Genomic DNA, 84,145 nt, shown 5'->3' with positions numbered 1-84,145 from the left:
TTGTAGAAAGAATGGTTTAACATTTCGATTGCTGCGCGTGCTCCTAAGTAAGAACCACCAATACCTACAACAAGTAAAATGTCAGAGTCATTTTTAATTTTTTCTGCGCATTTTTGAATGCGAGCGAATTCTTCTTTGTCATATTGAAGCGGAAGATCTACCCACCCAAGGAAATCGTTCCCAGCTCCAGTTTTTTCGTGGATTGCGTGATGTGTTACTTTCACTGCATCACGTAAATAAGTGATTTCATGTTCACCGATGAAGGATAACGCTTTAGAATAGTCGAACGTTACATGTGTACTCATCTTTTTCCCTCCAATTATGGATATGTATTTCTGTATTCACTTTAGCGAAACTGAAGTTGTAAATCAAGCGATTCAAACATTGTAAACGTAACCAATATATATTTTTTAGAAAAAGTTCATTTTTTGCATAAAAATTCGTATTTTTCGGTATAGATGTATATACATCGTCTTTCGAACATTTTTTATGTATAAAAACAACATAACTACCCCATTCTATAAAAGAGTTAATTAACTCATCGCTTGCTCATGCTTCACAATTAAAAGGGGGGCTTTTTCATGAGTACTCTGCAACGTATCGCATTAGTCTTTACTGTAATTGGCGCTGTGAACTGGGGACTAATCGGGTTTTTCCAGTTTGACTTAGTAGCAGCCATTTTCGGTGGACAAAATTCAGCTCTTGCACGTATTATTTACGGCATCGTTGGTATATCTGGGCTTATCAACCTTGGTTTACTGTTTAAACCATCTGAAAATCTTGGTACGCACCCAGAAACAAACGAAATTCGATAATCAGTATGTCCTTTCACCTCCGACATACGAATATGATTGCATGCAATCATATTTGCAAATATATATCATAAGATAAAGTAAAAGAGGAACGCTCATATGCGTTCCTCTTTTACTTTGTTAACTCGGACTCTTCAATCCATTCTGCCAACTTTTCTCGCAGCGTATTAAATCCGTTTTCAGATGGGTTCGGTATAAGAATCCTTCCTTGCTTTCTTTTCGCCGCTTTTAACGATAAACTCATTTTTCTGTGCTCTTCATCAATTGAAAGTACCTTTACTTCTACTGTATCGCCGACTTTTAAAAAGTCATGAATATCCTTTACATATCCATTTGTAATTTCAGATATATGCACAAGTCCTTGTGTTTCTGCATCTAACGCTACAAACGCACCGTAATCTTGAATTCCAGTCACTTTCCCTGTTACAACCACTCCTGTTGTATATTGTTCTGACATATGAAACACTCCCATACGTTTACCATTCTCTCTACAATTATAGAGAGCAAAGCAGATATATTTATTTTAAATATCCGATTGGTTAGTACGCATTCTAGATAACGTTATCTAGAATGCGTATACCTTATATTAGTAAATTATACCACTATGACAGAACTCATTCAAAATTCATGAAAAATTTCCCTTAAAGAAGTATAATTCTCCAATATTAGGATAGACTACTAACACATGGCTTTCTAGTATTCCCCCCCTTTTATGGACAAAACGTATTACGTTTTGTCCTTTTTTTATTTTCGACAAACCGTTCCATTCTCTTCATTGCTTCCATAAGTTGTTCAAGCGACGTCGCATAAGAACAACGAATAAAACCTTCACCACTTTCGCCAAATACGCTACCAGGGACAACGGCCACTTTTTCTTCCAGCAATAACTGTTCTGCAAATTCCGCTGAAGATAATCCTGTTGAAGATATAGAAGGGAAAACATAAAATGCTCCGCCTGGCACATGACACGTTAAGCCCATTTCATTGAAAGATGTCGTCATGAAGTTACGACGCTTCTTATAACTATCTCTCATTCGAATTACTTCATCGTTCCCTGCGCGTAACGCCTCAAGTGCTGCAAACTGAGACATCGTCGGTGCACACATCATTGAATACTGATGGATTTTGAGCATTAATTCTGAAAATTGAACAGGAGCTGCAATCATACCGAGGCGCCATCCTGTCATCGCAAATCCTTTTGAAAATCCTGAAATTAAAATCGTATGCTCACGCATATTTTTAATACTCGCGAAACTCGTATATACTTCGTCGTATACAAGCTCTGCATAAATTTCATCAGATAATACAATTAGATTGTACTTCTCAACAATCACTGCTATTTCTTCAAGCTCGGATTTATTTAGCATTGCACCTGTCGGGTTATTTGGTGAACAAAGTAAAATTGCCTTTGTTTTCGCTGTAATAGCTGCTTCAATTTGTTCTGGTTGTACTTTAAACTCGTTTTCTAACGTAGTCGTCACAGGAACCGGAACTCCTCCAGCTAATGTCACAAGTGGTGCATAAGAAACGAAGCTTGGTTCAATAATGAGCACTTCATCATCAGGATTTATAATGGCGCGCATCGCTACATCTAACGCCTGGCTCGCTCCAACTGTAACAATGATTTCATCACTTGGATCATAAGATACTGCAAATTGTTTTTTTAGATACTTTGCTATTTCTTGACGGAGCTCCAATAATCCTGCATTTGCTGTATATGACGTATACCCTTGTTCCAAAGAACGAATACATGCTTGCCTTACATTCCAAGGTGTAACAAAATCCGGCTCTCCTACCCCGAGGGAAATAACACCTTTCATATTTGCTGCTAAATCAAAAAATTTTCGAATACCAGATGGTTTTAAAGATTCTGCTGATCTAGATAGTTCAAATTGCTTCATGGTGTCACCACAATTCGCTTATCATCATCGTCTTTTTCATAAATAACGCCCTCATGTTTATACTTCTTCAAAATGAAATGAGTAGTTGTAGAAACGACAGATTCAATTGTTGCTAATTTCTCAGAAACAAACATCGCTACTTCCCCCATCGTTTTCCCTTCTAATGTAATAGAAAGATCATATGTTCCTGACATTAAATAAACGGATTTCACTTCTGAATAACGATAAATTTGTTCAGCAACCGCATCAAACCCAACGCCGTGCTTTGGCGTAACTTTCACATCGATCATTGCCGTTAAACCTGTATGCTCTTTCACTTTCGTCCAATCAATATGTGTTACATAATCCACAATAATCTTTTCATTTTCTAATCTTGCAACCATCTTCTTTACTTCTTCTACTTCTATATTTAACAGCTTCGCTAATGTATCTACAGATAATCGACTACTCTTTTCAAGACAAGCTAATAATTCTAATTCTTTTTCTGTCACCATATAAATCATCCTTCCTTTTCGTTTGTGTCTAAATTATACAAATACCCTTTCCAGTTTGAAAAGAAGATTTTTCTATTGAATTATGTCAAAATAAAGTGAAACTTTAATCAGCGGAAAAATGTGGGATAAAGCGAAAGGGGATGGAACCGTGAAACCAAAAGTTTATATTGCTGAACCAGTTCCAACATTTGTAGAAAACTATTTATCAAAACACTGTGATTATGAAAAATGGGATCAAAATGAGAAAGTACCTCGTGATATTCTATTAGAGAAAATACAAGATAAAGATGGGTTATTAAATTTCGGATCTGCTATTAATGAAGAATTACTGACAGTAGCTCCTAACTTAAAAGTAGTGAGCAACATTTCTGTCGGTTACGATAATTTTGATTTACAAGCGATGAAAAACCGAAATGTTATCGGAACGAATACACCATACGTATTAGATGATACAGTAGCTGATCTCGTTTTCGCCCTTATGCTATCAGCTGGGCGCCGCGTTTGCGAACTCGATTCTTACGTGAAAAATGGTGAATGGAACGCTGAAATCGGAAAAGAACACTTCGGACTAGATGTACACCATAGCACAATTGGTATTATCGGTATGGGCCGAATTGGAGAAGCCGTTGCAAAACGAGCAAAATTCGGATTTGATATGAATGTTCTTTACTATAACCGCCGTCGTAAAGAAGAAGCTGAACAAAAATTCGATGCTACATATTGTGATTTACAGACGCTACTGAAGCAGTCTGACTTTATTGTTCTTCTTACTCCATTAACAGATGAAACATATCACCTTATCGGAGAAAAGGAATTTTCATTAATGAAAGACACAGCAACCTTCATTAATGCTTCTCGCGGCAAAACAGTAGATGAAGAAGCGTTAATCCATGCTTTAACAGAAAAGAAAATCTTTGCAGCAGGTATCGATACATTTACACAAGAGCCGATTCAAAAAGATAATCCACTCTTATCATTACAAAATGTTGTGACTTTACCACACATCGGATCTGCAACATTAAAAACTCGTCAGCAAATGGCTATGACAGCCGCTGAAAATTTAGTTGCAGGATTACAAGGAAAAACACCGCCTAATATTGTGCGCGGGTAATACCGAATAAGTGAAAGGCAAGATGACATCGTCATCTTGCCTTTTTTTGTTAACATATTTTCTTCTTCCTTGGAGATGATATGAACAAAAATCAATGGAGTGACAAAAAATGAATCATGAATATACTTGTCCTTATTTCACTTTTTCCACTCGCGGCACTACTGTTCATTACGAATTGTATGAACATGATAATAAAACAGAACGTCCTACTTTCGTACTAGTTCACGGCTTTTTATCTTCCTCATTCAGTTACCGCCGCCTCATTCCTTTACTATCGAAGGAAGGAACAGTCATTGCTCTTGATTTACCACCGTTCGGAAAAAGTGATAAGTCTCATCTGTTTAAGTATTCTTATCATAATTTAGCAACGATTATTATTGATTTAATTGAACATTTCTCTCTCTCAAACATTGTATTAGTTGGACATTCTATGGGTGGGCAAATTTCTCTCTATGTAAACCGTATACGTCCTGAACTCATTTCAAAGACGATTTTACTATGCAGCTCTAGCTATTTAGCACGTGCAACCTTACCTTTACTATACTCTTCTTATTTACCGTTCTTTCATTTATACGTAAAGAACTGGATTATTAGGCGCGGCATCGTTCATAACTTAATGAATGTCGTTCATGATCACTCATTAATTGACGATGAAATGAAAAAAGGTTACTCCGCTCCTTTTTATGACGACCGTATATTTCCCGCTTTAACTCGCATGATACGAGACCGTGAAGGTGACTTATCTTCAACTGAATTACAAAAAATCGAAACACCTATCTTGCTCATTTGGGGTGAAAAAGACCGCGTCGTCCCTGTACATGTAGGTCATCGTCTACACAAAGATTTACCGAATTCAAAATTTATTTCTTACGAAAATACAGGACATTTACTACCTGAAGAAAAGCCTAAACATGTTTATGAAGAAATTATCGCTTTTTCCGCGCAATAAAGTGAAAATTTAATTAGTCCCGACCTAACTTCTTTGCTTCCGCTGAATTTTGAGGTGGGGTCTTACTACCAAGCAAATAGCGGGATAATATAAAAAAGGCTGTCGGAAATTCCGACAGCCTATAATGAACAACTTCCGCCTTCTTTTATTACAAGTAATTCCACAGCTAACTTCTCACATTTTTCAAGCGCAGGTACTTCCTCAAAAGACATAAAGTATATATGTTGAATCTTCTTTGCGATGTATTTTGGATCATCAAACACACTTGCGACGTTCACAACATCGCTCGCTTCTGTTTCATAAAACTCCGGTCCCATTTGAAACGGATCCCAATTCTTCACAACCTCTATCATCTTTTCATATGTACCCATTCGCTTCCCGCCTTTTCACTTTTTAATACTTTTCTTTATCCTATCACATCAGCTATTCTATAAGAAGAGAGAGAACTTTCGTAACTTATTGGTTTTACAGAAGAAGGGGGCAAACTTATGCAACTATTTCATAAAGCAATCAATCGACGTGGAACGCATAGTATAAAATGGGATACATATAAAAACGAAGAACTTATCCATGCTTGGATTGCTGATATGGATTTTGAAGTACCAAAACCAATTCAAACTGCCTTAAAACAACGGATCGAACATCCGATTTTTGGCTATACACTTCCCCCTGAAAATATTGGGGATATTATTTGTAACTGGACAAAACAACAATACGACTGGGACATTCAAAAAGAATGGATCGTCTTTAGTGCAGGGATCGTTCCAGCTCTTAGTACGAGCATACAGGCTTTTACAAAAGAAAACGAATCCGTTCTCGTACAACCACCTATTTATCCTCCATTTTTCGAAATGGTCACAACAAATAATAGGCAGTTATGTGTGAGTCCATTACAGAAACAAAATGATACATATGTGATAGACTTCGAGCATTTAGAAAAGCAGTTTCAGCAAGGCGTCAAACTCATGCTTCTTTGTAGCCCTCATAACCCCATCGGACGCGTTTGGACGAAAGAGGAACTTGTGCAGCTCGGATCGTTATGTACTAAATATAACGTAATCGTTGTCGCGGATGAAATTCATTCCGATATCATTTATGCAGACCATACACATACACCGTTCGCTTCCTTATCTGAAGAATTAGCAGCGCGCACTATCACTTGTATGGCTCCAAGTAAAACATTTAATATCGCTGGATTACAAGCGTCGATTATTATCATTCCAAACGAAAAACTCCGTCACGCCTTTACAGCTATCCAGTATAGACAAGGCTTCCACGGGTTAAATATCTTCGCTTATACAGCGATGCGAAGTGCCTATACAGAATGTAATGATTGGCTAAACGAAATTCGATTATATATAGAAGATAATGCTCAATTTGCTTGTGAATATATTAAAACTCACATATCTGCTCTTTCTGTAACGAAGCCTGAAGGTAGCTTTTTATTATGGATTGATTGTTCTCGTCTAAAGCTTTCTCAAAACGAGCGTACCGCACTACTTGAGGAAAAAGGAAAAATCATTGTTGAACCTGGTGAGAAATACGGGTTAGGTGGCGAAGAACATATTCGAATTAACATCGGCTGTCCACGATCTGTTTTAGAAGAAATTTTGAACAGACTGCGTCATACGTTTTCATAATAAGAAAGGAGGCTATCTCCAATTATTTTGGACAACCTCCTTTATCAATATCTTTTCAATTACATTTCACAAAGAAAGCTACCATTCACGGTAGCTTTTATTTTTTCTTCATATCCGATGCTTTTTTTACAATTACGCCACAAGCAATTCGATCCCCTGATTTACCTGTCGGCTGTGTCATACCATCATCAGGATTTTCTGTAATAATAATAGACGCTCCATCTTTTCTATGAATCGTCGTTTTTCCTTCTTCAATTGTAATGTGGGGTGCATCGATTTCCGCTTTAATCTTTCCAGAACCGTCTGCAACTACGTTCGGTAAATCACCGTTTTCTGCACCCTTCGGATTAAGAAGACCATGTTTTTTATCATCGGGATTAAAATGATTCCCAGATGATTCAAAACGAGGTGCCTTACACTCTCCGATTTCATGTACATGTAGTCCGTGTGGTCCTGGCGTGAAACCTTCCCCTTTAATCGTAATCTTCACTCCACTTGTTTGTTGAACTACTTTCGCAGTCCCTACTTCATCTCCTGAAGCATTATGTAATTTCACTTCAATTTCTTTCGGCTTTCCTTGGTCACAACCTGCCATCAGAAATAATAAACAACAACTGAAAAAAAGCCGTTTCTTCATTCTATTCCCTCCAAAATATATTCTGCCCTTAGATTGTCCGAGCATAGAGGGAAACATACAAAAATGCGTTACTGTTTCTTTTCAGCTAATAGTTTTTCTTCAACTTTCTGTAATCGCTCTGCTTCTCTTTTTGATACACGAATAAACATGCGCCACGTGGCAATAGCACCGATAATAAATAGAACGCAAACAATCCCTGGAATAATATATTCTGTTTTATCTTCCGGAAAATATAAAGGCATCATATAGAACACTCCTTATTATAGGATTTATAAAACATCAGAATTTTCTGTTATATCATTTTAAATTATAGTGGAACCTATCCATATTCTCAAGGGGCGTTCTGAAAACGAATGATTTCTTTGACTCCTTCCCGTACTTTCCTTACTATAAACTTGAGGTGAAAAATATGAGAGAAACATTTAAAATTGGCGAAATCGTTACTGGTATTTATAAAACAGGAAAATACATAGGCGAAATTACAAATAGCCGTCCTGGTAGTTATGTCGTAAAAGTATTAGCTGTTTTAAAACATCCGGTGCAAGGTGACTTACATAACGTAAAACAAGCTGACGTGCCATTTTTCCACGAAAGACGCGCTTTAGCTTATCGTGAGCAAACGAACATTCCAGAGCAAATGGTAAAGAAATATGAAGGAGAAATTCCGGATTATACCGAGTCACTAAAATTAGCATTGGAAACTCAAATGAATTCATTTTCTGAAGATGATTCACCTTTTGCGGTTCGTAGTCTAGAAACATTAGAACAGTTAAAAAAGGACTATAAACTTTAAAAAAACAAAACGACCAAATTACATACTGTGCAATTTGGTCGTTACTGTGTGCTCACTTTCTTTAACACTTTTGAAAAATCAACGAGTTCCCCTAACGTTGGAGGTGCTGGTTTTACTAAATACTCTTTATCTTTTTCTACTAGTTTAAAAATATTGTACGTCGTCATCGCATCGTCAAGCGCACAATGATGCTTCCCTGTCCCTACTTTTCCATACGCCTCAATTGCTTTCCATAATCCTGTTTGATTTCTTTCTCCAAAAAACTTCTTATACTCAAGCGATAAATCACGACACTGCCCGAAGAATGGAAATGCTATCCCTGCCATTTCACAATTATGCTTCAACACTTTCATATCCATATTTCCCCACGTTACAATTGTCGGTTTACATTTCGTTTCGTATTCTGCAAGCTTCTTAACGAGTTCAGGAAATGAAATCCCTTTATCCACGACTTCTTGTTTTATTCCTAAAAACTTCTTGCATCGATCCGTTAAAGAGGGAAATGTTTTCGGTCTGACATGTGATGAATACGTATCTTCTACCTTACAGCCAGCAACTGAAACGAGTCCTACCTCAATAATCTCCGGAAAAAATCCTTTCGGTTTCTTTCTATGCTGGGGCATCGTAAACTCAAAGTCTAAAAATAAAAATCGTTGTTCATCCATACGATCCCTTCCTTATCATTTTTGTCATTCCTTTCTATTTGACACTCCTACACGAACAAGCTCGAATGCTAATTCCATTTTAAATATTCAGATTGGATGTATCTTATATATATGTCAAATGCCCACAAATATTTTAAAAAATAAGAAAAAATGACCTATGCAGAAAATATGACAAAATCCCCCCTTTCATTTACATCCGCCATTTTCCTACTTTATAATGACGTTATGTGTGTTTCTTCTAGAACATTTTTGACACACTAAGAAAAAGTGAATGAAAGGAGATGAGATTTTTGCACGAAACAACGCAAGAACTCGCTAACTGGCAGTATTATTTTGCTATCGCAGTCTTTTTAATTACATATGCCATTATTATTTCTGAAAAAATTAATCGTGCTGTCATCGCACTTCTTGGTGCAGCACTCATGGTAATTGTGGGAGTCGTCGATTTACACAACGCCTTTACGAAACATATTGAATGGGGAACGATTACGTTACTTATCGGTATGATGATTTTGGTGAACATTACGAGTAAATCAGGTGTTTTCCAATACGTTGCTATTAAAGCAGCAAAAGGAGCTCAAGGAAATCCAATTAAAATTTTAATTTCACTTTCCTTACTTACCGCGCTTGGCTCCGCATTTTTAGATAACGTTACAACTGTACTTCTTGTTGTTCCAGTTACTTTATCTATTACGCGCATACTGCAAGTAAATCCTGTTCCTTATTTACTTTCTGAAATTATTTTTTCAAACATTGGAGGAACAGCAACATTAATTGGTGATCCACCTAACATTATGATTGGTTCTGCCAATAAGCATTTAGACTTCAATGCTTTCCTATTGAATCTAGCACCAATCGTAATTATTATTATTGCAGTTACAGCGATAATACTTTACTTTATGTATCGCAAACAATTAATTGCCGATCCTGTACAAGTTAAGAAATTAATGAGCCTAGATGAAAAACAATACATTAAAGATCCAGTATTAATGAAAAAATCTTTAACAGTACTTGGACTTACAATTGTAGGTTTCATGACTCATTCGATTTTCCACGTTGATGCAGCTATCATCGCTTTAACTGGTGCTACTGTACTTATGTTAATTGGTGTGAAAGAGCATGAAATTGAGGAAGTATTTGCAAGCGTAGAGTGGGTAACAATCTTCTTCTTCGCAGGGCTATTCGTACTTGTTGGAGGACTTATCGATATCGGTCTTATCAAAATGTTAGCTCAAAAAGTAATCGGTATAACAGGCGGAGATATTTCTTACGCATCCATCCTTATTTTATGGGTATCTGGTATCGCCTCTGCAACAATTGATAACATCCCATTCGTTGCAACAATGATTCCACTTATTAACGATATGGCAGTTGGGCTAGGCTTATCACCATCTGACGCACAAATCGATGTATTATGGTGGGCATTAGCACTAGGTGCTTGTCTGGGCGGAAACGGAACGTTAATCGGAGCTTCTGCTAACGTAATCGTTGCAGGTATCGCGAGCCGTGAAGGACATAAATTTAGTTACATGGACTTCCTAAAAGTCGGTTTCCCAATTATGATCGTTTCATTAATCATTTCTCACATTTATATTTATTTACGCTACCTTATGTAGTAGAAAAAGCGCTCTGATAATCAGGGCGCTTTTTTACTTATATATAAAATATATCGACTTATCAACAAAAACGAAAAATCTATTCTTTATATCTCACCGGTTCATTTCGAATAATAAATAAATGAATCGGTAAGAACACCGAAAATGTGATTACATGAATAATCGTAAATAATATAGAGTTCGTTCCGTATCTGTCTAAAATAGCGTAGATAAGGTAAATGGACAATACAATCGATACAGCTGTTGCTAGTAAACTTATAATTGGTACGAAATTAAAAATAAAACATGCAACGTATATGCCGAATACTTTCCACCCTGCTTCTTCTTTCAAAAAATCTGGTAATTTATCTTTCGCTAAGTCACCCCACGTCTTACTATTCAAAAACGGAATAAACGCAAGCACCCCGTCCGTTGCACCATCATTTTTCGCCATCGAATAAAGTGCAAAAGCCGTTAACAAATATGAAATAATTGCCCAAATCAATATAACAAGAATAAACGCAAAACTAAGAGCAAAGAAACCTGCTAATACGCCTTGATCCTCCATCTTATCCTCTCCTCTCTACTTTCAACATATTTCATTACATTGCAAGTTATGTTTTAAAATTTATCCAAACTCTTTGTATAATAAGAAAAGAAAGAGAATAAGAGAGGAGCAACACCTATGCATCCATTTGTAAAAGCATTACAAGAGCATTTTACAGCTCATCAAAATCCTGAAAAAGCAGAACCTATGGCTCGTTATATGAAAAATCACTTCCCCTTTCTAGGTATTCAAACACCGGAAAGACGTCAATTATTAAAAGACATCATTCAAATACATACTCTCCCAAATCCAAAAGACTTCCAAATTATCATACGTGAGCTTTGGGACTTAACAGAACGTGAATTCCAAGCGGCCGCACTTGATATTATGCAAAAATATAAAAAGCATATAAACGAAACTCATATCCCCTTCTTAGAAGAACTGATTGTCACAAAATCTTGGTGGGACTCTGTCGATAGCATCGTCCCTACATTTTTAGGCGATATCTTTTTAAAACATCCAGAATTAATTTCTGCCTATATTCCAAAATGGATTGCATCAGATAACATATGGTTACAACGTGCCACTATTTTATTCCAACTAAAATATAAACAAAAGATGGATGAAGAACTTCTTTTCTGGATTATTGGACAACTACATTCTTCAAAAGAATTTTTCATTCAAAAAGCGATTGGCTGGGTCCTTCGTGAATATGCAAAAACAAATCCGGATGTAGTTTGGGAATACGTGCAAAACAATGAACTCGCTCCATTAAGTAAGCGTGAAGCAATTAAGCATATTAAGCAAAATTACGGAATAAATAATGAAAAAATAGGCGAGACTCTATCATAGATAGACACGTTCCTCTATTGAGATTTAAAAAAGAACGTGTTAGAATATGTTCATTATTATTAATATAAGTAGCGATGACGGACTTATAAGTACTTGCATAAAAAGCGATTCAGGGATAGTGAAAGCCTGAAGCCGCAAGGAAACGGCAGTCCTGAGCAATACATGATAAAGTGGATGCACCTTTTGTGTATCAACTAGGGTGGAACCGCGGGCAAACGCTCGTCCCTAGGCAAATAAGCCTTGGGATGAGCGTTTTTTTATGTTCTTTTTAGCATATACTGCTCGTTTCCAAAGTATCAGAGTATATCATCGCCAATACGTTAACTTTCAAAAGGAGGATTTTCTTATGTATTCAATGGAACAAGTTGTAAACTTAGCGAAACATCGCGGTTTTGTTTTCCCTGGTTCTGAAATTTACGGTGGTCTTGCAAACACTTGGGATTACGGTCCACTTGGAATCGAATTAAAAAATAACGTTAAAAAAGCTTGGTGGAAAAAATTCATTCAAGAATCTCCACACAACGTTGGTTTAGACGCAGCTATTTTAATGAACCCTAAAACTTGGATCGCTTCTGGTCACGTTGGTAACTTCAACGATCCAATGATCGACTGTAAAAAGTGTAAAGCTCGTCACCGTGCTGACAAATTAATTGAAGATGCTTTAGATGCAAAAGGCATCGAAATGGTTGTTGACGGTCTTACTTTCGACCAAATGGCTGACTTAATGAAAGAACATGAAGTAAAATGCCCTGATTGCGGTAGTGAAGAATTCACTGAAATCCGTCAGTTCAACTTAATGTTCAAAACATTCCAAGGTGTTACAGAGTCTAGCACAAACGAAATCTTCCTTCGTCCTGAAACAGCACAAGGTATTTTCGTAAACTTCAAAAACGTTCAACGCTCTATGCGTAAAAAGCTTCCATTTGGTATCGGCCAAATCGGTAAGAGTTTCCGTAACGAAATCACACCTGGTAACTTCACATTCCGTACACGTGAATTCGAACAAATGGAACTTGAATTCTTCTGTAAGCCTGGTGAAGATTTAGAGTGGTTCGCATTCTGGCGTGAAACTTGTAAAAACTGGTTACTTTCACTTGGTATGTCTGAAGAGAGCATGCGTCTTCGTGACCACGGTGAAGAAGAGTTATCTCACTACAGTAATGCAACAACTGACATTGAATTCAAATTCCCATTCGGTTGGGGCGAACTATGGGGCGTTGCATCTCGTACAGACTTCGATTTAAAACGTCACATGGAACACTCTAACGAAGACTTTAACTATATTGATCCACAAACGAATGAGCGTTACGTACCATACTGCATCGAGCCATCTTTAGGTGCTGACCGCGTAACATTAGCATTCTTATGTGATGCATACGAAGAAGAGCAATTAGAAAACGATTCTCGTACAGTTCTTCGTTTCCACCCTGCTTTAGCACCATACAAAGCAGCTATCTTACCATTATCTAAAAAGCTATCTGAAGGTGCTACTGAAGTATTCGCAGAATTAGCTAAAGACTTCATGGTAGACTTTGACGAAACTGGTTCTATCGGTAAACGTTACCGTCGTCAAGACGAAATCGGTACACCATTCTGTATCACTTACGACTTCGACTCAGTTGAAGACAAAGCTGTTACAGTACGTGACCGTGACACAATGGAACAAGTTCGTATGCCAATTAGTGAACTAAAAGGTTTCTTAGAGAAGAAAATCCAGTTCTAATTATAAGAAAAAGAGGCTGCTCATAAGAGCGCCTCTTTTTTACTTTTCACGTTTTTCTTTAATTGCTACTGTACATCTTGATATACATAGTAAATCATCATTTTCATCAATAATGCGAACATCCCAAACCATTGTCGATTGTCCTCTATGTATCGGTGTTCCGATCGCTGTTACAATTCCATCTTTCTTTGAACGAATGTGGTTTGCATTAATTTCTAATCCGAAACAAATACATTTTTCTTGATCAATTAAATTGTATGAACCAACACTTGCCACTGTTTCCGCTAATGCAATCGATGCACCGCCATGTAAAAATCCAAACGGCTGATGCGTACGCTCATCAACAGGCATCGTAGCAACCACCTTATCTTCTGTCATCTCTAACAACTCAATTCCAAGTGAATCCATTAAAGTTTTTGCCATATCGCTTCCCCCTTCTCTTACTTTAATTAAATGTATAATTTTACCTATTTATTTTCAAACTACTTATAACACTTATATAAGGAGGCTTCACCTAAATGAAACAGAAATTTTGTATATTACTGCTTATGTTCTCCTTGCTGACTATTGTACCAAATTGTGCAATAACAGCCAAAGCATCTAACCTGACAATCGATGTTAAGACTGTAACGCAAAAAGGTAAGAAACCTTATATAGAATATCAAATAAATAGACCTTCTTTTCACAACTTTTCTGACTCTAAATTTCAAAACAAACTCAATTTATACTACAAAAAATCCACCGACAAATTTAAAAACAAATTAGAAAAAGAAGCAAAAAAATATTATAAAGAGACAGAAGGATCTAGTACACCATTTCATCCGTACGTAGCAAATGTTGATTATAAAGCCTCTTTAAACAAACCACCTTTCCTTAGCCTATATGTGAATTACTATCAATATACTGGCGGAGCACACGGTCTTTATACGTGGAAGGCAAATACATTTGATTTAAACGAAAAAAAGGTACTGCACTTAGACGATTTGTTTCAACAAAAGGATAATTATAAAGATGTAATCCGTGCAGAGATTGTACGACAAATTAAACAAAATGAAAGCATTTATTTTCCTGATGCAACTGAAAAGGTAATGAGTATGAAAAAGTTTCACTTCTTTTTAGAGCCAGACAATCTCGTCATTTATTTCCCTTTATATGAGATTGCTCCCTATTCAAGTGGAATTCCGCAATTTCGTATTCCATATACGTTGCTAAGAGACTATTTAAAGCCTTCTTATCAAAATATTTTGATTGACAACAAGTAAATATTTTCGCTACGATAATGTTAACCTAAAAACAACAGGAGGTTAACATTATGAGGAGATTTCATGTTTTAGATTTAGCATTAGCTGCCATGTTCGTTGCTCTTATGGCCATCGGTGCAAATATTGTATCTTGGGCACCATTCCTTCAAGTAGCAGGCATCCCATTATCTATGCAACCATTTTTCGCAATTTTAGCAGGTCTTCTTCTTGGAAGTAGACTTGGTGCCTTATCCATGACTGTATATATGCTCGTTGGCGTAGCCGGCGCACCAATCTTCGCTAACTTCAAGGCTGGATTTGGAGCACTTTTAGATCCTACTGGTGGTTTTATTATCGCATTTATTATCGTTGCTTATGTGTCGGGAAAACTAGTAGAACAAAAAGAAAGACCAACATTCATTACATTTGCAATTGCCTCTTTCACAGGAATTATTTTAACTTATATAATCGGTACTACTTACATGTACGGGGCAGTCAATCTCTTTATGGACGGTAATATGAGCTATAAAGCTGCTTGGATGATTATGATGTGGTTTGCAGTAAAAGATATTGCATTTACAATTATCGGTGCTATTATCGCACCTCGCATATACTATGCTGTGCGTCGTTCTGCTTATCAGCATTCTCATTCAACGATTTCATAATAAAAAAAACGAGTTATTTCAGTATACTGAAATAACTCATTTTTTTATTATGAATCTTGATTCGCTTGTTCTTCTAAAATTTTCTTCATCATTGCAACCATGTCATCACGTAATTCTGGGTGTTGCAGGGCCATTTCGATTGTCGTTTGAACGAATCCTAGCTTTTCACCTACATCGTAGCGCTTTCCTTCGAAATCGTAAGCAAATACACGTTGGATTTCATTTAAGCTTTGGATTGCATCTGTTAACTGAATTTCACCACCAGCACCGACATGTTGCTGTTCTAAGAACATAAAGATTTCAGGCGTTAAAATGTAACGACCCATAATTGCTAAGTTTGAAGGAGCTGTACCTTGTGCTGGTTTCTCAACGAAATTGCGGACTTGGTAACGACGACCTTCTTGTTCTAATGGATCGATAATTCCATAGCGATGTGTTTCCGACTCTGGAACAGTTTGTACACCAATAACAGAAGAAAGTGTTTTTTCATACTCATCCATTAATTGACGTAAACACGGTTTCTCAGCTTGGACAATATCATCACCTAGTAACACTGCAAACGGCTCATCACCAATGAATTTACGCGCACACCAAACAGCATGTCCTAGTCCCTTCGGCTCTTTTTGACGGATATAATGAATATCTACCATTTTTGAAGAAGCTTGTACTTTTTCAAGCAACTCATATTTTTTCTTCTCTAATAAGTTTTGTTCTAGTTCAAATGCGTTATCAAAATGATCTTCGATAGAACGCTTTGTTTTACCAGTAACAATAATAATATCTTCGATACCCGATTTCACTGCTTCTTCTACAATGTACTGGATCGTCGGTTTATCTACTATCGGTAACATTTCTTTTGGCATTGCTTTCGTTGCTGGTAAAAAACGTGTTCCTAATCCAGCTGCTGGGATTATCGCTTTTCTTACTTTTTTCATCACAAAATACCCTCTCTCCTGTCGGAATCAATAGCAATCATTTCCTACATAAAACAAAAGGGAGATTTCGCTCCCTTTTGTTCCTTACTACTTAAAATTACTTTGTATTATAAACGATTCATAATGTCTTCTTTAATAGTAAGTAACTTTTGTTCACTATTTTGTAAAGAACTATCTTTCACACCAAAGTAAAACTTAATCTTCGGCTCAGTTCCAGATGGACGTAGGCAGAACCATGAACCATCCTCTAATTGATATTTTAACACATTTGATTTCGGTAAGTGAATCTCTTCTTTATGTCCATCTTGTAAAGATGTAACGATGCTTGCTTTATAGTCTTCCACTGCTACGACTGTTAAGCCCGCTACTTCTTTCGGAGGATTCTCACGGAACGTTGCCATCATCTCTTGGATTTTTTCCGCTCCATCTTTTCCTTTTAACGTTAACGATACAAGGTCTTCACGGAAGAAGCCGTACTTCTCAAATACTTCTAATAGACCGTCATATAACGTTTTCCCTTGTGATTTGTAGTATGCAGCTACTTCACATGCAAATAGGACAGATTGTACTGCATCTTTATCACGGCAGAATGGGCGGATTAAATAACCATAGCTTTCCTCATAACCGAATTGGAATTCATATTGTCCGCTTTCTTCATACTGTCTAATTTTCTCACCGATAAATTTAAATCCAGTTAACGTATCAATTGTATCTAAACCGTATGCTTTTGCAATTGTACGACCAATTTCAGACGTTACGATTGTTTTTAATACGACACCGTTCTCTGGAAGCGTTCCGTTTTCTTTCTTTTGAGATAGTAAGTAATCAAGCATTAATGCACCTGTTTGGTTTCCTGTTAATACTTGGAACTCACCATTATGATTACGCACTGCTACACCAAGGCGATCTGCGTCAGGATCAGTTGCGATTAATACATCTGCGCCTACCTTTTCACCGTCACGAATTGCATACTCAAACGCTGCGTGCTCTTCTGGGTTCGGTGATTTTACTGTAGAGAAGTTTGGATCTGGTAACTCTTGCTCTTTTACAACTGTTACATCTGTAAATCCAACTTCTTTTAAACCACGGCGTACAGAAATATTTGATGTTCCGTGTAATGGTGTAAAGACGATTTTCAAGTCTTTACCAACCTTTTGCACCATTTCTTTATTAATGATGACATTGTTCAATTCTGCAGCATATGCATCATCTACTTCTTGTCCAATAATATGTAATAAACCGTCAGCTTTTAATTGCTCTACATCAGCAACTTCAACTGTTAATTCATCTTCTACTGCATTTACGTAGCTAATTAACTCATCTGCCTCTTTTGGAGGTAACTGTCCACCATCTTCACCGTATACTTTGTATCCGTTATATTCAGGCGGATTATGGCTTGCCGTAAGAACGATTCCACTTACTGTATGTAAATGACGAACTGCGAAAGAAAGTACTGGCGTTGGACGTAAGCTTTCAAACACATATGTTGTAATGCCGTGTGCACCAAGTGTAGCAGCAACTTCCATTGCGAACTCAGGTGATTTATGACGAGAATCATAGGCTACAACAACACCGCGTTTTTTCGCTTCCTCACCTAATTTTTCGATAAAGCTTGCTAATCCTTTTGTTGCTTTACGAACTGTATATACGTTTAAACGGTTCGTACCAGCACCAAGTTCACCACGCATACCACCTGTGCCAAACTCTAGATTTTTATAAAAGCTATCCTCGATTTTCTTCTCATCTTGCTTCATATTTTCTAGCTGTTCTTTTAATTCTGCATCTAATTGTGCGTAAGAAAGCCAGCGACTAAATTCTTGTTTCCAATTCATTCTTCTCTCTCCTCTCGCTCGTCATACCTTTATTATATGAAAAAAACATGCTGTATCTCAATATTTTATAAAATCTAGCAGGATTTTACTAGGAATATTTGTATACACTATTGTTAAATACTCCACTAAAGGGAATGAGGATTATGCACGAATGGGGCTTGTCAGAAGAACTCAAAATACAAACAAAGCAAATGATTGAAATTGCTGAAAGAGAACTATCGATTATGAGGAACGCAATCGATAAAGAAGACGAATGTATTTTATGCAAAATGGAAGATATTCATCATATGTTGGCAAATGTACAAACATTAGCAGCTACATACTATATTCAGGCATATTTATCACCTTATACGGAAAGTTCATCTTTTATTACGACAGCTATCCAACATTTAAGCGCCAGAAAACATGGTGCTCTTATCGTCGTGGAACGAAACGAGACGCTTGAAGCTTTCATTCAAACTGGAACGACATTAAACGCTCATTTAACTGCACCATTACTCGAATCAATATTTTATCCAGGTAACCCTCTTCATGACGGTGCCGTTCTCGTAAAAAATAATCATATTGTCTCAGCTGCTAATATTCTTCCTTTAACGAAAAGTACAGAAGTTGATCCTGAACTAGGAACACGTCACAGAGCTGCAATTGGCTTATCAGAAAAGAGTGATGCACTTATATTAGTTGTCTCTGAAGAAACGGGCCGTACTTCTTTTGCTTTAAATGGGATTTTGTATACGATTTCTTTATAAACACTTTTTAGCATTTTTTTGAACAGCGCGGTAGTAAATGAATTTATATCGAATTACCAACAAATACACCTACCATATCAATAAAAAAGGCTGTCTCCAAAATTTGAGACAGCTTTTTCTTCAAAAAATTATTCTTCTCCGAAACGCTCCACAAGTGTTGCAAGTGTACGTACCATTGCACCAGTTGCTCCAGCTGGTCCTAAGTCGTGCGTGCCTTTTGTTTCTGATGTTCCAGCAATATCTAAGTGTACCCACGGTGTATCTTCAGCGAATTCGCCTAAGAATGTACCTGCCATAACCGCATGTCCTTCACGACCTGGTGAGTTATTTAAATCAGCAAACTTACTGTTTCTCACACGTTCTTTATCACGATCAAAAATCGGTAGTTGCCAAATTGGCTCATCTGTTTCCATAGAAGCCTCTAGTACTTGCTCAAACAACTCTTCATTATTTGTCATTGCGCCTGTCGTATGGTTTCCAAGTGCAACAATTACACCGCCTGTTAATGTTGCAACATCAACAAGGTAGTTTGCACCAAGTTTTTTGGCATACGTAATACCATCAGCTAAAGCTAGACGACCTTCTGCATCCGTATTTAATACTTCAATTGTTTTTCCGCTCATTGATGTAATTACATCGTCTGGCTTAAATGCCGTACCACTTACAACGTTATCAGTTGAAGGAATAACAGCGATCACATTTTGTTCTGGGCGAAGTTCACCGATAATTTCCATCGCACCTAATACAGCAGCTGCACCGCCCATATCACCTTTCATACCGACCATGCCTTCACGTGGTTTTAAAGAATAACCACCTGTATCGTATGTAATACCTTTTCCAACGAACCCAATGACATCTTTCCACTCTTCTTTTCCCTTATAAATAAGAGCGATCATTTTTGGTGGCTCTACACTACCTTGGTTTACTGCAAGCAACGCACCCATACCAAGATCTTCCATCTCTTCTTTCTCAAGAACTTTATAGTCCATATCATACTTCTCCGCTAACTCAACAGCATACTCAGCAAGCTTTGTCGCTGTTAATACGTTTGGCGGCATATTTACAAGTGTACGAGCTGAATTTGTTGCACGTCCATGTACGTAGCCAACTGTTAATGCTGCTTCAATTTCTTGTGCATCTTCCGCTGTAATAGCCGTAAACTTCTCTAATTCCACACGATCCTTTTTATCTGATTTATACGTTTCTAATTCATATGTACCAAGACCTTGTACTTCTGCTGCAATATGAGCTACATCAATCACATCTAATTTCTCTGTTACGAAAGAATCCAGTAAGATTGCTGCATCTTGTACTTTTGCTGCTTGCAGTGTTTTAAATGCCTTACCAAGAGCTGCACGTAACGTTTCCGTCGTATAAGATTCTTTCTTACCTAAACCAACGAAATAATAACGTTTCACATTTGTTTTTCCTAAACTATGTACTTTTGAAATGGCCTTTTTCTTCGTAGATAATTCTTTCTCTTCTAATAAAACTTGTAATTGTCCTTCAAACGCTTTGTCCAGTTCTTGTACAAAACTACTCATTTTCTCTTCTTCAAATAAAGCAATAATTACTGCTTCATGACCTGCTAATTCTTTCTGTACTTGAAACATGTTCAGACCCCCTAAATTTCTCTATCACCATTATAACTTTATTTTCGATAAAATGCGACAATTCTAACTACAGTTATATGACGTGTAAAATCTCCTCTATTATGAAATAAGCCAAGAAAAAAAGTCTAGCGTAATTACGACTAGACTATCTTTGTTTTAAATATTGACCACGAAACACTTGCATCGTTTCGTCTTGATTTAACATCGTTAACTCTTCTTCTGTAAACTTACCATTTCCTACTTTTACTACGTACACATTGACTTTTTTCTTACCCCATTGGCTATAAACATCTTTCACCGTATCATAATATAGATCAAGACGGTTTCCTTTTATTGCACCGCCCTTATCAGCTACTACACCATATCCATAACCTGGTACGAATAGAATCGTTCCAATCGGAAATACGCGTAAGTCCGCAGCAATTGTGGAATATAAATCCCTTTTCACTTTGACACCTGAATATGTAATACCATACTCTGGATGCCCTGGCCTCTTACCGGTTGACTCAATCCCCGATGTATAACCTGTTGCAGTCATTTCAATTGAACGATATTTAGACCAGTCGTTTGCCTGCTCTAAAGCATTTATCACTTCTTTACTCGGAGCAACATTTCTCTTAACTTCTGCTGCATGTACTTCTTTTGCACTCATTCCTTCATATGTCTTTACAATCTCTAATAAAGAAACTCCTGTGAAAGCCTTCCATGTTACGCATAATGCAATTGCAAGTAAACAAGTCATCATAATGCGAATACAATATCGTTTTAACATTTTTATATTCCACACTCCTTCATCGTTAATCATTCCCTATAAGATGAAGGAATATGCAAAAAAAATAATCTCCAACTTAATTGGAGATTAAAACATTTGATATCCGCTTTTCCGAAGTTTCTTGATTACGACTCCTGCTAAAGCAGCCCCTACTAATCCAGTAGATAGAATAAACACATCTGCTTGTCCTAAATGCGATACACTTGTCCCAAATGAAGAAAATGTTTCTTTCGGTTTTGAAAAATAATCCCACATACTCGCTTTATTAATAATAAGCATACAAACAATCGGATACACAATAACCATTACCCAAGTAGCTCGCAAAATCATGTTGAGTAAAAATCCAATTCCAAAGAACAAAATAAAAAATAACATCATTGAAATAAGTAATACCGGTATACTCACTCTTTCTCCCTCTCCTTCGCATGCGCCGTAAATACGTGATAGGCTGTATAACCAAATGGTTCTCCTGGATTTAATGTTTTGTCCACTTCAAGATGTAGTTCTGATCTTCCTTCTAACAAATATTTAATAAGCACAGACGTATTCGGATCACCCGCAATCTTATCCGGATGTAAGAACGCCACTTCAGACAATTCTTTCTCCTGTACAATAATATTTTCTCCTTCAGGCTCCAAAAGGAAAATAATCATATTATCACTAATCTCATTACGAATAACACCCGATCGAACACCAATGATCCCCTTCATATGAGCGACAATGCCTGTCTCTTCTAACACTTCGCGTTTCACAGCTTCATCAACCGTCTCACCTTCATTTACAAAACCAGCCGGTAAAGACCATTTCCCTTTTAATCCACTGTATTTCTTCTTAACAAATAGCCATCTACCATCTTTTGTAGCTACTAGGCCACTAACAGCTAGCCATACCTTCCCTCGTTTCTCCATGATGTAATAACCTCCTCTATTAGAACGGACAGAATATTCTTTCTTTTTATATATTATACTATATTTTTAATATGAAAAAAGCAGAAACAGCTCTTAGCCGTTTCTGCTTTTTCTACTATATATTAAAAGAACTTTAATTTACCTTTTTTAAGAACTAATAAAGGTCCACCTAATAAGAATAGGTAACGGTTATCGATTACTTTCTTCATGAAGGAAGCTTTCCAACCTGTTAACTTTTTGCCCATAACAACACCCATTGCATCGTCATGGCCTAAAGAACATACAGATCCTTTATTATCGAATACGAATTTCTTCATTTCACCCTTGCCACGAACTAATACAGTTAAGTTGTGTGCAATATTGTAACCTTGTTGAATTGCGATTTGTGCTGTTGGTGGGTATGGACGGTTAATTTCTTCGTTAATGATTAGCGCTGCGTCACCAACCATGAATACATCTTCGTATCCTGGAGCGTGCATGTACTCATCAACTTTTACACGTCCGCGCATTGCTTCAAAGCCAGACTCTTCCACAATGCCGTTACCACGAACACCTGCAGCCCAAACTACTGTTTCAGACTTAATTAATTCCGTATCATCGCCATTTGCAACGATAATACCTTCTTCAGTTGCTTCTTTAATTGCTGTACCGATGCGGAATTCTACGCCTTTTTTCTCAAGTTGTTTTACAGCGTATTCTACCAATGCAGGATCGAAACCTGGAAGTGCTGTTGGAGCAGCTTCTACACAGATGATACGTGCTTTTTCGCGTGGTACATTGTACTGTTTGCAAAGTTCAGGAACACGGTTTGCAAGCTCACCTACGTACTCGATACCAGTAAATCCAGCACCACCAACAACGATTGTTACTAACTCATCGCGCTTTTCATCTGCATATTTAGCGAAACTAGCTTCCATATGCTCACGAATTTGACGAGTTGCATTAATGTTAGCAATTGAGAATGCGTACTCTTTTAACCCTGTAATTCCGAACGTTTCTGATTCGAAACCAAGACCGATTACTAAGTAGTCATACTCTAACTCGCCGTCTTTTAAGATAATGCGTTTTTCAGCAGCTTTAATTTCTACTACTGTATCTTGCACAAAGTTCACTTTATTTGTATCAATAACGTCTTGAATATCTAGACAGATTTTTTCATCTTCTAATGTACCAGCTGCGCTCTCATGTAACCAAGTCGCTTGGTAGTGATAGCTGTTGTTGTTTACTAGCGTAATTTCAGCTTCATTTACAGATAATGCTTTTTGCAGACGAACAGTCGTAATCATCCCGCCATAACCTGCACCTAAAACTACGATTTTTGGAGTCTTCACCAAATCACAACCCTTTTCTTTATATAATAGTAATAAAAAATAATACCAAGTACTAAAAACTCTATTTGTCAAGAATGTGGAATTTATCACATTCTATATCATAACAAAACGCAGTCAAAAAATCGTACGAATTTTGTCATAGAAATTTAACATAATACTTCCCTATATTAGTCGGTTTTATTCCAGAATTCAAGCGTCTGGAGAATTATCAATATTTTAAAATAACATAGCGTTTTCAAGGGTTTTTTAGCCTTTTTTTCATGTATTTTCCTTTCTGTATATTTTATACAACAAAAAAGAACCTATGCGAAAACTTACACACAATTCAGTCGTTTTCAGAAGTATTATGAACTCAAATATGCTATCATTTATTTGAAAGTGTCATCATTTGCAGGATTTTCGTGTACATATGAACAATATATGAAATCAATATCAAAATTCCATCTATAGGGGGAATGAAAGTGGCAGAAAATCAAAAAGTTTACGACATAACAATTATTGGTGGTGGTCCAACGGGACTGTTCACAGCATTTTATGGCGGTATGAGACAAGCAAGTGTAAAAGTTATTGAAAGCTTACCTCAACTTGGCGGACAATTATCCGCACTCTACCCTGAAAAATACATTTATGATGTGGCTGGATTTCCAAAAGTGCGCGCACAAGAATTAGTTGATAACTTAAAAGAGCAAATGAAGAAATTTGACCCAACTGTTTGTTTAGAAGAAGCTGTCGATACGCTTGAGAAACAAGCTGACGGTATATTTAAACTTGTTACGAATAAGCAAACTCACTATTCTAAATCAGTTATTATTACTGCTGGCAATGGTGCTTTCCAACCACGCCGCTTAGAATTAGAAGGTACAGCGAAATACGAAAAGAAAAACTTACATTATTTCGTTGATGATATGAATAAATTTGCTGGTAAGCGCGTCGTAGTATTTGGCGGTGGCGACTCAGCAGTAGACTGGACAATGATGTTAGAACCGATCGCTGAAAAAGTTACAATCGTTCATCGTCGTGATAAATTCCGTGCGCATGAACATAGCGTAGAAAGCTTAATAAATTCTCGTGCAGAAGTAAGTACACCGTACGTTCCAGTAGAACTTATCGGTGATGACAAAATTGAACAAGTCGTTCTTCAGCACGTAAAAACTGAAGAAAAAGTTATCATCGATGTTGATGATGTAATTGTAAACTACGGCTTCGTTTCTTCTCTTGGCCCAATTAAAAACTGGGGCTTAGATATACAAAAAAACAGCATCCTTGTGAATTCAAAAATGGAAACAAATATTCCTGGCATTTACGCTGCTGGTGACATTTGTACATATGAAGGAAAAGTAAAACTTATCGCTTGTGGATTTGGCGAAGCACCGACAGCAGTAAACAATGCAAAAGCTTACTTCGATCCAAATGCAAAACTTCAACCGATGCATAGCTCAAGTATGTTTTAATATGCAAAAATAAAGCTCCTTCCATACGTGGAAGGAGCTTTCCTTTTATATAACATGAAAGCACACTGAGTCCGATAAACTATCGAACTCAGTGTGCTTTTCGTCTAAAAAATTATTATTTTCTTCTTCTACCTAATACGAATAATACTCCGCCAACTAAGAATGAAATTCCCGCACCAACTGACATCATCCATGAATGTGCTGCCCCTGTTTTCGGTAATTCTTTTTCTACTTTTACTTGCGGTTCTTTAATTAACTTTTCCAGTCTTACTTCCGGTTTCTCCAGATCTTTCGGCTCTTCCGGCTTCATTTCTGGTTCCTTCGGTTCTTTCGGCTCTTCCGGCTTCACTTCTGGTTCCTTCGGTTCTTCCGGTTTCACTTCTGGTTCCTTCGGTTCTTTCGGCTCTTCCGGCTTCGCTTCTGGTTCCTTCGGTTCTTTCGGCTCTTCCGGTTTCATTTCTGGTTCCTTCGGTTCTTTCGGCTCTTCCGGCTTCACTTCTGGTTCCTTCGGTTCTTTCGGTTCTTTCGGTTCTTTCGGCTCTTCCGGTTTCACTTCTGGTTCCTTCGGTTCTTTCGGCTCTTCCGGTTTCACTTCTGGTTCCTTCGATTCTTTCGGCTCTTCCGGTTTCACTTCTGGTTCCTTCGGTTCTTTCGGCTCTTCCGGCTTCACTTCTGGTTCCTTCGGTTCTTTCGGCTCTTCCGGCTTCACTTCTGGTTCCTTCGGTTCCTTCGGCTCTTCCGGCTTCACTTCTGGTTCCTTCGATTCTTCTGGTATCTTAAAATCTTCTTTTGTTTTCGGTAAAATTGTAACTGTAGGCTCAAGTGGTGGATTTATTTTATCGTCCACTACCGCTCTATTTGTTATCCCTTTACTTGGTGCTGCTTTTACCTTCACTTTAAAAATAATACTACGTTCTTTCGTATCTGTAATTTCTAGATACTTCGCTATTACTTTTCCAAATTCCATTTTTAACTCTACTGGATTTGGTTCAGCCCCTTCAAATCTAATGCTATCTTGCACATACTCTAAACCGGCTGGAATTTCATCTTCTACCTTTACCTCAGCTATTTTTCCATTTTCTACTGTATTTTCAAAGCTAATTCGATATTCGATTTCTTCTCCTAGCTTCGGTTCTTTATTACTTACTGTCTTCGCTGCTTTTAACTTACTATCTTTATATTCTGGCTTTATTGTCGCTGTCGGTTCCATAACTGGATGATTTGGATCATCTACTTGAATGATCGCTTTATTTGTTATTTCTCCTCCAACTTTTGCTGTTTCTTTTACCTTTACTTTAAAGATGATACTTCTTTCTTTCGTATCCATAATTTCTGGATACTTCGCTGTTACTTTTCCATTCTCGACTTTAAGTTCTGTTGGTACAGGTTTATCACCTACGGCCTCCAGACTATCTTTCACATACTCTAAACCAGACGGAATTTTATCTTCAATCTTTACATCAACTAACTTCCCGCCATCTACCGTGCCGTTAAAAGTAATTCGATATTCGATTTCTTCCCCTAGCTTTGGTTCATGATTGCTTACTTCTTTCCTTGCCTCTAGTTTCCCATCTTTATATTGCGGTGTAATTGGTATAAGTGGATCAACTGGTGGATTGGTTGGATTATTATCATCCACAACCGCCTTGTTTATAATTTCTTTTCCTACTTGTACCGTTTCTTTTACTTTCGCTTTAAAGATGATACTTCTTTTTTTCGTATCCGTAATTTCTGGATACTTTGCTGTTACTTTTCCATTCTCAACTTTAAGTTCTACTGGATTTGGTTCCGGCCCATCAGACTTTATACTATCCTGTACGTATTCTAAACCAGCTGGAATTTCGTCCTCTACTTTTACCTCAGTTAGTTTGCCGTTTTCTACCGTATTTTCAAAACTAATTCGATATTCTACTTCTTCTCCTAACTTCGGTTCATGGTTACTCACTGTCTTTTCAGCTTGTAATACACCCTCTTTATGTTGAGGCTGTATCGCGACATTCGGTTTCTCTGGTGGATTTATAGTATCTTCCACAACCGCCGTATTCACAATCGCTTCGCCAATTTTAGCCTTTTCTTTCACTTTCGCTTTAAAGACGATACTTCTTTCTTTCGTATCCGTAATTTCTGGATATTCTGCGAGTACTGTGCCGTTTTTCACTTTTACATGCAACGGTTTTGGATTATCCCCCTCAGCTCTTTCGCTACCTTCTACAAACTCTAAACTGTTTGGTAATTCATCCTTAATTTTCACCTTCGCTAATTTTCCGTGCTCAACTACGTTACGGAACGTAATTCGATACTCTACTTCTTCTCCTAATTTTGGAGCTGGGTTATTTACTGTTTTCTCAGCTTTTATTTTTCCATTCTTATACTCCGGTGTAATAATCGCTTCTGGTTTTTGCGGAGGATTCTTCGGATTATCATCATCCACAACTGCCGTATTCACGAGTTTCTTACCGACTTTTGCTACTTCCGTTACTTTCACTTTAAAGATAATACTACGCTCAGCTGTATCAGTGATATTCTCATACTTCGCGATAATTTTCCCAGCTTCTTCTTTTAACTCTACTGGCGCTGGCTCATTACCTTCTGCTTTTAAACTATCCTTCACATACTCTAATCCATTTGGTAGTTGATCCTCAATTTTCACTTCTGCTAGTTTTCTATTTTCTACCGTGTTTTTAAAACTAATTCGGTACTCTACTTCTTCTCCTAGCTTTGGATCTTTTTTACTTACCTTTTTATTAGCTTTAAATTTACCAGCTTTATGCTGCGGTGTAATATCTACTTCCGGTCGCTCTGGTGGATTTTTTGTATCATCAACAATTGCTTTATTTACAATTGCTTTGTCCACTTCAACGGAATCTTTCACCTTCACTTTAAAGATAATGCTTCTTTCTTTCATGTCAGTGATATTTTCATACTTCGCACTAACCTTACCAGCTTCTTCTTTCAACTCTACTGGGGCTGGCTTATCACCGTCTGCTTTTAGACTATCTTTCACATACTCTAAACCAGCCGGAATTTCATCCTCAATTTTAACCTCTGCCAGTTTTCCATCTTTCACCGTATTATTAAATGAAATGCGGTATTCGATTTCTTCCCCTAGCTTCGGTTTATGATTATTCACCTTTTTATGAGCAGCAATTTTACCGTCTTTATGTTGCGGTGTAATTTTTGCGGTTGGTTCAATTATAGGATGGTTCGGATCATCCACATGAATAATTGCTTTATTTGTAATGTCCTTCCCTATTGTAACCGAGTCTTTCACCTTTACTTTAAAGACAATACTTCTTTCTTTTGTATCCGCAATTTCTAGATACTTTGCCATTACCTTGCCGTTTTCAAATTTCAATTCTACCGGACTAGGCTTAGATCCTTCTGCTTGTAAACTGTTCTCTACATACTCTAATCCAGCTGGAATTTCATCTTCTATCTTCACCTCTGCTAGCTTTCCATCTTTCACCGTATTATTAAAAATAATTCGATATTCGATTTCCTCACCTAACTTCGGTTCATGGTTACTTACTTCTTTTCTTGCCTCAATTTTCCCATCTTTATACTGTGGTGTAATCGGTACATAAGGCTCTTCTGGCAGATTCTTTGTATCATCCACAATTGCCTCATTTACGATTTCTCCCCCCACTTTTGCGCTTTCTTTTACCTTCGCTTTAAAGACAATGCTTCTTTCCTCTGTATCTGTAATAGCTGGATATTTTGCCATTACCTTATTATTTTTCACATGTAGCTCTACTGGTTTCGGTTTAGACCCTTCTGCCGTGATACTGCCTTCCACATACTCTAAACCATTTGGTAATGCATCCTTTATATTTACCTCTGCTAGTTTTCCGTTTTCTACCGTATTTTTAAAACTAATTCGGTATTCTACTTCTTCTCCTAGTTTCGGTTTATGATTATTGGCCACTTTCTGCGCAGCAATTTTACCATCTTTATATTGCGGAGTAATTTCCACATAAGGCTCTTCTGGCTCATTTTTTGTATCTACTACGATTGCTTTATTAACAATCTCCTTGCCTATTTCTGCCTCTTCTTTTACTTTCACTTTAAAGATAATACTTCTTTCTTTTGTATCCGTAATTTCTAGATACTTTGCCATTACCTTACCGTTTTCAAATTTCAATTCTACCGGACTAGGCTTAGATCCTTCTGCTTGTAAACTGTTCTCTACATACTCTAATCCAGCTGGAATTTCATCTTCTACTTTAACCTCTACTAGTTTTCCGTTTTCTACCGTATTTTTAAAACTAATTCGGTATTCTATTTCTTCTCCTAATTTCGGTTTTTTATTGTTTACAAATTTCTCTGCTTTAAGCTTACCGTCTTTATATTCTGGCGTAATTGTTACTTCTGAAGTTGTTGGATCTTTTGTATCATCAACAACTACTTTATTGACAATACCTTCACCAACTTTAAATTCTTCTTTTACTTTCGCTTTAAAGACGATACTTCTTTCTTCTGTATCCGTAATTTCTGGATATTTTGCGATTACTTTTCCATCTTTCACTTTCAGTTCTACCGGATCTGGCTTAGAACCTTCTGCTTTTACACTATCTTTCACATACTCTAATCCATTTGGTAAATCGTCTTCTATTTTCACCTCTGCTAGCTTTCCGTTTTCTACCGTATTTTTAAAGCTAATTCGGTATTCCACTTCTTCTCCTAACTTCGGCGTTTCATTATTTACCGTTTTCTTCGCTTCCACTTTTCCGTCTTTATGCTGCGGAGTAATTTCTGCCGTCGGTGTTTCTGGCGGATTTTTCGTATCATCAATAATTGCTTTATTGACGATTTTTTTACCGACTTTCACTGCATCTTTTACTTTCACTTTAAAAGTGATACTTCTTTCTTCTATGTCCGTAATCTCTGAATACTTCGCCATTACCTTACCATTTTCCACTTTCAATTCTACTGGATCTGGCTTAGAACCTTCTGCTTTTACACTATTTTCTACATACTCTAAACCTTCTGGTAAAGTATCTTCTATTTTCACCTCTGCTAGTTTTCCGTCTTCTACCGTATTTTTAAAGCTAATTCGGTATTCTACTTCTTCTCCTAACTTCGGCGTTTCATTATTTACCGTCTTCTTCGCTTTGATTTTTCCGTCTTTATGTTGTGGAATAATTTCTGCTGTCGGTGTTTCTGGCGGATTTTTCGTATCGCTCACAATCGCTTCATTAACAATTGAATCGCTCACTTTACCTTTTACTTTCACTTTAAAGGTAATACTTCTCTCTTTTGTATCTGTAATCTCAGGATACTTTGCCATTACCTTACCGTTTTCAAATTTCAATTCCACTGGATCTGGCTTAGAACCTTCTGCTTTTAAACTACCTTTCACATACTCTAATCCATTTGGTAAATCATCTTCTATTTTTACCTCTGTTAGCTTTCCATGTTCTACCGTATTTTTAAAGCTGATTCGGTATTCCACTTCTTCTCCTAACTTCGGCGTTTCATTATTTACCGTCTTTTTCGCTTCAAGTTTTCCATCTTGATACTGAGGAATAATTTCCGCTGTCGGATTAACTGGCTTGTTTTGCGAATCATCAATAGTTGCTTTATTAATGATTTTTTTACCGACTTTTACTTCTTCTTTTACTTTCACTTTAAAAATGATACTTCTTTCTTCTGTATCCATAATTTCTGGATATTTTGCTATTACCTTACCATTTTCAAATTTCAGCTCTACTGAATCTGTTCCGGCACCTTCTGCTTTCAAACTATTTTCTACATACTCTAAACCTTCTGGTAAAGTATCCTCTATTGTCACGTCTGTTAGCTTTCCGTTCTTTACCGTATTTTTCATACTAATTCGGTATTCTACTTCTTCTCCTAACTTAGGTGTTTCATTATTTACGCTTTTCTTCGCTTTAATTTTTCCATCTTTGTGTAATGGTGTAATTTTTGCTTCTGGTTCTTTCGGATGTTTCATATCATCAACAATTGCCTTATTGATGATTTCCTTACCCACTTCCGCTTCTTCCTTCACCTTTACCTTAAAGACAATACTTCTTTCTTTCGTATCCGTAATATTTTCGTATTCAGCAATAACTTTTCCATCTTTCACACTTAACTTTAATGGAGCTGGTTTATCACCTTCAGCCTTTTCACTGCCTTTTACATACTCTAAACCGTTAGGAATTGTATCCTCTATTATTACCTTTTCTAGTTTTCCGTTTTCTACCGTATTCTTAAAGCTAATTCGGTATTCTACTTCTTCTCCTAGTTTTGGTGATGGATTATCTACTGTCTTCTTCGAATCAATTATTCCATCCTTATGTTGCGGAGTAATTCTTTCCTCCGGCTCAATCGGTGGATTTTTCGTATCATCAACAATTGCTTTATTGACAATCTCTTTATCTACTCTTACTTCTTCCTTTACCTTTACTTTAAAGACGATACTTCTTTCTTTCATATCCATAATATCGATATACTTAGCTTTGACTATCCCATTTTCAACAGCTAATTCTACTGGTCCAGGTGCTTCTCCTTCAGCCTTGATGCTATTTTCTACATATTCAAGACCTTTTGGAATTGTATCTTCCACTCGCACCTCTTCTAGTTTTCCGTTCTCAACCGTATTATGAAAACTAATGCGGTACTCGATTTCTTCGCCTAGCTTCGGTTTCTTATTATTAACTACCTTTGTAGCAGCAATTTCACCTTTTTTACTTTGCGGTGTAATAACAACCTTCGATTCAACAGGCTCATTTTTCAGATCTTTTGCAATTGCTTTATTTACAATTGCCTCCCCTACTTTTGCCGAATCTTTTACTTTCACTTTAAAGACAATACTTCTTTTTTCTGTATCCGTAATTTCTGGATACTTTGCCATTACTTTGCCGTCTTCCACTTTTAGTTCTACTGGCTCTGGTTTTATACCTTCTGCTTTCAAACTATCTTTCACGTATTCAACACCTTTAGGTAGTGTATCTTCTACTAGCACCGTTTCTAGTTTTCCGTTTTCTACCGTATTATAAAATGTAATTCGGTATTCCACTTCTTCTCCTAGTTTTGGTGTTTGATTCGTTACATTTTTTTCTACATCCACTTTACCGTATTTATAATCCGGCGTAATCTTTTCTTCTGGATGCTCAGACTGTCCATTTGGCTCACTCACAACCGCTTTATTAACGATCGTTTCTCCCGCTTTTGCCTCTTCTTTTACTTTCACTTTAAAGGCAATGCTTCGCTCTTTTGTATCCGTAATCTCTGGATATTTTGCGATTACCTTACCATTTTCTACTTTTAACTCTACTGGATTTGGTTCAGTACCTTCAGCTCTCTCACTGCCTTGAACAAATTCTAAGTTAGCTGGAATTTCATCTTCTATTGTAACTGCATCTAGTTTTCCGTTTTCCACCGTATTTTTAAAGCTAATTTGATATTCAAATTCTTCTCCTAGCTTCGGCTTCTTATTTGTCGCTTTTTTCTTTGCGACAATTTTACCAGCCTTATGCTGTGGTGTAATCTTCTCTTCTAGATTCTTTGGTGGATTTGTTTTATCACTAACGGTTGCTTTATTAACAATTTCTTCACCAATTTTTGCAGTTTCTTTTACTTTTGTTTTAAAGACGATACTTCTTTCTTCCATATCCATAATTTCTGGATACTTTGCCATTACTTTGCCATTTTCAAACTTCAGCTCTACTGGCTCTGGTTTTGCACCTTCTGCTTTCAAACTATCTTTTACGTATTCAAGACTACTTGGTAATTCGTCTTCAATCGTCAATACATCTAGACGTCCATCTTTTACCGTATTTTTAAAGGTAATACGATACTCTACTTCATCACCTAACTTCGGTGTTTTATTAGATGCTATTTTTTTAGCTTCTATTTCTCCAGGGATCTCTTTTGGAGTCGTAACCGTAATATCTGCATCGTCCTCAGTTTCATACTTTATCTCGGCACTATCTTGTCCCTTTACAACAACGATATTTTTTACTGTTGTATCTGATTGTACAGAATGTTTCACTTTTACTTTGAATGTAATAACGGCACTTTCCCCCGGCTTTAAAACACCGCCGTCTTTAGCATTAGCACCTTCACCAACACGGAAATCAATTTGATTATTTACAAACTCCGCTTCATCATCGCTTGCATCATCTGTTTTATTTCCTTTATTACTTCCAGAAATATATTGTATAGATCCCGGAACATACTCTAAACGATCATCTAATTTATCAAAACCTTTTACATTCGATACCGGCGCTTGATTATTTTTCGTATCATTTTTCACTTCAATTTGATACGTAAACTCTTCACCGGCTTTAATTTCCTTAACTTCTTTACCGGTACTATCTAATGCCTTTTTATCAACTTGTAAGTTTGGAGCATTATGTTCTGTAACAAATGTGGCGTTATTTAATACGTAAATATCACCAGTACCACCATATGCTCTAAAACGCATTTTCCCTTCTTTCAAACCATTCTTTACTTGAGTCGGTCCTTCAAGATGATACGTATGAATGTCAGTACTGAATGAATTTGTCCAAGCTGGTTTATATCCTGGATATTTTTTTGTAACAAACTCGTTAGTGCCATCTACTTGTACTTCTGTCATAGATGAGTCATTAACATCATTATCTTTACCTTTAATATTTTTAAACTTTTGATACCCTAACCCAAAATCATATTCTCCATAATCATAGGCATATCCATCATTATCAGCTGGATCACCTTGCGATGAAAAATAACTAAATTTTGCTTTAAAAGCACCTTCTTTTGGTGTGTTTATTTTATTAACACTAATATCCGTCCAAGCTGTACTTTTTTGAGAAACTAACCCTTCCCAAATTTTCATATCTTTTACTGTTTCTTTATAGTTTTCATAAACTAATATAAGGTTCCAGTTACCCCAGTAATAGCCGCCACCTGTTACATCTTTAATTTGTGGCACATTCGCAACTGTCAACGTTTGAGAAATACCTTGCTGTGCAATTACATTTGTTACATCTGCATACGCAACATATCCTGCACCACTACCTGAGTAATTAGAAATATAGGGTAGATAATCAGCTTTTCGTATGCTATCAGCACGTACCTCTGCATATTCTTTATTTCCCATTTTCATTTTGACTGGTTGTCGTACATCATTATCACTAACTCTTTGATTAACATTTGTACTAGTTACAGTTCCCATTGCAGCTGTCCAAAACAAATACGCCTTTTTCACTTTACTTCCAGCAGGAATGTTAGGAAATGCACCTGTTGACGAATTAAAAGTACTATCATCGTTATCAACGTCCACAGTCATTTTATTCGTTTTATAACCCATACTTTGTCTGCCATAATGATCAGTTGTCAAACCAAGGGTCACATTACCAGTCTGTACTAAATTACCAGGAGCAATTGTAGAATACAGCGGGTCTCCAAATCCTTGTTTATCTCCTGTTTGGATTTGAACCTTCGAAGCATTTTCTGATGCAGCTTGTACTTCTGCATCCTTCTGCTTTATTGTTAGAGGTGATTGCTTTTCCTCTTTTTCTAGTTGCTTTTCAGCTTCAGGTTGTTTTACCTTCTCTATTTCTGTTTTTTGTGTAGATATACTTTTATCTTCTACAGATACTTTTAATTTTCCATCCACTTCTTTAGTTTTTGAATCAGTTGTTGATCCGATAGCTTTCTTACTACTGTCAGCCTCATCATCGGTATTAGCTTCTAACTCTTCTTCAGAAGGAAGCCCTTCAACATCTACAGACATGTTTCCTATTTGCAGTTGATCCTTTTGCACACTAATTTTTTGCTTATACTCTTTATTAAAATGTTGCGCACGACGAGCTTTTATTAATACATTCATTTTTTCATGTGATTTTAAATCTTGAATTTTAAGATTAGAAGAAAGAACCTTTCCTCCATTATCTTTTTCCTCTACATAGAAATCCGCTACCTTATTTTCAAGTAACTTCTCTCCGTTTACTTTCACAGATTGCGAAAGAAACTCAATTCCATTGTCATTATTTTGATTAATTACTAATTCTCGGATTGGTGTATCTCCCGTATTTTCAATCTTATATTGAAATACGTGCTCCCTCTCCGCTACTTCTCCCTTATACATTTCAGCATTCACTTGCTCTGCCTTAATTTTCACATCATTTCCTTGTAACTCATCCCAGCTTTTTTTATTTATCTCTGTAGCAAAAGCACTGGGCGAAGGCAATATGATGGATAGAAGAAGTGTGATCATTGTTACGACATTAAAACACTTCAATACTTGTTTCATATTTTCTACCTTTCTCCTTTCTATATACTTGCTATCCGTCTACTTAATTTCAGTAATCCTTTCATTTAGTAGCCGAATACATAGCAATATATATCCACTCGCAACAATCCGACCTACGAAAATGTATCGTTGAAATCCCAATGTCAACAATATAAATCTCATAGAATATTACTATTTTAATTTATCAAAAATAGCATATATATCGGACACTTATACAAACCTTTACCATATTTTTAATATAGTAAAAACACCGTGCTGTATAGGTTTATATAACAGTTAAAGGATACTTAAAAATTTTAACATACTCATTATCCTATTTATACATACAATAGAAATTTTACCATTTTTTAGTTATTTTCAGTTTGTTTTTTATGATTGAAATTTTCTAAAAATAACAACCGTTACATGTAAAAATATGTTACATTAAACAAGAACAAATGTTCTTATTTAAAAGGAGGAATTTTTTATGCTACACGAACCCATTATCGTAAAAAAAGAAGCTTTCCACGCAATCGGCGTTTCGGTTACAACGACTAATGAAAAAGAGGCATCTACTGAAGGAAACATTCCACAACTTTGGAACCGATACTTTCAAGAACAAATGATGCATCACATCCCAAATCAACAAACGAAAGAAACATTTGCTTTCTATTCCAACTACGAGTCAGATGAAACTGGTACATATACATTTACAATCGGTATGCCAGTTTCTTCACTAAAAGACGTTCCTGAAAATATGACAACTTTAACAATACCTACCGCTACATATGCGGTATTTACAACAAGAAAGGGACCAGTTGCTGAAGTCGTTTGTGAAGCTTGGGAATATATTTGGCAATGGTCGAAAGAAAATAAACGTGCCTTCACAACAGACTTTGAGCTTTACGACGAAAGAGCATTAGACCCAAATCAGGCACAACTGGATATTTATATTGCGTTAGCCTAAAAAAAGATGCCCATTCGGCATCTTTTTTTGTCGTTAAATAGCTACTGGGCAAATCCATTATTATTGTCTACAATGAGAAAGTGCAGTATAGAAATATTAGAAACTGTATAAAGTGAAACTATACTCAGCTGTGGGTATCTCCCATTGAGTATTAGCCCTTACCAATTGGGCGTTTACTGGTTTTTTAGTTTAAATTTGTCACATAGAAAGGAAGCAATATGGAGGAACTACAACAAAATAAAACTGCTTTAGAAGGAAGCGGAAAACCGTTATTAAAAAATACGAATTTCCTTTTTCTTTGGGCAGCTACTCTTTTTTCAAGCTTTGCTTTAGCCTTTTTTACTTTTTCACAAACGTGGTACATAGCAAAAACATTAAACCTTGAAGCTTCACTCGGTGTTGTTTTCGTAGCCCTTAGTGTTCCAAGGCTTATTTTTATGATTGTCGGCGGCGCTGTAGCTGATAAATTCCCGAAAAAAAACATTATGTTTTACTCCAATATCATTCGAGCGATTCTTGTCGCAACCATTCTCACATGGTTCATTGTCGGTGATGTAACGCTATATACATTTGCTTTATTCGCTTTATTCTTTGGACTTGCTGATGCTTTCTTCTGGTCAGCAGATGGATCTATCTTACCGGAATTGGTAGAAAAAAGCCGGTTAACACAAGCGAATTCACTTACACAAATGACGAACCAAGCATCGGTCATCTTAGGCCCTGTACTTGGCGGAATTCTCATTAAATTTACGAATTATGAGACAATATTTTCCATTACGATTTTATTACTGATTGTCGCGGCCATACTCGTTCAAAAAATACAATTTACGATGCCAGAACAAAAAGATACAGATAAAGGTATGTTCACTTCCATTAAAGAAGGAATCTTATATGTAAAGGAATCGCCATTCCTTTCAACTTTCCTTATTTGTAGCGCTTTTTTAAACTTATTTTTAATCGGCCCGATGCAAGTTGGTTTCCCGCTTTTTGTTAAAAATGTGCTGCATGGTGATTCGCTCCAGTTTAGTTACTTAGAAGCATCTGTAGGCGGCGGAATGGCAATCGGTGCTGTCATTGTCGGTTTAAGAAATATTAATCGTAGACGCGGTCTATTTTGTATTATCATGATGCTATTGTCTGGTGTCTTCTTCTTAGCCATCAACTTTAGTACCGTACTTTGGCAAGCACTATTAGCCGGCATGTTTTACGGTATTACAATCGCAATGGCTATCGTTCCGCTTATGGCGATGATTCAATCGACAGTAAAAGAAGAAATGATGGGACGCGTAATGAGTTTACTTATGCTATCATCAATGGGCTTTATCCCGCTCTCTTATGCATTCACATCCATTGCACTTGCAATAGGAATTCCAATCGTAACCGTTATGAAAAGTGGTGCAATAGCTGTTATTGTCTTCGTACTATTTGTAGCGATTCGTGTTCCAGTTGTAAGGAAGTTCGATTAGCTAATTAGAGTCATGTATTATACACATGGCTCTTTTTTGAATGGATCAAATAGTGTTATTCCCTTACTTCTCCTTAATGCTGCTCCCCATTCTAATCCAACCTCTAAAAATAGATCCCGCACTGTACTATATAAAAGAGCCTTCACATTTTTACGGATTTCTCCGTATTTATAAGCTCTCACAACACTCTTTACTCGCCAAATGAAATTTCCGTACACTTCTTCATCAGCTAATATTTGCTCCAGTAAAACACCTTGTTCTAGTAACCCGCTCTTTTTATATGCAAGCTCGACCTTACTCCAAAATATATTAATTTTCTTCGGATTACTCGTCATCGGCACCAGTGCGTATATAAAAGGCTTCGGTATATCATGACGGCAATACGTCTCATCAAGCTCGTACGTTCCTTTTCTTTTCTCTTTTATTTGTGGAATGTTTTTAGAAAGAATTGTTTCCCCAGCGCTTTTTTGCTCATTTTTACTACAGCCAGTTGCATTATCCTCACTTTTACAAGCGGACATTTTCATACGGTCATCCATGCGGTCAATCGCAGATATAAGAAATACATATAGGTTCGCACTATAACCGCCGCGCTTATGTCTCTCTTTTGTTGCAACACGCTTTATAATTCCTAGTTCCTCTAACTTTGCAATTGACCGGCGTACTGTACGAATACTCTTTCCAACATTCGTCGCAATCGTCTCCATTAATGGACAAGCGACCCCTACTGTTTTTTGTTTCTCATTTACCGCATATTTTCCTAAAAAATGAATGATGGTAGCATCCGTTTTATTTAATTGAAATCGATAATATTTCAAAACTTGCTTTTGATATGTATTAAACTCTTCTTTACTTCGAAATTCACTGTATGGTTTCATTAAGTTATATAAACTTCCCATTTTTATCACCTCACTTATAAATAAGAGGCAGGAAGAGAAATTGGCGTGACATTAAATATTTTTTATTGGAGATGAAAATATGATCGTAATTAGCGCTTGTTTAGGTGGGATTGCTTGCCGGTATGATGGAAATGACAATCTCTTTTCAAAAATAGAGGAGCTTCTGCAACAAGAAGATACAGTCCTCATTTGTCCTGAAGTATTAGGGGGATTACCAACACCTCGTCCCTCAGCCGAAATTATTGGCGGGAATGGCGATGACGTTTTAGACGGAAAAGCAAAGGTAATGACAAAAGATGGTGAAGATGTCACAGCAGCTTTCGTAAACGGTGCTTATAAAGCATTAGAACAAATCAAAAATTTACACCCAGAATATATTATTTTAAAAGAACGCAGTCCATCTTGTGGTAGTTCTACGATTTATACTGGAGAATTTAACGGTAATAAGCAAACTGGTTTCGGAGTGACAACTGCTTTATTTAAAAGACACGGATTTACAGTCATTTCAGAAGAAGAATTTGAAAACAAAAAAAGGAATTGACCCTGTTCGTCAATTCCTTTTTATCTGTCTTATTTCACACTTAGTTTTTCTTTCACTTTCGCTGGAAGCTCGTCTTTTTTCACTTCTTCCCAAGCTGTTACACCTTTTTTATCTGAGTGGTATACGCGTAAGAATGCATCTTTACGTAAGTTTTTTTGAGCTGTGAATTCTAATTCTTTCTCTTTACCATCTTTATCAAAGCCAGTCAGCTTATATTCGTAATCTTTATACGGCTCACCGTTATCAGCTTTACCATTATATTCTTTTCCATCTACTGTAATTTGAACGTAATACTCGTCTTTACCCATACGATTTAAATCACAGCCAACTAATAGGCTTGCAAATACAACTAAAATACTAAAAAGTGCAATATATCTTTTCATTTCCTTCACCTCATGTGTTTTTTCTTATATTCTTATCTTAAAGCCTAAACTTTAAAGAAGAAATTCAAAAACATGACATGAACATTACACTTTTGTAAGATAATAATTATTTCTTCACTTTAGAAATTGTCATTCCATTAAGCTTCTGTATAACGTTTTTGTTTCGCACACTCATCAGCTACACTACCGCCAATAACGTCTTTCACGCCAATTTCGCCACTTATCACGTAATTTCCTTATACCGTTTATTACGCCTTCTATTATGCCCTCAATTATAATCTCTATTACAAAATATCTTATTAAACTAATAATAGGTTTAATCACGTATCTCCCTATAAATTCAAGAATATCCTCCATCATATTTTCCTCCTTCTTTCAAAAGGAAGCTGCTACTCCTCCGCGTCCTTTTACGTCCAGTTACAATTGCTGCCCTACTGCGGTATATATCAACAAAAATAATACGACAACAACATCCACAATAACGCTATTGAATTTGGAAGAACCTTCGGTAAATACTAATATGTAGTTAACATGGCTAAGAGAATTATTTTTTCACCTATATTCAGAGATGCTCCCAAAAACTTTATAAAATCAAAGACAACTTTACTACAATTCTTCCCGTAACTAATTTATTATCGTGGTAAACCGTTTTCCACTACATCCGTAACAGTTCCATTCGGTTCAAAGATTACACGTAATGATCCTTCTCCACCATAACCAGTATAGTCATATACTGAATATGATTTATATTTCTCAATCACATGTGGCTGTCCAATTGCAGCTTTTACTTGATTCGCGGCCATACCTTTTTTGATTTTCAAATAGTGATTGTAACTTACTGCTACCGAATTGTTATTTACATCTTTATACCACGGTACACGATCGTTTTTTTCTTCATATTCCTTTACAGGCTCTTCACTACGTTTCGTAAATACCTGATTCTCTTTATCTGTATCTGTATCTGTATCTGTATCTTTATTCTTTATAGCAGTACGTTCAATATTTACAACATAACCATATGTATTTAATTCAACCATAATTTCATATGTACCATCCGTATCTTTTTCAGTATAAAATACGCGTTTTTCATGGTTATTATAATGTTTTATGTTCTCACCACCATAGTCAATCGTATTAAGAATATCCGTATACGTCATACCTTCCTCAATCTTTTGAGATTCATCATGAGAAATATAACGCTTTTGTGATGATGGTGCATCCTCATTTTTAATACTTTCACGTTTGCTCGTAGTCATAGGTGTTTTCTTCTGATCTTTTAGTACTTCACCTTCCGCCTTCGCTGGTTGCTTTGCTCCTACTTTTGTTAATACGTCTGTATCGCTAGAACAAGCTCCCAAAATCGATACTGTAATCAACGCCATCCCTACTATAAGTACTTTCTTAAATGACTTCACTCTAATCCCCCCGGTATTTTTAATATCTAGTAATCAACGTATTTTAATTAATACGGAACTATTCAGTTCTATACAATTGGCTATAACCTTCTCCCTTATGCACCTTTTTTGTATAAAGTGAAACTTTAATCAGTGGGGGGTTTCTTCATCCCCACTGATTATTAGTTGAACCAATCGTGCTGCATAAATCTACCTATTAGTAATAACCGATGCATTTACAACTAGTTCGAACATAATTCCCAATCATCTTCGTTACAAATATTAACATTAAATATAACTAATAAATAGTATATTTTTGCTAATTATTTACATTTTATCTACATAACCTTATCTTAAAACAAATAATATGAATCTCGAATTCAAAGTATAAATTATATATACTATATATAATAACATTTAAATTAAAATCTAAAGTAACTTTACATGCATTTTCTGTTTTAACACAAAAAGAAAAGACCTTTCTAACGATTTTATTCTATCGCTAAAAAGGTCTTTCTCTATTTCTGCTAAAAACTTAGCACTCTTCTGGCTTACCAGCATTCGATGCTGTACGGAAAGATGATCCACATCCGCATGATGCGATTGCGTTTGGATTGTCGATTGTGAATCCACCGCCAAGCATAGATTGTTTATAGTCAATTTTTACTCCTTTAACAATTGGAGCACTTTCTGTATCGATAACAAATTCAACACCGAAAAACTCAAGAACTGTGTCGTCTTCTTTTGGTTCTACTTCAAATCCTAAGCCGTAAGAAAGACCGCTACATCCGCCGCCGTGGACAGCAAGGCGCACGTACTTCTCTCCATCTTCAGCATCTTTTAACATATCTTTAATTTGAAAAGCTGCTTGTTCTGTTACTTCAATCATGAAATACACCTTCCTTTCTGTTCTTAGTCCATTATACATCTTTACGCTTCTATCTTGTACTCATACACTCCGCGACAAATTACTTCCGCAGGTCCTTTCATCAACACGCTTCCTTCTTCAGTCCACGCAATCATTAAATCGCCGCCAGCTAAATGAACTGTAATTTCCTTACCACGTTCCATCTTTCCATTCAAAATAGCAGCTACAACTGCAGCACACGCCCCTGTTCCGCAAGCTTGCGTTACACCAGATCCACGTTCCCAAACGCGGAAGTTCATCTCTTCATCATTCAAAATTTCGATAAACTCAACATTTACTCGCTCTGGAAACATTTCATGTGTCTCAAGGACGGGTCCAAGTGTTGTAAGAGGTGCTTTTTCTACATCATCAACAAAAATAATCGCATGCGGATTTCCCATTGAAACAGCTGTAAATGCATAACGATGATTATTATATAAGAAGTTTTCACGAATAAATGGTGTTTCATCTTCACCAAGCATCGGTATTTCTGCACGTGTTAGACGCGGTGCCCCCATATCGATTTTCGCTAATGTAACTTTCCCTTCTTCTACCGTTACTTCCGCCGTTACAATGCCAGCTAACGTTTCAATTGTGAAAACTGTTTCTTCTACTAGTTTATGCTCATACGCATATTTCGCTACGCAGCGTAAACCGTTACCACAGCTCTTTCCTTCAGAACCATCATTATTAAACATACGCATTTTCACCGGAGCTACGTCTGAAGGGCAAATTAAAATCATCCCATCTGCTCCAATACCAGTATTAATATTTGAAACCTTTTCCGCCACAAGGGCTAAATCTTCTTCAGAAATTTGCTCTTCAAACATATTTACATATATATAACTATTGCCAAGACCATGCATTTTTGTAAAAGAAAATTGGCTCATTTATATTCACTCCAAAAATAATTTGTTATGTTAAGTATAAAATGCATGCTTTTAGAACACAATATGAATGTCCCCCGTTTCTCATATTTGACAACGTTTGGCGATGAGCCACTCTTACACAATTTGTGTAAGAAAAAAGCCCTTCTAAAAAGGGCCTTTTTTTATTTATCCCACTATTTTCGATTGGGGAAGGCTAATAATCAGTATTAGCCTTCCCCACGAAATAAAGTTTTATCTAATGAAAAAGGTGCTGCTGATTCGCAACACCTTAAAACATTGGATTTTCATCCAAATACTCATATACATTATTAACAAGCTCTTCTACTGTTGCACCTTGTACAACTTCACCATTTACAAGTGCAAACGGTCCCTCAAAACAAATACCACAATATCCTAAACAACCATACTCCATTACATCTAAATTCGGATCTTTTTCTAATTTTTCTAGAGCTGCTTGCGAACCACTTGCAAGGTTACCTACACAAAATTCAATTAATGGTTTAATCAAAATTCTCCCCCCTGTACTACAAAACAAATTACCTTCTGACTTTATCTATAAGAAGAAAACTAAGCTGTTTCTTGTTGTTTTCGTTACACAGTCTAAACTATTTAGTTACTTCATTACTTCACTTCAAAGTAGATGACTTCTTCTATATAACATGCTACTTCTAATGAAATAGTAACTACAAAGGAAAAACAGTTTACTTTACTTTTCTTCTTATTGTACAACAGAGTATTCATTCATGCATTGTTATTTGTTCACAAATTCGATATAATTTGATTGAGTAAAGTCAAAATATTTTATTAATATAAAATTTTATGATTAGGGGATATTTCAACAGAAAAGGGGTAATCCATCATGAAACACCTCGTAATACTAGGTGGCGGCTACGGTGGAATGAGAATTCTGCAAAGGCTACTTCCAAGCAATCAACTTCCAGATGATGTACAAGTGACATTAATCGACAAAGTACCATACCATTGCTTCAAAACTGAATATTATGCATTAGTTGCGGGTACTATTTCAGAAACGCATATTCGTATACCGTTTCCTGAACACCCACGCCTCAATATTCAATACGGCACAGTAACAAATATTGACCTCGAAGAAAAAGCTGTTCATCTCGATGGCGGCGAAGCGATCCAATATGATGATTTAATTATCGGACTTGGCTGTGAAGATAAATATCATAACGTTCCTGGGGCTAGGGAATATACACATAGTCTACAATCAATTGAACAAACACGTAAGACATATGAACAATTAAATAGTCTAGAACCAAATGCAACAGTAGCTGTCGTTGGTGCTGGCTTAAGTGGTGTTGAAGTAGCAAGTGAACTTCGGGAAAGCCGTTCTGATTTAAAAATCTACTTATTTGATCGAAAAGATAGAATTTTATTCCCATATCCAGAGAAATTAAGTAGATACGTAGAAGAATGGTTTGTAAAGCATAAAGTTAACATTATACGAAACTCTAACATTACAAAAGTAGAACCAAATATTGTGTACAACCACGATGAACCACTTGAATGTGATGCAATCGTCTGGACAGCTGGTATTCAAGCGAATGAAGTTGTTCGAAACCTTCCAGTTGAACAAGATGGTAGCGGACGGGTTGTCTTAACTAAATATCATAATATTCCAAATAACGATCATGTTTACGTTGTAGGAGATTGCGCAGCACTTCCACATGCACCATCTGCCCAACTTGCTGAAGGTCAAGGAGAACAAATTGTCCAAATATTATTAAAACGTTGGAATAATGAAGCACTTCCTGACGAACTACCTGTAATTAAATTAAAAGGTGTTCTCGGTTCTCTCGGTAAGAAGCACGGCTTTGGTTTACTAGCAAACCAACCATTAATGGGACGTGTACCGAGATTATTAAAATCTGGTCTTCTTTGGATGTACAAATATCATAAAGGTTAATACTTTACAGGCTGTCTACTAAGTAGGCAGCCTCTTTTATGAGTTAACATATAATTATCAGACACATCTTTTTCAATATGTATAATGATTTATTTTTCATTTTCATATTAAAAACTATTGATAAAAAGTGTATGCTATTTGTAAGTTGTCTTATTATTTCCTTTAAGACCGAATTCATTCGGTCTTATTTTTTATGTGATAAATACTTTTGTAGGAGGCATTACATTCAACTTATGAACTTATCGAAACTAAACAATCGAATAGAAGCGAAAAAGAAAGAGTTAATCTATCTCGTTGAACAATACGGATTCACTCATGATAAAGTGATTTCTTTCAGCCAAGAATTAGATCGTTTACTTAACTTATTAATAAAACTCAAGATGAAGAAAAAACGTTGTTCGTTATAACCATTTCCCCCTCTTTTTTGATACGATATAACTAGAATCAGAAAGGAGCGATTTATGTTTATATTAAAAGACGTTATATATAAAGATATACTACACATTCCTTATTTACGGATTCAAAAAGAAAAGATTACTTGCATTATCGGTGAAAGCGGAAGCGGAAAAAGTACATTGCTTCGGATGTTAAACGATTTACAATCTCCAACATCCGGTACAATTGAATATAACGGAAAGTTAATTTCTAATTATCCACCTATTCAATTACGTCGTGACGTAGTTATGCTTGGGCAAACTCCACCTATTTTTGATGGAACCGTTAAAGACAACCTATTAATGGGACTTCGTCTTTCTGAAAAACCATTTCCAAATGATGATGCCCTGCGGAGTGCACTAAAAACCATTAGTTTAGACAAGCAATTAGAAGATAGCGCTTCCTCATTATCCGGCGGTGAAAAACAAAGGCTTGCCTTTGCTCGTATTGTACTTATGGATCCACCTGTCTATTTATTAGATGAACCTACTTCAGCATTAGACAGTGATACAGAACGACGCGTAATGAAACAATTTACTGAACTAGCACGAAAAAAGAAAAAAACAGTTATCTTCATCACACACTCGCAACAACTTCCAGAAGAAATTGCAGACGACATTATTGAAATTAGTAAGGCAAACGGTGCAACTAGAAAGGAAGTGCTCTCTGTTGAAGGGCGTTATTGAACTCCAAATTTGGCAACTTGTGGCTGCCTATATTTTCATTCTTATTTTAATCGGGATTGTGAAATTAAAAGGGATACCTCGCGAAAAACAAATCGCGCTCGCAACATTCCGTATGACCATCCAACTCGTACTTGTTGCATATGTCCTTACATACGTATTTGAAAATAGTAATCCATTTTATACAATTGCTCTCATTACTTCTATTACTACCTTTGCAATTTTTAATATTTATAAACGAGTTAGCATCCCAATGTCTAAAGAATTAAAACGAGTAGCCGCCCTTTCCATGGTCGCCGGATCAATTGGGCCACTTCTACTATTTATCTTTGTTATTATCGGTCATGACCCTTGGTATGCTCCGCAATATATCGTCCCTATTACAGGAATGTTAGTTGGGAATGCCATGACTGGTGTTTCTCTCGGTGCAAATACGTTCTTAAACAATATGAAATCGCAAAGAGGTCAAATTGAAGGTGCACTTATGCTGGGCGCAACACCGAAAGAAGCTGCTGCTCCGCTCATACGCGACGCTTTTGACTCTGCCATTTTACCTACAATCAATTCTATGGTCGGAATGGGGATTATAAGCCTACCAGGCATGATGACAGGACAAATCTTATCTGGTGTATCACCGTTCACAGCTATTCAATATCAAATTGCCATCATACTCGGTATTTCTGGAAGTACTGCCTTTGCTGTCATTATCTTTTTACAGCTTGGATATAAAACGTTCTTTAATAAGCGATGTCAGTTGAAAGAGGTTGACTATAGTGCGCGGTAAATGATACTTCTTGCTCGGTAAATCATGCTCTGTTCATCGTAAATGAAATCATATCGACTTACCGAAAAAAAAATGACAATAAAAAAGAGGAGGCTACCCGCCTCCTCTTTTTTATTACGCCTTCTTAACGAATTGTGATTTTAACTTCATAGCTCCGAAACCGTCGATTTTGCAATCAATATCGTGATCGCCATCAACTAGACGGATACTCTTTACTTTCGTACCGATCTTCACAACTGAAGAAGTTCCTTTTACTTTTAAATCTTTAATAACAGTAACAGCATCGCCGTCTTGAAGAACGTTTCCGTTCGCATCTTTTACAACTTTTGCACCATCATTATTTTCAGCTTCTGCTTCTTGGCCCCACTCATGAGCACACTCAGGACATACGAAAAGAACGCCATCCTCATACGTATATTCTGAATTACATTTTGGACAATTTGGTAAAGTAGCCATAAATTCATTTCCTCCGTTCATTATTTATACGTAAAAATCAAAATTGATGTTTACATCTCGATAAATAAAATTTGTATAGCATTTCTTTATAGTGCCATAGTCTCACGTTATTGACAAGCCTACCTCAAATTCTCATTTTTTATTGTATTTTACAAAATTTCAATTTGTATGGTGTTTCCAATAAAAAAAGAAGAACCTTCACAAGGTCCTTCTTTCCAAAATGAACGAGTTTCGCTCTAGAAACTCCAACTATTTTCTTCAATATAAAATTGATACTCTTCTAACTCTTCTTCACTTAACTTCTTATTATTCTCGTATACCTCTTGCCACTCGAAATAATCTTCATCGAAATAAACAGCAAATTTTATTTTCACGTTTTTCTTCTCTGTATAATCATAACCAGTAAACTCTACTACGTCATACTCTTTTTCTTTCTTCACAAACTTCCAAGTTGGGTTATCTGTCATAATTTCTAAAGTAACCCCTTCATCACTTGAACGAACAACGTTTTTAATATTCGGCTCAGTTGGTAAAAAGGACAGCCCGAACGCAGCTAAACCAAACACAATCCCGACTATAATCTGTAAACCAATCATACCAGCTACACTAACGCCGCCCTTTGATTGTAAGAAATACGCCTTCTCATGATCAGACGCATCTTCTCCCTTACGAAAAACACGAACAGCATGCTTATAATATAAACGGTTTCCTTGCCATCCAGTAAATATCATCATTCCTAATTGAAGAGCTAAACTAAATGTTACATAAATCCCATCTGGAATATCTATAAAAGGGGGTATAACTATACTAGGTATAGCCAATAACGCAAATATAATAAATAACTTATACATTTTACGATAAGCTAACCAAAAGGTTGGGAAGAAAAAGGCTACCCAATTCCATGTATTCCCTTGCGCAGGATTTTCTACTTTACCCCACTTAAAATCATAATAAGCTGTATTTTTTTGAACAACTTTATGTAATTCTTGCTGAGAAATTGTTTCTTGTAAAACAGTGTCCTTCACGTACATCATCCTTTTCTTATTTCTATATACATTTATTGTATATGTACAAAATGAAGGAATCTAACAAAAAGTACACATATTTTATAAAAATGAACGGAAATCGAATATATTCCGACAATTATTCATTAATTATTTCATTTTCCTTTTAAATATATTAAAATACTTATGAATGATATGTTTAATACACTAAGTTAAACTTTATATATATTTAATACTAAAAATGTTTCACATGAAACTATCCATATTTCGTATTATTTTGCTATCATTTTCGATTTGCTGCAAATATCAGTCCTATATAAAAAACTAATAGAAGAAGCAATATAACTTCACATTGCATTTCTACTAGTCATTTATCCCATTTTTATATCCTCTCCTACAACTCCCAAGTAATATTCATTTCTTCAAATGAGTCCTTACATACTTCCAGTCCTCCGTCATCATCCGTTCCAATCATCGCTACTTCTTCTTTAGACAACATAATTTCCTCATTTGGATTTTTGATTTTTCTCTCATACACGAGTTGTAAAAGCTCTATTTGCTCTTCTGTCAGCTCATATTCTTCTTCTAATCTTTCCATTGCTGAGTGCAGATTAAGTAGCGGGATTTCTAATAAGGATCCGCCATGCTCTTCTATCTCTTCAAATGAATCAATTGAATATGCACCGCTCTCCTCAATCCAAAATGCTGCTGTAATGAAAGGCACTGTTTCGCCTTCTACTTCTTCTAATACGTATTGAAGAGCTTCTTCTTTCGCAATGTCTATTACTTCCGAAGGTGCCCCTTCAAAATAATTTTTCGCATCAATCCACTCATCAATTCTCTCGCTATTCACATCTTGAAGACATACAATCGTGTAATTCGGATGAAACGTAATTGTCCCTTGTCCCCCTTGGCTATCTTGCATACTATAGTTAAATCCATCCCATGAACTTTCATGTGAGAAATCTGGACAATGCGCTACATTAATTGCATGGGCAATCGAATTTAAAACGCAGCCTTTCCATAGTTGTTCTTTATCTATATGTAATTTATATTTACTCATCATCTTCCCCCATGCGCATATTTTTTTCTATTATCTTTCCTCTACACAATGCTTGTAAATACTTTTCTATCTACTACAAAATAAAAAAGACTTCCTTTTTAAAAGACGTCTTTTTATAGTTGAAAATTTACTAATAAATAAAACGAATTATTTAATAAATGAATCCCAATTGGAACGAGTAAATTCTTCGTTCTCTTATATGTGTATGCTAAACATATACCCATACCAAAAATATATAAAATACTACCTACTGTAAGGGGGTGCCCTAAAGTAAATATGAAAGCACTTATAGCAGCACTACTAAGTGTAGAGAAGCGCTGAGATAATTTCATAAAAAACATACCTCGAAATACAATTTCCTCCCAAATAGGCGCAAAAGTTGTGAGCACAACTACGTATAGAATGATTTCACTTGTAGTAGGTTCTATTACTATATTAGATTCATCCACACCAAGCCTATGTGGTAAAACTACATTTAATACCGCAAGATACATAAGCATTACAATCGTTGTTATTACTATCGTTACATAATGTTTAAGATTATTGAATTGTAATGATTTTATTAAATGTAAGCAGCAATTTCTTGCCGGTGCATACATTACGATAATCATACAAAACGTGAAAGGTGGAATAAGATGATCTACATACCATGGGTATAAGGAAGAATCATATAAAAGGTTCAAAAAACCAATTCCATGCATGACCCCAAAAATAATTAATAGAATGCTAATTACTTGGCGCATACTCATTTGTTCATTCTTTTCTTCATATGTAGCTAATTCTATATTCATCCTATCCCCTCCAGTATAATTAAACCTTTTAAACCATTATATACCATTTCCAACACCAAAACCGACGATACAATTTACTGTATCATCGGTTTTTTCCCTACCATTTCTCTTTACATGTTTCAATTAAATGCAGTAAGTACCTCTTCGTCATATCTGCCCTTCTCCACCTTGAGAGCATTCGCTTTTCTTTTGGATTGTGTCGTATTCGCTCTACTTCTTTTAATAAAAGCTCCCATTCTTCCGATGAACGTTCTGACAAGTATTGCAATCCTCTATCTTTTGAAACGATTGTTTTATGATCTAGTGTATATAAAATACGTCCCATCGTAACGACAGCTGATTCTACCCACTCTTCTATAAAAAATAAATATGGCTTCTTCGCCTTTTCACTCCAGTACTGTTCTACGTTATATTTCATCGTATTTACTACATCACTCCATTGTATTTGCAGCGGAAGATCTTCTGCTTCTTTTCCGGTAACTGTAATGCCTTGATTTTTCAACGTCCACCATGTGACCGCATTAATGTCCCAATGACCAACATTAGCTTTACCATCTGCACAATACACATACTCGTTTATTTCATCATTGTATTTCCCTAAATCAGCAAGCGGAATATACATACCGTCCATTCTTTTACCTAGCGTATTATCACTAAGTTTCTCATGTAGTTCCACAAGCTGCTGTTTCTCAGCTTCATTCACGGAATCATTTATCACTGTAACAAAATCAACATCGCTCGTTTCCTTATGAAATGCGCCTAGTGCGATGGACCCGTAAATATATACGCCGACTATTTTTTCATCTAAAAAAATTTCTTTTAATTCTACTGTGTACTGCTCCATTAACTGTCGTACTTCCGTTGGTAACGCATGCTTCACTCCATTTTTCACATCTATCCCTCCAATAAAAAAGAGCCTTTGCAAATTCGCAAAGGCTTCCTGCTTTATAAATATTTCTCGATTTCTTCGTAAACATCCTTCAAACGAGGATTTCCTTCTCCAACAATTTCTCCATTTACAAGAACGACCGGATAAAATAGATCTTCCTCCACTACGCGCTCAGCGAATGCTCTCTTATCTTCATCTTCTTGTTCTTCTTGAAAATCAATATACTCGAAATTAAATTTATTTTCTTGTCCTTCATATTTACGACCAATCGCCGCTTGTAACCACTCAAACGTTTCTGTTGAAGATGGCATTCCAACGCAGCTCGCACAAATTACTTTCGTCCCATACACTTGCACATTAACCATTTCTTCTCCCCCACTTCTTGTTTCAACAGTATATTCAGATGTCTTATTACATAAGCACATCATTTTACAAACTTATTCCATACCCCTATACTGAAAAAACACGTTGTAAACATGATAAAAAATTTCAACATTAAAACAAGAACAGAAAAAATAGATTTTCCCCTCTATCTTGATTATAATAAAACTGATGAAAGGAGTCGATAAAAATGGAAAACCCACATATGCAAGAACAAGTACTAGAAGTATTAGATAAATTACGTCCATTCTTACTTCGCGATGGCGGAGACGTTGAATTAGTAGACATTGAAGAAGGTATCGTAAAATTACGCCTTATGGGTGCATGCGGAAGCTGCCCAAGTTCTACAATCACACTAAAAGCTGGTATCGAACGCGCATTACTTGAAGAAGTACCAGGCGTTATTGAAGTAGAACAAGTATTTTAATTAAAAGCAGAAGCGGCTCGTTCAGAACAGGAGGTCATTGGAGCTCCTGACGAAGAGGCGCTTTTGGCCTCGCAGGAAGGTGCGAAATGGCCGACTGTTTTAGCCGCTGGAGCTGGATAACTAAAAGCAGAAGCGGCTCGTTCAAAATGTGAGGAGGATGGAGCTTCTGACATAGAGGCGCTTTTGGCCTCGGCGGAAGAAGCGAAGCCACCGAACATTTTAGCCGCTGGAGCTGGATAACTAAAAGCGGAAGCGGCTCGTTCAGAATCGCCTTCTAAAAGGAGACCAAATTTGGTCTCCTTTTTTTATTCAAATTACATTTATCCGTTAACATCATAAAACAAAATTGGAAATTCTTCTCAAAAAATGCGATAATTAATAATATAGAATCGTTCACACATATATAGAAGAAAACATAGGGGGACGACACATGCCAAGAATGGGGAACACTTTTTTAACAATTCAAGAACTAGAAAAGAAAAAAGAGTATTTATTAGACCTTTCATCTGTTATACCAACATGGAATGCGAGCTACCAATTTTTATTTAAAGAAATCCAGCAAGAATTATTGGATAAAGTAAATGAAAAGCTCGAAAAGCATCAATTCGTTTTAAATATATGTACAGATCAGCAGGTAGGGGCATAATGTATTACATAAAATTGTGGTATATAAAAAAGAGACCTCACTCGGTCTCTTTTTTATATTTTTAAGATAACCAATCTAATTTTCTAATCCCAAGCTTATCTACTGGTAAACGAAGTGAGCCATAAAAGTGCTTCATAAATTGCTCTGAGCGGTTCACATCGTGTAAAATGGCTTCTAAGCGATCTCTATATATGCTTTTTTGTTCTTCGTTTCCAGTTTGGTAATATCGTTCGACCGTTTCAAAATAGTGAAGCGGGAACAGGAGCCTTGCAAATAATAAGCGCCAACCAAATGAGGACAGCGAGTAATTCCGTTCATAATCTGTAACAAATTGAACGATTGTTTGATCCCAGTCTTTCTTTTTTTCAATCATCATATAGCGAATCCATTCTGCTATATCTCGAGTTGGGTGATCATACACCCAATCAAAAGGGAGTTTGAGACGCTTCGTTTGATGCCATAATAAAGGTGTAAATCGTTCTTGGCAAATTGTTGCTGCATCAGTCAGTTGGGGCGTATCATCCATCTCTGTATCGACAACATATTGAATTGCATTTTCTGCAACTCCTAAGTAATACGGGAAGGATTCAATAAACAATTGATCGAATACGTCTGTAGGGTGGTTCATCACTTGTGATTGCCAAAACTTTTCTAATTGATCGAGCCTTTTTTCCCATAACGCTTTCCATTCACCAATGCGGCTTAATTGCTCGATCTCTTCTGGAAAAAAAGCACCTCGTTTATGGAATATAGAAAGCTCACTTCCTAATGATGTAGCATGTCGTTCTAATGCACGCATACCTTTTAATAAGCAGTAATTTTGTTCTTCTATCTCACTTACATAGTAGCCGTGTATAGTCGGAACGAAAGTCGCTACAGTTATATCCCCTTGCTGGTTCATATAGTCACTGAGCTTTTTCATCTCTACAAGTACTTCTTCCTCCATGTCTCCAATTGGAACAAGTACATAAATTTTGTTGCGAATCCAAAAGCTTTTATAGGGGCCAAGGGGGATTAATTCTTTAACATGCATGTGATAATGCTCATAAATATGATGAATCATCGCAGTCGCCACCTATGGTTTTTCTTTATATATATGAGCTTGTGCTCGCCTTTCATTCCTATGCACATGATAAAGCAACGAAACGTATACAAATACTAAAAAGAAAAAAAGGTGATAAACATGAAAGAATCAAATCAACTACAAGAAAGAGCATTACAACTATTACAAGAGCGCGGTGTAACAATTGACGATATTGCTGAGCTTGTTCATTTTCTTCAAAAAAAATATCATCCAAATTTAGAGATGTCAGAATGCCGTTACAATGTAGAACGTGTACTATCAAAACGTGAAGTACAAAACGCACTGATTACTGGTATCGAGCTTGATGTCCTTGCTGAAAAGGGAATGCTAAGTGAGCCGTTACAAGATATTGTAAAACGTGATGAAGGCTTATACGGAATTGATGAAGTTATCGCACTTTCTATCGTGAATGTGTATGGCTCTATCGGTTTCACGAACTTTGGATATATTGATAAATTAAAACCTGGTATTTTAGAATACTTAAATGATAAATCAACTGGAAAGGTGCATACATTCCTTGATGATATCGTCGGCGGAATCGCTGCCGCTGCGTCAAGCCGTTTAGCGCACCGAGCTGAGCACTCAGAATAATAATGTTTTCTAGGCCGTCAGTTTCATGCTGACGGCCTTTCGTATTCCATCAGCATAAATTCTCTTCCGCGACTCAAAAAAATAGTCCCTTGTCTAAATCCGATATTTTTATATAACGTAATTGCTCTTGTATTAAATGTCGCTACGCTTAATCGAAACATTTTTGCATTAAACTCTTTCGTGGCGAACGCTATTCCAGCTTGGAAGAATTCTTTCCCCATTCCTTTCCCAGTTAAGGCCGGCTTCATGCCAAGTCCGATATCAATCACATCTTCTCCACCATATAAATTAGCATCTCTTCCACCTGGTACTTGTGCATTTGCTCCAAAACAAAAATAACCGATGAACTCTCCTTGACCGTCACAACAGCCATAATACATTCCATCTAATAGCTCTTCCATTACTTCTTTCTCGCCTGAAAAACTATATAAATTATATGGTTCCTCGTACGCCCACGTATTTATCTCCATCGCTTCTTCTTTTGTTAACACATGTATATCCAATCTTCTCACTCCTTATCAAATATTCTATATATTTACTCATTCATTTTTCACATTAAATTTCCCTCTAATTGCAATATGCAGAATTACATACGCACAGCCATTAAACAAGTGGTACAATTTATTTGAATCGCTGTTGCTACACTTCTTGATTAGAGAAAAGGCGTTAACACGGAAATTAGCGTCTTATCAACCTCAAGCAATTGGCACATTTTGTCATCTTAAAAGACACTCCAACGAGTGTCTTTTTTTCTATATCCAACAAGGACTTACTCATTTCAAAGTATAAATACATAAAATAATGTAAATCATTACACGCATGAATCACTTTCTAAAAATTATAAAGTAGATTCAAAATAAAAAAGCACTCTTAACTAGAGTGCTTTTTACTTTCAAGCAAGGAGGCTACATATATGGATAGTACTCTCGTATTTAACTTCGGCATTGGTATTGTCATTATTTTATTTGTCTTTTTTGTACTTTGTATGAGCGGGGTATAAAAAGGCGATTTTCGGGCGTCTTTTTATACATACATATGTATTACTTGACTTCTACAAAAGCAGTAACCATAATAGTTACAGATATACAAATAACTATTCACATATCCACAAATAGGAGGAAGAACAATGAAACATGTAATCGTTTATGCACACCCAAATACAGAAAGCTTCAACCATGCGATTTTAGAAACGGTAAAAAGTAAATTAGAAGAAAAAGGCCATGAAGTACGCGTTCGCGATCTATATGAATTAAACTTCAATCCAGTATTAGGCGCTTCCGATTTCATCTCATTTTCTCAAGGAAACACACCAGCAGATATTAAAGAAGAGCAAGAGCATATCTCTTGGGCTGACAGCATTACATTTATTTATCCAGTTTGGTGGGCGGGACTTCCTGCTATTTTAAAAGGATACGTTGACCGTGTATTTAGCCACGGCTTCGCTTATGCTTACGGTGAAAATGGCATCGAGAAGTTATTAAGCGGTAAAAAAGGGTTATTATTATCTACAATGGGCAATACGAAAGAAGCATACACAGCAGGCGGCATGTTTGATGCAATGAAGAAAACAGCGGATGTTGGTATTTTTGAATTTACAGGCATTGAAACAATTGAGCATACATTCTATACAAGTGTTCCTTCTGTGGATAACAGTGTGCGTAAACAATATCTTGAAGAGGTTAAAGACGTTGTGAATCGTGCTTTTTAATAAAATTAAATCAGCGCAACTCAGATTATATCAGCGATTTTCTAAATATATCGGCGCAACTCAGATTATATCGGCGATTTTTAAAATATATCGACTTACCGACAAAAATCGACACTAGTCACAACTGAATGTTAGCCCACACCAATCGGGCTGCCTGCAAATAGCAGGAATAAAAAAAGCTGTTCCAAAGTTTGGAACAGCTTTCTTCACTACATCTTCTCAATCCACTCCGTCAAGTTATGCACAACTTGCGTTGGTTGTACTTCATATTCTGTTAACTTCTCCACAGTTGTGACTCCAGTGTGGACAAGAAGGGTATGCATACCAGCATTTATTCCTGCTAAAATGTCTGTATCATAGTTATCCCCAACCATTAATGCTTCATTTTTTTCTATGCCAAGCACTTTTAAAGCTTGTTCCATAATGATTGATTCTGGTTTTCCGATAAAGATTGGATCCACACCTGTTGACACTGCTACAACTGATGTTAATGAGCCGTTACCTGGTAACAATCCGCGCTCAGTCGGAATGGCAATGTCTCCATTTGTAGAAATAAACGTTGCGCCGTTACGCACAGCAAGACAAGCTTTTGCTAATTTTTCATATGTGATGTCACGATCTAAACCAACAACAACGAAATCAGGATTTTCATCCACAAGTTCAAATCCTTTTTCCACAAGTGCATCGTGTAAGCCTTCTTCACCAATCATATATACAGTTGCGTCTTGTTTACGTTCATAAATGAAGTTCGCAGTCGCCATACTCGTTGTGAATACTTGCTCTGCTTTCGCTGGAATATCGAAACGAACAAGTTTTTCTGCTACCTGTTCTGGTTTACGAGTTGAGTTATTCGTAACGAATAAATATGGAATGCCGCGCTCTTCTAATGCTTTTACGAAGTCGCTTGCTTCTTCAATTTGTTCTTCTCCGCGATACATCGTACCGTCTAAGTCAATTAAGTACCCTTTATACATCGATTATGTCTCTCCTTCTATGCTAACGTTCTCACCTTATCATACCATTCTTATATTACCCGCTTTTTACAAAGAAAAAAACGCTTTACCTTAAAGCGCCCCATAACGTTCATTTTTTCTCTTTTACTTGGTAAGAACAACTACAATCGCCCTCGCACATGTTTGCTAACGTCTTTACATCTGCCCCTGCAAATAAACGCTTATACATCTCTTTTTCATCTTCACATACTTGCGGAAATCTCTCTGCAATTTCCTTTAACGGACAGTTTTGTTTTTCAATTACGAAAGAGTTCTCTCCGTCTCTCTTAATTTGAACCATATAACCATTTTTCTCTTGCATCGCTGCTATCTCTTGCACTTTATATGCTAAATTCTTTTGATCACTCACTCGCTTTTGTAACTGTTCTTCCATTCGCTTCGTTCTCTCTTTTAAAACATAACGAAGTATTTTTTCATCGCCCATTCGAGCTAAATCTTCTAGCATATCAATCGCAAATTGCTTATACTCTTTCGGGAATGTATCTTCTCCCTTTTCACTTAATCCATACAAATAAGTTGGTCTTCCGACATGTTGCCTTACCATCTTAGAATAAATGAGTCCGTCTTTCTCAAGATTACTTAAATGTCTTCGGATTGCCATTTCTGTAATCTCTAAAACGTCAGCTAGTTCCGCTACCGTGTGCTCTCCCTTTACTTTCAACAATTGTACAATCTCGTCTTTCGTAGTACGTGCTTCCCCCATACTTCACCCTTCTCCCTTTTCTTTCTCACATACAATATAAGATCCCCAAAAGGCATTCTCTGGGGATCTTATAAGCATAATTATTCTGGTACAAATGCAGATACAGGTCCTAATTCCTTTTCTAAATAACTGCGAATATTTGCTGGGTATTTTTCTACCACTGCAATATGTTTTTGAATCGTCTTATATAATTCATCATGATTCATTTGAATATAATCTTGCATAAGCATTTTTCGAAGAAGGATAATTTCTTTCATCCCTTGTCCATCTTCTTCACTTATCACTCGCTCATCCATTAAAATATCAATAATATCTTCATAACTTCCTGGATCGCGCATAATAAATCCATCAATCATCGCATTTCCTACATCTAATACAGTATCAATAATAAGATGGGCTATGCGCTCTAATGCATAAAATTCAAACTCGGTTTCATATATCTTTTTCTCTTGAAATGTACTTGTTGCTCGTTCTAAACATACTAGCATTTGTTCTATTTTCTTTCTGTCTACAAAATACATGAATGTCACCTACCTGGAAATTAAAGCATTTACATTTTAATTGTAACGCTTTCTTCTGAAAAAATCGACAATTTTTCGAATTCACCTTTTCTCTGTTATTTGTTATAGTTATATTTGTATGATTTTTGAAATTGGAGGAATGAAATCTTGGAACGTGAACTCGCACTAGAAATTGTCCGTGTAACAGAAGCAGCAGCATTAGCATCCGCACAGTGGATGGGCCGCGGAAAGAAGAACGAAGCAGATGATGCAGCAACTACAGCAATGCGTGATATGTTTGATTCAGTAAACATGGCAGGTACAGTTGTAATTGGTGAAGGAGAACTTGATGAAGCACCGATGCTGTATATTGGTGAAGAACTAGGAACAGGTAACGGTCCAGAAGTAGACATCGCCGTTGACCCACTAGAAGGTACAAACATCGTTGCAAAAGGTCTTGCAAATGCAATGGCAGTTATCGCAATCGCAGATAAAGGAAACCTTCTTCATGCTCCTGATATGTACATGGAAAAAATCGCGGTTGGTCCAAAAGCAGCTGGTAAAATTAGCTTAGATGATCCAATTGAAAAAACAATTGAAATTGTAGCAGAAGCTAACAATAAAAAGATTCGTGATCTAACAGTTATCGTTCAAGAACGTGAACGTCATCAAGATATTATCGATCGTGTTCGTGCTAAAGGTGCACGTGTAAAATTATTTGGTGACGGTGATGTTGGTGCGTCAATCGCAACAGCACTACCTGGAACAGGTATTGACTTATTCGTAGGTATTGGCGGAGCTCCAGAAGGCGTTATTTCTGCAGCAGCATTAAAATGTCTTGAAGGTGAAATGCAAGCTCGCTTAGTTCCAATGAACGAAGAAGAAGAAGCTCGTTGTCGTGAAATGGGATTAGAAGATCCTCGTCAACTTCTTATGTTAGATGACTTAGTATCTGGGGATGATGCAATCTTCTCAGCAACTGGTGTATCTGCTGGTGAGTTATTAGACGGTGTTAAATTCCTTGGCGGAGATTTAGCTGAAACATACTCTATCGTAATGCGTTACAAAACAAGAACAGTACGATTCATTAAAACGCATCACCATTTAGATCATAAACCACACTTAAACTTAGATATTTAATAAAGGAGCCATGTGTATGGAAGAACGTTTCTTTCTGTACGACGATACTGTCGCTACAAAAACTCGTTTCGTTAGCTTTATGGGAGAAAATGAGCGTCATGATTTAGCGCTTTTATACTCCGATCGTCATTACGGTAAAACAATTGTACTTGATATGCAAAGTAATAAATTTGCAATCATCGGCGCTGACGATTTAAACGAACCAGGCTACTTAGAGCACGCATTTTCTATGACTGAAGAAATTGCAGAAGAACTACGCTCATTTTTATTTGAACTTATATAATTTATCGTATGCACCAGCTATTTTAGCTGGTGTTTTTTTGCCTTTATTATTTTGAATTTTCAGTATTATATGTTATAATGAAGAATAAATCTATTTGGATAGAAAGGACGTTATCTACGTATGCCAACATTTACTTTGTAATGGACCAGCAATTGGATAGCATTACTCTCAAAAAAGCACCACGCTTTTTCAAGGGAGTAGTCTGCCCATTCCCATTACAAAGGAACGTATTGCATCTGTAGTATGATGTTTACGGAGGTTCCTCTTTGGGGAACCTCCTTTTATTTTTGTCTTTTTCTCATGTCTTCATACTACAAGACATCCAAATAGCTGTATTACGTTTCTTTGCCACTACTATAAGAGGTGAAGGAAAATGCAGAAAGTACAACTTTCTTGGAGTTTATATGAAAATCAGCAACACACAATCGAAAAATATTGTAAAAATTGCGGACGTACTACCCTATTTACTGATACGAATATTCGTAGGCATAACGCCAATGGAAAAAACATATACCGCTTTGCTATTTATAAATGTCCGAAAGATCATACGTGGAATCAAAAACTGCGTATTTATAAATCATTTACTGATCACGTTGAAACGATCGATATGACCCAGCAAGATCAAGCCGAAACAACTACTACTATTTCCATTATGCAACATAAAGAAAACGGCATAGCCGAAATCACGCTTGTATTAGACCTCATTTTCGGTTCCCACCGCATCGATAAAGCCTTATCCACATATATTTCTGACTGGAGCCGTACACTCATTGTGGATAAAATTAAAAATGGGGATATTCAATTGAACGGACAACAAATGAAGCCAAATACAATACTTTCTGAAGGCGATTATATCTCGATTTGTTTGTAAGCGAGTATATGCAAAAAATCCTCTTACAATTGTAAGAGGATTTTTTTATTTCTTCACTTTTCGTAATACGAAGTGTGCACAACCGAAGTTACAGTACTCGTATAAATACTCTGATAACGTACTAATTTTCGTATCATATGTCGAACGTTGATTACTATCATCAAAGAAACCGCGCAATCTAAGTTGCTCATAACCCCAGTCCCCAACGATGTAATCATATTTATTTAAAATTTCTGCATAACGCTCTTTAAATGCTTCTTCACTAAAACCATCACGAAAGTTTTTAATTACTTCGTACTGAACATTATTAATGCTCACCGTAGCATGCATCTCTTGCTCTTGCTCTTGCTTTTGCTCCATCATTAACTTCCTCTCTAAGCATTCTTCTTTTTATCGTATCACAAAGCATACCAACCAACAATTTCAAATACAAAAAATTGAAAATTAGTGCATGCTATGGAGAAGGAGGTGATACATCGTGAAAAAACAAATTATGCTCTCTCTCCTCACTCTTTCCTTATTTGCAGGCTGCCAGCCAGCAAATAAAGCCGAAATGGAACGTGAAGAAGGAAGCCGTGTTCTTGTTTCCAATAAAAATGACATGTATCATACGGAAAATACAAATACAAGACTCACAAGAGTCGGTTATTCTTCTAAACAAAAGCATGAAGTATCTAACAAACAAGTAGGGGCCATTAATCGCGAGAAAGTCGCTGAAATGATTACAAGCATGACCGTCAAACTTCCTGACGTTACAAACGCTGCTACACTCGTTACCGATGATGAAGTATTTGTTGTATATCGTGCAAACACAACGGATCCAAAACTTGTAGCGGATCAAGTATATAGAGCTGCTTTGTCCATCGTCCCTCGCTATTATAAAGCATATGTATCAACAGACCAAAAGTTGATTTCCCAAATTCAAGGCCTTCAATCTGGCGCATTAAATGATACAGAATATACGCAAAGCCTCGATATGCTAAAACGTGAAATGAGTAAAAATCCTCATTTGAACAATACGGGAGATCAGACCTTGAATGATATGATTAAAAAGTAAAACAGGTGGAGAAAATCTCCACCTGTTTTACTTTTTATTTTTTATTACGATCCGCATAAACTTCCATTGCATCACACATAAACTGCGCTAAACCTTCGCCAAACTTATCGATATTTTTCGTAAAGCGCTCATCAGCGACGTACATTTGGCCGAGTCCTTTAAAAGCATCTAATGAATAGTGACTAAAGTTTTGCAAGTAATCGTACCATACTTTGATAGCTTCTTGCGCCTCTTTGGAATCAGGTGCACCGTGTCTAAGTGCCGCTAAATTTCTGTAAATAGCATTAAACTCTTCTTGCTTCTCTTTTGACATACCTTTCGCATATTCATTCGCTTTATCTACAGCTGCGTCTCCCCATCTTTCACGTGCTTCTTCTTCATATGGGTTATGGCTGAAATCGAATCCTTCAAATTTCTCTTTATTCGTCATTTCAATCTCTCCTTTTGTATGCTGAATTGTTTTATCAATCGTCGCAATCACCTTATCTAATCTGGCACGCTTTTCAAGAAGCATTTTCTTATGAAGCTGTAGTGCCTCTTCGCGATCAAATGATGGACTCATGATAATTTCTTTAATTTTCTTCAAAGGGAAGCCTAGTTCTTTAAAAAACAAAATTTGCTGCAACGTCTCTAAATTTTCATTGGAATACAGACGATATCCAGACTCTGTCGTCTCGTCTGGGGTTAACAACCCAATTTCATCGTAATGATGCAGTGTGCGCACACTAATTCCAACTAAATCAGCTACTTCTTTTACTCTCATTGTCATTTGTATCCCCCCTTAGTACATACGATAAAGTATGACGCAACGTTAGAGTCAATAAGTAAATTCATTTTCTTTCTAAAAGTTTCATCTCTCCCCTATTTCATGCATAATAGATATGTACATATATTAGAAAGCGGTGAAAGTATGGTTTCAAATACTGTAATTGCCAGCATCATCTTTCAACTCATTGTCTCGATTCTGGTCCCAATTATCGTACTCGTTTATTTCCGTAAAAAATATCATATTAATTGGAAAGTGGTCGGCATTGGTGTTCTTATCTTTATCGGATTTACCCAAATTCTTGAAACACCATTCCACCTATTTATGCGCGGTAATCCAACAATCGCTCCATTTTTAGAAAATCCGTTTGTCTTCGCAATTTATGGCGGATTGACTGCTGGTATTTTTGAAGAATTAGGACGCTTCGTTGCCTTCTTCTTCTTACTAAAAAAATATCTAGAATATAAAGATGGCTTCGCTTATGGAATAGGTCACGGCGGAATTGAATCTATTTTAATTGGCGGTTTTTCTGCATTACAAGCATTAATCTTTGCTAATTCTATTAACGATGGTAGCTTCGCTCGACTGATTGAACAAAAACCCGAGCTCAGCATTTTACAGGACATGTTAATTCAGCAACCTGCCTACTTATACTTCCTTGGTAGCTTAGAAAGAATTATGGCACTCGTGCTTCAAATCGCCTTTACAATGCTTGTTTTATACGCAGTAAAACAGAAGAAATATATCTTCCTAGTATACGCTATACTATTCCACGCATTTGTAGACTTTTTCGCGGCACTTTACCAAACAAAAACAATCAATCTCTTCGTTGCCGAAGGAATTACACTTCTCTGTACAATTGGCGCTGTCGTTCTTATTCGCGAGATGAAAGCGAAATTAATGAGTGTGCCGGAGTAAAAAATAAACCACCAAAATTGGTGGTTTATTTTTTATATGAATTACCACACTAATGATAACTTTTGCCCTCTTGCAGCTCCCTCTTTGTCTCTGCATCTATAACGATATATTTATGAAACTCTTCTACCTCATTTTGAGAAAAGGAAGCGAAAAAATAAACTTGGCGATCAGGATGAACAAAAAAATCTTGAAGCATCACACTACTCCGACGACCCATGGCTGTTTTTTGTAGGAAAGAAAATTCTTCATCAGCCACTTCTTTAAATAAGATTTTTTTCCGAACACTATATGCTGCATTATTGTATTCTTTATAGATTTTCTTGTCTAACTGTTTATAAAAAACATCCTCACTCACAAATGACTTATTTCGATTGCTTGGATAATTTACTTTTTGATTCGACTCTGCATAAGTTGTGGACAAGTGTATAAAAAAACAAAGACTAAATACAATACATATCATTTTATTCATGATTGCACCTCAAATGTTCATTATCCACATTAATTTTCCACATATTTAAATCAATATGCCGTTTCCAAGAAAAAGGAATTATTTCCACATTTGTCGAAGTATATAGCGTCAACTTGAAAGATGGGGATGAATTATGAAGAAAATTATTGTAATACGACATTGTTCAGCAACTGGGCAAAAACGTGATGATGAATTAACGACCGATGGAAAAGACCAAGCAAATACTCTTGCTACATTCCTCTTAGAAAATCATCTACAAATCGATCATATTATTTCAAGCCCATTTGTCCGAGCTATCGATTCCATTCGGCCCTATGCGCTCCAAGCTAACTTATCTATCCAAGAAGATGAACGATTAACTGAACGCATATTGAGCAACGTTCCAATGGATGATTGGATGCAAAAACTAGAATCCACTTTTACGAACATAGATATTGTCTTTTCAGGCGGAGATTCAACAAAACAAGCAACAGACCGTGCCATTTCGCTTATTCAAGACGTTTTACAATTAAACCATACGACAACACTACTTGTTACACATGGCAATTTACTTACGCTCATTTTAAAGCATTTTGATCATACGATTGGCTTTAATGAATGGAGAACTTTAACCAATCCTGATATTTACGAAATTACAATCGACGAACAATGTATCATAAAACGCTTATGGGAAGCATCGTCCAAGTAATATCCCTTTCCAAAACATTCAGTTGACGCCACGAGAAGAGACTGTTCTAACAATAGAAAGGGGTATCATTTCATATGTACGAAGACGTACTTGCTTTACTACATAAAACAAATGTTTCTTATGAAAAATTCGAACACGAACCAGTACTCGATTATGAGACGGATCGGATCGTACGTGAGAGACTTGGCTTACAAGGCACTCCAAGTAAAAGCTTATTTTTAAAATCAAAGTCTGGAGATTATTACGTATTTTTTACGTTAGAGGGCACAAGGCTCAACCGGGGAGAGATGAAAGAGCTAACAGGAGAACGCTTATCTCTCTGTTCTCCTGATGAACTGCGAGACAAAACTGGTTGTACGCCGGGATGTGTAGCTCCTTTCGGATATTCACACGATGTAACAATTATTGTGGATAACGCTATTTATACGTACGATAAAATTTTAATTACACCTGGTGTTCCTGAATTTACAATTGAATTATCCACAGAAGAATTAAAAAAGATTTTATTAACATGTACAAATACCGTTTTAGAGTACAAACAAAAAGAGAGCTAATCGCTAGCTCTCTTTTTTCATTATTTAGCTTCTGCTGTTTTTTCTTTTGCAGAACGTACTTGCTCGTCCGCATGGTAAGAAGAACGCACAAGTGGGCCAGCTTCACAGTGGCTAAATCCTTTGCTAAGTGCAATTTCTTTAAGCTCTGCAAATTCTGCTGGTGGGTAATATTTAAGAACTGGTAAATGCTTCTTAGATGGTTGTAGGTATTGCCCAAGAGTTAAAATATCCACATTGTTTGCACGTAAGTCATCCATTGCTTCAATTAAATCTTCTCTCGTTTCACCTAAGCCCACCATAATGCTCGATTTAGTTGGAATATCAGGCTGCATTTCTTTCGCTCGACGTAAAAACTCTAATGAACGTTCATATTTTGCTCTAGCGCGAACTCGGTCAGATAATCGACGTACTGTTTCAATGTTATGGTTTAGAATATCTGGTTTTGCATCCATTAACATTTTTAAGTTTTCTTCTACTCCACCCATATCAGATGGTAATACTTCGATAGACGTGAATGGGTTTTTACGACGTACTGCGCGTACTGTTTCAGCAAAAACAGCTGCTCCCCCGTCCTTTAAATCATCACGTGCAACCGCTGTTATAACAACGTGCTTTAAGCCCATTTGAACTACTGAATCTGCTACGCGTTCTGGTTCTTGTAAATCAAGCTCAGTTGGTAAGCCTGTTTTAACCGCACAAAAACGACAAGCACGTGTACAAACCGCACCTAAAATCATAAATGTTGCTGTTTTTCTTACAGCCCAGCATTCATGAATATTCGGACATTTTGCCTCTTCACAAACGGTATGAAGATTCTTAGAACGCATCATTTTCTTTAAGCCTGTATAGTTTTCATTCGTGTTTAACTTAATTTTCAACCATTCGGGCTTGCGCTTATATTCTGTTTGTTTTGTCATGGTTATCAACTCCGCACAATATGAAATAGTTTACCGTGTTCGCTTCTTTCAATGTAACATATCTATTCTAACGTATGAAAGCGATTTGCTCAAATGAAGATTCTAAGATTTTTTCCAATCGTTCCCTATAATGAAATACTCCGTATATCCCACACTAAAAAGAGTGATGTTGTGAAAGGAGTCTATTTCATGCTTCGAAAAATTTCTCTTTTGCTTTCTATTTGTTTTCTTCTCCACCAAAACATCGCTTACGGTGAAGATAATCAGCAAAGCATATACGAAAAGCGCATGGCACTATATAAAGAAACCGAGCAGTCTTCAGGCATTCCATGGTATTACTTAGCTGCAATGGATCAATATGAAAGAAATATACGGAGCGTAAGAAAAGATATTCCGAAAAAACCAGATGCCATCATTTCCCTTTATTTCAAACCAGAAATATGGGCTGGGCCTATTAATAGTAACGATACTCTCCCCCATACAATTTCTCTATTTGGCGGAATAGGTTTAGATGGTGACAAAGATGGATTTGCAAATGCAAATAGCGACCGTGATCTTCTGCATACCGCAGCGACTATTTTAAGGAAACAAGGAACGTCAGAAGACCGTATTAAAATTATGCTTTGGGAATATTATAGACGTGCAAAAACAGTTGATTTAATTAGCGAATACGCCCAAATTTATAAACATTATGGACGTATTAATTTAGAAGGAAATGCTTTTCCTCTTCCGATTCGTAGTGACCATAGCTACCGTAGTACTTTCGGCGCTGGAAGAAGTTTTGGCGGCAGAAGGATTCATGAAGGAACCGATATTTTCGCCGGATATGGCGTGCCAGTAAGATCGACTTGCTATGGCATTATTGAAACGAAAGGTTGGAACCGCCTTGGTGGATGGCGCATTGGTATTCGTGACCTTCATAACAATTACCATTATTACGCCCATTTAGGCGGGTTTTCAAAAGAAATACAGCTTGGACAAATTGTTGAACCAGGAAAAGTAATCGGATTTGTTGGTAGCACTGGTTATGGACCTCCTGGTACAGCCGGAAAATTTCCACCCCACTTACATTTTGGCATGTATAAAGACAATGGCTATACAGAATGGGCCTTCGATCCATACATGCATTTAAGCCTTTGGGAACGCAAAGAACGAGCAAATACAAAACGATAACCGTAGCGCATTGCTACGGTTATTTTTTATCCAGTAAAAGCCCGGCTCAGCCGAGTTTCACTTTATATGCAATTAACTATCTGTTTTCTTTTTATCAGGTACAGCAACACTTCCGCTTCCATAATACGTAGGCACTTCCCCTTGAACGATACGCGTCGCAATTGGAACATTTTGTTTCACCGTTATCTCTTTCGTATGAAATGGAATAATCACTTGCAATGTTACTTCCATTTCCATAACAATTTGAATCGCTGTAGTATTAATCCCATGCGGCTCAATTTTTTGTTTAATATCTGTATTCACATGACCAATTGGCGTGAAATGAATTGGAATATCTGGTCCTATATTACCAAGAAGTGCATTATCCGTTACACGCCCAAAAGGAACTGCCATAGTCGCCCCGTTTTTTTCAGAAATCCCTAGCTCCTTCAACTTCCCTTGTTCTACTTGTTGCAAATATTTTTCTATGTACGTGGTCGTTGACGTTACGATTTCATTTACTTGCTTCGTATTTAAATTAATTGTGGATACTTTTCCGTTTTTATCATTCTGTACTTTCATTAATGAATCGACATCGAATCCTTCATTAATTCGATCCTTTACTGCCTTCGTCATAATTGCTGTCGCCATTTTATGTGTCTCTACTTCCCCATATTTAATTAAGGTCGGCTGAATATTATTATTCACAATCCACAACCCTTGCGTAAGTAATATAACAAAAAGAATAAACGACATAAGCAGTATATACCGAAAGGCAATAGGTCCCTTTCGAAACCGCGAGTTTTTCGAGCGAAATATACTCATAAAAAAACCTCCTTCTTATATCATTTCTATGCAAGAAGGAGGGACGATATATGCTTATCTCATTTTTAATAATGCTTCTTTTCCAATCGTTCCTGCTGGAATGCCTAATGCTTCAGCTCCAGTCGTTACCGATTCTAGTGGCGCTTCAAGAAGTTGTTCAATCGTTCTTACACCAACCGCACGGCCAGCAATAATTCCTCGATCACCTAATTTCTCATTTAAAAGACCTACATCTAATGCACCACACATAATATATCCTTTATCGCTCATTACAGCTAGCAAATTCGTCTTTGGAAGTTTCACGCTAACTGCAATAAACGTATAATTATCAATTATAATTGGCTCCACATTAACCATAGTTCACACTCCTCTCTTTCTTATCTGTATGACAAGAGAAAAATGAGTGTTACAAGTTAACTAGCCTATAGTTTAACGGAAGATGTATAAGTTATTAACATATCTGTTAACACATCTCTAAGTAGTTCTGGCATATAATATTGTTTGTCAGAAAGTGTGGATAGCTCTGGGTATAAGTAGCCAAATGTAAACATATCAATCGTTCCTACTGTATATATACGATCTAATTCCAGCGATTCCCCGTTAATTAATACATCTTCGAGTAAAATTTTATTCCCGGGAATCGTATCTGGAATGACTTCTACACCAGCGTAAATCATTTTCCCCATCACTTTTCCCCGAAATCCGAATCCTTTTACCTCAAGATTCTCCATATTCGGTTTACGTGCTTTCAAAATAACTTCTCTTAATATCTTTCCTGGAACTTTCAAAGCACAAGGATTAATTGGATGTGGACAAATTCTGTGAATATCTCCGCGCGTCACAACACCTTCTTCTAATCCTTCAAGAAGTACACCCGCATTCACCATTCCAATCTCTGCACCGCACCACATTTTCAGCGCATTTGCTAACATGTGCGAAAATGCTGTTTCCTGAAACCAATCGACTGGCAATGATTCCTTTACATGAACGACAGGCTCTGCCATAATCTGTTTACTTTCTTCCTGCAGCAATTCAATTGTGGATAACGGTTTGCTGTAAGCACCTAAACGTTCTGTCTTAATCGCTCTACCGTCCTTTTTCAACAGCTTCTTCGTCTCTTTATCCACAGTAAGCTGAACGTGCCCAACGTAACGTCCCCACTTTTCACAACAACAAAGTAACGTATTATTAATAAGAACGCCTCGGTCAAATAAATGATGCGTATGTGCCCCTAAAATAACATCTACATCATAATGCTCCGCCATATACTCATCCATGCTTTTTCCAAGGTGAGAAAGAACAACTGTAATATGAGCCTCATCTTTCACTTCTTCTAAAATTGACTCTAAATGGATAAGCGGATCTTCAATATGCCAATCGAGCATATAATAAAACTCCGGATAAGCTACCGTTAATCCGATAAAAGCAATCGTAATCCCATCTGTCGTTGTATGTAATTTATAAGGCTTTGCCCACTCCGGACGTACCCCTTCTTTTTCAAATAAATTCGCGACGAGCACCTCAAATCCAGCATCATCATATAGACGATTCAAATGCTCCTTCGCTAACGTAATTCCTTCATTATTTCCGATCGTTACATAATCATATAACGCCTCATTTAAAAGCTTCGTATTGCCAAGTCCATTCGTCGCTTCCGAAATACTATGAAAACGATCCACATGATCGCCGATATCAACCGTCAAGACGGTCTCTCCCGCTTCCTGTCTTCGCTTTTTCTCCTCTTGTACAAACCGAGAAATTTGCGACCAATTTTCAAAATGACTATGTATATCGTTTGTATGATAAAGATGGATGATTGTTTCTTTATTTATATTCAGAGAAAAAACCTCCTCTCAGTTCCTTACTGCCATTTACGCTATGCGCACGCAATAATCCTGTAAATACTTTTCGTCTTTTCTTGCTATTTTACATTGTACTCGCATTGTGAGAAAAAGCAAAAGATTGTCCTTTTTATATGAGAAACTTTTGCTAATACAGGAAAGAATTCCAGATAGTGGAGGGAGGGGTGGATTTGTCAGTCTCTTTGTCTTAAACCTAGTCGTTCTCTGTTCTTATAAAATGTTTGGGGTATGTGAGAATTTTCTTTTGTCTTATCTTGTCGACAAATCGATATTCCTTGTCGAAACGTTGATATATTGAAATAATCGTTGATATATTCCCGTTTATGATCGATATATTTGAAAAATCGTTGATATATTTAGCTGAACACCCACCCGGGTACCCTCTCCCAAGCCAAGACAAATCCGCAAAACAAAAAAGCGCCCTGCACAGCAGGGCGCTTTCTTCATACATATATTATCCAGTTCTAGCGGCTAGAATGTTCGGTGGCTTCACTTCTTCCCCCTCACATTCTGAACGAGCCGCTTCCACTTTAAATATTGTCCAGCTTTGCCTCCTAAACCCTCATGTCTAAGAACCTTCCGCACCAGAAGATAAAAAGCATCTTCTGTGCGAAAGAACCTTAGCCAACGGGTCTGAACAGTCGGCTCCGCATTTCTATTTAACCAATAGAACCTTCCATCTCAAACTTGATTAGGCGGTTCATTTCAACTGCGTATTCCATTGGAAGTTCGCGAGTGAATGGCTCGATGAAGCCCATTACGATCATTTCTGTAGCTTCTTGCTCAGAAATACCGCGGCTCATTAGGTAGAATAATTGTTCTTCTGATACTTTCGATACTTTCGCTTCGTGCTCAAGTGAAACGTAATCGTTTTTGATTTCGTTGTAAGGAATTGTATCAGATGTAGATTGGTTATCCATGATTAACGTGTCACACTCGATGTTAGAGCGAGAGTTTTTCGCTTTTGGTCCGAAGTGTACGATACCACGGTAAGTTACTTTACCACCATGCTTCGCAATCGATTTAGAAACGATTGTTGAAGACGTGTTTGGTGCTAAGTGAATCATTTTCGCACCAGCATCTTGGTGTTGGCCTTTACCAGCAATCGCGATAGATAATGTTAAACCACGAGCGCCTTCACCTTTTAAGATAACTGCTGGATATTTCATCGTTAATTTAGATCCGATGTTACCGTCAATCCATTCCATCGTTGCGTTTTCTTCACAAACCGCACGTTTTGTAACTAGGTTGTATACGTTGTTCGCCCAGTTTTGGATTGTTGTATAACGGCAATATGCATCTTTCTTAATGATGATTTCTACTACCGCACTGTGAAGTGAGTTAGTCGTGTAAACAGGTGCTGTACAACCTTCTACGTAGTGTACGTGTGCGCCTTCGTCTACGATGATAAGCGTACGCTCGAATTGTCCCATATTTTCAGAGTTAATACGGAAATACGCTTGAAGTGGTGTATCAACTTTAACACCTTTTGGAACGTAGATGAATGATCCACCAGACCAAACTGCAGAGTTTAATGCAGAGAATTTGTTGTCTGTTGGTGGAATTACTTTTCCGAAATGTTCACGGAAAATATCTTCGTTCTCTTTTAATGCGCTATCTGTATCTTTGAAGACGATTCCTAGAGCTTCTAGGTCTTCTTTCATGTTGTGGTATACAACTTCAGATTCGTACTGTGCAGATACACCAGCTAAATATTTTTGCTCAGCTTCTGGAATACCTAATTTATCAAATGTTGCTTTAATTTCATCAGGTACTTCATCCCAAGACTTCTCAGATTTCTCAGATGGTTTTACGTAGTACGTAATTTCATCAAAATCTAAGTCATTTAAGTCGCCGCCCCATTGTGGCATTGGCATTTCATAGAACTTATCCAGTGATTTTAAACGGAAGTCTAACATCCACTGTGGTTCTTCTTTCATACGTGAAATCTCTTCAACGATCTCTTTTGTTAAACCGCGTCCAGCACGGAAAATCGAAACGTCTTTGTCTTTGAAACCATATTTATAATCGCCGATATCTGGCAGTTGCTTCGCCATGTTGGTGTGTCCCTCCTTAGATAACCTCATTTTTAGGAACCTTTAACATTACTTATCTTCGTTTAAGCCCTTTTCTAACGCTTTCCACGCTAATGTTGCACATTTAATACGTGCAGGGAACTTGCATACGCCTTGTAATGCTTCAATATCTCCTAAATCGATGCTGTCATCGTACTCTTTTCCTAGCATCATGTCAGAGAAAATTTTCGAAAGCTGAAGTGCTTCTTCAATTTTCTTACCTTTTACTGCTTGTGTCATCATTGAAGCTGAAGACATTGAGATTGAACATCCTTCGCCTTCAAACTTCGCCTCTTGCACAATACCTTCTTCTACTTTCATCGTAAGTTGAATACGATCGCCGCAAGTTGGATTGTTCAAGTTAACAGTAACACTATCTTCTAACACGCCATTGTTACGAGGATTCTTATAATGATCCATAATAACTTGACGATATAACGTATCTAAATTATTAAATGACATTTGTGAAATACTCCTTTGTCTTGATTAGCGATTCAACAAATGTATCAATTTCTTCTTTTGTATTATATAAATAGAAGCTCGCACGTGCTGTTGAAGAAGCTTTTAGCCACTTCATAAGCGGTTGTGCACAGTGATGTCCTGCGCGAACTGCAATGCCTTCTACATCTAATACAGTCGCTACATCGTGAGGATGTACGTCTTCAATATTAAATGTAACAAGACCAGCGCGATGCTTTGGACCATAAATTGTAACGCCATCTACTTCTGATAGTCTTTCTAAAGCGTATTGCGCTAATTCATGCTCATGCTTTTCAATATTATCAAGACCGATTTCTTCTAGGAAATCAATTGCCGCACCAAGTCCGATTGCATTACCGATAATCGGTGTACCTGCTTCAAACTTCCACGGAAGCTCTTTCCAAGTAGATTCTTGTAAATCTACGAAATCAATCATTTCACCGCCAAATTCAATTGGCTCCATATTGTTCAGCAATTCTTTTTTACCATATAATACGCCGATGCCTGTAGGTCCGCACATCTTATGAGCAGATAATGCGTAGAAATCACAGTTTAAATCTTGTACATCTACTTTCATGTGAGGTGTACTTTGTGCACCGTCAACGACCATAATTGCGCCATTTTCGTGTGCAATCGCTCCGATTTCTTTTACAGGGTTAATCGTTCCAAGCACGTTTGAAACTTGCATAATAGAAACGATTTTTGTATTCGGTGTAACTGTTTGACGAACATCTTCTAAAGAAATTGTACCGTCTGGTTGAAGCGGAAGGTATTTTAAAGTTGCACCAGTTTTCTTCGCAACTTGTTGCCACGGAATGATGTTACTATGGTGCTCCATGTAAGAAATAACGATTTCATCGCCTTCTTTTACATTTTCAAGACCATAGCTAGCCGCTACTGTATTTAATGCAGTTGTCGTTCCGCGCGTGAAAATAATCTCTTCCATTGATTTCGCGTTAATAAACTTGCGAACTTTCTCGCGTGCACCTTCATACGCGTCGGTAGCTTTCGTACCGAGCGTATGAACACCGCGATGCACGTTAGAATTATATTCTTTATAGTAACGTTCTAACGTTTCAATGACTTGAATTGGTTTTTGAGAAGTTGCTGCACTATCGAAATATACAAGTTGTTTGCCGTTCACTTTTTGATCAAGAATTGGAAACTGTTTGCGTATTTCATGAATATTCATTAGCGAACTTTCCTTTCAATTACCTCAACAAGCTGTGCTTTTACTCCTTCAATTGGAAGCTCATTTACTACAGGTGCTAAGAATCCATGGATGACTAAACGTTCTGCTTCGCGTTTTGGAATACCACGGCTCATCAAGTAGTATAATTGGTACGGATCTACGCGGCCTACTGAAGCTGCGTGACCTGCCATTACATCATCTTCGTCGATTAAAAGAATTGGGTTTGCATCACCGCGTGCTTTCTCATCTAACATAAGAACGCGAGAAGATTGTTGTGCGTTTGATTTAGATGCACCGTGTTCAATCTTACCAATCCCGTTAAAGATAGATGTTGCACTATCTTTTTGTACACCGTGTTTTAAAATCCAACCTTCAGAGTGTTTACCGAAGTGAACAACTTTAGTTGTAAAGTTTTGTGTTTGGTTACCACGGCCAATTGTTACTGTTTTCGTATCAGCATATGAACCGTCGCCCATTAAGTTTGTAACGTTCTCTGAAATTGTGTTTCCGTCATTCATAAGGCCTAGAGCCCAATCAATGCGGCCGTCGCGTCCAACAACACCGCGGCGGTTAACGTAAGTTGTTACGTCTTTTGCTAATAGATCAACCGCACCAAATTTAACTTGTGCGCCTTGTTCCACGATTACTTCTGCTACGATATTTGCAATACCTTTAGCATTTTCATTTGCAACATAGTTTTCTACATAAGTTGCAGTACTGTTCGCATCAGCTACGAATAATACATGGTTATATACGTTAGCTTCTTCGCCGTCTACTAAGAATACAGCTTGAAGTGGAGTTTCAAGAACAACGTTTTTCGGAACATATACGAATGCACCGCCGTTGATTAATGCAGCATGAAGTGCAGTTAAACGATGCTCGTCTACCTTCACGCCATCTTTCATTAAGTACTTTTGTACTAGCTCAGCGTGCTCAGTTGCAGCTGTTACGATGTCTGTAAAAATAACACCTTTTTCTTTTGCTTCGTCTGCTAAAGAAACGAACGCTGTTGTACCAGTGCGTTGTACTAATACGCTGTTGTTTTCATCGATTAAGTTTTTCACTGCTTCTGGAAGCTCTGTTAAAGAACTTACAGGCTCTTGCTTAGCAGCGTCGCCTTTTCCGATAAAGTCCCATTTTTCAATTTTCGTTTTATCAGGCGTTGGCATTGGAAGTTCAGTTGCTTGTGCAAGAGCTTGTAAGCGGAACTCAGTCAACCAAGCAGCTTCGTTTACTTCGCTTGCGCGTTGACGGATTGTTTCTTGATCGAAAGGTAATGTACCGATTGTCATGTTTATGCTCCTCTCTTACGCTTCTTGCTCTGTTGTTTCGTCTTCAATACCTAATTCTTTTTTAATCCAGTCGTAACCTTCAGCTTCTAGACGTTGTGCAAGCTCAGGACCACCAGATTTAACGATACGACCGTTCATCATAACGTGAACGAAGTCTGGAGTGATGTAGTTTAATAAACGTTGGTAATGCGTAATCATTAGGCAACCGAACTCTTCGCCGCGCATTTCGTTAATACCTTTAGATACAACTTTTAATGCATCGATATCAAGACCTGAGTCGATTTCATCTAAGATTGCGATTTTTGGCTCAATCATCATTAATTGAAGAATTTCGTTACGTTTTTTCTCTCCACCAGAGAAACCTTCGTTTAAGTAACGTTGTGCCATTTCTGGATCCATTTCTAGGAATTCCATGTTTTTATCTAATGTACGGATAAATTTCATAAGAGAAATTTCATCGCCTTCTTCACGACGTGCATTAATTGCAGAACGTAAGAAGTCAGCGTTTGTTACTCCGCTAATTTCACTTGGATATTGCATTGCTAGGAATAGACCCGCTTGTGCGCGCTCATCTACTTCCATTTCTAATACATCTTCACCGTCGATGATGATGCTACCTTCTGTTACTTCATACTTTGGGTGACCCATAATTGCAGAAGATAAAGTTGATTTACCTGTTCCGTTAGGTCCCATAATTGCGTGGATTTCTCCACCTTTTACTTCAAGGTTTACACCCTTTAAAATTTCTTTGCCATCAATTGATACGTGTAAGTCTTTAACCGTTAATGTAGAACCAGCCATCTCAATACCTCCATTAATCCTATATATACATTTTAAAAATTCCTAAAACGTTCATATTCTCATTTTATTCTCATTCTAATTTTATATCAAATAAAATGATATCGCAAACGACGAAAAAAAGTAACCGTTTTTTCACAAATGTATATAAGTATTTCCTTTGCATCTTTCTATGATACACCTTTCTTCTTATTTATATAAAGAAAAAAGGACTGGTAATTTTCCAGTCCTTTCCTTATAATTATTCACTTACCGGAAGTACAGCACCTTTATATTCTTTATTAATAAAATCTTGAATTTCTTTTGAATGTAGCACTTCTACTAGCTCTTTAATTTCTTTTTTCTTCTCATCACCTTTACGAACTGCAATGATGTTTGCATACGGAGAGTCTGCTCCTTCAATCGCAATTGCATCCTTTGTTGGATTTAATTTTGCATCAATTGCATAGTTTGAATTAATAAATAAAGCATCACCTTCATTATTTTCATACAGCTTTGGTGACAATCCAGGCTCTACATCTGTTTTAAACTTTAAGTTTTTCGGATTTTCGACTACATCTTTTACGGTTGCCTTAACAACATCTACACCATCTTTAAGCTTAATCACTCCGCCTTTTTGTAACAATGCTAACATACGGCCTCGCTCCGCTACGTTATTACTCATAATTACTGTTCCGCCATCTGGTAAGTCTTTTAAGCTTTTATATTTCTTAGAATAAATACCCATCGGCTCTAAATGGATTTTTCCTGCGTTTACAATTTTATATCCCTTTTCTTGGATTTCTTTATCTAAGTACGGAATATGCTGGAAGTAGTTCGCATCAATTTCTTTATCCGCTAACGCTTTATTTGGCAGTACATAATCCTGGAACTTTTTAATCTCTAACTTAATACCTTTTTTCTCTAATATTGGCTGTGCCTTCTCTAGAATAACAGCGTGCGGCACGTTAGAGGCTCCAACAACAAGCTTATTCTCTTCTTTTCCTCCGCAAGCAGCTAATGTAAATACAGACAGCGCTGTAACAACTGACAATAAAATCTTTTTCATATGATGTCCCCTTCTCCCCTATAGTTATGTAGTTATAAAAAAGGCTGGCATACACCAGCCTTTTCAGCAATTATTCTTTTACAGGAACAACTGCCCCTTTATATTCTTTATTAATAAAGTCTTCGATTTCTTTAGAATGCAATACTTCTACAAGCTCTTTAATCTCTTTTTTATCTTTATCACCTTTACGAACCACTAATACGTTTGCGTACGGTGAATCATCACCTTCAATTGCAATTGCATCTTTTTCTGGATTTAACTTTGCATCAATTGCATAGTTCGAGTTAATTAAAACAGCGTCGCCTTCTATATTGTTATACACTTGTGGTAACAAACCTGGCTCAATGTCCGTTTTAAACTTTAAGTTTTTCGGGTTATCTGCAATATCTTTTGGAGTTGCACTAACTGGATCTACTCCGTCTTTAATTTTTAAAATGCCTTCTTTTTGTAAAATTGCTAAACCACGTCCATGGTCAGTAACGGAATTACTCATAATGATTGTCGCTCCGTCTGGAAGTTCTTTTAAGCTCTTATATTTTTGAGAATATACACCGATTGGTTCTAAATGAATTTTTCCTGCTATTTCAAAATCATATTTTTTATCTTTAATTTCTTTCTCTAAATACGGAATGTGCTGGAAGTAGTTTGCATCTAAATCCTTATCCGCTAACGATTTATTTGGCAACACGTAATCTTGGAACTTTTTGACTTCTAATTCAATTCCTTTTTTCTCAAGTAACGGTTTTGCTTTTTCTAAAATTTCAGCATGCGGTACGTTAGAAGCACCCACAACAAGTTTCTTTTCATCTTTATCTTTCCCACCACAAGCAGCTAACCCAAAAATTGAAGTTGAAATAAGTGCCGTAAGTAATAATTTTTTCATTTGAAACATCCTCCCGTTTTTTATTACCGTTTATCTATTCGAGTCGTTAAACTATCACCAATCCACTGAATTAAAAATACAACTAGTAATACACAAATTGTCGCAACGATTGTTACATCGTTATTCCCTCTTTGGAATCCTTCTAAGTAAGCAAGTGTTCCAAGGCCACCAGCACCAACAACTCCCGCCATTGCTGTATAGCCTACTAAAGCAATTGTCGTAACAGTAATACCAGATACTAATGCTGGTAACGATTCTGGAATTAACACTTTCAAAATAATTGTGCTTGTTTTCGCTCCCATTGCTTTTGAAGCTTCAATTACACCTTTATCAATTTCGCGAAGTGCGATTTCAACCATTCTCGCGTAGAATGGTGCCGCTCCAATAATTAAAGCTGGCAATGCTGCACTTGCTCCAAGAATTGTTCCAAGAAGAATCTTTGTGAATGGGATTAATAAAATAATTAAAATGATGAATGGTATAGAACGGAATATATTTACGAATGCTCCAATCACCGTATTAATTGATTTGTTTTCCCATAAATTATCTTTCGCTGTCATGAAGAGTAACAATCCTAAAATTAGTCCTAAAACAAATGTCGCAAGAGCTGCGATTGCCGTCATATATAACGTTTCACCAGTTGCTTCTAACATTTGATTCCAATCAACATTTGCGAGTAACTTATCCATGTGCAATCACCTCCAGCTCTACTTGATCTTGATGAATTCCTTCTATTGCTTGCTGGATCGCTATTTCCTCACCATTTAAATGAACAACTAAACTACCGTAAGAACCGTTATTCGTTTGTGCGATATTCCCTTGCAAAATGCTAACTTCTATATCACTGCGTTGCATTAATCGTTGAAGCACTGGTCTTTCTACAGCCTCACCGATAAATTGCAAACGAATTACTTTTCCATCTGGATATTTTTCAATTAAACTTTCAATCGTTTCATTTGTATCTTCAGAATCTGTTAACTGCTGTACAAATCGTTTCGTAATATCTTGCTTCGGATTACGGAATACATCAAGTACTGGACCTGTTTCTACAATCTTTCCTCTCTCCATTACCGCCACTCGGTTACATATCTTTCGAATCACGTGCATCTCATGTGTAATGAGTACAATTGTTAAACCAAGGCGCTTATTAATGTCTAATAGTAAATCCAAAATTTGATCTGTCGTTTCTGGATCAAGAGCTGACGTTGCTTCATCACATAAAAGCACTTGTGGATTGTTAGCTAAAGCTCTTGCAATCCCGACGCGTTGCTTTTGTCCTCCGCTTAGCTGAGATGGGTACGCGTCTCCTCTCCCTTCTAATCCAACAAGATGAATTAATTCATCAACACGTTTTCTTCTCTTCGCTTTATCAACACCTGCAATTTCAAGTGGAAACTCTATATTTTCACGTACAGTTCGTGACCAAAGTAAGTTAAAGTGCTGAAAAATCATTCCGATTTCTTGCCTTGCCTTACGAAGTTCACTTCCTGTAATTGCTGATATAACACGATTGGCAATTGTAATTTGGCCAGAAGTCGGTTTCTCTAACTGATTAAACAATCTAATTAAAGAACTTTTTCCAGCGCCGCTATATCCGATAACACCAAATATTTCGCCTTTTTCTATTTTTAAATTGGCGTTATCTACAGCAGTGACATCACCGCTTTTCGCCTTATATATTTTCTTTACATTCTCTAATAGAATCATGATGTTCACCCCTTTTTTAAATAAAAAGCGCAAGCGACTGTTCTAGCCGCTGAAGCTAGATTTCATAAAGATTTTAGATCGACTCCGCAATTTTTTATGTTTAATGCGCGTAGTCCACCGTTATCACTACCTTTATTATTTGAATGTCCTCCACATTCAAACAATAAAAAAACCTTTCTGCTTTAGAGAAGCAGAAAGGTTTTTATGCGTATATAACAACATTATCCCTCTCTCTCATCTCTCAAAGCATTTGCTTTGCAGGAATTGGCACCATTTCAACATAAGTTGACGGTTGCCGGGCTTCACAGGGCACAGTCCCTCCACCTCTCTTGATAAGAGAAATCAGATTCAATTTTCGTCTGATTTGTAATTTATGAAATTGTCTATATTTTATGAATTGAATTGTATCAATATCTAAACACCATGTCAACAGAAATTTTCGCAAAAAATGAACCTTCAGAATTTTAAGCACCTACTGACATCGGTTTACATATATGAAACATCGATTCGACTAATAGCATCGTTCGATACGTTCCCGAATATTGTACACGTCCATCGTTCATTAACATTTGCAATCGTACATTGCCGTTTACCAATTGTTTTACATCTTCTTCATCTACACAAACGATTTGCTCCGTCCCTATTTCCTCATGTAGCAGTTCTATATAATCTCTTGAAATTTGTAACGAACAACTTTCATCTCCAAAGCGGAAATTAACAGTTTTTTCTTCTTTTCTTAAAAGCGGCTCTAAATGATATTGACCATTAGCGTAATTTACAAATGATTGAAGCAAAGAATATAATTTCACCTTAAATCACATCCTTCATATCACTTTCTATTACATACCATTCCCTCTCACTAAAGAGCAATCCTGTTATTTTCGCTCGACAAATACTGTATCCACCCTGCATCTCGACATATTTCCCAAGAAATATGTCGAGGCGGCAAAAATTTTGCCGCCTACTTTAATTCCGTATATAAATATTCAACCGAATGAAATGCGTATATCTTCTTCATCAGTGTCCCATTTTCAAAAACAAGTAAACAAGGTACACTTTCAATCCCATACTCTTTCGCTAAATGCGGAGCATAATTTAAATCTAACATCCCAATTTTGAGGCCTTCAATTGTCATCTCAACGACTGTTAACATCTTTTTTGCTAATTGGCATGTTCCACACATTGGAGTATATACATATAATACTGTTTTTTCTTCGTTCTCTATTAGGGCTGTAGCTTCGGCTCCTGTCCAATCAATCACTTCTATCATTCCTTACCGTAAATATTCTGTATAAACGTCAATGTCGGCTCCCCATAATACATTTGCTAAGTGTGTAGATGGCGCAGTTGCCACTTCTCGGTACGAGCGATCAATATAGATATGCTCGGCTTGCGGAAATTCTTTTCGAAATTGTTTCCTTAACTTTTCTCCAGCATCATCAGCATCCACTAGCACATACACTTCCTTATCAAAAAACTGATCAACGAGCTCATCCATTTTCGACAAACCAATTGTACCATTTGTACAAACAATTTCCACCGGTTCACGAATAATAGATTCAATCTTTCTTCTATCTGATGTACCTTCTACAATAATGACTTTTTCTACATAAATCATATGTCATCACCCGATCACCATATACTATATAACCTTGAACTTAGTATATAGTATATTCGTTATTTTCATGTTGTTTCCTGTTTATTTTTGCAAAAGAAAAGCGTAAGCGGCTCGTTCAGATTGTGAAGACTTATGAAACCTTACCACAAAACAGTTTTTCTCATAATAGCTTATTTATTTACATATAACTTGACTTTCATTATTTCATACAAAATAAAAAAAGACAGCACAAAGGCTGTCCTTTAGTCGACTAAATTAGTCTTGATTTGTCATTTCTGCATATTTTTCTGCAGTTAATAACTTCTCAACTTGGCTTGCATCAGAAAGTTCAACTTTAACCATCCATGCACCCTCGTATGGAGATTCGTTAACAAGTTCTGGTTGGTCACTTAATTCTTCGTTTACTGCTACAACTTTACCGCTTACAGGTGCGTATAACTCAGAAACTGTTTTAACAGATTCTACGCTTCCGAATGGCTCGTCAGCTTCGATTGTTGCACCTACTTCAGGAAGTTCAACGAATACGATATCGCCTAGCTCACCTTGTGCAAAGTGAGTGATACCGATAACAACTTCATTACCTTCAGTTTTTACCCATTCGTGTTCTTCAGAGTAACGTAAATTATTTGGAATGCTCATGACTGTACCTCCAGTGAATGTATTAATTATGTAAAAATACCTTATTGGTACTTTTTCCACACACTTTCAAACTGCTCTTCGTTAAAACCAAGTGTTACATTCGTTCCATCTGTTACAATTGGACGTTTAATCAACATGCCATCAGATGCTAAAAGCTCGTACATTTCGTCTTCGCTTGCATCTTTCAACTTATCTTTCAGACCAAGTTCACGGTAACGCATTCCACTTGTATTAAAGAATTTTTTTAAGGGTAATTCACTTTTTTCATGTAAATTACGTAAATCTTCTTTTGATGGTGGATTTTCAACAATATGAATCATCTCATATGCTACATCGTTTGCCTCAAACCATTTCTTTGCCTTTTGACATGTGCCACACTTTGGATATGAATAAAATGTTACTGTCATAAATTCACCTACTTTTTTACTAACCTTTACCTTTATCATATAGAAAACGTTTTATTATTTCAAACCATTATTCGCTAAACTTTTACTTATTTCGTGATAATTTTTAATAATCCTGCGAATTTTTCTTATTTTTCCGCCATTTGTTAAGAAAAAAATAAATATATAAATTTTTTTAGATTCTGCACCAAACATATATCTTAAACAAGCGTTTGATTAATTCCCCATTTTTCTTTCTTACGCCTTGAGCTGCATCGGTTTCTTCCTACCGAACATACAGCTTAAACAAACGTTTGATTAATTCTCCATTTTTCTTTCTTAACCCTTAAGTTACATCGGTTTCTTCCTACCGAACATACAGCTTAAACAAACGTTTATTTAAAAAAATAAGAAGCCTCGTTTACAGGCTCCCTCATCATCTATTCAAATAATCTGCGATGGTTTGAAATACGACGATATACATATTATGAATACTTTCTTCTGTATTTCCTCCATTAGATAAACCAATTGCCCATTGTTGCCCTTCACCACTTCCGATATTTGCAAAACCTTGCGTATACATCACATTTACATCTTTTCGTGCACTGTTATACTCTGTCCCTTTTGTAATAAAAATTGAATATGATTTATCTTGTAAACCGATAAAAAACACTGGTTTCTTTAGCGATGAAAATACATTTTTGTACTGCTCTGTTGAGGCTTCTTGAAAGTGATCTTTCATTATTAGAAAACCATCCACTTCCTTAGATTTCTTTTCCAGTGCCTCTAACTTCATTTCCTCAAACTTTACATTCCTAAACGTATCTTTCGGCTTTTCTCCAACAACTCCAATTACGAGTGCTCTTCCGTTATATTCTAATTTCTCTCCTTCTTTATCCTTTGCACACCCAGCACTGACTAGGCATATCAATATAAAAAATAAGAAATACGATAAACGCTTCATATAGCACCCTCCCCTTCTTTTTAGTCAAGTGACAAAAACGTAAGGTTAATTCAAGAAAATGTAAGTAAAATCGATAGCCCAATTCACGTTTCTATATTATAATCAATTGAATTTACTTACATTACTAAACATAGGAGATCAACATGAAGAAATTTAAACTTTCATCTTTTCTTCCGTTAAGTTATATACTTCTACTTGTACTCGTAAGTCCCCTTTACGACGTATTAAATAAATCGACTGTTCACGCAGTAGACGTTACAACTGTAGTAGATGATTGGATTCCATTTGTAAAAGCATTTATTATTCCTTATTTACTTTGGTTTCCATACTTATACGGCGCACTTATTTATTACTGCTTTGCTGACCGAAAGCAATATTATGTCACTTTAAGTAGTGTTATTTTTGGAAAGCTTGCTTGTTTTTCTATTTATTATTTTTGGCAAACAACTGTACCGCGTCCGACTGTCGTTGGAACAGATGTATTTTCTGAACTAGTTCGCTATATTTATAGTATCGATCAACCGGTAAACTGTTTCCCTAGCATTCACGTTCTTACTACATTTGTAATTATGTTAGCTGCCTTTAAGCGTAGAGAGCAACACGCTTTTGAATATTACATCCTTACTTTCTTCGGTACACTTATTATTTTATCAACGTTATTTACGAAGCAGCATGCCTTTGTAGATGCCGTTTCTGGAATGACGCTTGCAAGCATACTTTACTTCGGCGTTCAACTCTTATTGGCGAAAGAACCAATAAGAGTTCCAGTAAAACAAAATCATAGAATGTAACATGACAAAAAAGCAGACTGTGGCTTCTCAGTCTGCTTTTATCTATTATTAAGGAGATTTTCAATTTAAGATTGCGGTACAGTCATATCACCAGAATGAATACGACCTGCTTTTTTAAGAGCAATGTAAAGTATATAAGAAACAGCTACTGGAATAACGATATAAGTAATTACCATCGCTGGGAGAACTCCCCATCCTTGGCTGGAAATTAAATTAATTGGTGCGATAAGAGAACTTAATCCAAGACCTGCAATTTCCTTTCCTGCTTCCAGTTGGAAAATTAATGCGGATACTGGACCGACTATAGCACTGGCGACGACAGTTGGAACGAGAATCATTGGATTTTTAGTGATATTTGGCAACTGTACTTTCGGAGTACAAAGGGCTTGAGCTAATATGCCACCTAAATTGTTTTCTTTCGCTGAGATGACAGAGAATCCGATAAACTGAGCGACGCATCCGGCAAGAGCAGCACCACCTGCAACACCGTCTAAGCTAAGTGCAATTGCTAACGCAGCTGATGAAGCTGGAGAGATAAGTAATAGTCCCCAAACTACTGCAATGACGATAGAAGCGATAAACGGGCTACCAGCCGAGCTATCTTTAATAAAAGCTCCAACTGCGTTTAAAACAGGAGTAATATTATGAGCTAACCAAATACCAACTAAACCAGAGCCTAATATTGCCGCAAATGGAACGAGCATCATATCTAAAGCAGTTTTTCCGCTTAAACGTTTACCAATATATACAGCTAAAGTTGCTGTTAATAAAGCACCGATTGGCTCACCTGTTTTAATAAT

89 protein-coding genes, 3 pseudogenes and 1 riboswitch (1 of these 93 only partly in view) are annotated in these 84,145 nt (G+C 36.7%); of the genes and pseudogenes, 32 read left to right on the top strand and 60 right to left on the bottom strand.

Annotated features, from left to right (window positions below; translation table 11 throughout):
* Window positions 1-305: pseudogene (locus CGQ22_RS11680) on the bottom strand (glucose-6-phosphate isomerase); the annotation flags it as partial.
* A gap of 276 nt (window positions 306-581) precedes the next feature.
* Between CGQ22_RS11680 and CGQ22_RS11670 the strand changes: the two are divergent.
* Window positions 582-815 carry a DUF378 domain-containing protein gene (locus CGQ22_RS11670; protein ID WP_000105788.1) on the top strand — a complete coding sequence of 78 codons (234 nt, stop codon included), beginning with the start codon at window positions 582-584 and terminating at the stop codon, window positions 813-815.
* A gap of 109 nt (window positions 816-924) precedes the next feature.
* Here the strand turns inward: CGQ22_RS11670 and yugI are convergent, their stop codons facing one another.
* The 3 genes from yugI to CGQ22_RS11655 all read right to left on the bottom strand — a co-directional run bounded on the left by yugI (window position 925) and on the right by CGQ22_RS11655 (window position 3,207).
* Entirely contained in the window at window positions 925-1,269 is a 345-nt protein-coding gene (gene yugI, locus CGQ22_RS11665; RefSeq protein WP_000003764.1) for a S1 domain-containing post-transcriptional regulator GSP13, read from the bottom strand.
* A 253-nt stretch (window positions 1,270-1,522) separates the two neighbouring features.
* On the bottom strand, window positions 1,523-2,713 hold the full coding sequence (locus tag CGQ22_RS11660; RefSeq protein ID WP_000808532.1) for an aminotransferase: 1,191 nt from the start codon (window positions 2,711-2,713) through the stop codon (window positions 1,523-1,525).
* On the bottom strand, window positions 2,710-3,207 hold the full coding sequence (locus CGQ22_RS11655; RefSeq protein ID WP_000255696.1) for an Lrp/AsnC family transcriptional regulator: 498 nt from the start codon (window positions 3,205-3,207) through the stop codon (window positions 2,710-2,712). The genes CGQ22_RS11660 and CGQ22_RS11655 overlap by 4 nt, the downstream gene beginning before the upstream one ends.
* A 118-nt stretch (window positions 3,208-3,325) precedes the next feature.
* Here CGQ22_RS11655 and CGQ22_RS11650 point away from each other — a divergent pair, with 118 nt between their 5' ends.
* Both CGQ22_RS11650 and CGQ22_RS11645 read left to right on the top strand, forming a co-directional pair.
* The gene (locus tag CGQ22_RS11650; protein WP_089148723.1) at window positions 3,326-4,318 is read left to right on the top strand and encodes a 2-hydroxyacid dehydrogenase; all 993 of its coding nucleotides are present in this window, start codon (window positions 3,326-3,328) and stop codon (window positions 4,316-4,318) included.
* A 109-nt stretch (window positions 4,319-4,427) separates the two neighbouring features.
* A complete protein-coding gene (locus tag CGQ22_RS11645) occupies window positions 4,428-5,267 on the top strand; it encodes an alpha/beta fold hydrolase (protein ID WP_089148722.1) in 840 nt (279 codons plus the stop codon).
* 119 nt (window positions 5,268-5,386) lie between these two features.
* Here CGQ22_RS11645 and CGQ22_RS11640 read toward each other — a convergent pair whose 3' ends face one another.
* Entirely contained in the window at window positions 5,387-5,638 is a 252-nt protein-coding gene (locus CGQ22_RS11640; RefSeq protein WP_000537632.1) for a YugE family protein, read from the bottom strand.
* Between the two features lie 117 nt (window positions 5,639-5,755).
* Between CGQ22_RS11640 and CGQ22_RS11635 the strand changes: the two genes are divergently transcribed.
* The gene (locus tag CGQ22_RS11635) at window positions 5,756-6,907 is read left to right on the top strand and encodes a MalY/PatB family protein (protein ID WP_001175810.1); all 1,152 of its coding nucleotides are present in this window, start codon (window positions 5,756-5,758) and stop codon (window positions 6,905-6,907) included.
* A 97-nt stretch (window positions 6,908-7,004) separates the two neighbouring features.
* On the opposite strand, the gene sodC is transcribed toward CGQ22_RS11635, so the two are convergent.
* Both sodC and CGQ22_RS31940 read right to left on the bottom strand, forming a co-directional pair.
* Entirely contained in the window at window positions 7,005-7,544 is a 540-nt protein-coding gene (gene sodC / locus CGQ22_RS11630; RefSeq protein ID WP_061884705.1) for a superoxide dismutase [Cu-Zn], read from the bottom strand.
* Window positions 7,545-7,612: 68 nt separating this feature from the next.
* Complete coding sequence (locus tag CGQ22_RS31940) at window positions 7,613-7,789, bottom strand: hypothetical protein (RefSeq protein WP_000982757.1); 177 nt, start codon at window positions 7,787-7,789, stop codon at window positions 7,613-7,615.
* A 164-nt stretch (window positions 7,790-7,953) separates the two neighbouring features.
* On the opposite strand from CGQ22_RS31940, the gene kapB reads away from it, so the two are divergent.
* The gene (kapB, locus tag CGQ22_RS11620) at window positions 7,954-8,337 is read left to right on the top strand and encodes a kinase-associated lipoprotein KapB (RefSeq protein ID WP_061884706.1); all 384 of its coding nucleotides are present in this window, start codon (window positions 7,954-7,956) and stop codon (window positions 8,335-8,337) included.
* A 41-nt stretch (window positions 8,338-8,378) separates the two neighbouring features.
* Here kapB and kapD read toward each other — a convergent pair whose 3' ends face one another.
* Window positions 8,379-9,002: a 3'-5' exonuclease KapD gene (gene kapD, locus CGQ22_RS11615; RefSeq protein ID WP_000344356.1), complete on the bottom strand. Its 624-nt coding sequence runs from the start codon at window positions 9,000-9,002 to the stop codon at window positions 8,379-8,381.
* 290 nt (window positions 9,003-9,292) lie between these two features.
* On the opposite strand from kapD, the gene CGQ22_RS11610 reads away from it, so the two are divergent.
* The gene (locus tag CGQ22_RS11610; RefSeq protein ID WP_000545232.1) at window positions 9,293-10,618 is read left to right on the top strand and encodes an ArsB/NhaD family transporter; all 1,326 of its coding nucleotides are present in this window, start codon (window positions 9,293-9,295) and stop codon (window positions 10,616-10,618) included.
* 79 nt (window positions 10,619-10,697) lie between these two features.
* Here the strand turns inward: CGQ22_RS11610 and CGQ22_RS11605 are convergent, their stop codons facing one another.
* Entirely contained in the window at window positions 10,698-11,165 is a 468-nt protein-coding gene (locus CGQ22_RS11605) for a hypothetical protein (protein WP_000390061.1), read from the bottom strand.
* 117 nt (window positions 11,166-11,282) lie between these two features.
* On the opposite strand from CGQ22_RS11605, the gene CGQ22_RS11600 reads away from it, so the two are divergent.
* Window positions 11,283-11,996, top strand: coding sequence for a DNA alkylation repair protein (locus CGQ22_RS11600; RefSeq protein WP_061884707.1), 714 nt, complete (start codon window positions 11,283-11,285; stop codon window positions 11,994-11,996).
* A gap of 346 nt (window positions 11,997-12,342) precedes the next feature.
* Window positions 12,343-13,719, top strand: coding sequence for a glycine--tRNA ligase (locus CGQ22_RS11590; RefSeq protein WP_000287147.1), 1,377 nt, complete (start codon window positions 12,343-12,345; stop codon window positions 13,717-13,719).
* A gap of 39 nt (window positions 13,720-13,758) precedes the next feature.
* Here CGQ22_RS11590 and CGQ22_RS11585 read toward each other — a convergent pair whose 3' ends face one another.
* Entirely contained in the window at window positions 13,759-14,142 is a 384-nt protein-coding gene (locus CGQ22_RS11585; RefSeq protein ID WP_089148721.1) for a hotdog fold thioesterase, read from the bottom strand.
* A 95-nt stretch (window positions 14,143-14,237) separates the two neighbouring features.
* Here CGQ22_RS11585 and CGQ22_RS11580 point away from each other — a divergent pair, with 95 nt between their 5' ends.
* Together CGQ22_RS11580 and CGQ22_RS11575 are read left to right on the top strand one after the other, a co-directional pair.
* A complete protein-coding gene (locus tag CGQ22_RS11580) occupies window positions 14,238-14,981 on the top strand; it encodes a DUF3298 and DUF4163 domain-containing protein (RefSeq protein WP_089148720.1) in 744 nt (247 codons plus the stop codon).
* Window positions 14,982-15,031: 50 nt separating this feature from the next.
* On the top strand, window positions 15,032-15,625 hold the full coding sequence (locus tag CGQ22_RS11575) for a biotin transporter BioY (RefSeq protein ID WP_001252162.1): 594 nt from the start codon (window positions 15,032-15,034) through the stop codon (window positions 15,623-15,625).
* 47 nt (window positions 15,626-15,672) lie between these two features.
* Here CGQ22_RS11575 and galU read toward each other — a convergent pair whose 3' ends face one another.
* Both galU and CGQ22_RS11565 read right to left on the bottom strand, forming a co-directional pair.
* Window positions 15,673-16,560 (bottom strand): UTP--glucose-1-phosphate uridylyltransferase GalU, encoded by an 888-nt coding sequence (gene galU / locus CGQ22_RS11570; protein ID WP_002181028.1) that lies wholly within the window; start codon window positions 16,558-16,560, stop codon window positions 15,673-15,675.
* A gap of 107 nt (window positions 16,561-16,667) precedes the next feature.
* Window positions 16,668-18,392 (bottom strand): phospho-sugar mutase, encoded by a 1,725-nt coding sequence (locus CGQ22_RS11565; RefSeq protein ID WP_001104205.1) that lies wholly within the window; start codon window positions 18,390-18,392, stop codon window positions 16,668-16,670.
* Between the two features lie 143 nt (window positions 18,393-18,535).
* Between CGQ22_RS11565 and cdaS the strand changes: the two genes are divergently transcribed.
* Window positions 18,536-19,141 carry a sporulation-specific diadenylate cyclase CdaS gene (gene cdaS / locus CGQ22_RS11560; protein ID WP_000545255.1) on the top strand — a complete coding sequence of 202 codons (606 nt, stop codon included), beginning with the start codon at window positions 18,536-18,538 and terminating at the stop codon, window positions 19,139-19,141.
* 128 nt (window positions 19,142-19,269) lie between these two features.
* Here cdaS and pepA read toward each other — a convergent pair whose 3' ends face one another.
* The 5 genes from pepA to CGQ22_RS11535 all read right to left on the bottom strand — a co-directional run bounded on the left by pepA (window position 19,270) and on the right by CGQ22_RS11535 (window position 23,765).
* Window positions 19,270-20,754 (bottom strand): cytosol aminopeptidase, encoded by a 1,485-nt coding sequence (gene pepA, locus CGQ22_RS11555; protein ID WP_089148719.1) that lies wholly within the window; start codon window positions 20,752-20,754, stop codon window positions 19,270-19,272.
* Window positions 20,755-20,899: 145 nt separating this feature from the next.
* On the bottom strand, window positions 20,900-21,526 hold the full coding sequence (locus CGQ22_RS11550) for a 3D domain-containing protein (protein WP_000920095.1): 627 nt from the start codon (window positions 21,524-21,526) through the stop codon (window positions 20,900-20,902).
* A gap of 87 nt (window positions 21,527-21,613) precedes the next feature.
* Window positions 21,614-21,931: a YuiB family protein gene (locus tag CGQ22_RS11545; protein ID WP_000027016.1), complete on the bottom strand. Its 318-nt coding sequence runs from the start codon at window positions 21,929-21,931 to the stop codon at window positions 21,614-21,616.
* Window positions 21,928-22,434, bottom strand: a complete 507-nt coding sequence (locus tag CGQ22_RS11540) for an NUDIX hydrolase (RefSeq protein WP_089148718.1) — start codon at window positions 22,432-22,434, stop codon at window positions 21,928-21,930. Before CGQ22_RS11540 ends, CGQ22_RS11545 begins: the two co-directional genes overlap by 4 nt.
* Window positions 22,435-22,556: 122 nt before the next feature.
* Entirely contained in the window at window positions 22,557-23,765 is a 1,209-nt protein-coding gene (locus CGQ22_RS11535) for an NAD(P)/FAD-dependent oxidoreductase (RefSeq protein WP_000856598.1), read from the bottom strand.
* 461 nt (window positions 23,766-24,226) lie between these two features.
* Between CGQ22_RS11535 and CGQ22_RS11530 the strand changes: the two genes are divergently transcribed.
* A complete protein-coding gene (locus CGQ22_RS11530) occupies window positions 24,227-25,216 on the top strand; it encodes an NAD(P)/FAD-dependent oxidoreductase (RefSeq protein ID WP_139032800.1) in 990 nt (329 codons plus the stop codon).
* A gap of 115 nt (window positions 25,217-25,331) precedes the next feature.
* Here the strand turns inward: CGQ22_RS11530 and CGQ22_RS11525 are convergent, their stop codons facing one another.
* A complete protein-coding gene (locus tag CGQ22_RS11525; protein WP_089148716.1) occupies window positions 25,332-35,459 on the bottom strand; it encodes an isopeptide-forming domain-containing fimbrial protein in 10,128 nt (3,375 codons plus the stop codon).
* Window positions 35,460-35,925: 466 nt separating this feature from the next.
* On the opposite strand from CGQ22_RS11525, the gene CGQ22_RS11520 reads away from it, so the two are divergent.
* On the top strand, window positions 35,926-36,405 hold the full coding sequence (locus CGQ22_RS11520) for a GyrI-like domain-containing protein (protein ID WP_000902161.1): 480 nt from the start codon (window positions 35,926-35,928) through the stop codon (window positions 36,403-36,405).
* Between the two features lie 218 nt (window positions 36,406-36,623).
* Window positions 36,624-37,871: an MFS transporter gene (locus CGQ22_RS11515; protein ID WP_000391945.1), complete on the top strand. Its 1,248-nt coding sequence runs from the start codon at window positions 36,624-36,626 to the stop codon at window positions 37,869-37,871.
* A 17-nt stretch (window positions 37,872-37,888) separates the two neighbouring features.
* On the opposite strand, the gene CGQ22_RS11510 is transcribed toward CGQ22_RS11515, so the two are convergent.
* Window positions 37,889-38,770, bottom strand: a complete 882-nt coding sequence (locus tag CGQ22_RS11510; RefSeq protein ID WP_000535277.1) for a helix-turn-helix domain-containing protein — start codon at window positions 38,768-38,770, stop codon at window positions 37,889-37,891.
* 79 nt (window positions 38,771-38,849) lie between these two features.
* Between CGQ22_RS11510 and CGQ22_RS11505 the strand changes: the two genes are divergently transcribed.
* Window positions 38,850-39,311, top strand: coding sequence for a 2-thiouracil desulfurase family protein (locus CGQ22_RS11505; RefSeq protein WP_000635464.1), 462 nt, complete (start codon window positions 38,850-38,852; stop codon window positions 39,309-39,311).
* Between the two features lie 29 nt (window positions 39,312-39,340).
* Here the strand turns inward: CGQ22_RS11505 and CGQ22_RS11500 are convergent, their stop codons facing one another.
* The 7 genes and pseudogenes from CGQ22_RS11500 to CGQ22_RS11480 all read right to left on the bottom strand — a co-directional run bounded on the left by CGQ22_RS11500 (window position 39,341) and on the right by CGQ22_RS11480 (window position 43,393).
* Window positions 39,341-39,694 (bottom strand): YxeA family protein, encoded by a 354-nt coding sequence (locus tag CGQ22_RS11500; protein ID WP_000833153.1) that lies wholly within the window; start codon window positions 39,692-39,694, stop codon window positions 39,341-39,343.
* Between the two features lie 143 nt (window positions 39,695-39,837).
* Window positions 39,838-39,900 (bottom strand): annotated as a pseudogene (locus tag CGQ22_RS31400) (methyltransferase); the annotation flags it as partial.
* Between the two features lie 134 nt (window positions 39,901-40,034).
* A pseudogene (locus CGQ22_RS32420) lies at window positions 40,035-40,227 on the bottom strand (hypothetical protein).
* Between the two features lie 99 nt (window positions 40,228-40,326).
* A complete protein-coding gene (locus CGQ22_RS11495) occupies window positions 40,327-41,109 on the bottom strand; it encodes a hypothetical protein (RefSeq protein ID WP_089148715.1) in 783 nt (260 codons plus the stop codon).
* Window positions 41,110-41,623: 514 nt separating this feature from the next.
* Window positions 41,624-41,977: a HesB/IscA family protein gene (locus CGQ22_RS11490; protein ID WP_000573825.1), complete on the bottom strand. Its 354-nt coding sequence runs from the start codon at window positions 41,975-41,977 to the stop codon at window positions 41,624-41,626.
* A gap of 41 nt (window positions 41,978-42,018) precedes the next feature.
* Entirely contained in the window at window positions 42,019-42,885 is an 867-nt protein-coding gene (dapF, locus tag CGQ22_RS11485) for a diaminopimelate epimerase (RefSeq protein ID WP_000077413.1), read from the bottom strand.
* A 268-nt stretch (window positions 42,886-43,153) separates the two neighbouring features.
* Window positions 43,154-43,393, bottom strand: a complete 240-nt coding sequence (locus CGQ22_RS11480) for a YuzB family protein (protein ID WP_000595026.1) — start codon at window positions 43,391-43,393, stop codon at window positions 43,154-43,156.
* A gap of 351 nt (window positions 43,394-43,744) precedes the next feature.
* Here CGQ22_RS11480 and CGQ22_RS11475 point away from each other — a divergent pair, with 351 nt between their 5' ends.
* The 4 genes from CGQ22_RS11475 (at window position 43,745) to CGQ22_RS11460 (ending at window position 46,717) form a co-directional block, all read left to right on the top strand.
* The gene (locus CGQ22_RS11475) at window positions 43,745-44,815 is read left to right on the top strand and encodes an NAD(P)/FAD-dependent oxidoreductase (RefSeq protein WP_000682076.1); all 1,071 of its coding nucleotides are present in this window, start codon (window positions 43,745-43,747) and stop codon (window positions 44,813-44,815) included.
* A 233-nt stretch (window positions 44,816-45,048) separates the two neighbouring features.
* On the top strand, window positions 45,049-45,222 hold the full coding sequence (locus CGQ22_RS31390) for an aspartyl-phosphate phosphatase Spo0E family protein (protein ID WP_001054086.1): 174 nt from the start codon (window positions 45,049-45,051) through the stop codon (window positions 45,220-45,222).
* 54 nt (window positions 45,223-45,276) lie between these two features.
* Window positions 45,277-45,936 (top strand): ABC transporter ATP-binding protein, encoded by a 660-nt coding sequence (locus CGQ22_RS11465; RefSeq protein ID WP_000470269.1) that lies wholly within the window; start codon window positions 45,277-45,279, stop codon window positions 45,934-45,936.
* A complete protein-coding gene (locus CGQ22_RS11460; protein ID WP_089148714.1) occupies window positions 45,920-46,717 on the top strand; it encodes an ABC transporter permease in 798 nt (265 codons plus the stop codon). The genes CGQ22_RS11465 and CGQ22_RS11460 overlap by 17 nt, the downstream gene beginning before the upstream one ends.
* A 114-nt stretch (window positions 46,718-46,831) precedes the next feature.
* Here CGQ22_RS11460 and phnA read toward each other — a convergent pair whose 3' ends face one another.
* From phnA to CGQ22_RS11430, 6 genes are all read right to left on the bottom strand, one after another.
* A complete protein-coding gene (phnA, locus tag CGQ22_RS11455; RefSeq protein ID WP_000212737.1) occupies window positions 46,832-47,173 on the bottom strand; it encodes an alkylphosphonate utilization operon protein PhnA in 342 nt (113 codons plus the stop codon).
* A gap of 236 nt (window positions 47,174-47,409) precedes the next feature.
* A complete protein-coding gene (locus CGQ22_RS11450) occupies window positions 47,410-48,207 on the bottom strand; it encodes a DUF2628 domain-containing protein (RefSeq protein ID WP_003303348.1) in 798 nt (265 codons plus the stop codon).
* 364 nt (window positions 48,208-48,571) lie between these two features.
* Window positions 48,572-49,240 (bottom strand): hypothetical protein, encoded by a 669-nt coding sequence (locus CGQ22_RS11445; protein WP_061884716.1) that lies wholly within the window; start codon window positions 49,238-49,240, stop codon window positions 48,572-48,574.
* 113 nt (window positions 49,241-49,353) lie between these two features.
* On the bottom strand, window positions 49,354-50,031 hold the full coding sequence (locus CGQ22_RS11440; RefSeq protein WP_089148713.1) for a CPBP family intramembrane glutamic endopeptidase: 678 nt from the start codon (window positions 50,029-50,031) through the stop codon (window positions 49,354-49,356).
* Window positions 50,032-50,128: 97 nt separating this feature from the next.
* The gene (locus CGQ22_RS11435; protein ID WP_000788490.1) at window positions 50,129-50,923 is read right to left on the bottom strand and encodes a nucleotidyltransferase domain-containing protein; all 795 of its coding nucleotides are present in this window, start codon (window positions 50,921-50,923) and stop codon (window positions 50,129-50,131) included.
* Window positions 50,924-50,976: 53 nt separating this feature from the next.
* The gene (locus tag CGQ22_RS11430) at window positions 50,977-51,285 is read right to left on the bottom strand and encodes a YuzD family protein (RefSeq protein ID WP_000248593.1); all 309 of its coding nucleotides are present in this window, start codon (window positions 51,283-51,285) and stop codon (window positions 50,977-50,979) included.
* A 206-nt stretch (window positions 51,286-51,491) separates the two neighbouring features.
* On the opposite strand from CGQ22_RS11430, the gene CGQ22_RS11425 reads away from it, so the two are divergent.
* Both CGQ22_RS11425 and CGQ22_RS11420 read left to right on the top strand, forming a co-directional pair.
* A complete protein-coding gene (locus tag CGQ22_RS11425) occupies window positions 51,492-51,728 on the top strand; it encodes a NifU family protein (RefSeq protein WP_000431159.1) in 237 nt (78 codons plus the stop codon).
* Between the two features lie 430 nt (window positions 51,729-52,158).
* A complete protein-coding gene (locus tag CGQ22_RS11420; RefSeq protein ID WP_001137786.1) occupies window positions 52,159-52,374 on the top strand; it encodes a hypothetical protein in 216 nt (71 codons plus the stop codon).
* A 61-nt stretch (window positions 52,375-52,435) separates the two neighbouring features.
* Here the strand turns inward: CGQ22_RS11420 and yutH are convergent, their stop codons facing one another.
* The gene (gene yutH / locus CGQ22_RS11415) at window positions 52,436-53,437 is read right to left on the bottom strand and encodes a spore coat putative kinase YutH (protein WP_000581259.1); all 1,002 of its coding nucleotides are present in this window, start codon (window positions 53,435-53,437) and stop codon (window positions 52,436-52,438) included.
* A 120-nt stretch (window positions 53,438-53,557) separates the two neighbouring features.
* On the opposite strand from yutH, the gene CGQ22_RS11410 reads away from it, so the two are divergent.
* The gene (locus CGQ22_RS11410) at window positions 53,558-54,049 is read left to right on the top strand and encodes a phosphatidylglycerophosphatase A family protein (RefSeq protein ID WP_000665103.1); all 492 of its coding nucleotides are present in this window, start codon (window positions 53,558-53,560) and stop codon (window positions 54,047-54,049) included.
* A gap of 23 nt (window positions 54,050-54,072) precedes the next feature.
* On the opposite strand, the gene CGQ22_RS11405 is transcribed toward CGQ22_RS11410, so the two are convergent.
* Window positions 54,073-54,552, bottom strand: a complete 480-nt coding sequence (locus CGQ22_RS11405; protein WP_000351219.1) for a GNAT family N-acetyltransferase — start codon at window positions 54,550-54,552, stop codon at window positions 54,073-54,075.
* Window positions 54,553-55,175: 623 nt separating this feature from the next.
* Between CGQ22_RS11405 and CGQ22_RS11395 the strand changes: the two genes are divergently transcribed.
* On the top strand, window positions 55,176-55,757 hold the full coding sequence (locus CGQ22_RS11395; RefSeq protein ID WP_000683454.1) for an NAD(P)H-dependent oxidoreductase: 582 nt from the start codon (window positions 55,176-55,178) through the stop codon (window positions 55,755-55,757).
* A 209-nt stretch (window positions 55,758-55,966) separates the two neighbouring features.
* Here the strand turns inward: CGQ22_RS11395 and CGQ22_RS11390 are convergent, their stop codons facing one another.
* The 3 genes from CGQ22_RS11390 to CGQ22_RS11380 all read right to left on the bottom strand — a co-directional run bounded on the left by CGQ22_RS11390 (window position 55,967) and on the right by CGQ22_RS11380 (window position 57,994).
* Window positions 55,967-56,731 (bottom strand): TIGR01457 family HAD-type hydrolase, encoded by a 765-nt coding sequence (locus tag CGQ22_RS11390; protein ID WP_046945274.1) that lies wholly within the window; start codon window positions 56,729-56,731, stop codon window positions 55,967-55,969.
* 109 nt (window positions 56,732-56,840) lie between these two features.
* Entirely contained in the window at window positions 56,841-57,473 is a 633-nt protein-coding gene (locus CGQ22_RS11385; RefSeq protein WP_000503343.1) for a helix-turn-helix transcriptional regulator, read from the bottom strand.
* Window positions 57,474-57,553: 80 nt separating this feature from the next.
* Window positions 57,554-57,994: a DUF86 domain-containing protein gene (locus CGQ22_RS11380; protein WP_000274009.1), complete on the bottom strand. Its 441-nt coding sequence runs from the start codon at window positions 57,992-57,994 to the stop codon at window positions 57,554-57,556.
* Window positions 57,995-58,141: 147 nt separating this feature from the next.
* Between CGQ22_RS11380 and glpX the strand changes: the two genes are divergently transcribed.
* The 3 genes from glpX (at window position 58,142) to CGQ22_RS11360 (ending at window position 60,267) form a co-directional block, all read left to right on the top strand.
* Window positions 58,142-59,113: a class II fructose-bisphosphatase gene (glpX, locus tag CGQ22_RS11375; protein WP_000439090.1), complete on the top strand. Its 972-nt coding sequence runs from the start codon at window positions 58,142-58,144 to the stop codon at window positions 59,111-59,113.
* Between the two features lie 16 nt (window positions 59,114-59,129).
* A complete protein-coding gene (locus CGQ22_RS11370; RefSeq protein ID WP_000392611.1) occupies window positions 59,130-59,396 on the top strand; it encodes a DUF3055 domain-containing protein in 267 nt (88 codons plus the stop codon).
* Between the two features lie 373 nt (window positions 59,397-59,769).
* A complete protein-coding gene (locus tag CGQ22_RS11360; RefSeq protein WP_001174583.1) occupies window positions 59,770-60,267 on the top strand; it encodes a hypothetical protein in 498 nt (165 codons plus the stop codon).
* A 45-nt stretch (window positions 60,268-60,312) separates the two neighbouring features.
* Here the strand turns inward: CGQ22_RS11360 and CGQ22_RS11355 are convergent, their stop codons facing one another.
* Window positions 60,313-60,630 carry a YutD family protein gene (locus tag CGQ22_RS11355; RefSeq protein ID WP_078418185.1) on the bottom strand — a complete coding sequence of 106 codons (318 nt, stop codon included), beginning with the start codon at window positions 60,628-60,630 and terminating at the stop codon, window positions 60,313-60,315.
* Between the two features lie 115 nt (window positions 60,631-60,745).
* Here CGQ22_RS11355 and CGQ22_RS11350 point away from each other — a divergent pair, with 115 nt between their 5' ends.
* Window positions 60,746-61,324: a YhcN/YlaJ family sporulation lipoprotein gene (locus tag CGQ22_RS11350; RefSeq protein ID WP_000744207.1), complete on the top strand. Its 579-nt coding sequence runs from the start codon at window positions 60,746-60,748 to the stop codon at window positions 61,322-61,324.
* 34 nt (window positions 61,325-61,358) lie between these two features.
* On the opposite strand, the gene CGQ22_RS11345 is transcribed toward CGQ22_RS11350, so the two are convergent.
* Complete coding sequence (locus tag CGQ22_RS11345; protein ID WP_000178780.1) at window positions 61,359-62,093, bottom strand: MerR family transcriptional regulator; 735 nt, start codon at window positions 62,091-62,093, stop codon at window positions 61,359-61,361.
* 99 nt (window positions 62,094-62,192) lie between these two features.
* Here CGQ22_RS11345 and CGQ22_RS11340 point away from each other — a divergent pair, with 99 nt between their 5' ends.
* On the top strand, window positions 62,193-63,008 hold the full coding sequence (locus CGQ22_RS11340; RefSeq protein ID WP_139032802.1) for a YhfC family intramembrane metalloprotease: 816 nt from the start codon (window positions 62,193-62,195) through the stop codon (window positions 63,006-63,008).
* Between the two features lie 49 nt (window positions 63,009-63,057).
* Here the strand turns inward: CGQ22_RS11340 and CGQ22_RS11335 are convergent, their stop codons facing one another.
* Entirely contained in the window at window positions 63,058-63,477 is a 420-nt protein-coding gene (locus CGQ22_RS11335) for a hypothetical protein (protein WP_001038436.1), read from the bottom strand.
* Between the two features lie 133 nt (window positions 63,478-63,610).
* On the opposite strand from CGQ22_RS11335, the gene CGQ22_RS11330 reads away from it, so the two are divergent.
* Entirely contained in the window at window positions 63,611-64,165 is a 555-nt protein-coding gene (locus CGQ22_RS11330; RefSeq protein WP_089148710.1) for a histidine phosphatase family protein, read from the top strand.
* 74 nt (window positions 64,166-64,239) lie between these two features.
* Window positions 64,240-64,719, top strand: coding sequence for a YbaK/EbsC family protein (locus CGQ22_RS11325; protein ID WP_000272748.1), 480 nt, complete (start codon window positions 64,240-64,242; stop codon window positions 64,717-64,719).
* 20 nt (window positions 64,720-64,739) lie between these two features.
* Here CGQ22_RS11325 and lipA read toward each other — a convergent pair whose 3' ends face one another.
* Window positions 64,740-65,636, bottom strand: a complete 897-nt coding sequence (gene lipA / locus CGQ22_RS11320; protein WP_000166372.1) for a lipoyl synthase — start codon at window positions 65,634-65,636, stop codon at window positions 64,740-64,742.
* Window positions 65,637-65,825: 189 nt separating this feature from the next.
* Between lipA and CGQ22_RS11315 the strand changes: the two genes are divergently transcribed.
* On the top strand, window positions 65,826-66,809 hold the full coding sequence (locus tag CGQ22_RS11315; protein ID WP_000944665.1) for a M23 family metallopeptidase: 984 nt from the start codon (window positions 65,826-65,828) through the stop codon (window positions 66,807-66,809).
* A 72-nt stretch (window positions 66,810-66,881) separates the two neighbouring features.
* Here CGQ22_RS11315 and yunB read toward each other — a convergent pair whose 3' ends face one another.
* The 18 genes from yunB to CGQ22_RS11220 form a co-directional block, all read right to left on the bottom strand.
* Window positions 66,882-67,613 (bottom strand): sporulation protein YunB, encoded by a 732-nt coding sequence (yunB, locus tag CGQ22_RS11310; protein WP_000021793.1) that lies wholly within the window; start codon window positions 67,611-67,613, stop codon window positions 66,882-66,884.
* A gap of 54 nt (window positions 67,614-67,667) precedes the next feature.
* Window positions 67,668-67,970 (bottom strand): YunC family protein, encoded by a 303-nt coding sequence (locus CGQ22_RS11305; protein WP_000248466.1) that lies wholly within the window; start codon window positions 67,968-67,970, stop codon window positions 67,668-67,670.
* A 65-nt stretch (window positions 67,971-68,035) separates the two neighbouring features.
* Window positions 68,036-69,427 carry a bifunctional metallophosphatase/5'-nucleotidase gene (locus CGQ22_RS11300; protein ID WP_089148709.1) on the bottom strand — a complete coding sequence of 464 codons (1,392 nt, stop codon included), beginning with the start codon at window positions 69,425-69,427 and terminating at the stop codon, window positions 68,036-68,038.
* Between the two features lie 707 nt (window positions 69,428-70,134).
* Window positions 70,135-71,532 (bottom strand): Fe-S cluster assembly protein SufB, encoded by a 1,398-nt coding sequence (gene sufB / locus CGQ22_RS11290; RefSeq protein WP_001118827.1) that lies wholly within the window; start codon window positions 71,530-71,532, stop codon window positions 70,135-70,137.
* Window positions 71,533-71,580: 48 nt separating this feature from the next.
* On the bottom strand, window positions 71,581-72,012 hold the full coding sequence (gene sufU, locus CGQ22_RS11285; RefSeq protein ID WP_000009525.1) for a Fe-S cluster assembly sulfur transfer protein SufU: 432 nt from the start codon (window positions 72,010-72,012) through the stop codon (window positions 71,581-71,583).
* The gene (gene sufS / locus CGQ22_RS11280; protein WP_001020767.1) at window positions 72,002-73,222 is read right to left on the bottom strand and encodes a cysteine desulfurase SufS; all 1,221 of its coding nucleotides are present in this window, start codon (window positions 73,220-73,222) and stop codon (window positions 72,002-72,004) included. Before sufS ends, sufU begins: the two co-directional genes overlap by 11 nt.
* On the bottom strand, window positions 73,222-74,514 hold the full coding sequence (gene sufD, locus CGQ22_RS11275; protein WP_000152185.1) for a Fe-S cluster assembly protein SufD: 1,293 nt from the start codon (window positions 74,512-74,514) through the stop codon (window positions 73,222-73,224). Before sufD ends, sufS begins: the two co-directional genes overlap by 1 nt.
* A gap of 15 nt (window positions 74,515-74,529) precedes the next feature.
* Window positions 74,530-75,315 carry a Fe-S cluster assembly ATPase SufC gene (sufC, locus tag CGQ22_RS11270; protein WP_000929160.1) on the bottom strand — a complete coding sequence of 262 codons (786 nt, stop codon included), beginning with the start codon at window positions 75,313-75,315 and terminating at the stop codon, window positions 74,530-74,532.
* Window positions 75,316-75,553: 238 nt separating this feature from the next.
* Window positions 75,554-76,360, bottom strand: a complete 807-nt coding sequence (gene metQ / locus CGQ22_RS11265) for a methionine ABC transporter substrate-binding lipoprotein MetQ (protein ID WP_000722399.1) — start codon at window positions 76,358-76,360, stop codon at window positions 75,554-75,556.
* A gap of 70 nt (window positions 76,361-76,430) precedes the next feature.
* Window positions 76,431-77,243, bottom strand: coding sequence for a methionine ABC transporter substrate-binding lipoprotein MetQ (metQ, locus tag CGQ22_RS11260; RefSeq protein WP_089148708.1), 813 nt, complete (start codon window positions 77,241-77,243; stop codon window positions 76,431-76,433).
* A gap of 23 nt (window positions 77,244-77,266) precedes the next feature.
* Window positions 77,267-77,932 carry a methionine ABC transporter permease gene (locus CGQ22_RS11255; protein ID WP_000359401.1) on the bottom strand — a complete coding sequence of 222 codons (666 nt, stop codon included), beginning with the start codon at window positions 77,930-77,932 and terminating at the stop codon, window positions 77,267-77,269.
* On the bottom strand, window positions 77,925-78,950 hold the full coding sequence (locus CGQ22_RS11250) for a methionine ABC transporter ATP-binding protein (RefSeq protein ID WP_089148707.1): 1,026 nt from the start codon (window positions 78,948-78,950) through the stop codon (window positions 77,925-77,927). Before CGQ22_RS11250 ends, CGQ22_RS11255 begins: the two co-directional genes overlap by 8 nt.
* A 231-nt stretch (window positions 78,951-79,181) precedes the next feature.
* A riboswitch (SAM riboswitch) is annotated at window positions 79,182-79,289 on the bottom strand.
* Between the two features lie 125 nt (window positions 79,290-79,414).
* Window positions 79,415-79,759 carry a hypothetical protein gene (locus tag CGQ22_RS11245; protein ID WP_000781210.1) on the bottom strand — a complete coding sequence of 115 codons (345 nt, stop codon included), beginning with the start codon at window positions 79,757-79,759 and terminating at the stop codon, window positions 79,415-79,417.
* 152 nt (window positions 79,760-79,911) lie between these two features.
* Complete coding sequence (locus CGQ22_RS11240; RefSeq protein WP_002025020.1) at window positions 79,912-80,220, bottom strand: thioredoxin family protein; 309 nt, start codon at window positions 80,218-80,220, stop codon at window positions 79,912-79,914.
* A 3-nt stretch (window positions 80,221-80,223) separates the two neighbouring features.
* Window positions 80,224-80,568, bottom strand: coding sequence for a toprim domain-containing protein (locus CGQ22_RS11235; protein WP_000640870.1), 345 nt, complete (start codon window positions 80,566-80,568; stop codon window positions 80,224-80,226).
* A gap of 255 nt (window positions 80,569-80,823) precedes the next feature.
* Complete coding sequence (gene gcvH / locus CGQ22_RS11230) at window positions 80,824-81,207, bottom strand: glycine cleavage system protein GcvH (RefSeq protein ID WP_000026896.1); 384 nt, start codon at window positions 81,205-81,207, stop codon at window positions 80,824-80,826.
* Between the two features lie 41 nt (window positions 81,208-81,248).
* Window positions 81,249-81,614: an arsenate reductase family protein gene (locus CGQ22_RS11225; protein WP_000218968.1), complete on the bottom strand. Its 366-nt coding sequence runs from the start codon at window positions 81,612-81,614 to the stop codon at window positions 81,249-81,251.
* Window positions 81,615-82,026: 412 nt separating this feature from the next.
* Entirely contained in the window at window positions 82,027-82,554 is a 528-nt protein-coding gene (locus CGQ22_RS11220; RefSeq protein ID WP_000826885.1) for a hypothetical protein, read from the bottom strand.
* A 143-nt stretch (window positions 82,555-82,697) separates the two neighbouring features.
* Here CGQ22_RS11220 and CGQ22_RS11215 point away from each other — a divergent pair, with 143 nt between their 5' ends.
* A complete protein-coding gene (locus CGQ22_RS11215; RefSeq protein WP_000713772.1) occupies window positions 82,698-83,345 on the top strand; it encodes a phosphatase PAP2 family protein in 648 nt (215 codons plus the stop codon).
* Between the two features lie 65 nt (window positions 83,346-83,410).
* Here CGQ22_RS11215 and CGQ22_RS11210 read toward each other — a convergent pair whose 3' ends face one another.
* Window positions 83,411-84,145 carry the 3' portion of a PTS sugar transporter subunit IIC gene (locus CGQ22_RS11210; RefSeq protein ID WP_000666162.1) on the bottom strand. 279 nt of this gene lie beyond the right edge of the window, so the window shows 735 of its 1,014 coding nt (coding positions 280-1,014); the start codon falls outside the window, past its right edge — the gene reads right to left on this strand; it ends in the stop codon at window positions 83,411-83,413.

The organism is Bacillus sp. M13(2017), assembly GCF_002218325.1.
In the GTDB taxonomy this organism is placed as follows: Bacteria; Bacillota; Bacilli; order Bacillales; family Bacillaceae_G; genus Bacillus_A; species Bacillus_A thuringiensis_K.
The sequence above is the reverse complement of the archived record's forward strand: the minus strand, read 5'-3'. Positions and strand labels throughout refer to the sequence as shown.

What these genes read in the sequence shown, in the direction of transcription:
- CGQ22_RS11670 (WP_000105788.1), top strand. Translation starts at nt 582, where the DNA reads ATGAGTACTCTGCAACGTATCGCATTAGTCTTTACTGTAATTGGCGCT.
- yugI (WP_000003764.1), bottom strand. Translation starts at nt 1,269, where the DNA reads ATGTCAGAACAATATACAACAGGAGTGGTTGTAACAGGGAAAGTGACT.
- CGQ22_RS11660 (WP_000808532.1), bottom strand. Translation starts at nt 2,713, where the DNA reads ATGAAGCAATTTGAACTATCTAGATCAGCAGAATCTTTAAAACCATCT.
- CGQ22_RS11655 (WP_000255696.1), bottom strand. Translation starts at nt 3,207, where the DNA reads ATGGTGACAGAAAAAGAATTAGAATTATTAGCTTGTCTTGAAAAGAGT.
- CGQ22_RS11650 (WP_089148723.1), top strand. Translation starts at nt 3,326, where the DNA reads ATGTGGGATAAAGCGAAAGGGGATGGAACCGTGAAACCAAAAGTTTAT.
- CGQ22_RS11645 (WP_089148722.1), top strand. Translation starts at nt 4,428, where the DNA reads ATGAATCATGAATATACTTGTCCTTATTTCACTTTTTCCACTCGCGGC.
- CGQ22_RS11640 (WP_000537632.1), bottom strand. Translation starts at nt 5,638, where the DNA reads ATGGGTACATATGAAAAGATGATAGAGGTTGTGAAGAATTGGGATCCG.
- CGQ22_RS11635 (WP_001175810.1), top strand. Translation starts at nt 5,756, where the DNA reads ATGCAACTATTTCATAAAGCAATCAATCGACGTGGAACGCATAGTATA.
- sodC (WP_061884705.1), bottom strand. Translation starts at nt 7,544, where the DNA reads ATGAAGAAACGGCTTTTTTTCAGTTGTTGTTTATTATTTCTGATGGCA.
- CGQ22_RS31940 (WP_000982757.1), bottom strand. Translation starts at nt 7,789, where the DNA reads ATGATGCCTTTATATTTTCCGGAAGATAAAACAGAATATATTATTCCA.
- kapB (WP_061884706.1), top strand. Translation starts at nt 7,954, where the DNA reads ATGAGAGAAACATTTAAAATTGGCGAAATCGTTACTGGTATTTATAAA.
- kapD (WP_000344356.1), bottom strand. Translation starts at nt 9,002, where the DNA reads ATGGATGAACAACGATTTTTATTTTTAGACTTTGAGTTTACGATGCCC.
- CGQ22_RS11605 (WP_000390061.1), bottom strand. Translation starts at nt 11,165, where the DNA reads ATGGAGGATCAAGGCGTATTAGCAGGTTTCTTTGCTCTTAGTTTTGCG.
- CGQ22_RS11600 (WP_061884707.1), top strand. Translation starts at nt 11,283, where the DNA reads ATGCATCCATTTGTAAAAGCATTACAAGAGCATTTTACAGCTCATCAA.
- CGQ22_RS11590 (WP_000287147.1), top strand. Translation starts at nt 12,343, where the DNA reads ATGTATTCAATGGAACAAGTTGTAAACTTAGCGAAACATCGCGGTTTT.
- CGQ22_RS11585 (WP_089148721.1), bottom strand. Translation starts at nt 14,142, where the DNA reads ATGGCAAAAACTTTAATGGATTCACTTGGAATTGAGTTGTTAGAGATG.
- CGQ22_RS11580 (WP_089148720.1), top strand. Translation starts at nt 14,238, where the DNA reads ATGAAACAGAAATTTTGTATATTACTGCTTATGTTCTCCTTGCTGACT.
- CGQ22_RS11575 (WP_001252162.1), top strand. Translation starts at nt 15,032, where the DNA reads ATGAGGAGATTTCATGTTTTAGATTTAGCATTAGCTGCCATGTTCGTT.
- galU (WP_002181028.1), bottom strand. Translation starts at nt 16,560, where the DNA reads ATGAAAAAAGTAAGAAAAGCGATAATCCCAGCAGCTGGATTAGGAACA.
- CGQ22_RS11565 (WP_001104205.1), bottom strand. Translation starts at nt 18,392, where the DNA reads ATGAATTGGAAACAAGAATTTAGTCGCTGGCTTTCTTACGCACAATTA.
- cdaS (WP_000545255.1), top strand. Translation starts at nt 18,536, where the DNA reads ATGCACGAATGGGGCTTGTCAGAAGAACTCAAAATACAAACAAAGCAA.
- pepA (WP_089148719.1), bottom strand. Translation starts at nt 20,754, where the DNA reads ATGTTTCAAGTACAGAAAGAATTAGCAGGTCATGAAGCAGTAATTATT.
- CGQ22_RS11550 (WP_000920095.1), bottom strand. Translation starts at nt 21,526, where the DNA reads ATGTTAAAACGATATTGTATTCGCATTATGATGACTTGTTTACTTGCA.
- CGQ22_RS11540 (WP_089148718.1), bottom strand. Translation starts at nt 22,434, where the DNA reads ATGGAGAAACGAGGGAAGGTATGGCTAGCTGTTAGTGGCCTAGTAGCT.
- CGQ22_RS11525 (WP_089148716.1), bottom strand. Translation starts at nt 35,459, where the DNA reads ATGAAACAAGTATTGAAGTGTTTTAATGTCGTAACAATGATCACACTT.
- CGQ22_RS11520 (WP_000902161.1), top strand. Translation starts at nt 35,926, where the DNA reads ATGCTACACGAACCCATTATCGTAAAAAAAGAAGCTTTCCACGCAATC.
- CGQ22_RS11515 (WP_000391945.1), top strand. Translation starts at nt 36,624, where the DNA reads ATGGAGGAACTACAACAAAATAAAACTGCTTTAGAAGGAAGCGGAAAA.
- CGQ22_RS11510 (WP_000535277.1), bottom strand. Translation starts at nt 38,770, where the DNA reads ATGGGAAGTTTATATAACTTAATGAAACCATACAGTGAATTTCGAAGT.
- CGQ22_RS11505 (WP_000635464.1), top strand. Translation starts at nt 38,850, where the DNA reads ATGATCGTAATTAGCGCTTGTTTAGGTGGGATTGCTTGCCGGTATGAT.
- CGQ22_RS11500 (WP_000833153.1), bottom strand. Translation starts at nt 39,694, where the DNA reads ATGAAAAGATATATTGCACTTTTTAGTATTTTAGTTGTATTTGCAAGC.
- CGQ22_RS11490 (WP_000573825.1), bottom strand. Translation starts at nt 41,977, where the DNA reads ATGATTGAAGTAACAGAACAAGCAGCTTTTCAAATTAAAGATATGTTA.
- dapF (WP_000077413.1), bottom strand. Translation starts at nt 42,885, where the DNA reads ATGAGCCAATTTTCTTTTACAAAAATGCATGGTCTTGGCAATAGTTAT.
- CGQ22_RS11475 (WP_000682076.1), top strand. Translation starts at nt 43,745, where the DNA reads ATGAAACACCTCGTAATACTAGGTGGCGGCTACGGTGGAATGAGAATT.
- CGQ22_RS31390 (WP_001054086.1), top strand. Translation starts at nt 45,049, where the DNA reads ATGAACTTATCGAAACTAAACAATCGAATAGAAGCGAAAAAGAAAGAG.
- CGQ22_RS11465 (WP_000470269.1), top strand. Translation starts at nt 45,277, where the DNA reads ATGTTTATATTAAAAGACGTTATATATAAAGATATACTACACATTCCT.
- phnA (WP_000212737.1), bottom strand. Translation starts at nt 47,173, where the DNA reads ATGGCTACTTTACCAAATTGTCCAAAATGTAATTCAGAATATACGTAT.
- CGQ22_RS11450 (WP_003303348.1), bottom strand. Translation starts at nt 48,207, where the DNA reads ATGATGTACGTGAAGGACACTGTTTTACAAGAAACAATTTCTCAGCAA.
- CGQ22_RS11445 (WP_061884716.1), bottom strand. Translation starts at nt 49,240, where the DNA reads ATGAGTAAATATAAATTACATATAGATAAAGAACAACTATGGAAAGGC.
- CGQ22_RS11440 (WP_089148713.1), bottom strand. Translation starts at nt 50,031, where the DNA reads ATGAATATAGAATTAGCTACATATGAAGAAAAGAATGAACAAATGAGT.
- CGQ22_RS11430 (WP_000248593.1), bottom strand. Translation starts at nt 51,285, where the DNA reads ATGGTTAATGTGCAAGTGTATGGGACGAAAGTAATTTGTGCGAGCTGC.
- CGQ22_RS11425 (WP_000431159.1), top strand. Translation starts at nt 51,492, where the DNA reads ATGGAAAACCCACATATGCAAGAACAAGTACTAGAAGTATTAGATAAA.
- CGQ22_RS11420 (WP_001137786.1), top strand. Translation starts at nt 52,159, where the DNA reads ATGCCAAGAATGGGGAACACTTTTTTAACAATTCAAGAACTAGAAAAG.
- yutH (WP_000581259.1), bottom strand. Translation starts at nt 53,437, where the DNA reads ATGATTCATCATATTTATGAGCATTATCACATGCATGTTAAAGAATTA.
- CGQ22_RS11410 (WP_000665103.1), top strand. Translation starts at nt 53,558, where the DNA reads ATGAAAGAATCAAATCAACTACAAGAAAGAGCATTACAACTATTACAA.
- CGQ22_RS11395 (WP_000683454.1), top strand. Translation starts at nt 55,176, where the DNA reads ATGAAACATGTAATCGTTTATGCACACCCAAATACAGAAAGCTTCAAC.
- CGQ22_RS11390 (WP_046945274.1), bottom strand. Translation starts at nt 56,731, where the DNA reads ATGTATAAAGGGTACTTAATTGACTTAGACGGTACGATGTATCGCGGA.
- CGQ22_RS11385 (WP_000503343.1), bottom strand. Translation starts at nt 57,473, where the DNA reads ATGGGGGAAGCACGTACTACGAAAGACGAGATTGTACAATTGTTGAAA.
- CGQ22_RS11380 (WP_000274009.1), bottom strand. Translation starts at nt 57,994, where the DNA reads ATGTATTTTGTAGACAGAAAGAAAATAGAACAAATGCTAGTATGTTTA.
- CGQ22_RS11370 (WP_000392611.1), top strand. Translation starts at nt 59,130, where the DNA reads ATGGAAGAACGTTTCTTTCTGTACGACGATACTGTCGCTACAAAAACT.
- CGQ22_RS11360 (WP_001174583.1), top strand. Translation starts at nt 59,770, where the DNA reads ATGCAGAAAGTACAACTTTCTTGGAGTTTATATGAAAATCAGCAACAC.
- CGQ22_RS11355 (WP_078418185.1), bottom strand. Translation starts at nt 60,630, where the DNA reads ATGATGGAGCAAAAGCAAGAGCAAGAGCAAGAGATGCATGCTACGGTG.
- CGQ22_RS11345 (WP_000178780.1), bottom strand. Translation starts at nt 62,093, where the DNA reads ATGACAATGAGAGTAAAAGAAGTAGCTGATTTAGTTGGAATTAGTGTG.
- CGQ22_RS11340 (WP_139032802.1), top strand. Translation starts at nt 62,193, where the DNA reads ATGCATAATAGATATGTACATATATTAGAAAGCGGTGAAAGTATGGTT.
- CGQ22_RS11335 (WP_001038436.1), bottom strand. Translation starts at nt 63,477, where the DNA reads ATGAATAAAATGATATGTATTGTATTTAGTCTTTGTTTTTTTATACAC.
- CGQ22_RS11330 (WP_089148710.1), top strand. Translation starts at nt 63,611, where the DNA reads ATGAAGAAAATTATTGTAATACGACATTGTTCAGCAACTGGGCAAAAA.
- CGQ22_RS11325 (WP_000272748.1), top strand. Translation starts at nt 64,240, where the DNA reads ATGTACGAAGACGTACTTGCTTTACTACATAAAACAAATGTTTCTTAT.
- lipA (WP_000166372.1), bottom strand. Translation starts at nt 65,636, where the DNA reads ATGACAAAACAAACAGAATATAAGCGCAAGCCCGAATGGTTGAAAATT.
- CGQ22_RS11315 (WP_000944665.1), top strand. Translation starts at nt 65,826, where the DNA reads ATGCTTCGAAAAATTTCTCTTTTGCTTTCTATTTGTTTTCTTCTCCAC.
- yunB (WP_000021793.1), bottom strand. Translation starts at nt 67,613, where the DNA reads ATGAGTATATTTCGCTCGAAAAACTCGCGGTTTCGAAAGGGACCTATT.
- CGQ22_RS11305 (WP_000248466.1), bottom strand. Translation starts at nt 67,970, where the DNA reads ATGGTTAATGTGGAGCCAATTATAATTGATAATTATACGTTTATTGCA.
- sufB (WP_001118827.1), bottom strand. Translation starts at nt 71,532, where the DNA reads ATGGCGAAGCAACTGCCAGATATCGGCGATTATAAATATGGTTTCAAA.
- sufU (WP_000009525.1), bottom strand. Translation starts at nt 72,012, where the DNA reads ATGTCATTTAATAATTTAGATACGTTATATCGTCAAGTTATTATGGAT.
- sufS (WP_001020767.1), bottom strand. Translation starts at nt 73,222, where the DNA reads ATGAATATTCATGAAATACGCAAACAGTTTCCAATTCTTGATCAAAAA.
- sufD (WP_000152185.1), bottom strand. Translation starts at nt 74,514, where the DNA reads ATGACAATCGGTACATTACCTTTCGATCAAGAAACAATCCGTCAACGC.
- sufC (WP_000929160.1), bottom strand. Translation starts at nt 75,315, where the DNA reads ATGGCTGGTTCTACATTAACGGTTAAAGACTTACACGTATCAATTGAT.
- metQ (WP_000722399.1), bottom strand. Translation starts at nt 76,360, where the DNA reads ATGAAAAAGATTTTATTGTCAGTTGTTACAGCGCTGTCTGTATTTACA.
- metQ (WP_089148708.1), bottom strand. Translation starts at nt 77,243, where the DNA reads ATGAAAAAATTATTACTTACGGCACTTATTTCAACTTCAATTTTTGGG.
- CGQ22_RS11255 (WP_000359401.1), bottom strand. Translation starts at nt 77,932, where the DNA reads ATGGATAAGTTACTCGCAAATGTTGATTGGAATCAAATGTTAGAAGCA.
- CGQ22_RS11250 (WP_089148707.1), bottom strand. Translation starts at nt 78,950, where the DNA reads ATGATTCTATTAGAGAATGTAAAGAAAATATATAAGGCGAAAAGCGGT.
- CGQ22_RS11240 (WP_002025020.1), bottom strand. Translation starts at nt 80,220, where the DNA reads ATGATAGAAGTGATTGATTGGACAGGAGCCGAAGCTACAGCCCTAATA.
- CGQ22_RS11235 (WP_000640870.1), bottom strand. Translation starts at nt 80,568, where the DNA reads ATGATTTATGTAGAAAAAGTCATTATTGTAGAAGGTACATCAGATAGA.
- gcvH (WP_000026896.1), bottom strand. Translation starts at nt 81,207, where the DNA reads ATGAGCATTCCAAATAATTTACGTTACTCTGAAGAACACGAATGGGTA.
- CGQ22_RS11225 (WP_000218968.1), bottom strand. Translation starts at nt 81,614, where the DNA reads ATGACAGTAACATTTTATTCATATCCAAAGTGTGGCACATGTCAAAAG.
- CGQ22_RS11220 (WP_000826885.1), bottom strand. Translation starts at nt 82,554, where the DNA reads ATGAAGCGTTTATCGTATTTCTTATTTTTTATATTGATATGCCTAGTC.
- CGQ22_RS11215 (WP_000713772.1), top strand. Translation starts at nt 82,698, where the DNA reads ATGAAGAAATTTAAACTTTCATCTTTTCTTCCGTTAAGTTATATACTT.